Origin of the sequence: Segatella copri (genome assembly GCF_026015295.1) — a bacterium.
Taxonomy (GTDB): Bacteria; Bacteroidota; Bacteroidia; order Bacteroidales; family Bacteroidaceae; genus Prevotella; species Prevotella copri_C.
In genome coordinates, this window is the sequence record NZ_JAPDUW010000001.1 from 1,612,681 (window position 1) to 1,728,023 (window position 115,343).

Here is a 115,343-nt window from a genome sequence, read left to right on the forward strand (position 1 = left end):
GGCTTGGCGGGTTCTCGTGCTGCAAAGATACGAATAATCTTTGATCATACAAACTTTTTAGAAGGAAAATAGAAAAAGCAAAGTGGATTTCTTTGCTTTTTCTATTTTAAATCAAATATCTTCTATCTCAGCAGATATTTCGCAACCAAATCTCTAAGCATCGACTCCGGAAGATTCGACAATCCCGTCTCTTGAATCGTAGCATATTCGGGCTTGTTCTTTCCGATAATAAACTTACACTCTCGCCCATCTATGCTTGCATACAAATGGAAGTTGCCTTTGTAAGCCTGCTCTATGCGAACATCAGTACAACTTTTGCCATCTATCTCAAAAGAAGCAGAACTGTTGTCTTTATCCTCCAATCCCCATGATACGAGATGAGCATTTATCGCTGACTCTATGGAACTGATCCATCTGTCCTGAACCTCATTTCGCTTGGCTATGTCACGGAATTGCCGCAGAGAATCAGCTACTTCCCTAATGATTGCATCAGCACGCCGAATGCCATTGTCCTTGGCAAACAGAATGGCATCATCGTAAGAAATATGATGCAGCTTAGACCTTACATACATACAATGACCCGTATTAGGTAAATAGCCTCCTGTATCTATAATATAAGTGAGGTCGTAGGCTGGTGACAAACGCCAAATCCCCGCCTCGTCCATCACAAAAGAGAAATTCTTTGTATGGTCATCCGTATTGTTGGAAAGTACATTGAACACAAGTCTGCGAAATACTTCCTGGCAATCTGTATCCGGCAAATGTAATTTTCTGCAGACAGCAATAAGTCCCTCATAGCTATCGGCTTCCGGAGAAATCGCAGCAAGGGTCTGCGTATGCAACTTTCTCTCACCATCACGATCGAAACGCTTCGTTATGAAATTCCTGTTTCCATCTATCTCATATAGTCGGGATGGCATCATATCTATTCCCGACTTGATGGCCATCTCGTAATAGGTCATCTCTATCTCGGCAGAACTATATTTCGTATCGCCAAATTTCAATATGTAATAATCATAATCCTGCAGCCCAGCCACCTGACCGCTTCGTATCTCCCCCGTAGTTTTATTGATGGCAATGATAGCCTTAGGTTGGCGTCCACCAGCCGATGTTCCCACCGTAAGCAAGGACTGCATCGTGATAGATTCCTCTGGCATGATATGGGCATTTTCACGCTCGATGAAAATGCGCTCAGCCAAGTCTGCCAACGACTTGACATCTATCATTTCAGCCTTATCCGTCTTTGCCACCTCTGGTAAGAATTCCAATGCACCCATGCCTCGCTTACCGATAAAAGAAAGTTTATCCAACGGAGTTATATCAGCATTTGGAATATGATTTTGAATTCGCCAAAGCTCGAAAAGCTGATTACCCCAGGCATCCGGCAACGAATCTGCCAGAAATGCAGGAAGTTTCTGGTACATTTTGGCATCCTCTCCCCACACGGGTGTCATTGCACGAATACCACGCACAGGAGCTTGAAGAGGAGAAACATCAATTCCCTGCTTCAAGAACTCAGGATTATATGTAAAGTACGATAACCTGCGGCGATTGTCCCATGCCAAGCGACCGATTTCTTCGTCCCAAAGCATTACTCTCAAAGTATTTACCATAACCAGTTATTATTTAGTATGACGAATTCTCTGTGCCTTCTTCTCATCCTTTCTCATCAGATAAGGAGATGGAGGAAGTTCTGGAAGCACATCATTGATGGCATCAATCTGCCCTACCACCTTCAGTAAGAGGAGAAAAGTGGAAAGCGAAAGATTGCCCGCTGTACCATTCTCAAACTTGTGGATGGTGGTCAAGCCAAGCCCAGTAAGCTCGGCAACCTCTTTCTGGGTGAGATTGCATCTCATTCTATATTCCTTGAATCTTACTCCCAGTAAACGTACCAACTCAGGAGTAGAATATTCATATAAATCTGCCATAATCTTCTATTAATTTATCTATCATTATAATGATATTTATCCCATATATCAGCCTTTACCTTCAATATACTGATATTTATGGGTACAAAAATAAGAAAAAGAAATGAGACTGGCAAGCTTTCAAGAGATTATTTTCTAACTTACTATCATTTTTCAGGAAAATGATGCGAGGAGTCGCTTACAAATGACGCAGATTCACCCATTCCTTTATACTCACACATAAATATTTTTTCTTGAAAAAAGTCTCAAAGTATCATTATTTGCAAATATATCACTGATACATAATGAATTACAAAATGATACTTCCAAATATATTTACAAAGAAGTATCATAGAAGTATCATGATTTCAATAGAAGTATCATTAAATCACCATGATGCATCATAAAAAAACACGAAATTATAGTCAACTAAATATAGAAAAACTACAATTTGCTTGTTCAAAATAGTGCCCGAAAATCACCCCATGAAACGGGCATTCAATGCCCGCAGCACGGGCAATGAGTACCCAACACTTGGTCTACCGATGCCCATCACTTGATCCCTTAGTGACCGTGTGACGGGCACTAAGAGACCAACCTATGTGCTTATTCCTAACTACAGTTATCTGTTTTCCATCTTATTCCTGGTTAATATTGGCATACTTTATAAACTAGAAAGGTAGACACACTATCAGTTTTATAAAACGGAAATACTAGACATTTCTTAGTTTTTATGCCTGTATTTCTAGACATAAATCCTCAAAAAAAAGGCGTTCTTTGAAAGCAACTTACCTGAATTTTATGATACTTCTATTGAATTTATGATACTTCTATGATACTTCTTTGTAAAATAAACAGAAAAGTCTCATTTTTATAAACCATTATATATCAATCGCATACATCGGTTTTAGCCGCAAATAATGAGACTTTGAGACTTTTTTCGAGAAAAAAAACTTTTATGTGCACGAAAGAAAAGGAAAGAAGAAAGCAGTAATTATAAAAGAAAAAAGCAGCAATGGCTACTACTCCATTGCTGCTTTTTTTATATTTTACTGAACAATCTTGAAGCGGATACGCAAAGAATGCGCATGCTCATCCCAATTGGTACCCAACAGTACGAACTTGCCAATCTGGGCGGTAGAACGGACATGCTTGCCGATACATGGACAAACATCATAATCACCGATACGAACCAGACGCAAGGTCTCGCTCGCATCATCCGGCAGACGGTCTAACTTGACGTTAGCCGGAATATGGTCACGATCCACAAACTCGTAAGTAACAGGCATATCAAGCTCTATCAGACGATTCATTTCCGTCTCAATCTCCTTCTCCTCCTGGCGGGTAGGCTTGTGATCGACTAAGAAAGTCATCTTACTCTTCTTTCGCTCAATATGTGCATTGCGGCTGCGCTCACAGCCAAACAGGCGAACCATCAACTGATTGAGCAGATGCTCAGCCGTATGAGCAGGAGGGAATTCCTCCTTATGATGCTCATTCAATATGATATCACTTTCCTCCATCTTGACATTGAATTTATAGATTCTTACTCCGTTAGCATCCATTGATATCGGGAATACGCCATCCTTCTTCAACTCAACCTTCTTCTTACCACCCGAGAACAGTTCTGTTACCAGCACCTCCTCTTCAGCAATATGAAAGAAATCAAAAGCATGACCAGGGATGCAAACCTGTAGCTGGCGCGCCTCCTGAGCAAAGTTAAGTACGATGAGCATGGCTTCATCATCCTTCTTGCGAAGGAAGGCGAAATTGGTACGGGGATCGAAATTCTCAGAACCCGGATTCACATACATCAAATCGAAGGTCTCACCCTCGCGGATGGCTTTCTCTTCATTGGCGAAGCGAAGAAGCTGACGATAAGTGGCTGCCAGATATTTCTGCTCTTGACTCAATGCCGAGTCAGATGAATCCTGATAGGCATGTGCCAGAGTTTCCGGACTCCAATAGTCGAATATCGTGGTACGGCCATCCGTGCCGCTGAATCCTTCCTCATCCATTCCCTTCTCGCCGAATTCCTGACCGCTGTAAAGCATGAAAGGATTCTTCTGGAAGAAGAGACTCATGGCTGCCGCAGGAATCGCCTTCATGGCTGAGCCACAGAAGAAATCGCTGGCGATGCGCTGCTCATCATGATTCTCAAGGAAATAGAGCATGTGATCGCGGATATCATCCACTACCTGCCACTCGTGAGTGATACTGGCTGCCGGACGCTCACCACGAACCACGCCACGCAGGCAATCATACATTCCTACCTTGTCATAAAGATAATCGAAACCAGCCTTTACATAGTTGCGGTACTGGTTAGGATCATAAACCTCGCCGATAACCACGATGTGAGGATACTTCGCCTTCAATATTCCTGTAGCGTATGACCAGAAGGCCGTTGGCACCATTTCTGCCATATCACAGCGGAAGCCATCAACACCCTTGCTTGCCCAGAAGAGGAGGATATCTGTCATCTTGCCCCATGTGTTTGGCACTGGTTCATAATGATAGCTTCTGCCTCCTGCATCACAGTAATCTACACCGTAATTGAGTTTCACGGTCTCATACCAGTCGTTACAGCCAGGATGGTTATCAAACCGGTCGTTTCCTGTAGCTCTGGCTGGGCTCTCGGTATAAGGTTCATAAATCTTGGCATCTTTCGCAGAAAAAGCCTTGAACTCTGGTTTGGACTGACGGATTTCATTCAAATCCAAATCGCCCCATGCATAATAGAAATTATTCCTGGTAGAGAAGTGCATGTTCGGATCATCATCTTCTCCCAAATCCCGTACACCTGTTGGTTTGCAAATGGAATGATACTCTCGGGCTACATGGTTCGGAACGAAATCCATGATTACTTTCATACCTGCCTTGTGAGTACGTTCTATCAGCTGCTCCCACTCTTTCATTCTCATACTGACATTCACAGCCAAGTCTGGATCGATATCATAGTAGTCGGTAATAGCATATGGCGAACCTGCTTTTCCCTTCACTACCTCTGCATGCTGAGTAGGAATTCCATAAGAAGAGTAGTTTGTCTGAGTGGCATGACGAATCACACCGGTATACCAAATATGTGTAAATCCCATATCGTGGATGCGAGCCAGAACTTCATCTGAGAAATTATTCAGCTTTCCGCAACCATTCTCTTCGATGGTACCATTTTCCTTACAGGTTGTATTCTGGTTTCCGAAGAGTCGTGGGAGAACCTGGTATATAATAACTTTTTCCTTCATTTAGCGGCTTTACTAAAAAAATGAAACGTTTTACCTTTCCAACAACGCCTTTGCTGAAAAGATAAAACGTTGAATAGTGTTATTGTTGATTAAGCAATACCATGAGCGGCAACATTCTTGTCGATGCGGCCAATCATACCCTGCAATGCCTTGCCAGGACCACACTCTGTGAAGTCATCAGCACCATCAGCAATCATAGCCTGTACAGATGAAGTCCAACGTACAGAACTTGTAAGCTGTGCGATGAGGTTCTGCTGAATCTCAGCTGGATCAGTATGAGGCTTACCGTCTACATTCTGGTAAACCGGGCACTTAGGAGCAGAGAATGTAGTCTTCTCGATGGCAGCCTGAAGTTCATCCTTAGCTGGCTGCATCAATGGAGAGTGGAAAGCACCACCAACCTTCAAAGGCAATGCACGCTTAGCACCGGCAGCCTTCAGCTTCTCGCAAGCAGCATTGATAGCATCTACGTTACCAGAGATAACGAGCTGACCAGGGCAGTTGTAGTTAGCAGCAACTACCACGTTGCCTTCTGTGCTTACCTCAGCGCAGATTTCCTCAACCTTCTCATCTGGCAAACCGATGATGGCAGCCATGGTACCAGGGTTAGCCTCGCAAGCCTTCTGCATAGCGTTGGCACGGGCAGCAACGAGTTTCAAACCATCCTCGAAAGCCATAGCACCGGCAGCAACCAATGCAGAGAACTCACCGAGAGAGTGACCAGCAACCATAGCTGGCTTGAATTCCTCACCCAGGCAAAGAGCAGAGATAACAGAATGGAGGAATACAGCAGGCTGGGTAACCTTGGTTTCCTTCAACTGATCGTCGGTTCCGGCGAACATGATATCAGTAATCTTGAAGCCGAGAATCTCGTCGGCCTTATCAAAAAGTTCTTTTGCCAATGCGTTGTTATCGTAGAGATCCTTACCCATACCTACGAACTGAGAACCCTGTCCAGGGAAAACAAATGCTTTCATTTTATCCTTATATTTTTTAGTTTATAAATAATATTCTGTAATAAATATGAATTCTCTGAATCCGACTGCAAAGGTACAATAAAATTCTGAGAATCAGCAGAGAATATTAAAAAATAAAGTTATATATTCTAAATTACTACAAGAATGGTAAAAACTTTCCATTCAGAACTGGGAAAAGATACAAAAAAATCCCTAATGCCTTGCGGCAAAAGGGATCTTTATATTAATTTGCTTTACAGTGCGAAAAATATCGTACTTCATACAAATTGATTGAGCTAGGATTATTCAGCTGCTGGAGCCTCTTCCTCAGCTGCAGCCTCAGCAGGTGCCTCAACTGGAGCCTCCTCAGCAGCAGGAGCTGCAACAGGAGCGTTCTCAGCAACAACGTTAACTGGAACCTTAACCTCAACCTCCTTGTGGTAGTGTACAGTAGCCTCGTACTCACCAACCTTCTTAGCATCCTTCATAGTGATGATCTTGCGATCAACCTCGATGCCCTTCTTAGCGAGTTCCTCAGCAACAGTTGCAGCGTTAACTGAGCCATAGAGCTGACCAGTAGCGCTCACCTTAGCAGCAATAGTAAGAACAATGCCCTCGAGAGCCTCGCCCTTCTTAACAGCCTCAGCCTTGATAGCCTCAAGCTTGTGAGCCTGCTGCTTCAAATCCTCAGCCAACTGCTTCTTAGCAGATGGAGATGCGATAACAGCCTTACCTGTAGGGATAAGGAAGTTACGACCATAACCACTCTTTACATTTACGATATCGTTCTTATATCCAAGACCGATAATATCTTGCTTCAAAATAATTTCCATTCTTCTTTATCCTCCTTAAATTACTTCATCAAATCGGTTACGTAAGGAAGCAAAGCGATCTGGCGAGCACGCTTTACAGCCTGTGCTACACGGCGCTGATACTTCAAAGATGTACCTGTGATACGACGTGGAAGGATTTTACCCTGCTCGTTCAAGAACTTCTTCAAGAACTCTGGATCCTTGTAGTCGATGTACTTAATACCGCTCTTCTTGAAACGGCAATACTTCTTCTTCTTTGTGTCGATAGAAGGAGCAGTCAAATAACGGATTTCTGATTTCTGATCTGCCATGATTAAGCCTCCTCTTTTTTACCAAGCTTTGCACGACGCTTCTCTGCGTAAGCGGCAGCATACTTGTCAAGTTTAACAGTCATGTAACGAATTACTTTCTCGTCGCGGCGATAAGCTGTTTCGAGCTTAGCGATAACAGTTGGCTCAGCCTTGAACTCAACCAAGCTGTAGAAGCCTGATGTCTTCTTCTCGATGTTGTAAGCCAACTTCTTCAAACCCCAAGCCTCTTTGTTCAGAATCTCAGCACCATTATCGGTGAGTACCTTCTCGAACTTAGCGACCGTTTCCTTCATCTGTTCATCAGACAAAACGGGAGTCAAAATGAAAACGGTTTCGTATTGATTCATACTACTTTAAATGATTAAATATTAATATAAAAATTCTCATGCAAACCGGAAAATGTGTGCGAAAACACAGCCTTTTCACGAATTGCGGTGCAAAATTACGACTTTTTCTTGAATTAACCAAATATTTTTCGTACTTTTGCACAAAATAATTGTTAATAGTATAAAAACAACCTCTAAATTGTAAAGAATATGGCAAAAATGAACAAGAAACTGATTACTCTGCTCCATACCCTACCATCTATGGGCATGGCTTTCATCGTTTTAGGCGTCCTGCTGATGGTGGCCAGCTTTGCGTTTTCCATTCAGGGAAACAGCGTACTCTTCGCTGGTCTCTTTTTCATCCTGGCAGGAATAGCAGGATTTGTATATTCATTAAAAAAAGGATAAGCCGGTCATCGACTTATCCTTTTTATATCTTTGAGAATCTTTTCCCAATTACAGAATCATTTAATCTTCGTTAGGAACTATCAGTTTGTATCCCTTACCATGGATATTGATGATTTCAATCTGAGGATCGTCCTTCAAATGCTTACGGAGTTTGGTGATATAAACATCCATTGAGCGTGCATTGAAGTAATTGTCATCAATCCAGATGGTCTTCAGAGCAAAATCACGCTGCAGAATCTCATTAGAGTGAGCACAGAGCAAAGCAAGAAGTTCATTCTCCTTGGTGGTAAGTTTGGTCTGCTTGTCACCAATGGTAAGAAGCTGCTTCTGTGTATCGAAGGTAAAGTCACCAATGTGATACATGGTAGACTCCTTGCTCTTCTTGCCACGTACGCGGCGGAGAATAGCCTCTACACGGAATACCAATTCTTCCATAGAGAAAGGTTTGGTGATATAATCATCAGCACCAATTTTGAAACCTTCAAGGATATCTTCCTTCAATGTCTTAGCAGTAAGGAAGATGATTGGGAGGTCGGCATTGGTCTGGCGAATTTCCTGTGCCAGGGTAAAGCCGTCCTTCTTTGGCATCATCACGTCGAGTACTGCAATATCAAACTTATTCTTATTGAATTCCTTATAACCTACCTCGCCATCAGGGCACAGAACTGTGGTAAATCCCTTTGCCTGCAAATATTCGCGAAGCAACATACCTAAATTTTCATCGTCCTCGCAAAGCAAGATTTTAATTTTCTCTTCCATATCTTTATTCTTTAAAATTATTAATATTCTTTTAATTCTTTATTCTGTTTCTTCAAGTCTTAACTGTGAATCACCGGCAACTTGATGGTAAAGGTTGTGCCCTTTCCCAATTCGCTGTCTACCTTAATTTCACCATCATGAAGATCTACTATCTTCTTGACATAAGCCAGTCCCAGTCCGAATCCCTTCACATCATGGACATTGCCCGTATGTACGCGGTAGAACTTGTCGAATATCTTCTTCAGATTCTCCTTCTTCATACCCAGACCGGTATCCGTAATCGAGAGATACAGATGTTCTTCATCATTCCAGGTCTTCATCGTAATGTTTAGCGGCTCGTCCGGCTTGCGATATTTCACAGCATTGTCCATCAGATTGAAGATGACATTCTGGAAATGCACCTCGTCAACATATAGTCCCGAATCGATGGCTTCGATATCGGTATAGACCTTACCACCAGTATGCTCAACGCGGAGCGAGAAGGAATTGGCAATATTCTCAACCATCTCGTTCAGATCGAGTTCTTTCTTCTTGAACACCGCCTTTTTGCGGTCGAACATACTCATCTGCAATACCTTTTCTACCAGAAAACGAAGACGCTTCGATTCATCGTTGATCACGTTACCCAGATGTTTCTGCATCTGTTCGCTCTTTGCCACCGAAGTATCATTGAGCATCTGCGCTGCCAGACTGATACTGGCTATCGGCGTCTTCAGTTCGTGGGTCATATTATTGATGAAGTCGTTCTTTATCTCAGTATATCTCTTTTGTCTGAAGATAACCACAATGGTAAAGATGAAAGTAATCAGCAGTACCAGCGTGAAGATGACACTAGGAATCATGAAGCGCACACTGGAGAAGATATAGCTGTTCATATCCGGAAAATGTACCCTTACTACACCCATCTTCGACTGTGGGTCGTTGCGGAAGAGCACCTGTGAGTAGCTGTATTCCTCACCCTCGTCCGTATAGTCAGGACAGCGGTAAACCTCTCGTCCATCCTGGGTAGTCACGGTGAAATGATAAGGTATGTTGATACCATTATTCATCATCTCAGCCTTGAGGTCCTGATCGAGCTGCTTGAAGTTGATTCTCTCCTTCAGCGGCTTGTCTGATGCCGAATAAAGGATAGAATATACCACCTCATCCAGCAACGCTTTCTGATAGACATAGCGGTTCTTCACGATTTCCTGAAGCGACTTCTGTGTTTCTGTCAGCGAATTCTTATCGCTACGCAGTATCATCGCCTTCGGCATATTGCCAGGATGTGTGGCATTTGTCTTCAGCTCGAAAGTTGAATAAACTGCCGTTCCCTTGTTCTTATCTTTATTGGCCTTACGTTCTGTCTCGTTGACATTCTTTTCGAGATAGCGCAGAGTTTCATTAAGCTCCAAATTTCTTGAAGCTTGATACAGGGCTCTGTTGACCGACTCGTCAAACTGTTCCTTCTTCATGTTTACCATCTCCTGGATGTAACTGAGCTGCAAGTAAAGCAGCGCAAGGAACGAAAAGCCCATGATAATGGCTATGGTCCAAATCGTTTTCTTCTTCATGGGGGCAAAGATAAGAAATTTCTTAATCAGTTAACTTAAAATCGTTAATTAATTATTTACTCTTTCTAGTTTTTAACATTTTTCTGCGTTTTTAGTTTCGTATATAAAACTATATTTTCATTTTTCATAAAAAAAAGAGAGGAAGTATACATATCACATGCACACTTCCCCATATTGGTCATATCAACATAAAATTTTAATTTATATAAGAGAGATTTTTCTCTAACCTAACAATTGCTATTCAGCATCCTTCTCCAATTCTGCCTCATGATCCGCAATCAGCTTACTCTGAATGTCGGAAGGAACCAACTCGTAGCTGGCAAACTTGGTAGTGAACGAAGCACGTCCACCAGTCAATGAACTCAGAGAGATGGAATAGCTGGCAAGTTCCTTCAGAGGAATCTTGGCACTCAGCTTCTGATAACCAGCCTCGCTGTCCATACCCATAATGAGAGCACGACGTCCCTGGAGATCACTCATCACATCACCCATGAAATCAGCAGGCACATAAACCTCAAGATCATAGATAGGCTCCAGAATCTTCGGACCAGCCTGTTTGAAGGCATCGCTGAACGCATGGCGGGCAGCAAGCATGAACGAAAGTTCATTACTATCTACTGGGTGCATCTTACCATCATAAACGATGACACGTACATCACGTGCATAACTGCCCGTCAACGGACCATGTTCCATACAGTCCATAACACCCTTCAGAATAGCTGGCATGAAGCGGGCATCAATGGCACCACCAACCACAGAGTTGAGGAATACCAGTTTACCACCCCATGGCAAACTAACCTCTTCACGGCTCTTGATATTCATCTTGAACTCCTGACCGTTGAAGGTAAATGACGTAGGATCAGGCATACCTTCTGCGTATGGTTCAACAATGAGATGCACCTCACCAAACTGACCAGAGCCACCACTCTGTTTCTTATGGCGGTAGTCAGCACGAGCCTTCTTGGTAATAGTCTCACGATAAGGAATACGTGGCTCTTCGAAAGTCACATTGAGTTTTTCGTTGTTTTCCAGACGCCACTTCAGCGTGCGGAGATGGAACTCGCCCTGTCCTCTTACGATTACCTGGCGCAATTCCTTGCTCTGATCAACAATCCAAGTAGGGTCTTCCTGGCGCATCTTCAGGAGTGCAGCCATCAGTTTCTCTGTATCCTGAACATTGGCAGCCTTGATAGCACGTGAATACTTAGGGTTAGGATATTTAATGAAGTCGAAACGCCACTCAGCTCCCTTACCATTAAGGGTATTGCCGGTCTTCACGTCCTTCATCTTCACGGTACAGCCAATATCACCAGCATTCAACTGCTCTACAGGCACACGGTTGGCACCCGCACAGGCATAAATCTGTCCGATACGCTCCTTGGAGCCACGATCTGCATTAGTCAGGTCGTCACCATTCTTGATAGAGCCGCTCATCACCTTGAAGTAGCTTACCTCACCGATATGAGGTTCCATACCAGTCTTGAAGAAGTAAACACTCTCAGGACCATTGCTGTCTGGCGTAATTTCCTCACCACGTGTATTATGCAGTTTCGGCATCTCGCTTACGAAAGGAACCACATTGCCAAGGAACTCCATCAGGCGGTGAACGCCCATCGACTTACCTGCACAAACGCAGAACACAGGGAAGATGCTACGGGTAACCAATCCCTTGCGGATGCCCTCGCGAAGTTCATCTTCTGTCAGACTCTCGCTCTCGAAGAACTTCTCCATCAGTCCCTCATCGTTCTCGGCTGCAGCCTCAACAAGAGCCGTATGAAGTTCCATGGCTTTCTCCATTTCCTCTTCTGGAATATCTTCAATAATAGGAGCACCGCCCTCAGGCTTCCAGGAATATTTTTTCATCAATAAGACGTCAATGAGAGCATTGAAGCCTGAACCGGTCTCAATAGGATATTGTATCTGCACACACTTAGAACCATAAATGTCCTTCATGGTGGCTATGATATTATCAAAGTCGCACTTGTCTGAGTCGAGCTGGTTTACCAGGAAGATGACAGGTTTACCCAACTTCTCTGTATAACGGAAGTTGTTCTGTGTACCTACTTCTGGACCATACTGACCATTGATAAGGATAACTGCCTGATCGGTAACATTGAGAGATGTAATGGCACCTCCCACGAAATCATCGCTACCTGGGCAATCTATAATGTTAAGCTTCTTGTTGTTCCACTCTACATGAAAAACTGTAGGGAACACAGAGTAGCCGTATTCCAACTCAACTGGGAAGTAGTCGCTCACCGTATTTTTCGCTTCTACAGAGCCTTTACGCTTGATAACGCCTGCTTCAAATAACATACTCTCGGCAAGTGTAGTCTTGCCGCTACCCGCACTGCCCAACAGCGCAATGTTTTTAATCTCATTTGTCTGATAAACTCTCATGACGCTTATAGATTTTTAAGGGTTATACTTAAATTTGCTAGTTGCAATCCACAGTCAAACCACCGGTTTTTCTGTTTCATGCTACTAAAGTACAAAAAAAATCGCACATTGCCAAAAGTTTTGGGCAAAAAACTTCTGTTTTTTAAAACATATTAGTACTTTTGCACTTTGTTTAGACATGTTTTTGTCTTTACACCTTATTATATATAGAAAAAGAAGTTCAGAAATATGGCAGGACTATACATACATATCCCCTTTTGTGAAAGCCGGTGCATCTACTGCGGTTTTTACAGTACCACCTCCCTCAAGTTAAGGGATGATTACACTGATGCTCTCTGCCGGGAGATGCAGATGCGCCCGGAAAAAGCCGCTCTCGGAAGCAATGAAACTATCGAAACCATTTATCTGGGCGGTGGAACCCCGAGTCAGCTCAACGGCTCCCAACTCAACCAGATTTTCTCTGCTATCAGAAAAAACTATACGCTGGCAGAGAATATGGAGATCACGATGGAATGCAATCCGGACGATGTAACCGGTGATTTCTGTGAGACGCTGAAGCAACTCCCCATCAACCGCATCAGCATGGGGGCGCAGACCTTCAGCAATGAGCGCTTACACTTTCTGCATCGCCGTCATAACGCCAGAGAGGTAGAAGAAGCCGTCGACCGGCTCCACAACATCGGCATCCGCAATATCAGTATCGACCTGATGTTCGGATTCCCCGAAGAATCTCTTTCCCAATGGATGAGCGATATCAGGCACGCCATACAGCTGGATGTGGAACACATATCTGCCTACAGTCTGATGTACGAAGAGGGAACTCCCCTCTACCATATGCTGAAACAGGGAAAGATTAGCGAAATAGATGAAGAAACCAGTCGCAAGATGTATGAAACCCTGATAGACCAGCTTACTGGAGCAGGCTACGAACATTATGAAATCAGCAATTTTGCCCGTCCGGGGTTCCGTTCACGCCACAACAGCAGTTACTGGCACGAGGTACCATATATCGGAATAGGAGCAGCCGCCCACTCCTACAATAGGAAGCAGCGCAGCTGGAATATCGAAAATATCCAGACTTATATTCGAAGCATCGGCGATGGCATTCTGCCTTCTGAGAGTGAACAGCTAGATATTTCCACCCGATACAATGATCTGATAACAACCGCCTTGCGAACAAGCGACGGAATAAATCTCATGAAGATGGAGCAGGAATTCGGAAAAGAACTGGCAGACAGACTGTTCCAGGAAGCCCAGTCGCATATCAGCCGGGGGCTGATGAAAATAAAGAACGGCAGGCTCTCCCTCACTCGGGAAGGTCTTTACATATCGGATGATGTGATGAGTGATTTCATGATTATATAATGGTTTCAATAAACAAAAAAGCCTTGGAATCTAATTCCAAGGCTCTAATTTCTTTAAACCATTTTTCTTGTATACTTCATAATAAAAAGCTTTAATGCTCTTGACCACTTGTATGGTAGATTTCTTTTTCTGCAACATAGGCTTAACCAGCTGCATCACAGCAAAACAAACTACCACAATAAGCAATACTACTGCCCAAGAGAGAATCTCACTTTGAATATCCAAAATTGGCTGGAGGCCAATGCCCAAAGCCACAGGCAGAATAAAACAGACCCAATCTATCGGGCTGTCAAGCTTGGTTGATTCGATATATTCATCGCGTAGTGCTTTTGGAGCATTCAAGATTAATCTTTTCTGGTGCTTATTCCAGTAATCTTCAAATTCTTTTTCCATGCAATCCATTTACTGTTTTGTCTTAAAACTAGACGGTTAAAACTTCAATACTTATACTTTTCTTTATACTTTTCGGCTACAAAGATAAGAATAATTATTCATTTCTCCAAAATTACAACATACTACTTTGAATATTTAACGTATATTAATTCTAATGGTCAAAACAAAAACTTCACTGCATCACTTGACAATAGCCTGCTTGTATATAGACTGGAAAAGGCAACACCCAACGACGGGCATTGCCTTTCTTGTATAATAACAAAGAGGAATTTTATCTCTCATTAAGTGGCTTATACTCCAGTTCGCCAAGAATATTCTTATATGCAGGACGGATAATACGACGGCCTTCGAAATTGAGTTCTTCAATACGATGGGCTGTCCAACCCACGATACGTGCCATGGCGAAAATAGGTGTATAGATTTCCTGTGGCAAACCAATCATTTCATAGATAAAGCCACTGTAGAAATCAAGATTTGCACACGCTGGCTTGCTGCCTCCACGGTGTTCCTGCAGACATTTGATACCTTCCTGCTCTATCAGCTTCAGGAAATTATACTCGTCTTCTCTCCCCTTTTCCTTGGCAAGTTCACCTGCCAGGCGCTTCAGTTCAACGGCACGTGGGTCACTCAAAGTATAGACCGCATGACCGATACCATAAATGAGACCTGTCTTGTCATAAGCCTCCTTGTTGAGCATTCGCTTAAGGTAAGTATCAAGTTCAGTTACATTACCCCAATCCTTGATAGCTTCTTTCAAGTGGTGGAACATATTGATAACCTTGATATTGGCACCACCATGCAAAGGACCCTTCAAACTACCGATACCAGCAGCAATAGAACTGTAAGTATCTGTACGGGTAGAAGATGTTACACGTACTGTAAAGGTTGAGTTGTTACCACCACCATGTTCTGCCTGGATAATCAGGAGAAGGTCGAGCATACGGGCATCCAGTTCGGAATAGTTTTCATGCTTCATCATATAAAGAAAGTTCTCTGCAATAGAGAGATTCTCACGAGGATGACGAATATGTAGACTTCTACCCTGAACAGAGTGACGGTAGATGTTGTATGCATAAGCAATGATAGTTGGGAACTTGGCAATCAACTCAATACTCTGGCGCATCAGATTGTCACGGCTGATGTCATCCGGATTCGGATCGAAGGTGTACATTTCGAGCACACAACGGGCCAGGATGTTCATGATGTTGCTGCCTTCCAGCTCGATGATATGGGTAATCGTACGATGATCAAGCGGCATATTATCGTTCAGAAGTTCTCTGAAAGCATCCAATTCCTCCTTATCAGGCAACTGACCCGAGAGTAGCAGGAAGGCTACTTCCTCGAATCCGAAACGCTTCTCCTTCAAGAGAGGAGTTACCAGATCATCAAGTTCATAACCACGATAATAAAGTTTACCTTCTGTAGGAGTCAACTTACCTTCTGCATCGCGCTCATAACCCACTACATTACCGATATTGGTCAGTCCGACCAACACACCAGAGCCATCCTCATTACGAAGTCCACGCTTCACATTGAACTTCTTGAATGCATCCTTATCAATCTTGCATGAGTTTTTTACCTCATCGCTTAATTTATATATTAAATATTCTTTATTCATAACCGTTACTTTTTTAGCTGCATGGCTACAACTATTATTTCTTTGCTGCAAAATTCAATGCAGAACCAGCCTTAAACCATGCAATCTGTGTATCATTATAAGTATGCTCAACCTCGAAACTATCCTCAGAACCATCCTTGTGCTTCAGGGTGACGGTGAGTTTAGAACCTGGAGCAAACTCCTTCAAACCTGTCAAAGAGATGCGGTCATCCTCCTGCACCTTATTATAATCATCCTTGTTGCAGAATGTGAGGGCAAGCATACCCTGCTTCTTCAGGTTGGTTTCGTGGATGCGGGCGAAACTCTTGGCGAGAATCACCTTCACGTTGAGGAAACGAGGCTCCATAGCTGCATGCTCACGGGAAGAACCTTCACCATAGTTATCCTCTGCCACCACGATGCTGCTGATGCCTTTTGCCTTGTAAGCCTTGGCAGCGGTAGAAACCTCGACATAAGCACCATCCAACTGGTTCTTCACCTTATTACTCTCACCGTTAAAGGCATTAACGGCACCCATTAAAAGGTTGTCGGAGATGTTCTGCAAATGTCCACGGAACTTCAGCCAAGGACCCGCCATAGAGATGTGGTCGGTGGTACATTTGCCCTCGGTTTTGATAAGAAGCGGCATATCTGTCAGGTCTTTTCCATCCCATGGAGCAAACGGAGCAAGTTTCTGGAGTCGGTTGCTGTCAGGCGCAATAACTACCTCTACATTGGCATTTTCTTCGCTTGGAGCAATGAATCCCTTATCCTCTACGGCAAACCCCTTAGGTGGGAAGGTGAAACCTGTAGGCGCATCGAGCATCACGCTGTTGCCATCCTTATCCAGCAAGGTATCAGTAGCCGGATTGAAGTCGAGACGGCCCGCAATGGTGAGAGCCACGGTGAGCTCTGGACTGCCGATGAAGGCAAACGTATTAGGGTTACCATCAGCACGGCGGCGAAAGTTTCGGTTGAAAGAGGTAACGATGGCATTCTTGCGCGAATTATCATCGGTATGACGCTTCCACTGTCCGATGCAAGGACCGCAGGCATTGGTCATGATGAGGGCTCCAATCTTCTTGAAATCATCGAGGATACCATCACGCTCAGCTGTATAGCGAATCTGCTCTGAACCCGGGTTGATGATAAGCTGTCCCTTCACCTCAATACCTTTCTCATAAGCCTGACGGGCAATGCTGGCAGCACGGGCCAAGTCCTGATAAGAAGAGTTGGTACAGCTACCTACCAATCCTACTTCTACTACCATCGGATAATCGTTGGCAGGACCTTTTGCCTTCATGTGAGAGATTGGTGTAGCTGCATCTGGAGTGAACGGACCGTTAAGATGAGGTTCAACCTTAGAAAGGTCGATTTCAACAATCTGGTCGTAGAAAGCAGACGGATCTGCCAACACCTCATCATCAGCACGGAGTTCGGCTGCATTCATCTGTGCGAGAGATGCAATTTCTTCACGGCCTGTCTTGCGGAGATACTCGCTGGCATTCTGGTCGAATGGGAAGATAGAGCATGTGGCACCCAATTCGGCTCCCATGTTACAGATGGTAGCCTTGCCGGTGGTAGAGATGCTGTCCAATCCCTCGCCGAAGTATTCGAGGATGGCATTGGTTCCGCCCTTTACGGTAAGGATGCCGAGGATTTCGAGAATCACATCCTTAGGAGTGGCCCAGCCAGAGAGTTTGCCTGTAAGATGCACACCAATGAGACGTGGCATCTTGAGTTCCCAAGGCTGACCGGTCAACACATCTACGGCATCAGCACCACCTACACCTACGGCCACCATGCCGAGACCACCAGCATTAGGAGTATGAGAATCGGTACCCACCATCATACCTCCAGGGAATGCATAGTTTTCGAGCACTACCTGATGGATGATTCCGGCACCAGGTCCCCAGAATCCGATATGATATTTCTGAGAAACAGACTTCAGGAAGTCATATACCTCTTTATTAGTCTTACATGCCTCAGGAAGGTCTTGCGTAGCACCCACATCGGCACGGATCAAGTGATCACAATGTACGGAAGCAGGTACGACCACCTTGTCCTTACCCGCATTCATGAACTGCAAGAGTGCCATTTGCGCAGTCGCATCCTGCATCGCCACGCGATTAGGACGGAAGTCAACATATTCTATACCTCTTTTATATGGTCGCAACTGTGTAGGGTCGAAAAGATGCGCAAAGAGCACCTTCTCGGCATAAGTAAGAGGTCGTTTCACCGTAGCCTTAGCCTGGGCTACACTTTCCGAATACGAAGCGTAAAAGCTTCTCAGCATTTCAATGTCCAATATCATCTTGTTCACAATTTTAATTAATTATACACTCTTTCGAGCAATTCTGTTTGCAAAAATACAACTTTTTCTACAAATAGTAGCATGTTTTATCGAAAATTTATCATTTTGATATGATTTTTCTGTTTTTTGATAATTTTGTTGCATATTTATACGTTAATCACTCTCTTTCTCCGGAAAAGCAGGATTATGATATGAAAAGACAAGAATGGCTACAGAAAGGCAGGAAAACAGAGAAAAAAGAAAGGAAAGTGAAGAAAAGAGGAGTTAAAATGAAAGAAAAAGCAAAATTTTTTGGTACTCTCCGCATTATTTATTATTTTTGCAGATGTTATGAGAATAGACATTATTACAGTATTACCAGAGATGCTGGAGGGATTCTTCAATGAGTCCATTCTAGCACGTGCGCAGAAGAAGGGTCTAGCGGAGATTCATCTGCACAACCTGCGTGACTACACATTAGATAAATGGAAGCGTGTGGACGACTATCCATACGGCGGAAGTGCCGGCATGGTGATGCAATGTGAACCAATAGACCGCTGCATTGCTGCACTGAAGGCAGAGCGCGAGTATGATGACGTGATTTATGTTTCGCCAGATGGTGAAACTTTCAACCAGAAGATAGCCAACGAAATGTCGATGCAGGGTAACCTCATCATCCTCTGCGGTCACTACAAGGGTATTGACCAGCGTGTGCGCGACCATCTCATTACCCGAGAAATCAGTGTAGGTGATTATGTGCTGACGGGTGGCGAACTTGCTGCAGCCATCATCTCAGATGCCGTCATCCGACTGGTTCCGGGTGTTATCAGCGACGAACAGAGTGCACTTTCCGACTGTTTCCAGGACGACATTCTTGCCGCCCCTATCTACACCCGTCCTGCCGACTACAAGGGATGGAAGGTGCCGGAGATTCTGCTCAGTGGCAACGAAGCCAAGATTCGCCAGTGGGAATTCGACCAGGCCATGGAAAGAACCAAGCGCCTGCGCCCTGACCTGCTGAAATAAGAAGAAATCATTGCTGATTACTATCATACCCAGAATGGTGGTTTTTAGACACGGTGTAATCCGTTCCTAAAAACCACCGTTCTACTCATTCTCAAGCCATATACTAAAACTCTACACCTTATTTATCAACTACACCTTATTAATATTATTCTTTTTCTACGCATTTTTCGCAGAAAGCCTCACCCAGCATGAAACCTTCTTCGTAGAGGCGTTCCAGTTTATCGGTATCCTTCTCTATTCTGCCAACTTCCAACGGACGGATTGGACGGATACAGGTAATCTTACCCGCAGCCTCCAGATCATCTACAAGCTGGATCTGTTCGTTATAAGCCCGATGACGGTGACTCAGAGCCACACGCAGGCGAGGATAGTTCTTATATAAATAAGGTATCTTATGGTCTTTGCCCATATCACGCCATCCTTTGTTGCGAGTCAGGACAACCACATTGTGTTGCCACCCCATGTCAATGGCGTGCTGTACCGGAATACTGTCCGCAATACCACCATCCAACATCGGAATGCCATCCACTTCCACAATCTTGCTCACATATGGCAAACTGCTGGAAGCACGCACAACATCCAGTGCACGCTGCCTGTCATGATTCTCGGAAAGATACATAGCCTTGCCCGTAAGACAATTGGTAGTAACCATCTCGAAACCATCGGCATACTTAAAATAGGTATCAAAATCGAAAGGCAAGAGCTGGTTCGGAAACTTATCGTAGAGCAATTTGCGGTCGAAGATACACCCCTGAGTCACCAGATGGCGAATACCGATATACTGGTATCGGGCCAGATAATCGATGTTAGAGATACGGGCACGCCGAGGTTGGCGGCTCATATACGACATGCCATTACATGCCCCAGCCGATACAGCCACCGTATAAGGGAAATGAACATCATGCTTCATGAAGGCATCCAGTACCCCACTAGTGAAGACCCCTCGCATGCCTCCTCCCTCAAGAACCAAACCTGTTGTTTTCAAATTCAATTTCATAACACACTCTCTGCTTTTAAAATTCTGAAAATAATTATATTTTGCTCGCAGCATAGACAATTTTCTTACATTTTGTCTAGCAAAAAGCCGTTTTTATATTAATTATTTATAAATTTACGCGTTTTATTCAATTTTGCTTGCAAAGATACGTATTTTTTGGGAAATAATTGCTAACTTTGCAAGCAAAATAATGTAAAATACTAAAAATATGTTCAGCAAAGAGACTTACATCAGCCGCAGACAGGAGCTGAAGAAACTTGTGAAAAGCGGCGTAATTATACTTTTCGGAAACAACAATTCACCATGTAATTTCCCTAATAACGGATATTACCCTTTCCGTCAGGACTCGACATTCCTCTATTATTTCGGATTGCAGCGCGACGGTCTGGTAGGTGTGATAGATATAGACAACGATATTGAAACCCTGATTGGCGACGACATCGACCTCGTAGACATCGTATGGTACGGAAGCGTTGACAGTGTTCACGATCTTGCAGCGCAGGTAGGCGTTCACAACTCAGCACCTATGAAAACGCTCAAGACTATCTGCAACGACGCCATGTCGAAGAAGCGCAAGATTCATTTCCTGCCACCTTACCGCTACGACATCAAGCTGCAGGTATTCGACCTTCTGGGCATCCATCCTAACCAGCAGAAAGAAGAGGCCAGCATGGACCTCATCAAGGCTGTTGTGAAGATGCGTTCAACTAAGACCCAGGAAGAAATCGAGGAATTGGAGCGTGCTGCTGTCATCGGATACAAGATGCATACCACAGCGATGAAGCTCGTACGTCCGGGTGTGACAGAAAAATATGTTGCAGGTCAGGTAAGCGGCATTGCCCACTCTTACGGAGCCATGGTCAGTTTCCCAACCATCTTCAGTCAGCACGGTGAAATTCAGCATGGTTATCCATCTATGAATGTACTGGAAGAAGGCAGACTGGCACTCTGTGATGCAGGTGCAGAAACTATGAACAACTACTGTTCAGACAACACCCGCACCATGCCGGTGAGCGGAAAGTTCAGCCAGCGCCAGTTGGAAATCTACTCTATTGTAGAAGAATGCCACGACCATGCACTGGATGTAGCCAAGCCAGGCGTAAAATGGGCAGACGTACACTTCTCTGTTTGCCGCCTGCTCTTCGACCGCATGAAGGAACTCGGACTTGCAAAGGGTGATACAGAAGAGGCTGTAAAGGCTGGAGCACACGCCATGTTCCTGCCTCATGGTTTGGGCCACATGATGGGAATGGATGTTCACGACATGGAGAACCTCGACCAGATTAACGTTGGTTTCGACGAAGAGGTACGCCCTAATCTGGAGCAATTCGGTACCAACTGCCTGCGTATGGGTCGCCGTCTGCAGGAAGGTTTCGTGGTAACCGACGAGCCGGGAGTTTACTTCATCCCTGCCCTCATCGACGACTGGAAGGCATCCGGTCACTGTGCAGAATTCCTCAACTTCGACAAGATTGAGACCTATAAAGATTTCGGTGGTATCCGAATTGAGGACGATGTACTCATCACCAAAGATAGTTGCAGATTCCTGGGCAAAGACCGCATACCTTATCATCCAAAAGATGTTGAGGAGTTCATGGCAGCCAACAAGGAATAAAATTCCTGAAAGAGAAATCATTTCAGAAAAAGGAATCAGAGAGAAGATATAACAAGAACATTAATATAAAGAGAAAAGAATTCATGAAGAAAACTATGATTGTTGCAGCCTTGATGGCTTTGGTAGCCACAGGAGCAAATGCGAAGAAAGCTGCAGACTCTGCAGAAGTAGCAAAGAACAAACCTGTATTTACTGTAGTAAAGCAGAATCCTATCACTAGCATCAAGGACCAGAACCGCAGTGGTACGTGCTGGGCTTACTCTACCCTCAGCTACTTCGAGAGCGAAATCTTGAAGAAGACAGGCAAGACCTACGACCTCAGCGAAATGTTCGTAGCCAACAAGACTTATATGGACCGCGCCACAGTGGCTGTAAGAATGCACGGCGACGTGAGCTTCTCTGAGGGTGGTAGCGCCTACGATGTTCTCTATGCTTTGCAGCACTATGGTATTGTACCTGAGTCTGCCATGCCTGCACCAGGTTCATTGACAGGTGACTCTTTGGCTAACTTCGGTGAGTTCTTCAATGTAATGACTCCATACGTAGAGGCAGTAGCAAAGAGCACAGCTAAGAAGCTTTCTCCAGCCTGGAAGAGCGGTCTTCAGGGCATCATCGACTCTTATATCGGTAAGGCTCCTGAGAAGTTTACATACGAGGGCAAGCAGTATACTCCACAGAGTTTCTGCCAGAGCCTCGGTTTGAATCTTGATGATTATGTAACCATTACCAGCTACACCCACCACCCAATGTGGAGCAAGTTTGCTGTTGAGGTACAGGACAACTGGCGCTGGCCTTTGAGCTACAACGTTCCTATGGAAGACATCTGCAAGATTATCGACAACGCTGTAAACAACGGTTACACAGTAGCTTGGGGAGGTGACGTAACAGAAGACGGTTTCACTCGCAAGGGTCTCGGTATCGCTTACGACGTAAAGAAGGTTCGCTCTATGGCCGGTACAGATGCTGACCATTGGTTCAAGCTCTCTAAGGACGAGAAGAAGGAGAAGTTTGATTCTCTCGGCGTAAATGCTCCTGAGATTGTTCCTACACAGGCTATGCGTCAGGAAGCATTCGACAATTGGGAGACAACTGACGACCACGGTATGCACATCTACGGTATCGCTAAGGATCAGAACGGCAAGGAGTACTACATGGTTAAGAACTCTTGGGGCGAGTATGGTGACTACAAGGGAACCTGGTACATGACCAAGGCTTTCGTAGCTTACAAGACTATGGACTTCATGGTTAACAAGAACGCCCTTCCTAAGGACATCCGCAAGAAGCTCGGAATCTAGGAGAGTTTTTATAGTTAAAAGTTTATAGTTAACAGTCTATAGGTTTTCTATGGACATTCTCCTAAACAAAAATATTCAAGGGGCAGCAAACCGATGAGTTTGCTGCCTTTTTTGTTGCCAAGAAAATCTCTTATTTACTTATTTTGGGTTGCCAACAAGTCTTATTTTTACTTATTTCTAGGTAATTTAGTAAAATTCCTCCCTAAACATTTCCTTTTGTCATTTTATTTTCGTAACTTTGGGGGCAGAAATAAAAAATAATTAAAATGCATTTTAAATGGAATTACGAATCACCAACACCTGAACAGCAAAAAGCAGCTGAAGAATTAGGCGCCAAGCTAAATATGAGCCCAGTTCTTGCCCATTTGCTCATCAAGCGAGAGATTACGACAGAGTCTGCAGCCAAACGGTTTTTCCGTCCACAACTCTCAGATCTCATCAATCCATTCCTGATGAAAGACATGGACATTGCCGTAGACCGCCTGAACGATGCTATGGGTAGAAAGGAACGTATCCTTGTTTACGGAGACTATGACGTAGACGGATGCACCGCCGTTGCCCTGGTGTACAAATTCTTGCAGCAATTCTATTCAAACATCGACTACTACATTCCCGACCGCTACGACGAAGGTTACGGAGTGAGTAAGAAAGGAATTGATTTTGCTCATCAGACTGGTGTAAAACTGATTATTATTCTAGACTGCGGAATCAAGGCTATTCAGGAGATAGAATATGCCAAGAGTCTGGGAATAGACTTCATCATCTGCGACCATCACGTTCCTGACGATGTGATGCCACCTGCTGTGGCCATACTCAATCCGAAGCGTCCTGACGATCCATTCCCATTCAAGCATCTCTGCGGATGCGGTGTAGGATTCAAGTTTATGCAGGCTTTTGCCAAGAACAACAACATTCCGTTCTCCAGGCTCATTCCTCTGCTCGACTTCTGCGCTGTGAGTATTGCTGCCGACATTGTGCCGGTGGTAGATGAGAACAGAATACTCGCCTTCCATGGTCTTAAGTTGCTGAATACCAATCCAAGTATCGGTCTGAAATCCATCATCGACATCTGCGGACTGAACGGACGCGAGCTCTCTATGAGCGATATTGTGTTCAAGATTGGTCCCCGCATCAATGCTTCAGGCAGAATGGAGAACGGCAAGCTGAGCGTAGATCTGCTGGTAGAAAGAGACTATTCCTCAGCCCTGCGCATGGCCAGACACATCAATGAGTACAATGAGCAGCGCAAAGACATAGACAAGCAGATGACTGAAGAAGCCAACGGCATCGTATCGCGTCTGGAAAGCATGAAACACAACTCCAGCATCGTGCTCTATGATGAAGGTTGGAAAAAGGGAGTCATTGGCATTGTTGCTTCCCGACTCACCGAAATCTACTTCCGCCCTACCATTGTTCTGACCCGGGATGGTGATATGGCTACAGGTTCAGCACGTAGCGTAACGGGATTTGACATCTACTCAGCCATCAAGAGTTGCCGCGACCTCCTGCTCAATTTCGGTGGTCATACCTATGCTGCCGGACTTACCTTGAAGTGGGATAAGGTTAGAGAGTTCAGAGACAGGTTCCAGCATTATGTAGAAGAGCATATTTCGCCTCAACAGACAGAACCGATGCTCAACATAGATGCTGAAATTGACTTTAAAGACATTACCAAGCATCTGCAGGCCGACTTGAAGCGCTTCTCTCCTTTCGGTCCATGTAACCAGAAACCTATTTTCTGCACCAACCGGGTATATGATTATGGTACCAGTAAGGTGGTGGGCAGAGAACAGGAACACATCAAGTTGGAACTGGTAGACTCAAAATCGAGCACGGTCTTAAACGGCATCGCTTTCGGTCAGAGTGCAGCTGCCCGCTACATCAAGAGTAAGCGAAGTTTCGACATAGCCTTCACCATCGAAGAGAATATTTTTAAGAAAAACCAAGTTCAACTTCAGATAGAAGACATCCGTCCAAACGAAGGATGAGGTACTTAGCCCTATGCATGGATTAGGCACTGATTACTCGGATTACACGGATTTGTAGAGCAAATCCGTCAGGACGCAAAAGCATCGAAATCTGCAAGGGCAAAAGTTTCAAAAAATGGCAGATAAATATCAAGAAATACTACGTACATATTGGGGGTATCCTGACTTTCGCGGCATACAACGAGACATCATCGAGAGTATAGCCCGAGGTGAGGATACCCTCGGTCTTATGCCTACAGGTGGCGGTAAATCCATCACCTTCCAGGTTCCAGCCCTTGCCCAAAAGGGCGTCTGCATTGTGGTAACTCCACTCATTGCGCTGATGAAGGATCAGGTACAGCATCTCAAAGCCCGCAACATCCTGGCTGAAGCCATCTACACAGGATTGTCGCGCCAAGAGATTCTCCGAATATTGGAAAATTGTATTTTCGGTGAAATCAAGTTTCTGTATGTTTCACCAGAACGTCTTTCTTCAGAATTGTTCCAAACTAAACTGCGCCACATTCCGGTGAGTTTCATCACGGTAGATGAAGCTCACTGCATCAGCCAGTGGGGTTACGATTTCCGCCCGTCTTATCTCGAAATTGCAAAAATAAGAGATATGAAGCCCGGTGTACCAGTCCTTGCTCTTACAGCTACGGCCACTCCCGATGTAGTAGAAGATATCCAGAACCAACTTCACTTCAAGAAGCAAAACGTATTTAAAATGAGTTTTGCCCGCAAGAATCTTGCCTATGTGGTGCGCACCACCAACGACAAGTTGACCGAAATGGTTCATATCCTGCAGTGTACCCAAGGCTCGGCAATCATTTATGCGAGAAGCCGAAAACGAACCAAGGAGATGGCAGAACTTCTGAACAAACAAGGTATTTCTGCTACATTTTACCATGCCGGACTGGATTCCGACGTGAAGGATATCCGACAGAAAAACTGGCAAAATGACGAGATAAGGGTAATGGTAGCAACCAATGCTTTCGGCATGGGAATAGACAAGTCAGATGTGAGAATGGTAATTCATATAGATTGTCCAGACTCACTGGAAGCCTATTTTCAAGAGGCGGGTAGAGGCGGAAGAGACGGCGAAAAGGCTTATGCTGTGCTGCTCTACAACCAGAGTGATGAAAACAAACTCATGAAACGCATAGACGAAACCTTCCCAGACAAAGAATTCATCAAAGACGTATACGAGCATCTTGCTTACTTTTTCCAGGTGGCAGTTGGAAGCGGAATGGGACAGACTTTCATGTTCGAGATAGAGAAGTTCTGCTTCACCTACAAGTACTTCCCTACTCGCGTAGACTCGGCTCTGCGCATTCTGGAGCGCTCAGGCTATATCCACTACGAGGACAATCCTGACGGAAAAGCAAGAATCAGATTTAACATCAGCCGAAATGATCTCTATCTGCTAGAGAATGTTTCGGAGAAGGAAGAGTCTGTTATTACGGGGCTTCTGCGTAATTACGGCGGTCTGTTTACCGACTATGTTTACATTGATGAGTCGCTGATAGAGCGTGTAAGCGAACTAAACCGTCAGCAGGTATACATGATTCTGAAAAATCTGAGTGCCCGCCACATCATCGACTTCATTCCCCGCCGCAAGACACCTTATATCAGCTACACGCGTCCTAGGGAAGATGGTTTCAGAGTTATCATCCCTGAGGAGGTATGGGAAGTACGCAAGAAACAGTTTACTGCCCACATCAAGAGTATCATCAATTATGCCAAGAACGACACCATCTGCCGTTCGCGCCAGCTTCTGAGTTATTTTGGCGAAAAAACGAAAATGAAGGACGATTGCGGGATATGTGATGTCTGCATAGACCACAAAATACCCCAGAAGCAAACTATTATATCAGAAATTCTAGACTTGCTGAAAGACGGAAAGCCACATGACATTACAGAACTAAACCAACTGAAATATGATTCAGAAGATATGGCTGCAGTTCTTGAAGAAATGGTTGCAGAGAATATGTTTTATGTCGAGGGAGACAAAATCGTTCATGACCCATAAATGAAATAGCAGAAAGGTGTATCATAAGTTATACTTTATGAGCCCGCTCCCATATGAAATCACTAAAGCCCCTTATAAACAGAAAAAAGGGAACGACACCTCTCGGGCCATTCCCTTTTCAACATTATGTACGAGAAAAAAATTAGTTATTCTCAGGGCGAAGTTTACGAACTGTAACACCAGCCTGCCACATTTCCTTGTTGCGCATAGCCTCGAGTTCAGCGTTCAACTTCTCGCGGTAATCAGCCTGAGAGTTCTTGTCGATAGAAATCTGAGCCTCGTTACCAGTCTTTACAGAGTAGTACAACCACTCCATTACAGGCTTGATAGCCTCACGGAAACGAGGAGCCCAGTCAAGAGCACCACGCTGAGCTGTTGTTGAACAGTTAGCATACATCCAATCCATACCCTTAGCACCGAAGAGAGGGCCAAGGCTCTGTGTGAGCTCCTCAACAGTCTCGTTGAAAGCCTCAGATGGTGAGTGACCATTCTCGCGGAGCACGTCATACTGTGCCTCCAACAATCCCTCAATTGCACCCATCAATGAGCCACGCTCACCTGTGAGGTCAGAAGTAGCCTCACGCTGGAATGTTGTCTTGAACAAATAACCGGCACCGATACCGATACCGAAGGCAATAGTCTTCTCCTCTGCCTTACCAGATGCATCCTGGTATACAGCGTAAGAGCAGTTCAAACCACGACCCTCGCAGAACATAGTGCGGAGAGAAGTACCAGAACCCTTAGGAGCAACCATGATTACATCAATATCCTTTGGTGGAACAACGCCTGTGCGGTCGCTCCAGTTGATAGCGAAACCATGTGAATAATACAAAGTCTTACCTGCTGTGAGGTGTGGCTTAATCTTTGGCCAGCATGCAATCTGACCGGCATCAGAAAGCAACATACAGATGATAGTACCTTTTTCAGCAGCTTCCTCGATAGAGAACAGAGTCTTACCAGGAACCCAACCATCCTTCAGACACTTCTCGTAGGTCTTACCCTGACGCTGTCCGACGATGACGTTGAAACCATTATCGCGAAGGTTACAAGCCTGACCAGGACCCTGGATACCATAACCGATAACTGCGATAGTTTCGTTCTTCAATACTTCACGTGCTTTCTCCAATGAAAATTCATGACTGGTGACAACAGTTTCCATTACGCCACCGAAATTCATTTCTGCCATAATTTTTATTTTTTTTGTGCGGCTTGCCGTTTGTGGAGCCGCGGGTTATACTTGTCCATACGGATGCGAGCTGTATTCTTATCCAAAGAGAGCCTGTTTGATCCGTCCACCCCCTATCCAAGAAGGCGGCTCTGGGTTTATTCTTATTTTCTGAGTGCAAAGGTAAGCAAATAAAATGAAACCACCAAATTTTTCTTTCAATTTTTAATAAATTTAGCCTTACTTCTTACAACTTCCACCTCATTTACGTCATTTTTACCGGTTTTTGTTATCTTTATGCAGTATTCTTGCATTTTTTCTGCCTCACTTGTTTCTTCCAAATAGAAATGAAGTTGGTCTCCCTGGTGACTTTCTGCTACATAAGCTATCTCAAATCTTTGCAAAAAGTGATTTTGGTAATAATCCAGATCAAAGAGGTCGAGGATATGTTCGATGTATTTCACCGAGTTGATGTGCCCGTTAACATCTACATCATGATAATAGGTGTCAATGGTTCTCACCAGCTTGGCATCCTTGCCCATTTTCACTCTCGAACTTGCCTGGATAGGACAAGGTTTTTCCGAATCAATATATTCTTTGATGAGTCCGTCGTGAATTTCAAAAATATCAACAGGCTGTCGGGTCTCCGTATCAATCATTGCCCACACGCTCTTGCCGTAACCGTAAACCTTGGCTTCTTCTGATGATGATGTCTTGCCGCAGATTTTGAAATCTCGGGATGTGAAATATTTCATGGCACTCTCGCACCAGGTTTCTACCACAAAGCGGTCATAAGACTTCGGCATCTCTGTCATCTCAATGGCCAGTCGGCTGAGAACCCATGTCTTGTGTCGGGGCATGAGGTAGTTCATACCGAACCCGCGGTCGTTGCTGTGAAAATCGGCAGCATTGAGCAGATGATTTCCGAGATGCCCCATAAAGAGGTGGCTGCTGAAATCGCAGTGGAAAGGCTCCGATAGGAATTCGTAACGCCCTACCTTATCTAATATTTTCTGTTCCATAATATCTATCTCGTCCTTTTATTTTGTTGTTGTCTTGTTGTTTAAAACCGAAAAAGCCCCCTGCTCCGCTAGTTTGAAGCCAGGGGAACAAAGGGCATCAAAATATGAAAGAAATCTAATCTTCTGAATTCTGCTTGAGATAATCAGAGATGGGTTCGTCAAAACTTCTCGTAACAGCGATTCTGCCGCTTCGGGTATACTGAAGGAGGCAGTTGTAGCTGTTGAGCTGCTGGAAGAGATCGGCGATGTCTTCGGTAAGTCCTGCCAGGAGCACGGTGCTGTAAGTAGGATTCACCTCCATCATGCGGGCATCATGCTTGCGGATGGTGCGCGAAACCTCTGGATTTTCGAGCAATACCGGAGTGGAAATCTTGAAGAGAGCCACTTCATGGATGAAGATCTGGTCGTCGGAGTAGTAATCGCTCTTCACCACGTCAATCTTCTTCTCTATTGCCTTGTTGATTTTCTCAATCTGCTCTTCATCACTCCAAACCGTGATGGTATACTTGTGTATATTCTTGATACTGCTGGCCGAAACATTCAAGCTCTCGATGTTTACCTGTCTGCGAGTAAACACGGCAGTAATCTGATTCAGGATACCGGCAATGTTTTCTGAGTAAACAAGCAATGTATATAATTTCTTTTCGTTGTTATTCTCCATTTTTCCAAATTTTAAAATAATCGGTTACTTTTCGGAGTCTTTCCTTTTCGGAGGATGCTCCCTCATGAAGGAATTTACACCTTATTATATATAACCGAAAGCTTTTAATAATTCAACTCGAGTTGCATCTCATCTACACTCTTGCCCGGCAGCGTCATCGGAACGATGTCTTCATTCTCCTTGATGGCGCACTCCAACAGGTAAGGACCCTTGGTGCTGATCATCTTCTCCACCTTAGCCTGAAGGTCCTTGCGGTCTATTACCACATCGTATGGTATGCCGTAGGCCTTGGCAATCTCTGCATAATGAGGATTCATCATGTGGGTGAAGGAGTGACGGCCGCCGAACATCAGGTCTTGCCACTGGCGCACGTTGCCCAGATAGTTGTTGTTCAGCAGAATCATCTTTACCGGTGCCTGTTGCTCCATGATGGTGCCCAGTTCCTGGATGTTCATCTGGAAACCGCCGTCGCCGAAGAAACAGCAGATGGTGCGGTCGGGAGCTCCGAAGGTGGCACCGATGGCTGCCGGAAGACCAAAGCCCATGGTTCCGAAACCACCACTGGTTACGATGCTCAGCTTCTTGGTAAACTTAAAGTAGCGGCTACTGATCATCTGGTTCTGGCCTACGTCGTTTACGAGAACAGCCTCATTATGAGTAGCTTCCGTTACCACGTTGGTCACCTCGCCCATAAGCAGCGGTCCCTCTGTAGGGTGGATATCCTTCTCTATTACCTTTTCCTGTTCCTGCTGGCGGTATTCCTCGAAGGAATCTCTCCACTCGCGGTGAACATTCTTGTTCAGCAGACGGGTAATGGCTGGCAGACTCTGTTTGCAGTCGCCCACAACAGCCACATCGGTCTTGATAACCTTATCAATCTCAGCCTTGTCAATGTCCAGGTGAATAATCTTGGCCTGGGGAGCATACTTAGAAGGCACGCCTGTGATACGGTCGCTGAAACGCATACCGATGGCGATGAGCACATCACACTCCTGGGTCTTCATGTTGGTAGCATAAGAACCGTGCATGCCGAGCATACCCATGTTGAGCGGGTGGTTGCTAGGCAGGGCAGAAAGGCCGAGCAGGGTTCTGCCGGCAGGGATATCTGCCTTCTCGAGGAATTCGATGAGTTCATTATGTGCACCGCCAAGCTCTACTCCATGACCCACGAGGGCGAATGGTTTCTTGGCATTGTTGATGAGTTCGGCTGCTTCAGCCACCGCCTTTTCATCTATCGTAGGATAAGGGTTGTAAGATGTAACCTTCTCACATTTCACTGGTTCCCACTCGCATGTAGCCACCTGCGCATTCTTTGTAAAGTCGAGCACCACAGGTCCCGGGCGTCCGCTGCGGGCGATGTAGAAAGCACGGCTCACAGCCCATGCCACATCCTCGGCACGGCGTATCTGGTAAGACCACTTGGAGATTGGCTGGGTAACACCCACGAGGTCTACCTCCTGGAAAGCATCGGTACCCAGGGCACCTACGCCTACCTGTCCGGCGATGACTACGATTGGTGTAGAATCCATCATAGCATCAGCGATGCCGGTCAATGTATTAGTAGCTCCAGGACCACTAGTGACAAGAGCGACGCCCACTTCGCCGCTGACTCGGGCATAACCCTGTGCAGCGTGAGCAGCAGCCTGCTCGTGACGTACCAAGATGTGGTCAAACATCTTCTTTTCACCTCTCGTGTAACCGTACAGTGCATCAAACACTGGCATGATGCTGCCGCCCGGATATCCGAAGATGGTTTTAACATCCTCGTTTTTCAGGGAGCGCATCAGTGCTTCGGCTCCTGTTATTACTTCTTTTGCCATTTATATGTTATTATTCTGAATAATTCAAAAACTTTTCTTTTCTCAAAGACTCTAAAAACTGTCTTTTCAAAGACTCTCGAAGACTAGTCGATGATTCTCACACCGCCCTTATCTGCCGAACTTACGCTCTGGGCATAAGCGCGCAGTGCCTTGCTAACCACGCGGTTGCGCTTCAGCGGCTGCTGTGGACGTGCTGCGAGTTCCTCGTCAGAGAGCTTCACATTGATGGAGCGGCTAGGGATATCAATGACGATGATATCGCCATCCTTAATCTTGCCGATGTTGCCACCTGCTGCAGCCTCAGGACTGATGTGACCGATGCTCAAGCCTGATGTACCGCCTGAGAAGCGGCCGTCGGTGATGAGGGCACATTCCTTGCCCAGGTGACGGCTCTTGATGTAAGAGGTTGGGTAGAGCATCTCCTGCATGCCAGGGCCACCCTTCGGACCCTCGTGGGTGATGACTACGCAGTCGCCTGAGTTAACCTTTCCGCCGAGGATGCCTTCGCATGCATCTTCCTGAGAATCAAAGCATACGGCCGGACCCTCAAAATGCCAGAGCACTGGGTCTACGCCGGCTGTCTTTACTACGCAACCGTTCTGGGCGATGTTGCCGAAGAGCACTGCCAGTCCGCCATCCTTGGTGTAGGCATGCTCGAGGTCGCGGATACAACCCTCGGCGCGGTCGGTGTCGAGACTCTCCCACTGAGCATCCTGACTACCCATCTGGGTAGAGAACTTTCTGCCCGGTGCTGAATGGTAGATTCTGTCAGCCTCGGCATCAATCTCTGTGCCGGTAATGTCGTATTTCTTCATCTGCTCATCGAGTGTTTTGCCGTCAACACGCTTTACGGCGCCGTTGATCAGACCGCCCTTGTTCAGCTCGTTCAGGATACCGAGGATACCACCTGCGCGGTTACACTCCTGTACACTGTATTTCTGGGTGTTAGGGCTCAACTTACAGAGGCAAGGCACCTTGCGGCTCAACTGGTCGATGTCTTCCATCTTGAAGTCTGCGCCAGCTTCCTGAGCTACTGCCAGCAAGTGGAGCACGGTGTTGGTGCTTCCGCCCATGGCGATGTCCAGGGTCATGGCGTTGAGGAATGCGTCACGGGTAGCTATATTGCGTGGCAATACGCTCTCGTCGCCGTCCTCATAATATGCATAAGCGTTCTTAACTATCTGGCGTGCAGCATCTTTGAAGAGCTGGATGCGGTTCTTGTGGGTAGCAAGAATGGTTCCGTTGCCTGGCAAACTCAGACCGATGGCCTCGGTGAGTGAGTTCATTGAGTTGGCGGTAAACATACCTGAGCAGCTACCGCAACCTGGGCAGGCGCACTGCTCAATCTGCGTCATCTCCTCGTCAGAAACGCTTGTATCAGCACCCTTAATCATAGCTGTAATCAAGTCGGCGTTCTCACCCTTCCAGCGTCCGGCTTCCATAGGTCCACCTGAGCAGAACACGGTAGGAATGTTCAGTCGCATAGATGCCATGAGCATACCTGGGGTTACCTTGTCGCAGTTTGAGATGCAGATCATGGCGTCGGCCTTGTGAGCATTGACCATGTATTCTACAGAGTCGGCAATGATATCACGGCTTGGGAGGGAATAGAGCATTCCGTCGTGTCCCATTGCGATACCGTCGTCAACGGCGATGGTATTGAATTCGGCTGCGTAGCACCCCATAGCTTCGATTTCCTTCTTGACGATCTGACCGATTTCATGAAGATGGGTATGACCTGGCACAAACTGAGTAAAGCTGTTCACGATAGCAATGATTGGTTTACCAAACTGCTCGTGTTTCATACCTGCAGCTACCCAGAGTGCTCGGGCACCTGCCATTCTTCTGCCTTCAGTGCAGACGCTACTTCTTAATGGATGTTTCATATCTTTTTTTCTTTTATTTCCTTGCTTAAAAGGGCTCTTTCGAGCCCATTTGTTATAATTTGCCTGCAAAGATACAGAGAATTTATGTAATAGCCAACTAATTTCGTATAAAATTTCAGAAAACTTCGTTTTTTTGTTAGAAAAACAAATAAAATGCTTACAATTTATCACGATAGATACTCATTTCTGCTGATTTTGTGCAAAAAAACAAGAAAGAGCTTATTAACCACACTGAACTCTTATCTTATTAAGATTACCTGACGAAAAAGTATAAAGCGAGGCGGCCAGACATGTAAGAAAGATAAGAAGAAAAAAAATCCTCCTAAACCGAAGTTTAGGAGGACCTGGTCACAAGACCAAATATCTGAAACTACTTATTTCTTTATTCAGCTGCATTGTTATCATTGAATGTAGCAACACGGTTGAACTCAACCTGCTTGAAGAGCTTGTCAGTAGCACCCATACCCTTAGCCTGAAGACGATTTGCGCTAATCTTGTAAGTCTTAACGAGAATGTTCTTTACAGCATTGGCACGAGCCTCAGAAAGTTTCTGGTTAAGTTCCTTAGAACCCTCTGGAGATGCATAACCCTTAATTTCAACCTTAGCATTTGGATGATTCTTCATATACTGAGCAATCATCTCGATGTTTGGCATCTGGCTACGCTCTACTTTTGACTTACCTACAGTAAACAATACTGTTGGCTGCAAATTGGTAGCAGTAGCTGGCTTTACATACTTAGGAGCCTTCTGGCACTCATTGAGCGCATTCTGGAGATCCTTGATCTGCTTGTCCTTAGCTGCGAGTTCAGAATCCTTGCTATTCAAGTCGTTGCGGAGGTTGTTGATCTGACCATTCAAACCATCAATCTCGTTCTGGTCGCGTGGAGTTACGATAGTGAAGTTGTGAGAGTTGTTAGAACCCTTGAACTTGTAGTTAACACCCACCTTAACCTGGAAAGCAGACTTGTTAACATCAAACTGGCAACCATTGCAAGCACTCTTGTTGTCGTGAAGGAACCAATTCATAGATGGCTCTACATATACCTGCCAAGCCTTGTTTGCGCCAAGGTTGAATGCGAAGTCAACACCTGCGTTAGCTGTGAGGGCATTGAGGTTGCCATTATGAAGGTTGAAAGAGTGGTAACCACCGATGCCTGCCAATGGGATGATTTCGAATTTACGTGGCTCACCCTTGTAACCCAAGAAGAGGTTTGTTGCATTGATAGTACCGATGAACTTACCGCTTGCACCACGAACCAAAGTCTTATGTGTAAAAGGCAGGTTGCGGTTACGAGCATAGAGGTCAGCCTCTACAGCAGCACCCCAAACTGGAGTAAACCACTTTCCGAGACGTACACCTACTGAAGGATTTACGTTCTTGAACCATGCATTGTGAGTAGTCTTTGTAGCAGCTCCAACGTTTACACCAAGATACCAATTGTCAAAGAACTTGCTCTCCTGTGTAGTCTGAGCAGATGCAGATACTGCCATTACGGCAGCAGCAAACATTAATACTAACTTTTTCATTTTCTCTCTAAAATTTGATTTTATATAAATTACTTAAAACTTCATTTTCAGGGTGCAAAATAATAAAAAAAATTATTAACTACCAAATTTTTGGCCATATTTTATGCTGTAAAACATAAAAAATGGAGAAAAAGAACATTTTAATATCCTATTTCTCCATTCTATTTTACTCAAAATGAATAATCTGAGCCATTATTGGTTCTATCCGTTTCTATCAGAAAACATCTTCTGAAGAAAGCTAAAGTTCGAAAACCTGAGCGCTTCTGCCTGCGATGGTTACCTGCTTGTTGCCCAAGCCAGAAACCGAGAGTTTCAGCGTGCGAGGCAAGGCATTCACCACTTTAAGCCAGGTTTTGCCCGATTTAGAATCCTTCACCACACTGGTGCCCACATATTTCTTCAGCGCATCCGGCAGACTGAGCACGGATGAGATGTAGAGGTCACCGGCATGCTGACCGAACATCTTCTGAATCTTGTAGCTCTCGCTCGCGCGTACATTATTATTATCAAAGTAAATCATGTCCGGCTGCCAGTTGCTGTATCCGTCCTTACACAAGAGAGGAGCATAGGATGTCATTTCTACCACATCGCCGTTGCGCTCCACATTGCAGAGGTGGATGCCCTCAGCCAGCGCATTGTCTACCGCATTGGTACCGCGAGATGCATATTCGCCCAGATAAACCTTAGGAGCCTTGCGGTCGTAATGGTCGTAATAATCCTGATGGTTCAGGAACCAGCCCGGCTGCTCATAATAATGCTCGTCTACGGCATCAATCCAGCGCTTGTTTTCGCGGGCAATCTTCCAACCCTCAATATAATCGGAAGACGGGAAGTGGAACGGACCTACGGTACCTACCACCTCGAGCTGAGGATACTTCTGCTTCACTGCCTTGCAGATCATCAGGTAGCGCTGCTCGAAATCGGTAGAGATGAGGTCTTCGTTGCCGATGCCTATCATCTTGAGGTTGAACGGAGCCGGATGACCCGCATCGGCTCTCATCTTAGCCCACTTAGAGGTGGCAGGGTCGCCATTCGCCCATTCTACCAGGTCTAGCACGTCCTGAATATACTGTTGCATCTCGCTCATCGGGATTCCGCCCTGCTGACCAGCCACTCCGCGCTCATCTGCCACAGAGTTCTGACAAGGAACACCTGCCGCCAATACAGGCAGCGGCTCGGCTCCCATATCCTCGCACCACTGGAAATACTCATAGAAACCCAGCTGGCGGGTCTGATGGTATCCCCAGATGTTGTAGGCTGGCTTGCGATCTTTCTGCGGCCCCACGCTCTCCTTCCAGTGGTAAATGTTCTTGAGCCCCTGACCGTGGAGCATGCAGCCGCCCGGGAAGCGCACGAAGCGAGGCTTCAGGTCGGCAATGGCCTCGGCAAGGTCTTTACGCAGTCCATGACCCTTGTAAGTATCTTGTGGTTTGAGACTTACCAAATCTACCGCCACTTTCTGCTCGCCCTTAGGCAGAATGGCGAACCGGATGTTCTTGCCCAGCTTGCCCTCCTTGGTGGTGGCTTCACTGGCGAGTTCGCCCTCATATTTATCGGTCACGATGAGCTGCGCCTTATATTCCTTCCAGTCTGCGCCCTGCACCTTAATCTTGGTCTGGCATACCGGCAATCCCTCCTGGTTTACGAGCGCCAGGGTGAGGTTTTTCTTCTTGGCATCAATGCAGCGGGCGTGCAGGCTCACCTCGTAGATGGCTGGCTGATGCTTACCCTCCTTGCCCTCAACGGCAGTTCCGCGACGTATGGCGATGCCGTCCCAACCTATATTATAAATAGGTGTAGCGCCCAGAACGGCGTAATGGGTATTGTTCTGGCTCACCCCATTTTCGGTGGCGATGCCCTCTTTCTCTACCCCCACCCATGCCGTGGTGGCGTTCCACTGGCGGCGGTGGTCTTCCATGTTATACTCGAAGTCGCCGTTCTGCAACATTTCTGCAGAGAGTCCTCCGTCGGCAGCGCGGCTGATGTCTTCGAAGAAGATACCCATCAGCTTATTGGAGATGCGGTGGGATTTCTGCGGATTGATACTGAGGTTGGCAGGGATTTCCGAATCTTCCGGCAGGTCGATGTGGTTTACCTTGGCATAAGCTGCGAGGTCGGCATCGGTCTTCGGCATCGGCTGGGCGTTGAGTTTTGCCTCTTCAGAGAGGGCGTGGAACCAGGAACGGATGTAGTTGAGATGCACTGCCGGCACCTCGAAATCGCAGCCATGGAAGAGTTTTCCGCCGATGGTTGCGGTGTCGCGCTGCCAGAGTATCTCGTCGGCAGAAGCTTCCAGCGTATCTTCCTTGAAGGTACGGAAATCGTTGCTTGCCTGTACGTATCGCTTGCCCTTGGATGTCTTGAGATAGATGTCGAAGTTGCCGTCATCCATCTGATAGGCAGCCACATCCTTCACGCCTTTTTCGCGGATGATGGGATAATCCTGCGGGCGCCAGGTGATGAGGTCTTCTGAATAGGCTACGGCAAACTGCGGTGCATGCTGGTTCACGCTCCAGAGTGCGCGCCATGTGCCGTCGTTGGCTTTTACCACGAAGGGGTTATACATCTTCTTTTCAGCTCCCCACGGACCGTAGTCGCTGGCGCAGAGCTGTCCTACATCCACCCAACGCTCATCGTCGGTGAAATAAGCCAGATGCAACCTCTGGTTGGGTGCTGGCGAATAGATGAATATCTGACAGATGGAGTCCTTGCCCTGTATGGTGTATGCAGGGGCATCCTTGTCTACTTGCTTCTGCATCTGCTGTCTGCTGACAGCCTGACTGGCACTGGCAGCTGCCACGAGCAGCGCCGACGTAAATACGTACTTTAGTTTTACCATGTTTCTATATTTTTAGATTAATATTATTTGTGTCTGTTTTACACTCTTTCTCTCGGCTTGATAAAAAGGCAGAGTGCATCCCTGCACCCTGCCCCACAAATTAGAGAGTTATAAAAAATCAAGTATGCAGTGACTTAAGCACTGCTTCTTTCTGAAATAATTATCTTCTTTCTAGCTGTAATATTCCTTCTTGCCGGCAGCCAGCGTATTCTTCATCAGCGAACAGATGGTCATCGGACCAACGCCTCCCGGAACAGGAGTGATGAAGGAACACTTCTCTGCCACCTCGTCGAATTTCACATCACCGTTTAGGCGGAAACCGCTCTTCTTCGTAGCATCAGGCACGCGGGTGGTACCCACATCAATGACTACGGCTCCCGGCTTCACCATATCGGCTGTCACGAAATCAGGACGGCCTATGGCTGCGATGATGATATCTGCCTCCTGACACTCTTTCTTCAAATTCTTGGAATGGGAGTGGCATACGGTGACGGTAGCATCGCCATACTGCTTCTGCATCATCAGCTGAGCCATTGGTTTGCCTACGATGTTGCTTCTGCCCAGAATGACGCATTTCTTGCCACTGGTCTCAATATTGTAATGCTGCAGCAGGGTGAGGATACCGAGCGGAGTGGCAGAGATGAAACAAGGCATGCCGAGCGACATTCTGCCCACATTTACCGGGTGGAATCCGTCTACATCCTTGCGGTAATCTATTGCCATAGTCACCTTCTGCTCATCGATGTGCTTAGGCAGAGGAAGCTGAACGATGAATCCGTCAACATCATCATCCTGGTTCAGCTTGTCTACACACTGCAGGAGCTCTTCTTCGGTAACATCCTCCTCATAACGGATGAGGGTCGACTTAAATCCACACTTCTCGCAGGCCAGCACCTTGTTCTTCACATAGGTTTCACTGCCTCCGTCGTGCCCTACGAGCACGGCTGCCAGGTGTGGCTGCTTGCCACCGGCGGCTACAATCTGTGCCACCTCCTGGGCTATCTGTTCCTTGATGGCGGCTGCCGTCGCCTTTCCGTCTATAAGCTGCATTTTTCTTTAGTTTAACGTTTATACTTTTCTTACATTCCCGGCATCTTAGGCATGCCTGGCATACCCTTCATGCGGCTCATCATCTGCGCCATTTTGTTGCCGGTCATCATCTGCATCATCTTGCGGGTCTGGTCAAACTGCTTAATGAGTTTGTTCACCTCCTGGATGTTGGTGCCCGAACCCTTAGCGATGCGCTGGCGGCGTGACGTGTTGAGGATGGCCGGATTGGTGCGCTCCTTAGGAGTCATACTCTGGATAATGGCCTCTACGCCCTTGAATGCATCCTCTGGGATGTCTACGTCGCGGATAGCCTTGCCCACGCCCGGAATCATCGCTGCCAGATCCTTGATGTTACCCATCTTCTTAATCTGCTGAATCTGGTTGTAGAAATCGTTGAAGTCAAACTGGTTCTTTCTGATTTTCTTCTCCAGTTTCTTGGCCTCTTCCAGGTCGAACTGCTCCTGTGCGCGCTCTACGAGAGATACCACGTCACCCATGCCGAGGATTCGGTCTGCCATACGAGCTGGGTGGAACACGTCAATGGCGTCCATCTTCTCGCCGGTACCTATAAACTTGATTGGCTTGGTTACCACGGTACGGATACTGAGGGCAGCACCACCGCGGGTATCACCATCGAGCTTGGTGAGAACAACGCCGTTGAAGTCGAGGCGGTCGTTGAATTCCTTGGCTGTGTTTACGGCATCCTGACCGGTCATGGAGTCAACCACGAAGAGGGTTTCGTCTGGACGGAGATGATTCTTGAGATTGCTGATCTCGTTCATCATCTGCTCATCAATGGCGAGACGTCCGGCTGTATCGACGATTACCACATCGTTGCCGTTAGTCTTAGCCTGCTGGATGGCATGGTCGGCGATACTGAGCACATCCTTGTTCTCAGGCTCGCTGTATACCGGAACACCCACCTGCTCACCCACTACATGGAGCTGCTGGATAGCTGCCGGACGGTAAACGTCGCAGGCCACGAGCAATGGCTTCTTGCCTTTCTTGGTCTTGAGCATGTTGGCAAGCTTGCCGCTGAAGGTAGTCTTACCCGAACCCTGCAGACCGCTCATGAGGATGACGGCCGGATGACTTTCGAGCTTCAATGGGGCTTCTTCGCCGCCCATGAGTTCTTCCAGTTCATCGTGCACCAACTTGATCATCAACTGTCCCGGCTTTACGGCAGTAAGTACATTCATGCCGAGTGCTTTCTCCTTCACCTTGTTGGTGAATTCCTTAGCCACTTTATAGTTTACGTCGGCGTCGAGGAGTGCACGGCGCACATCCTTCATGGTTTCCGCCACGTTGATTTCTGTAATTTTTCCCTCGCCCTTCAAGATTTTGAACGAGCGTTCCAGTCTATCACTTAAATTTTCAAACATTTTTCTTTCTTTATATTTTTGGCTACAAAGATACGACTTTTTTTCGAGAAAGCCAACTTGTTTATGCTTTTTTTTATCCCGTCGGCTAAAATAGCTGTCGCTCTGCCTTTCCCGAGTTCATTTCTTCAGTTTACTCTTGTGCTTATTTTTCAGGATTCTCCTTCTTTTTCGATTTTGATTCAGCATCAGAAGTTGCTTTTTTCTCTTCTGTAGCCATTTCAGAAGGAGGATCTTTCTTAAAAGCCGAGACATCATACGGATTAGTCAATTCATACTTTTTCCCCGTTGCTTTTTCATAAGCAGCTACCACAGGATCCTTATGTTCCATTTTTTCAAATACCTTTTTAGCCTGTTGCAGATGCTTCTTATCACGTTTTCCCTGTTTATCCATCCATCCGAAAGCATCAAAACCAATGCCAGCAGATGAAGTTGGCAAAGAGTTTATCTTCTCCTGAATATCCTCTTCCATGTTTTTGATGCCTTCCTGATTCTTGCCCCAAACTGTCACTTCGCCTAATTGTTTGGCATCCGGCAAGAGAAACAGAGTATCCGGCAGTTCCTTGTACCAGATAGTTGCCTTCATAAAACCAGGTTTCGATACGGTTGCTGAATCAAACTGATAGCGCATCGTCCAATAGCCCCGATAATCTGTTCTTGCCCAATGATTGTTATTGGTATGAATAAGTGCTTCACGAATAGGCACATGATTTTCTGCCGATGCGATGACACACGTTTTCTGCGCATAGGCTACCTGCCCTAACATGGCAAGCAATACTGTTAAAACCAATATGATACGCTTCATGCTTTTTCTCTGATTTATATCTTTTCTTTGTACCAGACAAATTACTTCTTCTTAATATGAATCTGATACAAAAGTAATGATTAAATCTGATACTTCATTAAATTTCCCAAGAAGTTTAAGTTCATTTAAAGAGTAATGTAAAAAAATTAAGCGTCTATAACAGTTGGTTTATTTATAGAGTATCATTCAAAGGTATATAGTATCATTCAAAGGAAAGATATGGTGTTTTCAAACTAAGAAATATTTTTATAAGTAAAAGCATATAGCCTTTAGAGTTCTTGCATATAGTCTTTTTAGTCAAAACACATAGTTTCCCAGATATTACCACTAGGCTCAGCAGCTCTGCCGAGCCTAGTCAGCAGGTCTGCCGACTGCAGTCAGCACATCTGCCGAGCCTAGTGACAAATCCCAGTAAAAGCAGTTCCGTTACTGCAGAAATAATTCACTTAATTCTATTGAGTTCATTTCATTATTCTACTATTCCACGTTGCTCGATTCTCTTAGCCTCTTCAAGAAGCTTGATGGCATCTACATATTGGGCGATGCCCTGAGCCACCTCCTTGGCAGCCTTCATCGCCAAAACTACAGTCTGCGGACGGTGTACCACATCACCTCCGGCGAACACACCGCGACGGGTGGTCATACCGAACGGACGTTCAACAACTTTAACATATCCCTTCTCATCCACCTCGATTCCGGCAGTGGTAGAAACGATACGGTTGGCCGGTCTTGAACCGATGGCGAGATAGATTCTGTCGAATTTTTCTACCCTTTCGCCTTCAGGAGTGTTCAGCACACAGCTTCCCAGACGGCCGTTTTTGCCCTTCAGGAAGGCCTCAACGGTAGTTTTCCACTCAAATTTCACGCCTTCCTTCACCGCATCTTCATATTCGCTCTTGATGGCAGGCATCTCTTCCTGGGTCTTACGGTACAGCACGGTAACGTCGGCACCCAGTCGGATAGCAGTACGGGCAGCATCCATGGCCACGTTTCCGCCGCCAATGACACCCACCTTCTCGCCGTCGCGCAGCGGAACCATGTCGCGGGTCAAAGCACCTTCGTTATAGGCATTCACGTTATGCAGAAAGTATGTACTCTGGCTCACACCGTGGAGCTTGGAACCCGGTGTAGAGTCCATGTTCTGAGGCACGTTTGTACCTGTGCCCATAAAGATGGCGTCGTAGCCTGCACGGAACAGACTGTCGATGGTTACATTGTTCTCGCCCACCATGCAGTTGGTGATAAACTGCACGCCGAGGGCAGCAATCTTAGCCACCTCATCGCGCACTACCGACTTAGGCAAGCGATACTCAGGAATACCATACATCAACACGCCTCCCGGCTCAGCCTGGCCCTCGAAAATGGTGACGTTGAAGCCCTGACGCGCCAGATCGCCGGCTACGGTCAAGCCCGCTGGACCCGAACCGATGACTGCCACGCGGCCACGTGTTTTCTGTGGCAACATCTCGCGCGAAAGGTTCATCTTGGTATCAAAATCGGCAATAAACTGCTCCAGTTTGCCGATCTGTACCGGTTTGCCTTTCTTTCCGAGCACGCAGTTGCCCTGACACTGTTTCTCATGAGGGCATACACGGCCGCAGATAGCCGGCAGGTTGCTCTTGGCATTGATGATGCTCATCGCCGCACCCATGTTACCCATAGAGAGTTCGTGTACGAAATCAGGAATGTCGTTACCAATCGGGCATCCCTTCTTGCACTGCGGAATCTTGCAGTGTAGGCAGCGTTTTGCCTCTTCAATGGCTTCGTGGGTTGAAAAGCCCTCGTTCACGACCTGGAAGGCTGCAGCATCCGCCTGCTGTTCAGCTGCATCATTCTGTTTTGCAGCATCGGCAGTTTCCGTCTGCTTCACTATTGTTTCTGTTGTATTCTGCCCAGCGGTCTGTGCCTCTGCAGCATTCTTCATATTTTTCATTTCTTTCTGTTCACTCATAATAGAACTGCTCTCCTGTTTTATTGATTCTACAATCTATCCTTTGATTTGTGGGTGCAAAGGTACAAATAATATTTCATAAATTGCCCATCCTCCTTACATATTTTCATTTTTCCCGCTTTTTTCCTTATTATCTACAAAAATAAAGCCCTACATTCACATGCAAGGCCTTAAAATAAATACTTTTATGAAGGTTCTACATTCACATGCAAAACTTGCAAATATACGGAGGAGAGGGCAATTGTTAAGGTTGCCCTCTCAGAAAAAACAATTTTATTTTTCTTTAATCTCAATATCTTCCTTCACATGATTACGTATCTTGGTGAGGAAGAGTTTCATACGCTTCGCATCCTTGTGGTCAATGATGTCGATGAGCTCAGCAAGCTCCTCTCTGATCTGTGCCACCTGACCCGATGTGTATGGGTTGAAGAGGATTTCCTGCAGCAGGTAATCATCTTCGTTGAGCACGCCCTTAGCTATCTGCATGTGGCGCTTGAAGGTGGTGCCCGGAGCATCCTGGTGTTTCATCACTGCCGCAAAAGCAAAGGTGCTCACGAAAGGAATACTCAGCGAGTAGGCCACCGTCTGGTCGTGCTCATCAAATGTATACTCATGCAGACTCAACCCCAACTTCTGGTAGAGGTCCTTGAAGAATATCTTGCCCATGTAGTCACCCTCCTTGATGATGACTGCATTCTCCTCTGAAAGCTGGTTCAGATTGGCAAAAGTCGGGCCGAACATAGGGTGCGTGCTCACGAAGCGGAAACCGCTCTTCTCGTAAAACTCCTGCAGCCCGGTCTTTACCGAAGCTATGTCGCTGATAATGCAGTCGTGAGAGAGATGTGGCAACACCTCTTCGAAGGCTGGCAGCGTATATTTTACCGTCACCGCATTGATAACCAGTTCGGGGCGGAACATCTCTATTTCTTCCATCTTGGTGAAGCGGTAACAGTTGTAGGTGAAGCGCAGTCGCTTGGCATCCTTCTCGTAAACCGCCACCTCGTGGTCGAAACTGAGCAGGTCGATGAAGAAACTTCCCATCTTACCTGCTCCCATAATCAATATTCTCATCGCCAGTATCCTTTACTTCTGGTTCAGAATTTCCAATTGCTGGCGGACACTCTCCTCATGGATGTGCTCGAAAATCTGAGCGGCAAACTCAGGGCTCATGCCGCAGAGGGCTGCCTGGGCTCCACGCTTGTCGAGAATCTCGTTGTAACGGCTGGTCTGAACGATGGTCATGTTGTGCTCCTTCTTGTAGGTACCAATCTCGCGGCAAACGCGCATACGCTTAGCCAGGAGATCCATCAGCTGGTTGTCGCACTCGTCAATCTGACCGCGCAGCTGGTGCAGACCCTCTGTAGAATAATGCTCATCGCGCACTACGAGGAGGCTGAGGATGTAATCCAGCACCTCTGGGGTAACCTGCTGCTTGGCATCGCTCCATGCATCGTCTGGGCTGCAGTGGCTCTCAACGATGAGGCCGTCGAAACCTAAGTCCATTGCCTGCTGGCAGAGAGGAGCGATGAGGTCGCGTCGGCCGCCGATGTGGCTAGGGTCGCAGATGATTGGCAACTGTGGTATGCGGCGGTGCAACTCGATAGGAATCTGCCACATAGGAAGGTTGCGGTAAATCTTCTTGTCGAAGCTGGAGAATCCGCGGTGGATGGCACCGAGTTTCTTGATGCCTGCCTGGTTGATGCGCTGCAGGGCACCGATCCAGAGCTCGAGGTCTGGGTTTACCGGGTTTTTAACGAGCACAGGCACGTCTACGCCCTGAAGACTGTCGGCAAGTGCCTGCATGGCGAATGGGTTGGCAGATGTACGTGCGCCTACCCACAGAATGTCGATTCCATATTTCAGTGCGAGCTCTACATGCTCTGGGGTAGCCACCTCAGTAGCTGTCAGCATGCCTGTTTCTTCCTTTACCTGCTTCATCCAAGGCAAGGCCTTCTCGCCGTTACCCTCGAAGCCTCCCGGTTTGGTGCGTGGCTTCCACACACCTGCGCGGAACATGTGGCAACCTTTGGCAGCCAACTGCTTAGCGGTAGTCATAACCTGCTCTTCTGTCTCTGCCGAGCAAGGGCCGGCAATGACGCAAGGGCGTTCCTGATCACTAGGAAAATTCAATGGTTCTAATTCTAATTCCATAGTCGTATATTTTTATTTTTTTACTTTTTTACTTTTCAAAAACCTTCTTGATTCTTTCCAGGGCCTCTTTCATCTTCTCATCCTTGGCACAGAGGCTGATACGGATGTAACGCTTGCCGTTGGTTCCGAAGATGAAGCCAGGGGTGATAAAGACGCGAGCCTCATGCAGAATCTTCTCTGTCAGGTCTTCTACATCAGCATATTTCTCAGGTATCTTGCCCCAGAGGAACATGCCTACCTGGTTAGGGTCAAACTGGCAGTCGAGCACCTTCATGATCTCCTCAGCAATGTCACGGCGGCGGCGGTAGTTCTGGATGTTGTTCTCGCGGTGCCATTCATCCGTGTTGTTCAACATCGCTTCGGCAGCTGCCAGCTGTATGCCTCGGAAGCTTCCGTTGTCGATGTTGCTCTTCACCTTCAGAATCCATGAGATGAAAGTCTTGTTGCTCGAAATCATCGCCACACGCCAGCCTGGCATGTTGTGGCTCTTGCTCAGGGAATTGAACTCGATGCAGCAGTCCTTAGCTCCCGGCACCTGCATGATGCTCATAGGGTGCTCGTTGAGGATGAGCGAATATGGGTTGTCGTTCACCACCACGATGTTGTGCTTCTGGGCGAATGCCACCAGCTTTTCGTAAGTTTCGCGCTTTGCCACACCGCCTGTCGGCATGTTAGGATAGTTGGTCCACATCAGTTTTACGTGGCTCAGGTCCATCTTCTCCAGGGCGTCGAAATCGGGCTGCCATCCGTTATCCTCTCTCAGATCGTAGTAGGTAATCTTGGTACCCAGAATCTTGTTGATGGCGGTATAGGTAGGGTATCCCGGATTCGGGATAAGCACCTCATCGCCAGGGTTGCAGAAGGCGAGCGTTACGTGCAGAATGCCTTCCTTGCTACCTATGAGGGGCTGGATTTCTGTAGCCCAGTCGAGGTCTACATCATACCAGCGCTTGTAGAAACCAGCCATTGCTTTGCGCAACTCTGGTATGCCCACCGTAGGCTGATATCCGTGTGCGTTTGGATTGTTGGCTACCTCGCAGAGCTTGTCAATGGTCTGCTTAGAAGGCGGCATGTCTGGACTTCCGATGGCCAGACTGATGATGTCTTTGCCCTCGGCATTAAGCTTAGCCACTTCCTTCAGCTTGCGGCTGAAGTAGTATTCCTGTATTTCCGTTACTCTATTGGCTGGTTGTATCATAATTTTCAATGAATAATTTATAATTAATAATGTATAAATGGGCTTTCACCCTCCGAACTGGCGAATTCTTCACTCGTCGTTCTTCACTCTTCACTTAATTTACTCCTTCTCCTCATATTCGCCCAACACCTTTATTTTCTTCACGAGCGGCGTAATGGCGTCGATGCTCTGGCGGTATCGGGTCAGGTTGTCGAAGGTGAGGTCTACGTAGAAGAGGTATTCCCACTCATGTCCGATGTTTGGCAGCGACTGGATCTTGGTGAGATTGATGTCGTAGAAACTCAGGATGGTGAGCACCTTGGAGAGCGATCCCTTATCGTGAGCCAGACTGAAGACGATGCTCGCCTTGTTGGCCTTTTCGATGGGACGGAGCAGGGCTGCCTTCTGCGGATTGCAGACCACGAGGAATCGGGTGTAGTTGTGCGGATTGTCGTGGATGTCTTCCTGCAGCACCTTCATGCCGTACATGTGGGCGGCGTAAGAAGAGCAGATGGCCGCCCATCCCCTTACCTTGTGCTGGGCAATGTAAGCTGCCGAGCCTGCGGTATCTTCTGCCTCCACCGCCTTGAGGTCGGGATGGTTGGCTAGGAACTTGCCGCACTGCATGAGGGCTACCGGATGGGAGTGAACCTCCTGCAGGGTGCTCCAGTCGTCTTCTGGCAGACAGCAGATGCTGTGCTCTATATGGAGCTTGTGTTCGCCTACCACGGTGGTTCCGCTCTGCCGGAGCAGTTCGTAATTGTGGAGCAGGCTGCCCGCAATGGTGTTTTCAATGGCGCAGATGCCTACTACAGTAGGGTCGCGCTTGATGTTTTCGAACACCTCTTCGAAGGTAGCACAACAGATGATTTCAATCTGTTCGCCCTCGAAATACTGGTGGGCGGTAATGTCGTGGAAAGATCCCAGCTCTCCTTGAATTGCTATTCTCTTCATGTTTCTTTTATCTTGTCTAATGTTACGAAAAACGGTCCTACTCAATAAGAGCGGGACCGTTTCGATGATTTCAAGAATCTAATATCCTAAGTTGAAATTTACACGCAACTTCCCGCTTTACAATTATTTGCAAAGTAAAAGTAATAGCTAAAAAAGAATGCGTTAAACTTCTTCATTGTCTTTACATTTTATATGTTACTCACTTTTGTTCTTTCCGAGCCCGTTTCTCCTTTATTATATAAGGAGCAGGCAGTGCTCAGATTTCCGAGTTTCGACTTGCTAAAATCTCAACTCGACTGCAAAAGTAACATTTTTCTTTGATATTGCCAAACAATTTGATATATTTTTCTTCATTTTCCTTATATTTTATGCTAAAAAACATATTTTCGCCCGATTTTTATCATCAGAATACGGAAAAATGCAGAAAAATGTACTCAAAAGCTAGGCGCTAGGGAGAGACGCAACACCGGAATCCGTGAGGCAAGCCCCTTCCTTTATCTGCAATGTTCTCTGCCTTCAGCCTTGAATTCTCCTGTCAGCTCCCCTACTTTCTCCGGGTTCAGCTCCAGGTAGCGCTTCATGTCCTTTCCGGCACCATCCTTGTCGCCCATCTGCATCAGCAGATTGCCGCGCTTCAGGAGGTTCTCGCTCAGAGAGGCTTTTACAGACGAGTGTTCCGCAGAATCCTTCTGTTCTGCCAATTCTTTCTCCTGCTCTACAATCTGCTGCGTCAGCGTAGCAAGCAACTGAACAGGGTTTATCTGATTCAAATCCATAACCTTATTATTATTACTTGATGGCCCCGATAATCTCAGTCACACTCTTGCATCCGTGAGCATCAAGCCACTCGTTGATTCCATCCTTCACCTTCTTCGTAACCGCAGGATCAATGAAGTTGGCCGTACCAATCTCAATGGCCGTAGCACCGCACATCAGGAACTCAATGGCATCCTTGGCAGAAGAAATGCCGCCCAGACCAACAACCGGAATGTTTACGGCATGAGCCACATCCCAAACCATGCGCAGGGCAACAGGCTTAACGCAAGGACCACTCAAACCACCCGTGCGGATGCTCAAGAGAGGCTGGCGCTTCTCAATGTCCACCGCCATACCCATCAGCGTGTTGATGAGCGAAACAGAATCGGCACCCTCAGCCTCCACGGCACGGGCGATGTCGGCAATGCTGGTAACATTAGGCGAAAGCTTCACGATGAGGGTCTTCTTATAAACCTTTCTCACCGCCTTCACCACGCTGGCTGCACCCTCGCAGGTTACACCGAAGGCCATGCCGCCATCCTTCACGTTAGGACAGGAGATGTTCAGCTCTATAGCCGGAATCTTATCCAGCTCGTTAATGCGCGCCGCACACTCAGCATAACTCTCAGGCGAATGTCCGCTCACGTTGACAATCATATTGGTATCAATGTCCTTGATCTGAGGATAAATGTGAGAGCAGAAATACTCCACACCCTTGTTCTGCAAACCTACGCAGTTGAGCATGCCCTGAGGCGTTTCAGCCATACGCGGATAGTCGTTTCCCTCGCGCGGTTCCAGGGTAGTGCCCTTCACGATAATACCGCCAATCTCCTCCAGAGGAACGAAATCGGCAAATTCCAATCCGTAGCCGAAAGTACCCGATGCAGTCATCACAGGGTTCTTCAACTCCAAATCCTTTATCTTTACACTTAAATCAGCCATAATCTTCTGTTTTTACTTAAAAATGTTTTACAAACAAAGGCAAGAGAATTCTTCGTTCTTCACTCTTCGTTCTTCATTTCCAAACGAATTCTTCACTCTTCGTTCTTCACTTTCCACTCTTCACTTAAATTTCCCAAGTAAGTTTCTTGATGTTGATGACAGGTCCATCCTTGCAGACGCACTGGTTACCCTCGGTAGTTTTCTCTACGCAGCAGAGGCAGGCGCCCACGCCGCACGCCATCTTGTTCTCGAGAGAAACCTCACACTCCACGCCAGCCTTCTTGGCAAAGCGAGCCACGCTCACCATCATCGGCTTAGGTCCGCAGGTAGAAATCATATCAAACTTCTCGTTCTCCAGAACAGAGTGGTTGGTAACGAAACCTACCTCGCCAGCCGAACCATCCTCGGTAGTGATGCATACCTTTCCGATCTTGGCAAACTCATCCAGTTCGAGCAGATCCGTAGCCTTGCGTGCACCCAGAAGGAAGGTAACATCAGCTCCGAAATCCTTGATGAGTTTTCCGAAATAGAGGAGCGGAGCCACACCTACGCCACCACCTACGAGCAGATATTTCTGGCTCTTCTCGGTAGGCATGGTGAAGCCGTTGCCGAGAGGCAGCATACAGTTGAGCACATCGCCCTCCTTGAGCTGTCCGAGCTGACGGGTACCGTCGCCCACCATTGCTACAAGCAGCCAGAGCTGATTATTTTCACGATCCACGAAATTGATGGAGATAGGACGGCGAAGCATGGTAGTAGGCGAATGGTCTACTCTTACTTCTACGAATTGGCCAGGCAAGATTTCAGGCAAAGGTTTCTCATCGGTAAGCTTAATCAAAACATGCTTATCGCTAAGCGCCTCTACAGAAACCACCTTGAGGTCGAGAACATATTTTTTCATCTTATTGCTAATTTTTAATATGCTTATTATATAATGTACGTATATTATAATAGGTACGCGTAGCTTCCGGTTACGCCCACCTACGTTTCTACGATGCAAAGGTACATCAAAAATCCGAATTTACGAAAAGAAAAGAGATATTTTTTCTTTATCGCCGCTCCTATGTGTTTGTTTTAGGGTTCTCCAATCCCTACTTTATTTCTTAGGAACGAAAGTTTCCCAGGTCTGATCATCGTAGAAAATACGGATTTCGGTAATCTTTCTTTGCGGTTTGTCTACATATTTTACCGCCGCTTGGGCGATATTTTTAGGTGTACGATTTACACCCTGCATTTGAGGCTGGTCAAAGAGCGAAGGAGAAGTAGGGGAGGCTGTGGCTCCTTCGGCTCCAAAATCGAGCATAGGCTCGGCAGAGGCGGCTCCAGAAGGCTGACTGCCCTGCTTCATCCCCTCAGCACCACCGGCTGCTCCATCCGTAATGCCCTGATACATGTCTGCAGCACCCTCTTCGCTGCCACCCTGGGAAGCCTGGTTCTGATACATAGGAGGAGTACCGTAGAGTACCCAATAAACGTTTACCTGAGGAAAACTCTTATGGATGCCATCCACAATGCTAAGCGATGGATTGGTCTTCCCGTTGAAAATATTGCTCAGCGTAGCGGTCGAGATTCCGATCATCTGAGCGAAGTTTTGCTGAGTGAGGTGCTGGTCCTCCATCAGCTGTCTGATTCTATCTTTCATGCTCTAAAAATTTTAGCGTTCATTTTTCTACTGATACGATGTTTTATTTCCGAACAAGCCACTTTTAGGCCCTTTTTCGGTTGATTTTACAAAGATAAAGCAAAAATTTAGAATAACCAAACATTTCTGAATAAATTTAGATTTTTAAACTTTAGGTTTCTGTTTATAAATTTGAATTCTACTCACTCCAGTGTTCGGTTTTTAGGTTTAGTTTTATAAATATAAACCTATCAATCAAAATATATGACGAACCTTTTCTTTATAGATTTAGGCTAAATCACTGGTTATTCATACCATAAACTGCCTAAATAAAGGCATATAGAGCGGTTTATGCAATGTTTACCCAACACCTATGTAAAAATCTATGGTTTATAAAACAACTAAAATACATAACTAACTGAGTTTCCACTACTTACAAATTCAAAATATAGTATGAATATTTATTCATTCATAACCATAAATACCCTATTTTACCTTTATTTTTATAAATATAAAACATAAATTCGTGTATTTAGTTTTCTTGCATTTATGTTTATAAATTAAAATCACCCGTTTTGATTTATGAATTTAAAAATATAAACTTAGGAAATATAAACCTTAACAAATGCAAACGACCGATTTCAGACAACAGGAAATGGCTAATTTTTCCATTTCTAGCGTATTCCAGCCCATCGGCAAGGAAACGGGCAAATTCGCGAGTAATGAATAGGGTTAATTTATGTAAGTTACTGATAACCAATAAAGTTAAGTCTATTTTCAGGCGAAACAGGAAAATGGGCATCTAGCTCGAAAAATCGCTTAAATCCCCCATTTTTGCCCAAAAATCGCCCAAAATGAGCCCAGGAAAGCGCCCTAAAAAGAGCCGAAAATCACCTATTTTGGGCAAATTTATAATGCTAAACGCTAGTTGGCTACTTTCTGGAAACAGGCGGCAAAGAAGGCCGAAAACGGAAACGAGCTCCTGCCGAGAGAAAACTCTCAGCAGGAGCTCGCCTACTCTCCCCCACCTCGCTCTTCAGCATCAGTGAAGGATAAAAAAGATGAGTTCTTTCATCAGTTCACCCACCGGAGTGGATGGATTATCCAGTCCCTTTATCTTCGCATCCACCTCCTTAAACTTCTCAATAATCGCCATCACTTTCACGCCCGTATAGTTCCTCATTCCTGTAATATATTCGCGCGCCGCCCAAGCTCCGCGCAAATCCAGGAATTTTGCGAGCTCATTTTCGTTCTGCCTGTTGGGTGCATAATAAGCAATCATCAGGTTTTGGAAATAAGTAAAGAGCATCGGGAGAAGCATGAAGAGAGAACCACTCTTCGGATTGCTGTCAAAATAATTTATTATCTGATTTGCCTTGAACACATCGCGGCTGATGATGGCACTTCTCAGCTCGAAGGCATTGAAGTCTTTGCTCACCCCTATTTCTCGCTCCACAATCTCCGGAGTAACACGCCGGTCGTTCTCAGGAAGAGAAATGAGCAGTTTGTCGAGCTCGGAAGTGAGTCGGTGCAAATCTGCTCCCACATGATCAGCCACCATCTGGGTAGCTTTGGGTTCAATGGTTGCCTTGCGGGTCTTGAGATAAGTCTCGATGAAGCCCGGCAGATTTCGGTCGTAGAGTTTCTTGCTTTCAAAAACCACACCCGCCTTGGCAGCGAGGGCAGAAAACTTTTTACGACTGTCGAGCTTGCCGTTTTTATGACAGAAAACAAGGATGGTTGTTTTTACCGGATTTTCGAGGTACTTCTCGAGCGCTTCCAAATTCCGCAAATTCTGAGCCTCTTTCACAACCACCACTCTATACTCCGCCATCATCGGGTAGCCCTTGCACAAATCTGCCACTTGCGCCCCCGTAACATCAGCTCCGAAAACCACCGTCTGATTGAAGTCACGCTCCTCGGGCTGGAGCACATTTTCTGAAATGTAGTCGCAGATCTTATCTATATAAAAAGGTTCCTCGCCCATCAGAACATAGACGGGAGAATACTTCCGAGCCTTCAAATCTTTCATGATTGACTCGTAACTTATTGCACTTTTCTTTTCTACCATTGGATTATTTTTTGTAACTTTGCACCCAGCAAACTCCGGGGGTGCGGACAAGCATTTGCTCCGCCTCCAGGTTCGCAGTTTTCTGAGGTGCAGTTTTCAGCTGCACTTCGACTGCAAAGTTACAAAAAATAAATTGAACTGCCTATATAAAAGAGGTAGTTTTTGAAAATGAGGTATGGTTAAAAGAAGAAAAGAAACCATATCGAAAACAGAAAAGAAAGAAATATAACCATATATATAATAAGGTACAGAAAAATGATTCGCTTAAATTTGCCATCTTTCGACATCAAGGTTTCGGGCTCAAAACAGCATCCCCAGATACTGGATGTGCTGCGCCGGAAGTTCATCACGCTCACTCCCGAAGAGTGGGTGCGCCAGCATTTCGTTCATTTTCTCATCGAGCACAAGGGGTATCCTGCCTCTCTGCTCGCCAACGAAATCCAGCTGAAATGTGGCGACAAGGTGCTGCGCGCCGACAGTGTGCTCTACTCCCGTGAGCTGCAGCCCCGCATGATCATCGAGTACAAAGCCCCTCACATCCCCATCACACAGAAAGTGTTCGACCAGATTTCGGTCTACAATCTCCTGCTCCATGTCGACTTCCTGGTGGTGAGCAACGGGCTGGAGCATTACATCTGCAAGATGGATTATGAAAGTAAAAAATATGTATTTTTAGAGACTATTCCCGATTATTCCGATTTATTGACATTATGAGAGCGTCGGGGATAGTCCGGAAGTTTTTAAACAGAGCTTTCCCCAGCCTTCAAAATTTGCGAATTTCCGCCCAACCGGCCATCCGTTTTAGAATTCGCGAATTTTGAAGGCCTTTTTCTGCCTTCTTTTCCTCTCCCTTTTTCTGCCTCCTTTTCCTCTCCCTTTTTGAGCACTCCTTTCTCTTCCTTTTTGGGTCGCTTCTTTCTCTCCCATCCTCTTTTCCGCGTTATTTTTTAATAAAAAACCCATTTTCATTTTGTAGTCTCCTCCTTTTGCATTATCTTTGCAGATAATATATATATATTAAGGTATAAAAACTGCCCGCAGGCAGCCTATCTTAAAAGAACAGAAAGAAATGGAGAATAAAAAGATAAAAATCGCCGTAGCCGGAACAGGATATGTAGGCCTGAGCATCGCTACCCTGCTCAGCCAGCATCATGAGGTGGTGGCAGTAGACGTGATCCCCGAAAAGGTGGAGCTCATCAACTCGCGCCGCTCGCCTATCCAGGACGAATACATAGAGAAATATCTGGCTGAAAAGGAACTCAACCTCAAAGCCACAACCGATGGAGAAGAAGCCTATAAGGATGCCGACTTCGTAGTGATTGCCACACCAACCAACTATGATCCGGTGAAAAACTACTTCGATACCTCGCACGTAGAAGAAGTCATCCGCCTGGTAATGCAGGTGAATCCCGATGCCATCATGGTCATCAAGAGCACCATTCCGGTAGGCTACACCGAAAGCATCCGCCAGAAGACAGGCAGCAAGAACATCATCTTCGCTCCTGAATTCCTGCGCGAGAGCAAGGCTCTCTACGACAACCTCTACCCGAGCCGCATCATCGTGGGCAGACCGAATGATGACGAGCGACTGGACCAGGCAGCCCACACCTTTGCAGAACTGCTGAAAGAGGGAGCCATCAAGCAAGACATAGAAACCCTGTTCATGGGACTTACCGAGGCAGAAGCCGTGAAACTCTTCGCCAACACCTACCTCGCCCTGCGCGTGAGCTACTTCAACGAGTTGGATACCTACGCCGAAATGAAGGGCCTCGACACCAAGGCGATTATCGACGGAGTGGGTCTGGACCCTCGCATCGGAACCTTCTACAACAATCCTTCCTTCGGATACGGCGGCTACTGTCTGCCGAAAGATACCAAGCAGCTGCTCGCCAACTACGCCGATGTGCCTGAGAACCTGATTCAGGCGATTGTGGAGAGCAACCGCACCCGCAAGGATTTCATCGCCGACCGCGTGCTGAACATGGCTGGCTACTACGATTATGCCAACCAGAACAACTTCAGCGAGGAGGAAGAGAAGCCTTGCACCATCGGCGTATACCGCCTCACGATGAAGAGCAACAGCGACAACTTCCGCCAGAGCAGCATACAGGGTGTGATGAAACGCATCAAGGCAAAGGGCGCGCAGGTTATCATCTACGAACCTACGCTAAAAGACGGAACCACCTTCTTCGGAAGCCGCATCGTAAACAACCTGGATGCCTTCAAGCAGCAGAGCCAGGCCATCATCGCCAACCGGTATGACAAGTGTCTGGATGATGTGGAAGAAAAGGTTTACACCCGCGATATTTTCAGAAGAGACTGATCTGAACTGAAAGTTAATAGTTAAAAGTTAACAGTTGAAAGCTGAAAGCTGAAGACGGAAAATAGGAAAACAATAATATTTATAATAAAGAGAAAAATAAGAAATGGCAAAATTAGTAATCAATTCCTACGAGGAATTTGCATCTCACCTCGGTGAGAAGTTAGGAGAATCAGACTGGTTGCAGATTGACCAGGACCGTATCAACAAGTTCGCAGACGCTACACTCGACCCACAGTGGATCCACGTAGACGTAGAGCGCGCCAAGGTAGAGAGCCCTTACCACAGCACCATTGCTCACGGTTACCTCACCCTCTCAGTACTCCCATACCTCTGGCAGCAGATTATCGAGGTAAACAACCTCAAGATGCTCGTAAACTACGGCATGGACAAGATGAAGTTCGGTCAGCCAGTCATCACCGGTTCACGCGTGCGCCTGGTAGCCACTCTCCACGACATCCAGAACATCCGTGGCATCTGCAAGACCAGCATCAAGTTTGACATCGAAATAGAAGGTCAGCGCAAGCCAGCCCTCTCAGGCATCGCTTCTTTCCTCTACTATTTCAACAACTAAAAGATGGCAGCAGGTAAATGGATTGGTGGTGTGCTCGGTTTCATCACAGCCGGTCCGCTGGGAGCTCTGGCAGGCTATGCCCTCGGTTCCCTCTTTGAGCACGGACTGGATGCGGTAAACCGCGACGGCGACCACCATTACAACAACGCCTACGATGCCTACAGCGACCAGCAGCACAGCGGCCGCCAGGGCTTCGGAAACCAGGGCTACAGCCGCCAGCAGAGCTATGAGGGAGAGCGAAACTCCTTCATGTTCTCGCTGCTGGTGCTCAGCTCCTACATCATCAATGCAGATGGCAAGATCATGCATTCCGAGATGGAGATGGTGCGCCGCTTCCTGCGTCAGAATTTCGGCGAGGCAGCCAAGCAGCAGGGCGAGGAAATCCTCCTCAAACTCTTCGAACAGCAGAAGCAGATGGGCATGCAGCAGTACCGTTCGGTGATACAGGACAGCTGTCATCAGATACGTGCCAACATGATGTATGAACAGCGCCTGCAGTTGCTCAATTTCCTCGTCATGATAGCCCAGGCCGATGGAGTTGTGAATTCTCAGGAGATTCAGGCACTCAAGGAGATGGCCATCCACATGGGTCTTTCTGCCGAGGATGTAGACCAGATGCTGAACCTGGAGAGCGGGGCTTCTTCAGCAGGCAGCCTGGATGATGCCTACCGTGTTCTGGGTATCAGTCCGGATGCATCAAACGATGAGGTGAAGGCCGCTTACCGCAAGATGGCGCTCAAGCATCATCCTGACAAGGTAGCAGCCCTAGGCGAAGATGTGCGCCGTGCAGCCGAGAAGAAATTTCAGGAAATCAACGACGCCAAAGACCGCATTTACAAGGCTAGAGGACTCTAGGTTCCAGATTAGGATTAAAAGTTCCAGATTAGGATTAAAGGAGTTAAGACTGATTGTCCTAGCTGCCTGAAAACGAAAAAAAATAAAGGCTCGCCAAGCAATTTTGACGAGCCTTTATTGTATCTTATCGTATCTTTATCAGAAGATTATCATCCGAAAAGAGCGGAGAGAGGAGGAAGATTAATCCTCACCCTCAGTCTTTCTTCTGCGGATAGCGCGCTTGCGCTTTGGCTTCTCCTCAGTCTTAGGAGACTCAATCTTAACACCAGCCAATTCTGGGTCGATGAGGATACGGCCACAATACTCACAAGGGATAATCTTCTTGTGCATCTTGATATCGAGCTGGCGCTGAGGTGGAATCTTGTTGAAGCAACCGCCACATGCGTCACGCTGCACGTAAACGATACCCAAACCGTTGCGGGCACCATTACGGATGCGCTTGAAGCTCTGGAGCAAACGTGGCTCAATCTTCTTCTCGAGTTCGAATGCCTTCTCCTTCAAATTCTCCTCTTCCTCACGGGTTTCAGCCATGATAGACTCAAGCTCAGAACGCTTCATTACCAGACCCTTCTCGCGGTCTGCCTTCTGGTCCTCAGCCTTGTGAAGGTCGTACAGGCGCTCGTTGATTGTCTGCTGCGCCTCGCGGATTTTCTTGCTGCAAAGTTCGATTTCCAGCTCCTGGAACTCGATTTCCTTGCTCAAAGTATCATACTCGCGGTTATTGCTAACCATTTCGAGCTGCTTCTTATAACGCTCCACGCTAGCCTGAGCCTCCTCAATCTCATGCTGCTTCTGATCGATGGCGCGGTCAAACTGCTCAATATCGGTCTGGATTTTCTCGATACGGGTGGTAAGACCAGCAATATCGTCTTCCAAATCCTGAACTTCGAGAGGCAACTCACCTCTCAACGCACGCTTTTCATCAATTGCAGACAAGGTGGTCTGAAGCTGATAGAGAGCCTTCAACTTCTCTTCCACTGTCAAATCTGTAGGATCTTTCTTTGCCATAACTTTATTTTTTTTAATGTTGAATGTTAAATGTTGAATGTTGAATGAGGCTTGCGCCCTTCCAACCTATAAATACAATATCGGATTCGTATTTATCTCCGAGATGCAGCATTTGGCATCAGGGAAATTCTCCTGAATGATGCTGCGGAAGATTTCGCCCGTAAACTGCTCACTCTGATAGTGGCCGATGACGCAGATCTGAATCTCCTGCTCGTGGCCGAAATACTCGTGATAGCTCATCTCGCCCGTGATGAAGGCATCGGCACCAGCCTTGATGGCTGCGTCGAGCAAGAAAGCACCTGCTCCACCGCAGAGAGCCACCTTCCTGATAGGACGTCGAAGCAACTGGTTGCACTGCACGCACTCCACGCCAAACCGCTCCTTGAGCATCAGCACCAAGTCGTCGGCTGCCAGGTCCTCAGCCACCTCTCCGATGACGCCCTCGCCGCCCTTCACGCCGTCCACTTCCTTCTCGCCTGCAAAGAACTGCACGTTTCGCAGTCCCAGTTTCTCGGCAATCTTGAAGTTCACGCCGCCCGCAGCCGCATCCATGTTGGTATGCATCGCCACGATGGTAATATCATTCTTAATCGCCTTGCGCACGGTACGCTGCACGTAGTTCTCGTCCGAGATTCTCGCCAGTTTGCGGAATATCAGCGGATGATGGCTCACGATGAGGTTACAGCCCTTCTGGATGGCCTCTTCAACCACGGCTTCAGTAACGTCAAGACACAACAATGCCCCTGACATTTCTACCGCCTCTGTCAATCCAACTTGCAGGCCGGCATTATCATATCCTTCCTGCAAGGGCAGAGGCGCGTAATGTTCAAGGGCATCAACTACCTGTTTTATTTTCACGCTCCTATTCAATATTTTATTTTTAGACTGCAAAGTTACTCATTTTTCCCCGATTTTATCTCCATACAGCCCTCCGTTTAAACTTTTTTAATATAAAGTTTCGCTTTTGCGCAAAATATTTCACAAAAACAGCCGATAGTTGTAGATTTTTTATTAATTTTGCAAGCATACTTCATAAAAGCAGAACGGAGCCCGTCCCCAAGGAAAGGTTCCCGATGAAGAACAGAGTATAATAAATTGGTATAGAACATCGTATCATAAAAATAGTATAGCTTATGCATCAATCTACATTACCCTGCGATTTCGCACTCCCTGCCGAATGGGAGCCACAGAGCGCCATCATGCTCACCTGGCCACATGCCGGCACCGACTGGAAGCCGTATCTGCCTGAAATTACAGATACTTATCTCGAACTGGCAGATATCATCACGCGCTACGAGCAGCTGCTTGTGGCTACACCCGATGTGCCTGCCACCCGATACCAGCTCAAGAAAAAGCTCTCTGCCGAACAGATGAGCCGCGTGCTGCTCTACGAGGTAGAAAGCAATGATACCTGGGTGCGCGACCACGGACCCCTCACGATGGTGCTGCGCAAAAAGCAGAACACCTGGATGGTGCCTTACCGCATACTCGACTTCAAGTTCAACGGCTGGGGCGAAAAGTTCAGATGGGAGAAGGATAATGCCATCACCCTGCAACTATACTATCAGGCAGCCTTCAATGCCGATATAGAGAACCACCAGGGCTTCGTGCTCGAAGGAGGCAGCATCGAGAGTGACGGAAAGGGTACACTCTTCACCACCTCACAGTGCCTGCTGGCGCCTCACCGCAACCAGCCGCTCGACCACGACAGCATCGACCATCTGCTGCAGACTTTCTTCCAGCTCAAGAGAGTCGTCTGGCTGGATCACGGCAATCTGATTGGCGATGATACCGACGGCCACATCGACACCATCGTGAGAGTGGCACCGCACGACACCTTATTATATGTAGGCTGCGATAATCCGGAAGATGAGCAGTATGAGGACTTCCAGGCACTGGAGAAGCAGCTCAAGGGCCTCTTCACCTGGGAGGGATACCCTTACCGCTTGCTCAAACTGCCGATGCCCGACCCTATCTATGATGAGGGCGACTGCCTCACCACCAACCCGGAGAGCGAGGGCGACCGCCTGCCTGCCACCTACGCCAACTTCCTGATACTGAACAAGGCGGTGATTTATCCCACCTACAATCAGCCGGAAAAGGACGAGGAGGCACGCAAGCAGATTCAGCTCGCCTTCCCCGACCGCGAAATCATCGGCGTAGATTCGCAGACCATCATCCGCCAGCATGGCAGCATCCACTGCATCACCATGCAGTTGCCCGAGGGAGCCCTCAGAGACTCAAAATTCAACACTCAACATTCAACATTTAACATTTAACATTAAAAGCAAAAAATGAAAGTCGGTTTATTACAACTTCATAATACGGCAGATATCGCCAACAACAAGCAGCGCCTGGCAGAAGGCATCATCGACCTCGCCCATCGCGGCGCAGAGCTCATCGTGCTTCAGGAGCTTCATAACTCCCTCTATTTCTGTCAGGTAGAGGATGTTGACCTCTTCGACCTGGCAGAGCCTATTCCGGGCCCTTCGACCGATTTCTACGGCAAGCTTGCCAAGGATCTCGGCGTTGTCATCGTCACCTCCCTCTTCGAGCGCCGCGCTCCGGGGCTCTACCACAATACGGCGGTAGTGATGGAGAAGGATGGAAGCATAGCCGGAAAATACCGCAAGATGCACATCCCCGACGATCCTGCCTACTACGAGAAGTTCTATTTCACTCCGGGCGACCTCGGTTTCCACCCTATCCAGACCTCTGTAGGCAAGCTCGGCGTGCTGGTTTGCTGGGACCAGTGGTATCCCGAAGCAGCCCGTCTGATGGCGCTGCAGGGAGCCGAAATGCTCATCTATCCTACCGCCATCGGCTATGCCACCTATGATACCGAGGAGGAGCAGCAGCGCCAGCGCGAGGCGTGGACTACCGTGATGCGAGGCCATGCCGTAGCCAACGGATTGCCGGTCGTTGCCGTAAACCGCGTAGGTTTCGAGCCTGATCCTAGCGGTCAGACCGAGGGCATCCAGTTCTGGGGCAGCAGTTTCGTAGCCGGTCCTCAGGGCGAGCTCTACTACCGTGCCAGCGATCAGGAAGAAGAGAGCCTGGTGGTAGATATCGACCTGAAGCACAGCGAGAATGTGCGCCGCTGGTGGCCATTCCTCCGCGACCGCCGCATCGAGAACTACGGAGATATTACCAAGCGATTTATCGATTAACCCATTTTTGCCGGAAATTCCGAGAGAATATCGGGATTCCGGCATACATATATATATAAGGTATAGTTTTTCAGGATAAATGGAGAATTTGGAAGTGATGGTGATACTTTTCATCATCGTGATTTTAGGTTACGTCGCCTGCAAGTTGGGATATATGGGCGACAAGTTTGACAAGAAGCTATCCAGCATGGTGGTAGATATCACCTGTCCCCTGCTGGTGCTCTCGTCAGTAATGGGCGATGAGCTGCCCGACCGCACGCTCATCCTTCCCCTCCTGGGCGTAGGTTTTCTTACCTACATCCTTTTGCTGGTATTCGGTTTCTGGGTGCCGCGTCTCATCACGCGCAATCATGATGACCAGGGCATGATAGGTTTTGCGCTGATGTTTGCCAATGTAGGTTTCATCGGCTACCCTATTGTTTCGAGCATATTCGGTCCGAAGGCCATTTTTTATGCCGCGCTGCTCAACATGCCGAACACCTTTTTTATTTTTACGGCAGGTGTAATGCTCATCAAGGGCGAGTACAGCATCAAGCAGTTCAATCCTAAGGTGCTGTTTTCTCCGGCTCTTCTGGGTGCCTTTGTTGCCGCCCTCCTGGTAGCTTTCGGGGTTCATACGCCTGATATCATTGCGCGTCCGGTAACGATGGTGGGCAACATAACGGTTCCGGCAGCCCTGATGATTATCGGCTCCTCGATGGCTAAGTTGCCGGTGAAGGAGATTATCGGCAGTCCTAAGGTATACCTCTCCTCGTTCTTGCGTCTTGTGGTAGTACCTCTGAGTATTTATTTCCTGTTCAAGGTATGTGGTGTAAGCGATCAGGTCAACGACATCAATACGGTTGTCATTGCGATGCCCGTAGCCAGTTTCGGCACGATGTTCTGTCTGAAATACGGCCGCAATCCTTCGCTCATCACCGAGATGACATTCATCACCACGGTTGGCAGCATCATCACCATCCCGCTCATCACCCTCCTCTTTTCGTAATGCAGGAAGGGTGAAATGCCTGGCGTACTTGCGTATCTTACTGCAAAAAAATCCCCTGATGCTACAGAGAGCACCAGGGGATTCTTATCTTTTAATTGTAATAATCAACACTCAACATTCAACACTCAACATTCAACATTACTTAACGCTGATTTTCTTTCCATTCTGGATATAGATACCCCTAGATGGAACATTTTGTATGCGGCGGCCGTTCAGGTCATAAATGGCAGCATTGCCTGGCTTCTTATCCAATGTTACAGAATGGATGCCGGTAGGCTCCAGATCCTCTACCACATTATCAAAGTAGACTATCCAATCCTGGGTATTCGAATGAGCCTCATACTTCGCCTTGCTGCCCGGATAGAGATGCAGCGTGCGGGTTATATCACCCTTGGCGGCAAATACACACCAGTTTATCCAGTAAGGTGCCTCCTTATGACGCATATATACATTCTTCAATTCGAAGCAGGCATTGAATGTGTTGCGGCCGAATTCCTCTATCGTCTCAGGTAAATCAATTTCCTTCAGTTTGGTTAACATAAAGGCATTGGAACCTAACTCCTTGACACCTGCAGGCATCTTGAAATGCTCAAGATAAGCATTGTTTTCAAATGCAAAATTTGGAATCATATCAGCCTTGAAATAACCATAAGCCACAACCTTGGCATTACTCAAGTCGATGCCTGTAAAAGAATGGCAGTTCAATTCGTCAAAGTCGCGCTTGTCAATCTCGCCGTTTACTTTGATATTTGTATATACATAATAATCCAGATTCTTACTATCCAATTCAGCCTTCAGTTGTCCCGGTGCAGCTAAAGTTACCTCAACAGTCTTTTCCTCATAGGTGCGATATGTCTTAACGACCAGGTTATAAACAGGTTTTACACCTGGAGATATAGCATAAAACGTAGCACCATTAGAGAAAGATGCCGTAGGAACACTCTTACCATCCAATTCAATAAAACTCTTGGCAATACCTGCATCTATCTTCACATCGAAATAATAAGGACAGCCCTGCAATGGCTTACCATTGTATAATCTGCTAACCCAATTATAAGCTGAAGAAGCCTCTACAAACTGCGCCCCTTCGCCCAATTCCGTTTTCACTTCGAATGTGCGAGGCTGGAATCCTGTAGCAGGCAAATGAACTTCCTCCACATCAGGTCCTAAGATTTCTACATATTCGTCAGTTCCGTCTTCCTTAGAAACAATAGCCAGGTAGTCACCCTCCTGAGCATCCACCGGACAAGATCCCTCTAATGTGATTAAAGGCTTATAAAAACTAGGTTTAAAGTCCTTAATCGTTTTTGCCCCAAAGACTTTACGGGTTTTGCCCTTGGCATTCTTCAAAGCTATCGCTACTTCTCCCGTAAACGGATTGTCACCCTGGCTTTGAAGAGGTAAAAGATAGAGATTCAGTTTTTTATCAGCCTTCACATCAGTAACATTCATGTTCATCGTTTCCAGATAACCATCAATCTTGATGAATCCCAGATTAGAAATAACTTCCTCGCCGTCAGATGGCTGAAGTGAGAATACAGCCGATTGAGACAGATTATACTGATCGCCCAGAGGCTTTCCGCCAGTTTCAGGATTGAGGGCACCGATGCGATAGAATCCATCACAATATCCACCCCAACCCCAGTTTACGCTGAAGCTTTCATCCTTATAGCCATCAATCACAAAGGAGTGACCTCCTTCATTAGAATTAACAGCAGAATAAAGAATCGGACGGTCGGCATCAATCTCGGCACGCAATCTGTCGTTCCAGACTTCTGCACCCAAATCCGCTATTGCCAGAAGTCTGGCATACTTACTGTAACCGAAATACTTTTTCAGAGCAGTTACCAGGGCTTCCATCGTAGCACCGCTTCCACCCTTGGCATATTGCATCTCCACGGCAACACCCAAGTCTGACATCAGTCTGGCAACACCGTTAAATGCCTCATCATTACCACTAGTATACTTATCAGGCATGCTTGCCCAGTCATAATCATGCTCGAAATTTGCAGTAAGGTCCTGTCCATTCCAGGTATAAGTATGACTTCCGGTACCCTTGGCAGGATAGCCGTGGTGCTTCATTACGATGGCTCCAGCCGTTGCTACACAGCCTGTTACATAGTTGTTTGGCGTATACTTGTTGAATGGAGCATTCTGGTTCCATTTTGCGGTATTGAGCAGGTTTTCGCCTGTAAAAGCGGCTCTCGTGGCAGTCTGGTTCGCTACATAATTGTCGCCCAGCGCCGCAATCTGCCGTTCATAGCTCTTCAGCAGGTCCTTCAGTCCGTCAGGCAGATTCTCGGCATCAAATGATCCCGTTGAAGTATAGCCCAATACTGGCGTTACGGCATCATCACCAGCGATAATGACGAATCCGCCTGCGTCGTTGTTAAATACATAGTAAGCATCCGATGGCGATGCAGTAGTAGCCGTGCGGCTCTTCGCCTTCGCCTTCTGCGGCATCTGTTTTCCCCAGAAGCTGTAGGCCTGTTGCTGAGCCTGCCACTGTGTGATTCGCTTGGCTTGCAGAGGAGAGTATCCCAGCGCCAGCAACAATACCAATAGAAATTGAATGTGTAATAGTCGCTTCATAAGTTCTTATCTTTAAAGGGTTATTATATATATGTATAGTTCTTAGAAATTTCTTTGTTCTTTTGCAAAGATAATGCAAACGAGCGCAATGAAAGCTTGCTTTCAAATTGCCGAGTGCAGCTTATCTGTTGCAAAGATACAACAAAAAGTTGAAAATCAGTAATAATTAAAGCAAAATAGTTGAAAATGACTGAATTATGTCGGTGGATGGGGCTTTCCATAAAGACATCAGAAGACAGAAAAATGCCAGTCTAAGACAGACTTTCGTTACTATAACGTTACTGTTTTTTGATGATAATGAATGGGCGAAAATCACAGAATTAAGAGGCAAAAGTATCTAATAATTAGAAGATTGCCAAGAAAACTCGGAAGATTCTTTTATGCATGATTCTAATGCTTTGATTCGCTTGGATTTGCAAATGGGATAATGACTCTGTACATAGTATTTTTGCAAACAGTTAAAAAAGTAGAAAGTTATGAGCAGATCAACATTCAGAGTATTATTCTATCTGAAGCGTAATGCGCCAAAGAAGAACGGACTGATTCCAGTCATGTGCCGTATTACGGTAAACGGCAAGATTTCACAGTTCAGCTGTAAGTTGGACGTGGATGAGAAAATGTGGAGCGTGGAACTTGGTCGCATGAGTGGACGAAGCATCGTTGCGCAAGAGGCCAACCGAAAGCTGGACAAGATTCTTGTCGGCATCAATAAGGCTTATCAAGATGTATGTGATAAGGATAGCTATGTCACAGCAGAGAAAGTGCGTAATTCCTATCTTGGTATGGGGATGAACCACAAGACCCTTCTTGCAGTATTCCGTAAGCACAACGAAGACTATGCCAAGCTTGTTGGCAAGATGAAAAGCCAGCGTAGCTATTGGAAATACAGAGTGGTTTACAAGCATCTGGAGGAGTTTATCAAACAGCGTTATAAGATGGAAGACATTGCGCTTAAAGAACTCACCCCTGCATTCATCACCGATTTCGAAGTTTTTTTGCGAATAGAGAAAGGTCACTGCACCAATACTGTATGGTCGTATATGATGCCTTTCAGAAGCATCATATTTATGGCTATCAACAACGGTTGGCTTGCACGTGATCCATTCTATGCCTATCACATCAGTAAGGAGGAAACAAAGCGAGGTTTCCTGACAATGGAGGAAATAACAAAGTTGATCAACGGACAGTTTACCAAAAAGAAATACGAACTTGTCCGTGACCTATTCGTTTTCTGTTGCTTCACCGGACTGAGCTGGACAGACATGCGCAATCTGACCAAGAGCAATATTCAGACCTCTTTTGATGGACATGTGTGGATTAAGACATCGCGACAAAAGACAGGCGTGGAAAGTGATATTCGGTTACTTGAAGTAGCCAAGCATATCATTGATAAATATGAAGGATTGGCAAAAGATGACCGTTTATTGCCGGTTCCTGCTTATAGCGTATGCAAATATGATATAAAGCAAGTTGCCAAACAATGTGGTATAGAGAAGAATGTGTCCTGGCATGTCTCTCGTCATAGCTTTGCTACCTCGGTCTGTCTCTCCAATGGTGTGCCTATTGAGACACTCTCCAAGATGATGGGACACACAAGCATCAGAAGTACGCAAATCTATGCCAAGATAACCGCTCAGAAGTTGAGTGACGATATGGAAAAATTGTCACAGCGCATACAATCTGTCGAAAATATCATTTGTCAAACCATCTAATTTAATCAGCAGTATGAAAAGAAACATTATAAAGGTGAGCAACTACTCTGTCACACTCACTGGCAATAATATCTGGATGACATATTGGGAGATAGCAGAAGCATTCAATGTCATCCCTGCTTCGGTGAACAGGACAATAAAAAGAATGTTCAAAGAAAATGTCTTTTCTGAGTGTGAACATAGCAAATATATCCGATTGTCAAACGGCAACCATGCCTATGTTTACAGTCTTGATGTAGTGATAGCCATTTCTTTCAAATACAGAACCCATTATACCGATGTGTTCAGAAAATGGCTGACAGACAAAGTAAAGGAGCAGCATCCTCCAGTATTCATCAGTTTTCAGACAAAAGATCTGTATGGTTGCTGATTGTATACTGACAATAGTATAATATAGAAAAGCGGATTGTCTTCCTAAAAAGGAAGCAGTCCGCTTTTCTCGGTTATAGTTCATTTTGGTGGTTACTGTAATTACTTTCCAACAGAGCCTGAATGTCGGATTCCCGATACAGTACTTTACCTCCAATGATAAAATAAGGCAAGATAGCTGCATGTCGGTATTCCTGCAAGGTCCGCTTGCTGATGTGTAGACGGGCTGCAACATCCCTGTCTGTCAGATACATCTCGCCGTTCAACGGGAAATGACTGCATTCAGCCAGCTTGTCAGCCTTTCTCATGCTTTGTCGAATTGTTTTCAATACTTCGACAATAATCTCGTGGTCTTCATTCAATACTGTCTGTATCATACGCAGTCCGCCTCTATTGTGCCTGCACTATGCAATATGAAGTTTTCCACATCAGCAGGCTTGTAATAGAACTTTCTTCCAATCTGGGTGCATGGAAGCAAATCCTTGTCACGCAGACTCTGTAGGGATCGTTTGCTAAGGTTCAGAGCCTTACAGACGTCTTCTGAATCCATCCACTTAGCCAGACTTCTGTCTTTAGATTTCTCCAATAGGAAGTCCACCTTTCTCGTCAATGCCTTCACACTCTCCAGAAGCAAATCGAAGGTCTTTCTTTCAATGATTACTATATCCATATTTGTATACTTGTTGATTAACGAGCGCAAAGGTAAATCAGAATATTGTGAGATGGATAAAAACACGGAAATCGTGTTGCTTGTGTCGCCTTAGAAGGACACTCAGAGACAAATTCAATAAAAATCTCACGGTAGTAACGCGTAAGTACCGTGCCCGATAAATTCCTTTGCCGTACTTTTGCAGCGAACAAATGCAAAAGCGTATGGAAATCATAACAATAGACAGCTTGGCGTTCAAGGAACTGACTGGGCAAATAAGAGAGATTGCAGCGTACGTAAGAAAATATGGTACAGCAATCAGAGAAGAGAATGACACAGGAAAGGAGTACCTTACCAGTGCGGAGGTCTGCGAGATGCTTCATATCAGCAGCCGCACCCTGCAGCGCATGAGAGATGCCAAAGTTATAGGCTTTACCTTCGTAGGCAATGCGTGCCGTTTCAGACGGTCAGATATAGAGAAGTACCTCAAGGAAAGAGGAACAACATAAAAAATGGAGAAATATGGATACACTTGACAGAACAACATTTGAGAATGGTATGAGACAGCTTATGCAGAGACTTGACAAGCATGAGGCAGTTCTCAATGTCATCAACGAGTCTGGAAGGGATATGATGCAGACCATCCCTAAACTTGAAGATGAACTGCTTGACAACCAAGACCTGTGTCTCATGCTCCATGTGAGCAAGCGTACATTGCAGCGATACCGTAGTAGCGGAATGATCCCTTATCGACTATTGAAGCGTAAGCCGTACTACAAACGCTCCGATGTGGAGGATTTTATCAGAACGTATGCAAAGGAAATAAAGAAAGAAAACGACGGGAACAGAAAAGCCCGCATTTATGTATAACAATTAAATATTTACAATTATGGTACAAAAGAAAAAGAGTGATGAACAGGACGTGCTGGTAGTCCGTGACGAAAAGACGGGCGAGATCAGCGTCGTCGCCGGACTCAGCAGAGACGGCACACCGAAGCGAGCACCCGCCAAGGCGGAGAACACGCCCGACTTCCTGCGTTTTGACCGCAACAGTGACATGATGGACAGTTTCTTTAGAAACTTCTTCCGCCAGTGCAAGGAGCCAAGCCGATTCGGATTCTACCGCATAGCGGCAGACCAGGTGGAAAACCTGCTTGACGTGATGAAGGAGTTACTGAAAGATCCGGAGGCTAACAAGGAGATTCTTTCCGCCCACAAGGTTGACACCTCCAATTATGAGAAAGAGGCAAAGCAATCGGAAGGTCAGGCGAAAGAAACCGCATCATCGGACGATGCGTCCAAGACGCAGGCTAACACAGAAAAAGAGAATGTATCATCTGAACAAACAAACGAAAAAGAGAACGACATGGAACAGAAACCAGAACAGACCGCAACCGCACAGCAGGCACAGACCGCTCCGGGTGTAAAGCAGAACCTCATCAGTGGTAACGATGTGAACCTGCAGGAACTTGGTGCCAAATATGGCATAGACTTCAACAGTATGAATGAGAAGGATATGAAAGCCCTGCTCAACTACGGCAAGACGGGGCTTGTGATTGTGAAGCCGACCTTCGGTGGTGAACAGATAGAGATACAGGCCCGTCTGTCATTCCGCAAGGACGATAACGACCAGTTGCAACTCGTGCCGCATTTCGTGCGCAACGAGCCTAAACTCGATGTCGCTTACAAAGGCTATACCTTCACTCCAGAGGACAAGAAGAACCTGTTGCAGAACGGTAACCTCGGAAAGGTTGTGGATTTCCCCGACAAGAATACAGGTGAGCTGCGTCCTCATTTCATCAGTATCGACCGTCTCACCAATGAGATTGTTGACATCCCTACCAACAAGGTGCGCATACCCGATACCATCGGCAAGACACCTATTACCAAGGACGACAAGAGAGTGCTCTACTCAGGTATTCCGCTTCGCAAGGAGATTGAGCTTGCCAACGGGCGCAAGTTTACACCGCTGTTGCAGGTGAATGTGGAACAGCGTGGCGTGGAGTTCGTGCCTGGCAGTACAAGACAGGCGCAAGGTCAGAAACAGAATGGAGACAAGAAGCAAACCGCCGACAAGCAGGAGCAGAAGGCAGAAGGTGATGCGGGCGGTCAGAAGAAGCAGCAAGATCCCAACCACTGGCTCAATGAGGACGGAACCATCCGCCGACTCAACACCTATTTCAAGAAGGAACTGACCGAGCAGCAGAAGGACGACTATGTGGCAGGCAAGACCATCGAGATCAAGGAAGTGCCCAACAAGAACGGCAGCGGTACCTATACCGCCTATGTGAAGTTCGACTTCGACAAGATGCAGCCACGTTCCTACCGCAACAATCCAGACCTCAAACAGGCGAAGGAACAGATTCCGACCAATGAGAACAAGGTACAGGTCGCCGTCAACGAGCAGGGCAAGACCCATGAGGCGACCAAGCACACCAAGGAGCCGCTGAGTCCGGGACAGTCTGCGCCAAAGAACGAAAAGCAGCAGAAGGAACAGAACGCCGAGGAACAGAAGCCAAAGAGAAAGGCAAGAAGCGTGAAGATGTAGTTGCCGCCACTTGATCCACAGAGTTAATCATCCATCATAACAACCGACATCTGCGACCGTCTATCCCACGGTTGCGGATGTCACAAAAACAACAGACAATGAAGACAATCATCGCAGAGAAACCAAGCGTAGCCAAGGAAATCGCCCGCATTGTGGGAGCTGACAAGCGTGAGGAAGGCTATATGCAGGGTAACGGCTATTTTGTGACATGGGCATTCGGACATTTAGTGCAGCCAGCCATGCCGGAAACCTACGGCATGAAGGGATTCCATGCAGAGAATCTGCCTGTGATTCCCGACCCGTTCGTTCTTGTTCCCCGACAAGTCAAGACGGAGAACGGCTACAAACCAGATGCAGGTGTGCTTGCCCAGATTAAAATTATCGGCAAGCTGTTTGACAGCAGTGAGCGCATCATCGTAGCAACCGATGCCGGACGTGAGGGAGAGTTGATTTTCCGATACCTCTATGCGTATCTCGGTTGCCAGAAACATTTCGACCGTCTCTGGATCAGTTCGCTTACGGACACCGCCATCCGTGAGGGACTTCAGAACCTCAGGGATGGCAAGGAGTATGACAATCTCTATCATGCAGCCAAGGCACGAAGTGAGGCAGACTGGCTCGTCGGCATCAATGGCACACAAGCCCTTACTATAGCCGCAGGACGTGGCACCTATTCCGTAGGTCGTGTGCAAACTCCGACCCTTGGTATGGTGTGCGAACGCTATTGGGAAAACAAACGTTTCGAGTCGAAACCGTTCTGGCAGGTACACTTCGGTGTGGTTGATGCAGACAGTGGCAATATACTAAAATTCACATCTGCCAACCGATGGACAGACAAAGCCACCGCAACCGACATATATAATAAGGTGAAAGATACCGGTTCTGCCATCATCACAAAGGTCGCAACCAAGCGAAAGGTGGAGAAGGCACCGCTCCTTTACGACCTCACCACCTTGCAGAAAGAAGCCAACTCCCAGCATGGCTTCACGGTAGAGCATACACTCTCCATCGCCCAGAAACTCTACGAGGCAAAGTTCATCACCTATCCAAGAACATCAAGCCGATATATCTCGGATGATGTATTTGCCACCCTTCCCAAACTCTTCAAGAATTTGGAGAATCATTCGGAATATGGAGAAAAAGTGAAACTCTTGCCTGGCAGTGAGGACTACAGCAAGAACAGCGTGAATGCAGCCAAAGTGACCGACCACCATGCCCTGCTCATCACAGAAAATGCAGCCGTTGGTCTTTTCAAGGACGAGAAGATCGTTTATGACATGATATTGTGCCGGATGATTGAAGCGTTCTCGGCAGACTGCATCAAGGACATCACATCAGTATCGGCGCAAGTGGATCATGACGTCGAATTTGGCATCAGTGGCTCCATCATCCGACAGACTGGCTGGCGAGCGTTGTCGCTCAAGGAAAAGAACAACAGGCTGGACAAGGATGCAGACGCAACCGACAATGAGGTCAAGGAGCAAGTCATTCCCAACTGGCAAGAAGGACAGCATATCACTCTTTCTGGCTGCACCATCACGGAGGGCAAGACCAAACCAAAGCCATTGCATACGGAATCCACATTGCTTGCAGCAATGGAGACCGCAGGCAAAGAGATAGAAGATGATACGATGCGCCAGGCAATGAAGGACAGCGGTATTGGCACACCTGCCACACGTGCCGCCATCATCGAAACCCTGCTCAGACGAGAGTATATGGTGCGCCAGCAGAAGAAACTTGTGCCGACGGAAAAAGGACTCGCCCTGCATTCCGTGGTGAAGAACATGGCGATTGCCAATGTGGAGATGACGGGCAAATGGGAGGCGGAACTTGCCAAGATAGAACGAGGTGAAGCAAGTGCAGACGGGTTCACCCATAGTATCGAAGGCTATACCCGTGAAATCACTGCGGAATTGTTAGGTTGTGACAGACTTTTCAGCCACAAGGATTCCGGCTGCCAGTGTCCTAAATGCAAGCAAGGTACCATGCAGTTCTTCGGAAAGGTAGTAAGATGCAGCAACAAGGAGTGCGGTATGCCAGTATTCAAGCAGGTAGCAGGAAAGTTGCTCACTGATTCCGACATCACCGACTTGCTTACCAAGGGCAAGACCAGAATGCTCAATGGTTTCACCAGCAAGCAAGGCAAATCATTCTCCGCAGCCATAGCCTTTGACGAGAATTTCAACACGAAATACGTCTTTGCAGAGCGCAAAACAGCAGAAAAGCGAGGAAATGTGAAGAGATACAAGAAATAGTTTGTACCTTTGCCACCGAAACATGGTTCATAAATGGTGTCTTTGCAGTTTCACTGCGAAGATAGGCTTCGGCTCAGCAATTAAAGCAAGCTTTATTGCGTTCGCCTTGCACTATCTTTATTGGATGCTTTTATTTACTGTGGATTAAGTGGCGGCACTCGGAGGGATACCGAGTGCCTTTTCTTGCTTTCACACAAACACCAACCGCCATCCACGGTTTATTATTCACCACTTAATCCATTCAACAGACAAATGAACAGAAAGAAACAGGCACAGACAGAGCTGTCCTATTACGGACTGTACCTCTTGAACCACCTCAGAGAGAACCGTTTTCCACAAGCCAGCGATGCGGACTTTATCCGCGAACGTGCAGACCATGCCGCAGAGGTATATGAGCAGGCACGGCGTGATGCCCTCTTTGCCGATGCGGCACAAGAACTTGCCATGGCAGCATTGCTGAAAGGTCTCCGCTTTTCCAAGTACAGCATCCTGTATGATGTTGTTGACAGTGAGTTTCCCCTGGAGGTAGCAGTAGAAGACCAGGAAGCGTTTGTCAAGAACCTCCTGCCTTTGGTTGACAACGTGTATTCCATTTACGACCTCACCGATGACGATTTTGCCCAGTCACCGGACTACGAGCAGCTCTACACAGAGTTGACGGGAGCCGTAGCTCTTTTCATAGAGTCAAATGGCATACAATAGAAAACAACGGCTGAACGACAACATCAAGGCGATAGAGACGGCATTCATCCTTGACAGGGAACAGCGCACGCCGACCGCCCGTGAGCGTCTCCTTCTGGAGCGTTACTGCGGATTCGGCGGATTGAAGTGCATCCTGAACCCTGCCAGGGAACTGGCGGACGCCGTCCATTGGGCAAAATCAGACCTTGAATTGTTTGCTCCAACAGTGGAGCTGCATAGACTTATCCGTGAAAACAGCAAGAATGAAAGCGAGTACAAACAGTTGATGGACAGTCTGAAACAGTCTGTCCTCACGGCATTCTACACGCCGTCAGCCGTTACGGAGGCTCTGACGGATGTGTTGAAAGAGCATCAGATTATCCCCGAAAAGGTGCTTGAACCATCGGCAGGCATCGGTGCCTTTGTCGATTCGGTCTTGGATAACAATCCCAAGGCAGACATTATGGCGTTTGAAAAAGACCTGCTTACGGGAAAGATACTCCGCCATCTGCACCCGGAGCAGAAAGTGCGCATAGAGGGATTCGAGAAGATAGAAAAGCCTTTCAATGACTACTTCGACCTCGCCATCTCAAATATTCCCTTTGGCGATGTTGCCGTGTTTGATCCGTCCTATACAGCCATGAAAGGCATGAGGGCTCTTGTCACCAGACGCATACACAACTACTTCTTTGTCAAGGCTCTTGATACGGTAAGGGACGGCGGGTTGGTTGCCTTCATCACCTCACAAGGCGTATTGAATGCCAAAAACAACAGTGCCGCGCGTTTTATGATGCTCTATCATGCAGATCTCGTGTCAGCGATTCGTCTTCCCAACAACCTGTTCACGGAAAATGCCAATACGGAAGTGGGCAGTGACCTCATCATCCTGCAGAAAAACAGCCAAAAGGAGTCGCTGCGAGGAGACGACAACCTGCTTGACACTGTCTATAATGACGAGAACCGCATTCCGACTAACAACTACTTTCTGGAGCATCCGGAACGCATTATCCATACAACGGCAAAGTTGGATACTGACCCGTTCGGCAAACCTGCAATGATATACACGCATGAGGATGGTGTGGAAGGCATTGCAGAGGATTTGCGAAAGATGCTCCATGAAGACTTTAAGAAGAACCTCAATTTGAACCGATACTTGGGGATAGAGGAGCAGCAAGAAGAAACTAAGGTCGCCCAACAGGCAGAAGTTGAGGTAAAACAAGAAAACGGAAAGGAAACATTGGACATAGGGCAAACAGAGCAACCACACTTATATAATAATGTGGAAAGCAACAATGCCGATGAACCAGGTTCGCATCATGAACGGACTGTTCATCAGCAGCCACATGTCCAAATGACCTTGTTCGACCTTTGGGGCATGGAAGAGGAAGACCGCTTGACAATAAAGGAAACAAAGAAACAGGTAAGCAAGCAGACTGGCAAGGCTACGACAACCACAAAACCATCAGCCAAAAAAACAGCAAAGAAGAAAGCAAGTCCGCTAGTGAAGGCTGTCAATCCTACGGCAAAGTTTGAGACAAAGCCTTTGGAAAATAAGGAAAAGTCCTTTGATGAAGCAAATGTCAATGCCAACACTCCAGATGTGGAGGCAAAGAAGATCCTGCCTGGTGATGAACCATACGCAAGCATCTCTTGGGAAGAGAATCCGCCAATCAACGGCTTTTACGAGATGATGATGACCATGGCTCCCGAAGACAGGGTGCTGCTGCGCCAAAAGGCGGAACTGCACCGTCAGGAACAACTCAAGGCTCTGGGCGTTGAAGATACGCTTGATCCGAAGTTCAAGCCGCCGATGGAACCGATTGAAGTTCTCAAAGTTCAAATCGGGCATGGACAGTCGAAAGGGAATGAGGCAAAAGAAGATTCCAAGACTCAGAACACATTGGAAGAAACAAATCATGAGCGGGAACAACAAAAAGAGCAAGAAAGAAAGCGGGAAGAGCTGGCAAAGAAGAAAGAGGATGCTATGAAGCACCGTCCATTTGATGAGAAACGGGAAAGTTTTCATCGTGAGGGTTCTATGGTGCTCGACTCTGCCGGAAACATCGGTGTATTGAAAGACCTTACCAAGTATGGTGCTACCTTCATGCCGTTGGATCTGAATATGGAGCAGAAAGAAAAGGCTGTCCTGTATATCGCCCTCCGTGATGCCTATCAGAAACTTTACACCTATGAAGCGGAAGAACAGACGGAAAACAAGCAGATGCGTGAGAGCCTGAATGTCTATTATGATGCTTTCTTCATCCGCTTCGGCAACCTCAATGCCAAGCAGAACGTGAAGTTCATCCTTATGGATGCCTCAGGGCGCGACATGCTGTCGTTGGAACGGGTTGAAAACGGACAGTTCACAAAGTCAGACATCTTCGACCACCCGGTCTCTTTTTCTCTTGACGAGGTCAGCCATGTCGATTCTCCAGAGGAAGCGCTCACCGCCTCGCTCAACAAGTTCGGCCGTATCGACTTGCCGTATATGACTGAATTATCGGATATGCCGGAACAGGAACTGACGGAAGCGCTTAAAGGGCGCATCTATTACAATCCGCTCATAGACGGCTACGAGATAGCCGACCGCTTCATTGCTGGCAATGTCATAGAGAAAGCGGAGCGTATAGAAGAATGGCTGAAGGAAAATCCAGACCATGCAATCGTGAGAGAGTCGTTGGAAGCCTTGAAGGCAAGCATTCCCGAACCGATAGCCTTTGAGGACCTGGACTTCAACTTCGGTGAGCGTTGGATACCTACAGGTGTGTATTCCGCTTACATGAGCCACCTCTTCAATACACAGGTCAGCATCGTCTATTCCGACAGCATGGACGAATATTCGGCAAAATGCAGTATGAAGACCATGGCCATCACGGATGAGTATATGGTGAAGGGCTATTACCGCCACTATGACGGCATGAGTCTTCTGAAACATGCCCTGCACAACACTTGTCCCGACATGATGAAGAGCATCGGTGAGGACGAGAACGGCAACGACATCAAGGTGCGTGACAGCGAGGGCATACAGCTTGCCAATGCCAAGATTGACGAAATCCGCAACGGGTTCACTGAATGGCTGGAAGAGCAGTCTGACTCCTTCAAGGATCGGCTGACCACGATGTACAACCGGAAGTTCAACTGCTTCGTGCGTCCGAAATATGACGGTTCTCACCAGACCTTCCCCGGCTTGGACTTGAAAGCCCTTGGCGGAAAGTATGGAATCAAGAGTGTGTACCCAAGTCAGAAGGACTGTGTATGGATGCTTTTGCTGAACGGCGGCGGGATATGTGACCATGAGGTGGGAACTGGCAAAACCCTCATCATGTGCATGGCTGCGCATGAGATGAAACGCCTCGGTATGGCTCACAAGCCGATGATTATCGGACTAAAAGCCAATGTCGCGGAGATAGCTGCCACCTATCAGACAGCTTATCCCCATGCGAGGATACTCTATGCCTCGGAGAAGGACTTTTCCACCAAGAACCGTGTCAGCTTCTTCAACAACATCAAGAACAACGACTATGACTGTGTAATCATGTCGCACGACCAGTTCGGGAAGATACCGCAATCGCCAGAACTCCAACGGCAGATATTGCAGGCTGAGCTTGATACCGTGGAGGAGAATCTGGAAGTGATACGCACGCAGGGCAAAGACGTGTCGAGGGGAATGCTCAAAGGCTTGGAAAAGCGAAAGCAGAACCTGGAGGCAAAGTTGCAGAAGATAGCCTACAGCATCGAGCAGCGCACCGATGATGTGGTGGACTTCCGCATGATGGGCATTGACCACTTGTTTGTGGACGAGAGCCACCAGTTCAAGAACCTCATGTTCAACACCCGTCACGACCGTGTGGCAGGACTCGGCAACAGCGAGGGAAGCCAGAAGGCGCTCAACATGCTCTTTGCTATCCGAACCATACAGGAGCGGACAGGCAGAGATCTGGGAGCGACATTCCTGTCGGGAACAACTATCAGTAACTCACTGACTGAGCTGTATCTGCTCTTCAAGTATCTGCGCCCCAAGGAACTGGAGCGTCAGGACATCCGCTGTTTCGATGCGTGGGCGGCAATCTTCGCCAAGAAGACTACCGACTTCGAGTTTAACGTCACCAACAACATCGTACAGAAGGAGCGTTTCCGATACTTCATCAAGGTACCGGAGCTTGCTGCTTTCTACAACGAGATAACCGACTATCGCACGGCAGAGGCGGTTGGTGTGGACAGACCACAGAAGAACGAGATCCTTCATAACATACCACCGACACCCGAGCAGGAGGACTTCATCCAAAAGCTGATGGAGTTTGCCAAGACGGGTGATGCCACCATCCTCGGAAGACTGCCTCTGTCGGAAACGGAAGAGAAGGCAAAGATGCTCATTGCCACGGACTATGCCCGAAAGATGGCTCTCGATATGCGCATGATAGCCCCGACTTGTGAGGATCATCCCGACAACAAGGCAAGCCATTGTGCCAAGATGATAGCGGACTATTACAAACGCTATGACAATCACAAGGGCACGCAGTTCGTATTCTCAGATCTGGGAACATACAGACCTGGGGAATTCAACGTGTATTCTGAAATCAAGCGCAAGCTGATAGAGGACTACGGCATACCTTCATCTGAAATCCGCTTCATTCAGGAGTGCAAGAACGAAAGGGCAAGAAAGGCGGTGATAGCAGCCATGAACGAGGGTTCGGTACGAGTATTGTTCGGCTCCACATCCATGTTGGGTACAGGCGTAAATGCACAAAAAAGGTGTGTTGCTATTCATCATTTGGACACACCGTGGGTGCGACATGAAGTCGCATAGATAATTGTTGGAATGATACTTTAAGTATCAGTTTTAACCCGCTGTTCCGTCAGCGGTAGCCTACCGACCGATGCACCTTAATGTTGTATTAAGCGGTCGGGACAAAGTACACTTTCACAAGACAAGACAGAACCGTGAGGGGAAGTCAAGTATGGTTAGTATCATACCGTAGAGTGGCGAGGCTGGATAGTATGGTTAGCGTAAGCGAACTGTTAGTAAACTTCGTAATGTCGTAAAAGAGTGCAAGATACTGATACACTCTACCCAAAATGGGATGCGGTCAGATAATCCTCTCCATGGTAGGATTACACGGATGTAAAGACCGTCGGAGGATGAGACAGAACCTAACCTATCCGTTAGTTATCTATGTGGAACATGGTAAGCCTGTACATCTCCTGTCAGACAAAAGACAGGTAAGCTGAAAGTAATGGATGCTGAATGATGTGCAGGTATAAGATAACAGAGAAAGCGAATGCCGTTCTGTAATGGGACGGATAGGGTTTGAGCCACTTATCACGAGTTGACAAGGGACAACATCAACCTACCACGAAAGTGGGCAGACTTCTGTGGTAATGTTTGGGAGGCAAATACCCAACATTAGCCAAATGGTAATTCTTTACAATAAACTTTTAGAACTTTTTAAAGTAGGAATGCAAATGAACGATAAAATCAAAGAAAATCTCCTCGACCAATCGTGTGCGCCGACTGACAACCTGCAATCAAATTGGGACAGAATAGACTGGACTAAGGCGGAGCAAGCTGTTAAGAAGCTTCAAGCTCGTATTGTAAAGGCTCAGAAGGAAGGCAGACATAACAAGGTGAAAGCCTTGCAATGGACGCTTACCCACTCTTTTTACGCAAAAGCCTTAGCCGTAAAGAGGGTTACTTCTAACGGGGGTGGTTGTACTCCTGGGGTTGACAAAGAAATATGGGATACCCCTAAAGCTAAAATGCAAGCAATAACCCAACTCAAACGCAGAGGCTACCAGCCAATGCCGCTGAGAAGAGTTCATATCAAGAAGAGCAACGGCAAACTGCGACCGTTGGGAATACCGACAATGAAAGACAGAGCCATGCAAGCACTCTATCTTATGGCATTGGAGCCTGTATCAGAAACTACAGCTGATACTCGTTCATACGGTTTCCGCAAGGAACGCTGCTGTATGGATGCAATACAGCAATGTCATAACATTCTCCGAAAGGGATATTCTCCCGAATGGATTTTGGAGGGTGACATAAAAGGGTGTTTTGACCATATCAGCCATGAGTGGTTACTTGCCAATATCCCAATGGATAAGGCAATACTCCGAAAATGGTTGAAATGTGGCTATGTTTTCAACAAGCAAATGTTCCCGACCGAGGAAGGAACACCGCAAGGTGGTATAATTTCTCCGACACTTGCCAATATGACTTTGGACGGATTGCAGAAAGCTCTTGCAGATAGATATAAGCGCCATCATGTTAATGGTAAGTTGTATTCACCAATGGTGAACCTTGTACGTTATGCGGATGATTTTATCATCACTTGCGAGAACAAGGAAACTCTTGAAAATGAAATCAAGCCATTGGTTGCTGAATTTATGTCTGAAAGAGGTCTGACCTTATCAGAGGAAAAGACGGTGATAACCAACGTGCATGACGGTTTTGATTTTCTTGGCTTTAATATCCGCAAATACGGCAAGGACATATTGACCAAGCCGACAAAGAAATCCGAGAAACGCTTTATGGAGAATATCCGTAAGGTAATTAAGGAGAACAAGGGTTGCAGACAGGAGTCGTTAATCAGAATGTTGAACTCTAAAATCCGAGGATGGGGAGGTTATTATCAGCATGGAGCGACACGTGATTCATTTCACAGAATCGACCATCAGATATTCCTCTCACTATGGCAATGGGCAAAACGTCGTCATTCCAAGAAAGGGAAACGGTGGATAAAAGACCGATATTGGCATGACATTCGAGGGAACAAATGGACTTTCGCTTCAAAATTCAAGAAACCAAACGGAAAGGAAGACCAATTGACATTATTGTCTCTGACTTCATCGTTTCCATTCCTGCAATACACGCAGATTAAAGGAGACATGAACCCGTTTGATGCAGACTGTCGTCTGTACTTCTATAAAAGAAAGAAGTCGAAAATGCTTGTTACGCTAAAAGGACGCAAGTCACTGCTGTACCTATGGGAAAAGCAAGGACGCAAATGTCCTATATGCGGTGAGCCTATTGATACGCACAAGGCATGGAATGTCATGCCAACCGTTCAAAACGGAAAGAAATGCAATCTGTTGGTTCATGATGAATGTTTTAAATTATCCCGCAAATCAAATGGAAACAAGAAGTAGTTTGAGCCGGTCTCTGCATACAAACAGAGGCTTAGAAAAGCTTGAGCCGTATGAGGGGAAACTCTCATGTACGGTTCTTAGGGGGGAAGAGGGCAGCAATGCCCTTGACCTACCCGATCGACCGTCAGACTTGGCACAGCGTGACGGTCGAGGTGTGCGCGCTGGTAACGAGATTGCCAAGCTGTATGCCGACAACAAGGTTGATGTCATCATCTATGCGGTGGAAAAGTCGCTTGACTCGTACAAGTTCAACCTCCTGCACTGCAAGCAGACTTTTATCTCGCAGTTGAAAAGCGGTGCCTTGGGAGCGAGAACCATTGACGAGGGAGCGATGGACGAGAAATCTGGCATGAATTTTTCAGAGTATATGGCTATTCTCTCTGGAAATACCGACTTGCTTGACAAGGCGAAGCTGGAGAAGAAGATTGCTTCTCTGGAGGGTGAGCGCAAATCGTTTAACAAGGGCAAGCGTGACTCAGAAACAAAATTGCAGTCAAAGACGGCAGAGCTGGGCAACAACAAAGCCTCTCTCAAGGGAATGACCGAGGACTACGGCAAGTTTATGGGCAAAGCCAAGAAAGACAAGAACGGCAACATCCTCAACCTCATCACTCTTGATGGTGTGGAGTCCACGAACTTAGAGGTTATAGGAAAGCATCTGCAAATGTTGGCGGAGAAAGAGACAACTGGCGGACAATACAAGCGGATTGGAGAAATCTACGGATTCCCTGTCAAGATTGTCAGCGAGACAAGTTTCGAGAATGGTCTTTCATTTGTTGACAACCGCTTTTTTGTCGAGGGCAATTACAAGTACCAGTACAACTACGGTCACATTGCCAAGTCGGACCCGATAGCAGCGGCAAACAACTTTCTGAATGCCTTACAGAAGATACCAAGCTACATTGAGCAGTATGATTCAAGATGCAAGGCTTTGGAAAAGGAAATACCGCAACTGGAAGAGATAGCTGGCAAGACTTGGAAGAAAGAGGAAGAACTGAAAGGTCTTAAAGCGGAACTGGCGGCGTTGGATAGAAAAATACAGTTAGAATTGGCACCACCACAGGAGCAAGATACTGCTGAAAAACACGAAACAAAGAATATAGAAACAGAACAAAGCATAGTTGGAAAACAAGCACGCTCCGTCTGTCGGTTATGACACCTTATTATATATAGGGGTATCTTGATGTTTTTATCATAATAAGATACCCCTGTTTTTTAGAATAAATCTCAAATTTGTAAACATAACCCCATCATAAAAAATGAATCGCAAGTATTCCTGCTGTGTTTATCAAATCAGGGCCATTGTTGTTGATGACGACTCTACCATCAGCTCATATATACCTTTCCGACACAAGCATATGGTGTTTTCATTTGTACTCCGAGTGTGTACAGTTTCAAACCATGATTTACATTCTAACATAAGAAACTGAAGCCGTGACCATTTGTGTATTTTTGCCAAACTAACTCCAGTACATACAACAGATGTAAAAGATTTCTGCAAAATTGACAGAAATCATAAGAAAAAAACGCCAAACCAGCAAATTTCTTAAAGATTATATCCGTTTATTAAGATTATTTTTGTATATTTGCAGCATTAGTTTGGTGGTAAAGCCTATTGGCCTGCCACGTGACAATAGGACTTTACGGAGCAAGCCTATATCACAATTCTTCTCCGTAGTAACAGTCCGTTCTCTCTCACTGGTCTCTCCCTGCGCGGCAGAGGCATACGTTTTTATATTTTTCAAACACTCCAAATTGACAGCGCATGAGAAAGTTTACTTCTTTGTTACTGTTAGGCTTCGCTATCGGCAGTTTCGCGCAAACGCCCGGAGGAGTCAGCGGAAGCGAACTGTGGTTCAAGACTGCGCCTTTGAACTCAGACCTGCAAGGTTATTACCGTTGGCAGGATTTCTCTGGGGATTCCATACGGCTGATGCTATTGGACAGCCGTGGCGTCAAGTCTGAACTTACTCTTCCGAACAGTTCAGTCCATTACTTCAACTTCAATCCGAGTCTCTGGCTCGCAGACGGATTCCGTAGTCTGAGTGCCAAACTCAAACACGGCAACCTCTCACAGGCTACCGTCATCGGTGTCTTTTCACCGGAACTGGCAACCATCGGCAAGGATATGGTTGTCTATGCCCTTGACGGCCGCAAGGGCGACGGAGCCATTCTGAGCAAGGACAAAGCCGTAAGGGGTAGAGGTGTTGAACCGCTGGACTATGGTTCAGCATCGGGTGAAGACCTGCTTTATCAATCAAGTGATTCTTTGTCCGAGAACGGTTTTAAGGAAAGCGCTCTGCGAGTTGTGTCCTACTTCAAGGTAAGCAATCCTTCAACAACATTGTGGGGAGACAACTCCAACACCACATTATTCATCGGAACCCCTTCCACCTCTGGCAGCTTCGGTACGGATTTCCCGACCTCGCTCTTCGGTAATGCTTCCATCCGGGGATATGCCCCTGAGCTTATTGTTTTCAGCAGGATGATTACACCCGATGAGCGCAGAAAAGTGGAGAGCTATCTGGCGGTAAAGTACGGCATCACCCTCAAAGGCTCGTATCTTGACAGCGACGGAAACCTGACTTGGGATATGGCGGAGAACCAAGCCTACCACCATAGGGTCACAGCTGTTGGAACCGACATGGCAGGAAGTCTCTCCCAACCGCTTTCCGCAACATCATATGAGGAAAGTCCGGTGTATGCGGCCTTGAAGGAGAACGGAACTTATCATGACGCAAATCCATACAACCCTTCATCCGCCTCCCGTCTGCTTGTCATGGGACGTGAAAACGGCAATCCGATGCCGGACAGAGGCTTCACTTTCTGGGGCGACGATGATGTGGCACTTGCAACATATACCTCACCTACAGATTCCCTGTGGCATGTCATGAAACGTACATGGATGGTCAAGACCAACGTGCCGTCAAAGCCTGACAGTACAGTGGCAAGATGGACTGCGCAAGGATTTGAAGTGTCAAGGAATGGCTTTACTGACAATATCATCCAAGAGAAAGCCGCTTCCGGAGCTTATGCCACGACCCCAGCCCTTGTTGGAGGTGGCGGTGCCTTTGAGTTCACCTGTCCGACAAGTCACCCGACTTTTGACGTTGGCTTCGGAAGCATCGGTGGCAGCACATGCAAGTATGGATTCCGGTTCACCAATGTTGGAGTTGTTTATCCGATCATCAACGGAGCGGTCTCAAATTCATACATCGCCACGGATGTTGACGGAACGGACATCTCCATCCGCAAGGAAGGCAAAAACATCTATCTGCGTGTTGACGGAACAGGAAGTGCGACAAGAGCCATATCCCTTTCGGATGCAACTGACACAGACACAAATGTGGGCATTATCCGAACGGAAGGAGCAGAGTCCGCCTTGAACATGGCAGGCTTGAGGACAGGAGGAATAGATGATGTCGGTTATATGGCAGAGCTGAGCTATGACCTCACACCGGACAGGGAGTTCTCAGACTATTGCCGCAAGCGTACCGTCATGCTCATAGACCCAAGCGGTGAAGGTGATTTCGACATCAACAGCAATAGCAACATAAGATGCTCCAAGCCTGATATGACGAGGGGCAAGACCATATTCCGCAATATCCTATGGGATGCAGACGGAAGCGGAAGCGATGTGTTCACATTCGCCTATTATGACGGCATTTCCTATGATGCCACTCCTACGCCGTCAAGTTGCGAGAATGGAGTTCCACGCAATGACGGGTATATCGACATCGGCATCAACATCGGTACACCAGTCTATTCCTATGTGCTCAGCGTTGACACCGTTGCAGGAAAAGTAAAAGGAGAAACCATTGCCAGAGGAACATTCTTCGGTGACACGCATAGAATCACGAATCTTGCCCCCGGCGCCTATGCGCTGTCCGTATCACAAGGTGGAGGCAACGAGATTTATGCCACTGGCAACGCACTCTACACCTCATACTCACATGACACCAGGACCTATCTGTCTGGCGACATCTCATGGACGGTGAACGATACAAAATCAAACTACCGTGTGGGATTGGAGCCAAGCCTCACGGACGAGATCACCCAATATGGCTTCGACGTGCGGGGCGACAAGGCGCATATCATAACCGGTGGATATACAAGCCTAACCAAATATGTCACCATCAAGCCTGGCGATGTGCTCAGTGTTACAGTCCGCAATATGCAGGTCACATACAAGTTGAACGGACAGACCGTGCATCATGAATATGTCTGGTCACTTCGTGCATGGCGGTTCTGCATCAAGTACGGAAAGGGCGAGACACATATCACAGACCTTACCGTAAACGGTACGCCTGTAACCTCATTCACCACAAGGGGCAACGTGCAGATAGAAACACCCAAGAAGTGTACGACAACGATGACCGTCTATGTCGGCAGCGAGTGTGATGCAAGTATGCCTAACGGAACACAGGCAAGGGAGAACCATGTGGGCAGCTCGGACAGACAGGCTGACAACTCCTTCATTTCTGGAGAAGACGAGGATTTCACTGTCAATGGCAACGGTTCTACGACAGGCATCTACGAGGCTAAACTCACACAGGACAAGCCTGCTGCAGCCACATTGATGGTGTTTGACGTATCAGGCAAACTGGTAGTGTCACGCCAAATGACAGGCGAAAGCGTCAAGCAGGCCGACTTCAAGGTTCCCGCATCGGGTGTGTATGTCGTGAAGGCAATCTCCGAGAATGGGGAGCATACAAGGAAAATCTCAGTAAAGTAACTTAAAGGAAGATACGCATGAAGAATTATATACAGAAGGTGGCGTGGGCATTGGTTTTACTGCTTGCCGCCACACTGTCCCTTTCGGCAAAGGACGGGACAGCCGTGAGAAAACTCTTCAAGAAGGGTGTCTCTGACAGTATCTCCGTAGGAGGTAGCAAACTGGTCGTTCTTCAGAAAGACCTCATTCGGAACAGAAGCCTTTCCGTGAACTCTATCGGAGAGGAGAATGTTCCTGAGCTTGACTTTGCCATGACCAACGTCACGGCAGGAGGACATGGCTACCGTTTTCTCCCTCACGGAACCCATTTCACAGGCGAGGGTGCGACAGTCAAGATAAAGTATGACCGCACGAGAATACCAAGCGGCTATACCGAGGACGACATCCGTACCTATTACTACGACCCGGCCGAGAAGCATTGGGTTGCGTTGGAACGTGTGCGTGTGGACAAGAAGGAAGAGTGTGTCGTTTCAAAGACGACCCACTTCACCGACATGATTAACGGTGTGATACAGGCCCCGGAGTCACCGCAGACCGAAGGCTTTGCCCCGACGATGATGAACGACATCAAGGCGGCTGACCCGACGGCGAAGCTCAATGTCATTGCGCCTCCAAGCGCAAACAACCGTGGCTCTGCCAACCTGCAGTATCCGTTCGAGATGCCGCCAGCACGAAACGGTATGCAGCCAAGCCTTGGCTTGCAGTACAGCAGCGAGGGCGGTAGCGGTTGGCTTGGCGAGGGTTGGAACGTCAGCGTGCCAAGCATTACGCTTGACACCCGGTGGGGCGTGCCTCGTTATGACATGTCAAAAGAGACGGAGACTTATCTCTTGTCCGGTTCAATGCTCTCCACTATGGATGACAACGGACAGATGGGAGTTGCACACCGTGGCGAGAAGATGAACAGAAAGGCTGACCGCCAGTTCTACACCCGCCAAGGCGGTGATTTCAGCCGTATCATCCGCAAGGGTGACAGTCCTGCCAACTATTATTGGGAGGTTACAGACAAGCAGGGTGTCAAGTACATCTATGGTGGTGACGGAGCTGTTGTAAAGGGCAATGTCACCGATGCTTCGGGCAATACCCGTGAGGTGATTGCCGAATGGAAGCTGAAACGTGTCGAGGAACTCCACGGTGACTATATAGAATATGTGTATGACATCGTGGATGAGGATGTGCGTGGCGGCTTGAAGGCCAAGGCTGCATATCTGAAGGAGGTTCACGCAGGTAATGCAGGACAGGAACCGCACACCGTTGTACTCTTTGATGGCAACAAGGTAAAGCAGGTAAAGACCAACAATGCCCGCTATGGATTCCTCGCCTCCTCCAACAAGCTGTTGGAGAAAGTGACTGTGAATTTCCAGGGCGAGACCCTGCGCAGCTATGCCTTCGACTATAAGGAAGGGGCTTTCCACAAGGAAATGCTCACTGGTGTCAGACAGTATGACAACAACGGCAAGGAGGTCTCCTTCCAAAACTTCGACTACTATGATGACGTACAGGCAGACAAGGGCTATGTTCCTTTCAAGGATGATTCCGAAAAATGGAACACCCATGATGATGGACTTGACGCAGGGTTCATCAATCCGTTAAAGGCTGTCAGCAAGCGTTTCAGCGACAAGCCAACTGCACTTGGCGGAACGACAAGCTCTTCCGTGAGCGGTTCGTTCTATGCAGGTGTGGGTGTCGTGGACGGAAGTCCTTGGAAAAGCAATACCGTGGGTGGCTCTTACAGCTATTCAAGCGACACGAGCAAGGGACTTTCCGCACTCGTTGACTTGAACGGTGACGGACTTCCTGACAAGGTGTACAAGTCCGGTGGTTCTGTTTATTATCGTCCACAGATTAAGACAGACAACGGAGAAGTCGTATATGGTGAGCCTATCAAGGTAAAGGGCATCAGTAACTTCTCGACAACCAAAAGTTCTACCAACACTTTCGGTGCGAATGCCGTTGTCGGTTGGGATGTCCTGACTGCCGTTGTCGGAACGGACAAGTCAACCACTAAGACAAAGACCACTCAGTATTTCAGCGACATCAATGGTGACGGACTTGTTGACCTCGTTTCCAATGGCAAGGTCTATTTCAACCACTTGGAGTTTGACGGATCTGGCAATGCCGTGCCTACATTTACATTGAGCAGTGCCGACACGCCAAGCCCAATCATCTATGGTGGCAAGGTTGACACTTCCGTCATGGAGGTCAGTAAGGATGAGCAGGCGGAAGCCATCAAGAACTCACCGATGGAGGACATAGTGCGTGTTTGGCAGGCTCCAAAGGACGGAACTGTCAGCGTAACTGGTCAAGTTAGCCTCATTGCACCAACAGATGACTATGATGCTGACGAGTATCAGAAGGCAGACGGCGTAAGAATTGCCATCCAAAAGGGAGGCAATGAACTTTGGAACAAGACGATAGCCAAGGGTGACAACAGTCCATACAGCGCAGCCGTATCATCTGTTGCCGTCAAGCGTGGTGACAGAATCTATTTCCGTGTCCAGTCTGGCTCTGAGGAAACAAGCAACGGCTCATTTGATAAGGTGAATTGGTCACCTACCATTACTTACGCTGGCGAGTCAAATATCTTGCCTAACGGGCTTTCTTCAACAGAGTACAAGCCTGAGGATGGTGCCATCTATGATGTGAACACCTCCGCTAATGTGGAGAATGGTTCAAGCGTGGAAGTTCGCAGTGCCTTCCACAAGCCTGTAACAACCGACGATGTTGTTCTCAGCATCATCGGCAGCAATGAAAAGAAAGATAGTGACGGGAACGACAACCCGAACTATATCGAGAAGACTGTCTTTGCTCGTACACTGAAGGCTAATGAGACTTTCAATGGCGATTCACTCAACATCAGTCTGGAGAATACAGAAAAACTGACCAATTTCAGCTTTGAGATTTCATCCACCTCAAATGTTGATTGGAAGAATATAGGTTGGCAAGCGTCCGTAACTTACAAGGATTCTGCCAATGTTGAGCATACCATGGCAGTTCCTGCACATTACAAGACTTTCGCAAAAGCCTTGGCAGAGGGCAAGCCATACTTGACCACTGCGACTGATACCGTTCTGGTTGTGTCGCCAGTGCTTACCCTTTCTGACAATTCCATCAATGGCCAGGTTACTTTGACCGCCAAGACAGAGGATGCACTCATCGGCAAGAAGTCTTTCAATATCGAGAATGGCATCTTGAAAGCCGATACTCTGCGATTTGCAGCGACCGTAGGAAAGAAGATATGGTTTGAATACAGCTATCCGGCAGCAATCTCTAATGAAACTGTTACTTCAGCCTCTGTTTCCATTCTGAAAGATGCGGCAGGTCTCGTAACAGAGAATGTGCTTGCAGGATTCTATGCAGAGAATGACAATCTTGGCTTCGGTATGCTTTACCGTGGCTGGGGAGGTTTTGTCTATAACTCGGCAGAGGGCAGATATGCAAAGCCTATTGACGAGTCCTTGCTGAAATTGCCTGAAAACGAGAACGACAAGGTTGACCCTCTCACGATGGCATTCACTCCATTGGGTACAGACCAGACTTCTATGGACAAGTGGGTCGGTCAGCGACAGGACATCTATCTTACTGCAACCGAGGCAAGCACAGCACGACTGACCGAGCAGGATGTTCTTCTCTCCAATCCGTTGGAGAACGATACCGAGGTAGCAGGACTTGCAGGTGAATATTTGCAGGGTACTGGTGCTGCGGCAGTAAGCCAAGTGATGTCCAGCAAGAGCACGGTAGTGCAAGGCGGTGCGCTTGGTATCACACACAACGATGCGAGCGGTAGTGCCAAGACAGAGGTCACCATGATGGACATGAATGGTGATGGTTTCCCGGACATCATCGCTGGTGGTACGATTCAATACACCAACTCTCTTGGTGGACTGAGCGGCGAAATCTATAAGGGCATCGGCTCCAGCAACTCCGACAACGCTTCACAGGCATGGGGATATGGCGGTAACCCTGTGGCTTCAGCGTCAAGCATCACAAATCTAATCTCCAAGGGCAAAGCAACCATACTGAACCAGCAGACTGCATGGCTGGCTCAATTCTCCATTTCTGGCAGTGCGCCAAAGAATACGGATGAGGCAGTTGAATCTTTCATTGACATCAATGGCGATGGACTTCCCGACAAGATTCTTTCAGACAAGAAAGTAAAACTGAACCTTGGCTATGCCTTCACTGAGCCTGTTGACTGGGTGCTGGACCGCATCCAAGGCGGTAAGTCTCTTTCCTATAATTTTGGTGCAGGTGCAGGGGAAGATTTTGGTTGGGGAACTACCCAAAATAAGAGCACAAAGCAGTCGATAAACAAGGCCTCCGGCAGTTTCTCAGCAGGCTTTGGCATCGTAACCTCTGAAAGTGAGGAGGAATACAATCTTATCGACATCAACTCTGACGGTCTCCCAGATAAGGTCTGGAAGAATGGTGACGGTATCACTGTTGCCCTTAATACAGGCAATGGCTTTGACGAGCCTATCAGTTGGAAGGGTGCAAGTGCGCTTAGTGAATCAGCCTCTACATCAGAGTCTGCAAATGCAGCGTTCACTTTGACCATCAACATTCCTGTCATAAGCATCAAGATTTCAACCAACCCTGGTGCTTCCACCTCACATAGCATCAACCGCCCTACATATTCTTTGCAGGATGTGGACGGTGACGGCTATCTTGACATCGTTGAGTCTGAGAAGGAAAGCGAGTTAAAGGTTACACGCTCTGCCATTGGCAGGACAAACATGTTAAAGTCTGTCACCAACTCCTTGGGCGGCACTTTCACACTCGACTATGCGCATACCACTCCTACCTACGGACTTCCTGGTGGCAAGTGGGTAATGTCTGCCCTTACCGTTGATGATGGTATCCATGACGATGGACCTGTAATGACTACCGCCTTTGAGTACAAGGACGGCAAGCGTGACCGCCATGAACGTGAGTTCCTCGGTTTCGGTGAGGTCATCACCAAAAACCTTGACACGGAGAAAGGCAATTCTGTTTACAGACAGGCTGTTGAGAACTACGATGTTGCCAACTACTACACGCAGGGCAATGTTACTGCTACTTCCGTGGAGGATGCCAACGGCAACAAATACACGGAGACAAAGAATCGCTACGACAGTTACTATCTGACTGCCGACGGTGACAAGTACATGTTCGCAAAGCGTGACGTGAATCTTTGGAGTGACCGTGCATCTGCATTCGTACCTCTCCGCTATACGGCAAATTTGCAGTATGAGGGAGCGGCAAACGGTGTGGTTACATCTGAGGCATGGAACGAGTACTACCTCAATGGCTATCATGGTGAGTTGAAGTCCTACAAGTACAGCGACAAGGGAAGCCTTGGCGAGGACGGAAACGGAAAGTTTGACTATGCAACCGCCATTAAATACACGGACAATGCAGCGAAGCATATCTTCGGACTTCCAATAGATGTTACGGTGACTGGCGGTGACGGCTCGATTTACCACCATGTGACGGCAAAGTACAACACCAACTATGCCAACCACATCACCCAGATTACGCAACAGTTGAATGACGGTGCGGCAGTTACTGATTACAAGTACGACTCTTACGGCAACATCATCCAGAAGACCCTCCCTGCCAACGGCAAGGGACAGCGCATGTGGTACAAGTACCGCTATGAGCCGGAAATGAACATGTATGTGGAGCGTATTGACGATGCGTGGGGCTACCGCAGCGAGCAAGGCAATTTTGACTATCGCTATGGTATAGCCAAGGAGCATCGTGACCTCAACAACTTCTACTATGAGACTGATGTTGACGACCTCGGTCGCATTACTGGCGTGCGTGGTCCAAATGAGTTGGCTACGGGCGTGCCTTATGCCATCGCCTTTGAATATCAGCCTTTGGCTACCTTTGGTGAGAGTGGCATTACCGCTCCTGCATACGCAGTGACCAAGCACTACGACATCCAGCACCCTAACGATGATTTGGAGACCGTTACATTCGTTGACGGTTTCGGAAGAGCCGTGCAGGTGAAGAAGGACGGTGTTGTGACAAGTGCATCCAAGGGAAACTCTGCCAAGGATGAGAACGTGATGATAGTCAGCGGAAGAAACATGTATGATGCTTTCGGACGTGTGGCAAAGGCCTTCTATCCTACAACGGAAGGAACTGGATCGAAGTCCACATTCAACAAGTCATTTGACAATGTATCTCCAACGGTTACTGTTTATGACGTGCTCGACCGTGCTACCTCAGTGACATTGCCGGACAACTCTACGACAACTACGGCCTATACTGTTGACAACGGCAGCCATGCACTTGTTACAACCGTAACAGACGCACTCCATAATGTGCAGGCTACCCATACCAATGGCAGTGGCAAGACCTTGAAGACCATCCAGAAGAGCGGTCCTGACGGTGAGATTACCACCTCGTTTGAGTATGACGGCATACAGCGCCTTGTCCGTGTCACCGACACGGAGGGCAATGTAACGACCTCTACTTACGACATGGGTGACCGCCGTACTGAGGTGAACCATCCTGCAAGCGGCATCACAAGTTTCACTTATGATGCGCTCGGCAATGTGCTGACCAAGCAGACTGCCAACCTTGCAAAGGAAGGCAAGTTCATCACCTACGATTACGACTATCAGCGTCTGACGGGTATCAACTATCCTGACCACCCGGAGAATAACGTGAAGTATTACTATGGTGGTCGCAACGCTTCTCAGAACCGTATTGGCAGATTGATGCTCCGTGAGGACGGAACGGGTGCCATTGAATACTTCTATGGCAAGATGGGTGAAGTAACAAAGACCCGCCGCACGCTGATTGTGCCTAACCAGGCGATAGCAACCTACGTGACGCAATGGACTTATGACAGCCACAACCGTCTGTTGGAGATGATCTATCCTGATGAGGAGAAGATTACCTATTCTTACAACCTCGGAGGTCAGCTTGAGAAGGTTCATGGCTACAAGTCATACGGCTACGATTATGTGAGCAAGATCGGCTATGACAAGTTTGAGCAGCGCACATATTTGAAGTATTGCAACGGTGCGGAGACTTTCTACACCTATGATCCTCAGCGTCGCAGATTGCAGAACCTCACCGTGAACAGTGGTGGCAATACCATCATGGACAATGCCTACACTTACGATGCGGTGAGCAATGTGCTCAGCGTGATAAATGGTGCATCAGTGCCACAGAGTGGCAAGGCTGGCGGGCAGATGGCGCATACCTATACATACGATGCCCTCTATCGTCTTGTCAGTGCAACTGGTACTTATACAGGTGCGGACAACAAGACTGCAAACTACACGCTTGCAATGGGCTATGATAACATGCACCGTATCACTTCGAAGCGTCAGATTCTCACGCAGAACAATGTGCAGTTTGATGGTACGCTCAACGCTGGTTATGACCTTACTTATACATACGGCACAGACACTGGTAAGAAATTCCAGCTTGCTAACGTGAAGGATGTGAACTACCGCACGGAGGAGACACCTTCAGAAAGCGAGAATGTGAACAACAATCATGCCTACGAGTATGATGCCAACGGCAACCTCGTTTATGTTAACACAAGCCGTACCAAGAAGGATGGCATGGCTGACGAGAAGACCGCAGAGCGTAAACTCAAATGGGATGAGGAGAACCGTCTTCTTGCTTCTGACGACAATGGATTTGTTACTAACTATTGGTATGACGCTGACGGCGAGCGCACGGTGAAGACTTCTGGCGAGAGTGACCAAGTTTATGTGAACTCAGAGTTTGCTGGAGGTCGCACGAACACCGCCAAGTTCTCACTCTATGTATCACCTTATCTCGTTGCCAACCAAGGCGGACGCTATACCAAGCACATCTATATCGGTAGTCAGCGAGTCGTTTCCAAGATTGGTGACTTCGACTCTTACGGTTCAGACCCACGCCGCATCCAGTATGCAGGTAGTGAGACTGATGGCCTTTCTGTTGATTATAAAGCTAAATATACCGAACAGTTGCAGGTTATCAAGGATAATTATGCAACCTTTGCTGTGCCGTACAATGGTGAGGACAACAACGACTATGTCGATGGCAAGGGCTTCTGCTGCAATGACGGCAGCTTGGAGGCAGCGCAGTCACGTGTAATGGCAAGAGCAATGAAGAACAACTTCCAAGAAGGCGACTCATACGAGAAGATGCAGTTCTACTACCACCCAGACCATTTGGGCAGCAGTAGTTACATCACCAACCTTGATGGCGAGGTGGTACAGCATATCGAGTATGTTCCTTTCGGTGAAGTGTTCATTGAGGAGCGCAACAACATCTGGAATACGCCTTATCTTTTCAATGCGAAGGAATTCGATGAAGAGACGGGGTTGTATTACTATGGAGCGAGGTATTATGACCCGAGGTTGAGTTTGTGGATTTCTACGGATGCATTAAAGGAAAAAACTCCAAATGTATCACCGTATATTTATACAGATAACAATCCCATCATATATATAGATCCTGATGGAAATTTCAGATGGAAAGCTTTAGCTGAAGCCTCGCGTAAATGGTACAATCTATGGCACAAGAACAAAGCTTCTGAAGTAATTGAGAACAGAGATACAAAGAATCCTATTCTTAGATATTCTTATCAGGTATGTTCTTATGAAAATGGTGAATTTGTTGTAACTCTTCATTACAAAGTCGGTAAAGAATTTGTCAATGCAGCCCAGAATGTCGGAGATGCTGCTGCTATAGCTGGCTATGCATTAACACTGTCTGTTGCTGGTGCTGAAGTTGGTGTACCTTTGGCTGGTATTGGAAACACAATTTCTGGTGCTGCAGGTATTACAGGAATGCTCATTGATGCAGTAAATGATGATTGGGCTGATGTGCTTAAGAGTGGTCTTTTTGTACTTATTGACAAAGCAACAGGAAAATTATTTCATAAATATTTGCCTAGTCATGACAAAAAAATCGGTGAAGAAGGTTTTGACTTAGGAACTGAAATATTAGATCAAAGTCGCCAACTTAAAATCTCTGGAGCTGAAAAAATCACCGATAAGGTAATAGAAGAAAAGGACTCAGAAAATAATAATAATACAAAAGATAATAATACAAAAGATAATAAATAATGGATACGATACCTCTATGGTGCATAATATTTATTAATTGCATAACGCTCTTGAGTAGTGTATGGATACTTATATATTTATACAGAAATAGAAGTAAAAAAAGTTTTTCCACATATATATATGGAATAGCTTCATTGATAGGACTGTTCTTAGGTGTGATAAGTTTTTTTTATTACATCTGTCATGCATTTTGTGCAATATTATTTGGTATAGAAATATTTATTGATACATATATGGAACAGAAAAAGAATCCTGTTAATAGGACTTATTTCAAAATAACAATTCCTCATCCTTCAGTTCTTAAGGGATACTATGGCGGTATTGGTTTTATGTTCTATGGGATAATGGTGATATTATATTACATGATATAATGCATGTTTTAAAGTAAACAGTTGAGCAGAAGGGGATACAGAAATTACAGGTATCTTCCTTCTGCTCTATAAATAAAAGACTCGTTTATCACATAAATACGATTCAAAAATCTGATGTTTTTTAGCATAATGCTATAAAAAGGAATCGTTTGAGTTGTTATAAGATAGCAAACCTGATTATGAAATATTGAAAGTCTTACGGCTATGACTACGTGAACAGTATCGGCTATGACAAATTCGAGCAGCGCACCAACCTGAAGTACTGCAACGGTGCGGAGACTTTCTACACCTACGAACCCGCACGCCGCAGGCTGCAGAACCTGACGGTCAACGCAGGCGGCAAGTCCATCATGGACAATGCCTATGCCTACGATGCCGTAAGCAACGTGCTCAGCGTTGCCAACAAGGCCGCACTTCCCGAAAGCGGAAAGGCGGGCGGACAGATGGCGCATGCCTATACGTATGACGCACTCTACCGCCTGGCAAGTGCCACGGGAACTTATGCTGGAGCGGACAGCAAGACCGCTTCCTATCGGCTGGAGATGGGCTACGACAACATGCACCGCATTGTGTCGAAGAAGCAGCATTTCACGCAGCAGGGCGTGCAGTTCGACGGAACGCTCCATGTGGGCTATGACCTGGCCTATACCTACGGCAAGACTGAGGGCAAAAAGTTCCTGCTCGCAGAAGTGAAGGATGCGAACTACCGCACGGAAGAGAATCCGAATTCCGTGGCCAAGGTGGACAACAACCATACTTACACTTACGATGCCAATGGTAACCTGGTCTATGTCAATACAAGCCGTACAAAGAAGGATGGCATGGCTGACGAGAAGACCGCAGAGCGCAAACTCAAATGGGATGAGGAGAACCGTCTCCTTGCTTCTGATGATAACGGCTTTGTGACCAACTATTGGTATGACGCAGACGGAGAACGCACGGTGAAGACATCGGGCGAGAGTGACCAAGTCTATGTGAACTCTGAGTTTGCAGGAGGCCGCACGAACACCGCCAAGTTCTCATTGTATGTATCTCCTTACCTCGTTGCCAACCAAGGCGGACGCTATACAAAGCATATCTATATAGGTAGTCAGCGTGTCGTTTCCAAGATTGGTGACTTCGATTCTTACGGATCAGACCCACGCCGCATCCAGTATGCAGGTAGTGAGACTGATGGCTTGTCTGTTGATTATAAGGTTAAATATACTCAGCAGTTGCAGGTTATCAAGGATAATTATGCAACCTTTGCAGTGCCGTACAATGGCGAGGACAACAACGATTATGTCGATGGTAAGGGCTTCTGCTGCAATGACGGCAGCTTGGAGGCTGCGCAGGCACGTGTTATGGCAAGAGCAATGAAGAACAATTTCCAAGAAGGTGACGCATACGAGAAGATGCAGTTCTACTACCACCCAGACCACTTGGGTAGCAGTAGTTACATCACCAACCTTGACGGCGAGGTGGTGCAGCATATTGAATATGTTCCTTTCGGTGAAGTGTTCGTTGAGGAGCGCAATAACATCTGGAATACGCCTTATCTTTTCAATGCGAAGGAATTCGATGAGGAAACGGGATTGTATTACTATGGGGCAAGATACTATGACCCAAGGGTGAGTTTGTGGACGACTACAGACCCTTTGGAAGAAGAATATCCAAACATTACAACATATGGATTTTGTCATAATAACCCCGTTGTTTTAGTTGACCCTGATGGCATGGGGGATTATTATAATAAGGCTGGAAGATGGTTAGGTAATGATGGAAGAAAAGATAATATTGCCTATCTCGCAGACGCTGTGTCTAAAGACAAAGCTGGAAGAAATCATTTTCAAAATGCAAATGTCTTAAGTCTGAAAAACAGTGAATTAAATATATTCGCTAATACCGTTGCCCAAGAGTCATCTGGTAATAAAATCGAATCTTTTGCATTAGCAAGTGCTATAAAGAACCTTGCAGACTATAAGGGAAAAAGTATAATGCAAACAATACAAACGGAAGGTATCTTTGGTTATAGAGATGGAGGAAACAATACTCAATACAACAATAATGCTGAATATAGTATGGCTGCTGTCCTTAATGCTATAACTGGAGGAAAAGATTTTTCAAATGGTGCTATAAGATGGGATGGCTTTGACTTGGCAATAAAAGGCTGGGAGCATGTAAAATCGAAAAATCAAGGATTAGGAATTTCCCGTTCCCATTACCAAACTTTCTATAGTTATTGGGCTGGCGGGAATAGGCTAAAAAATGCATCTGGAAACCAAAATGCCATATTTAATCCTGAATTTCAAATGTTAGGTAAAAAACTTACTTATAGTCCAGCAATTCAAGGGTATTGGAAAGGAATGGTCTTATATAATTCTTCGGCTGCATATGGCGGAACTATTTTCTGGAGACCTGTTTCTAACTTTATAATTAAAGGTGTAAATTTAAATAGAAACTTTAGAAAAGTAAATGGAAGTAAAAACAAACCTTTATAATGCTCTTTATTATCATAACGCTTCGGTATTTTTTTACCGAGGTGTTATGATAATATTGCTGTTACTGATATTAGGGTGTTCTGATTCTAATAAGGTAGCCAAAGAAACAAATGTAAGCATTGATGTCATTAATAAGGTAGGATTTAAGAGTGTATTTGCAAAAAATGGCATATTTGTTAAACTTGTACCTGCAGAAGATAACTCCTATTCACTTCAGGTAAGTATTACAAATTATATTGATACTCTTGATTACTATTTAAATAGCAAGACAAAGCAACAGTCTGTACCAAAAATTTTATTTGGCACTGATTATGTATTTTTCCTTACGGGTTCTTCAAGCTACAGGTATATAACATTGTCATATTTAGATAAGCGATTTAATAAAATTATAACTCATAAATATACAACAAGCAGAGATGTGTCATCGGATATCGATGGAGCTATTTTTTTCAAAGAAGGATACTACTATTGGTATGATTTAAAAAAACATGTGCTTCATTGTATGCGTTCTAATTTAAATATGAGCTCATTTAATGAAGCTATTTTGTTTAGTGGTGATAGTATTTTAATAAAAGAAGGATGTGAAATAAAAAAATACAAAGAGAGAGATTTTTCTCAAAAAAGCAGTTTATTGACTCCCACTATTATTAGATAGTTGAGATTAGCTGTGTTCAAATTTTTACTTCCTACTAATAGAAATCCGTGGATAAGGAATTAACCTATCCACGGATTTTTATTTGTAACGTTGTTTTTTACTTTCTCTTTTTCAACACATAGAACCTGGCGATTTCACCTTCTGGTTCATTGCCAACCGAGTCTGTCATAACAATGATATTGTCAGCCTTCACTTTATAGAAGGTATGCTCACCGCTTGAGGGACGTACAAGCATCAGTACATTGTCATCGAGTACTTTGAATACTCCGCTTGCCTCGTTATGCCCATCCTTTTGGTCAATGTAATCCTGCTCAATCTGATATGTACTGTCAGCCTTGATGGTGAGCACTGTCTTTATACCCGGGCAATCTGCTGCCGGGAGAGTTCCCTCATACGTTCCTGCAACAGACGCCAAATCCACATTGTCCTTATTAGAAGCGGTGGTGTCAACTACATTTGCAGAATCATTGTCTGCAGCATTTGGCGTAGTCTTCTTTCCTGTGCAGGAAGCCAGAATTGCCAGAGAACTTATCGCCAAAACAATCAGTTTCGTTTTCATACTTTCCTTTTAAGTTATAATAATCAATTACCTATTGGCGGAACTATCCGCTAAGACGGTGCAAAAGTAAATAAAAAGAATGAAAATGTATAATTAAATAAAAAAAAACAACGTAAAAGATACGCAAATTAGCTTATATGTACGACGTACAGATCGTTTTTAAAGTAATAAAAGTTGTTATAAAATGAGCAGAAATTCGTAATTGTGAAGCTATGAGTGTATCTTTGTCAACTAAAGACAATATAAATTGGCAATATGTAATAGTAATATCAAAAGATAATAGCAATATGGAACGCAAAAAACAGACCGGGCATATCTGCCGATGGATGGCTTTAGGCATAATGATAGCCACCATTGTTGTAGGATGTACCATTGGAATCGGCCTATTTGAATGGCGCGACAGAAGTAGTATGGAGAATAGAAATGCAGAACTGCATCTTTGGCGAAAAAGCATGTATGATTTGAACATACATGTCACCAAACTGGCCCTGCTCGGTGAAACGGCTGCCGACTGGGATTCAACAGCAGCGAACGAATACCACAGGCTTAGTGCGGATGTTAGTAGCCGCCTTCAGAATATAGCCGGTCTTTGTACCAATGAAGATATACGTTCGGTTCAGGAATTGTTGAAAGAAAAAGAAAGACTTTTGCTTGCCATGAGAAATGCGATACACGAGTGCAACGATATTCATTCAAGGTTTACCACAGAAGTCCCTAAGATTGTAGAAAAGAGCAAGTCTGAAAGCAGAAGAGTCGTTTCATCAGCGCAGGAAGCGCAGAAGAAAAAGAAAAAAGGCTTTTTCAGACGTCTGTTCGGTAAGAAGTCCGAGAAGACAGACTCCTCCAAAGTCACGTTGAGACATAGCGAAACGGCAAGGATGCTGACTACGCTGCACAACGACTTGTTGACAAGACACCAGCAGCAGAGCCGTAAGGTAAGTGGCATACTCGACAGCCTCAGAATCAGAAATGAGGTCATCAATAAGCATTTGCAGAATGTGATAACCGTTGTTGACGCAAAAGTGAATAATGGTATTGCCAAGCGTGAGCAGCAGATTAAGGCTATTGAAAATAGAAATCCTTATTATTATATATGTATGCTCAGCTCACTTATACCAGTGTTTCTCATTATGTTCATTCTTGTAAAGAAATTTGCAGCAAGAATGCGTAAAAGCCAAGCTGACATGGAGCAGCTTATTGCGGAACTTCAAGAAGCAAACCGACAGAATCAGGAACTGCTGAGAAGCCGTAGAAAGACGCTTCTGACCATTGTTCATGAATTAAGAAGTCCATTGTCTGCTATATCAAGCGAGTCTGCACAAATGCTTCGCGAGAGAGACCATGTTTCTTGCGAAAGAATGACTGGCATATATCAGTCCTCCAAGATGATGTCTGAAATGATAGATGGTCTGTTGACATTTTATCGCTTGGACAGCGGAAAGGAAACGCTTTTCAAGAAGCCTGTAAATTTGAAAAGCATTTCAGAAATGCTGCGGTTGGAGTATTCTGCACAAGCTACGCAGGCGGGTCTGACTCTTACGGTGCATGCCCATGCGGAAGGAGTAGTGATAGCTGACAAGTTGAAATTATTGAGAATCGGACGAAACCTGCTGTCGAATGCCATCAAATACTCATCGTCAGGAGATGTCATACTGATAACCGAGTATATCAATGGAATATACACCATGTCTGTACATGATAACGGTACAGGCATGAGTATAGAACAGACAGCTGAAATCTTCAAGGCATTTCACCGTCTTGGCAATGCTGCAACTAAGGACGGGTTCGGGCTTGGTCTGTCTATCGTTGACAGCATTGTGAAACTGATGAAAGGTACCGTATCCGTAGAGAGTGAAAAAGGAAAAGGCAGCATTTTTACAGTGAAGCTGCCAATGGAAAGAGCAGACTCTCCGCAGAATGTGACAGACTGCTATCAAGGTATTGACACTGCATCCAATTACAGGATCATAGCCATTGATGACAGCGAGGCACAGCTTGAAATCATACATGAGGCTTTTTCTGTTGCCGGAATGTCTTGCGATACCTGCCGGAATGTGAACGATCTGATGCTGAAAATGCGTGAGAATGAATACGACTTGTTGATTACAGACCTGAAGATGCCGGAATACGACGGATATGCAGTTTTGGAACTTTTGAGAGCCTCCAATATCAGAAATTCACGATCCATCCCCGTATTGATACTGACGGCGTCCGACAACATCACCGAAGAGGAATTCATATCGGCAGGATTCTGCGGCTGCGTCTTCAAGCCTGTATCCTTTAAGGAACTCCGTGAGAAGGTTGAAGGATATATAGAAACCGTAACAAAAGAGCATAAGATGGATTTTTCAAGGTTGATGGCATACGGAAATACGAACAAGCTGCTCGAGACAATTGTCGGTGAGACGAAGGAAGAGCTTGTAAGCATAAAGGCGACGGCTTCCATAGAAGACAGGGTGAAAATGCAGAATATAGTACATCACCTGTACAGCTCGTGGAGCATTATCAGTGCAGACGGACCACTGCGGGAACTCAGCAGACTCTTGAAGAATACCTCTGCTACGGATGAAGAAATAAACATGGCAGTTTATGTTGTAATCAGACAGGCAGAGACCATCATCAATGAGGCAACAACACAACTTGAAAATAACGTTTGATATGGCAAAAGATACGATATTAGTGATTGATGACAACAGAACATTCTGCAACTATCTGTGCAGCATCCTTGAATCAAAAGGCTTCCATACCAGGAATGCTTACAGCTTCAAGAATGCCGTTGAACTTGTTCGAAATGCGCATGTAGAAGATGTTGTCTTGTGTGATTTGCAGCTTGGAGACAATAAGACGGGTAATGACTTGCTCAAGTGGATGAATGACAATGACATCCGCAATCCGTTTATCATTATGACCCAGTACGACCAGGCTGTCACAGCAGTAGAGGCAATGAAACTCGGGGCGGTGAATTATATCCCGAAGGAGTTGCTGTTCGACAAACTGTATCCACAGATAGAGGAAATAATCCGTCACCGAGAGCTACGGAAAAAGAAAACAGGAAACATACAGGAAAGGAAGAGCAAGGCTTTTCAGGAGGTTTATCACCGTGTATTTCTGTGTGCTCCAATAGACATTTCTGTGCTTATTCTTGGTGCCAATGGAACCGGGAAGGAACATGTTGCACACAGCATCTGGGCAAAGAGCAACCGATCAAACAAGCCATATATCCGTGTGGACTGTGGCATATTGAGCAAGGAACTTGCCGCGTCTGAATTGTTCGGATACAGAAAAGGAGCATTCACGGGTGCTGAATGTGACAAGGACGGATATTTCGGTGCGGCAAGCGGCGGTACACTCTTTCTTGACGAAGTTGGCAACTTGCCAATCGAGGTACAGCAGATGCTTCTGCGTGTCCTGACGACGAAAACATATTCTCCTGTGGGAAGTACGGAAGAAAAGACAGCCGATGTAAGAGTAATAGCCGCTACCAACGAGAATTTGGAGGATGCAATCAAGGAGAAACGTTTCCGCCAAGATCTGTATTATCGTCTTTGTGAGTTTACTATTCAATTGCCAGAACTCGAATCATGTAAAGATGACATTCTCCCATTGGCTTCTGCATTCATGGAAGAAGCCAATGAGCGGATGAACAAGCATGTTACGGCTATAACAGATGAAGCCCAGAAAGCCATGCTGACATATTCATGGCCTGGTAATGTTAGAGAATTGAAACATGTGGTCCAGCAAGCCGTACTGTTATCTGCAAATGATACAATCACAGAAGACACTTTGATGTTGAGCAAAGGATGCAGCCATCCTGCAACTAATTTGAAGGAGAAAAAAGACGGTATTGAGAAGGAGCACTATGAAAAGGTATTGGAGGTGTTCGGAGGCAATGTCACATCTACAGCAAAGTCAATGGGGATAAGCCGTTCTACGATGTACCGGAAGATGAAGAATCATGGCATAAAGCATATAAGAAAGTTAAAGTAGTGACGGATAAGTGTTTCAGAGATGATACTGTTGTTTCATTTTTGAAACACTTTTTCTGTAAGCTTCGCTACGTAATAAGCTTCTAATCGCGATGTTATATACTGATAATCATATGGTTACTTAAATTCGTTATTATTTGAAACCATTCTCTGGCATGGATTTAGTACAAAACTAAGTGTGTACACGCATCATTTAGTGTTGAACCCTTTAATATTTATCGATATGAAGCATCAGATATTGACAGAAACAAAGTTCTTCAAACTCTTGGATGGTATGGACAATATAGACCCAACCCAATTGCAGGTAGAATACCACATCTTTATCGGTCGTGTGATAGACCTTAGCCGCCAGGCTCATGAGCAGCACGAGGCTATGCACTCTCTCGTATTTGCCGAAACCGAATTGCAGTATCATCCACTGTTGCATTTGGGTACTGAGCATATTCCCTGCATGTATGTGAAGAAAGCCTTGTCGTTTATCCGAAAGATGGTGCAGCATGCCAAGTCGGGGATATCCAATATGCTTTCCGCCCCAGTAGCTACGAATGCCATAGGCAAGGAAAAGTCAAATGAAGTCACCCCAATCCGTTGGACTGGCAAAGCTTCCGACCTTGTTGAACTCATTTATGGTATAGACGAACTGGGCTGTGTCAACGATGGCGAGATACCTTTGAAGGAAGTAGCCGCATATTTCTACAAGATGCTTGGAGTAAATGCAAAGGAGTGCTACCACATCTATGCGGATATGAAGATGCGCAAGAACGAAAGTAGGACTTACTTCCTTGACAGAATGCAGGAAAGAGTAAACCGAAGAATGGAGCAAGATGAAGAAAGAGAGAGGATGAGGAGATGAAATTCTGTTTACGACGACTCAGAAGAACGGCTCTATTTCTCTGTAGTCAGCACTGGACTATAAAACGTCGAATGGCGAAGTCGCGGAATGTGAAACCTTCGATGCCGTCATGGCAATGGCTGGACCTTACTTTTCTTACCCCATTACATCAAGATGGAATATTGGAAGCAAGCTATTGACCGGATATATCGTCTAACCAAAACTTTCTCTCTCAGGAGACAATGTCGTTCCCAAGAATTGTGGCGTCTGTTTTGGAAGTGGAATATCTTTCTCCTACAAAGCTAAGGAAAACTATTGCATCCGTTTCTTCCTTGATTACAATCTCCAGCCTTCTCACAGCAAAAAACGGTGAATGGATGAATACACTTGCCGTAGGAACAACTTTCGGAGTTAATTTATAGATTTATTGGGGATAAACTGCTTATTTATGCCGACTCTGTACATATAAGCAAATTATATAGTGAAAAAGAATAAAAAGATTTGGTTTTGCCACAAATTTACTGTATTTTTGTGGCAAAACAATGAATGGATATGGCAGAGAAGAGTGCTTACAATGAAATAAAAAGGAAAGTAAAATCTTCCAAACGGGGAACGTTGTTCTTTCCAGACTTATTTGCCCATACAGCTTCATCTGACGCTGTAAGGTCTGCCTTGGTTCGTCTATGCAAAGGCAGAGACATCATACGGGTAGCCCAAGGAATCTATTGCTATCCAATAATTGACGAAAAATGTGAAAGTGGATTTATCACGCCATCTGTGGAAGAAATAGCAGAAGGTATTGCAAATCGTGACAAGGTAAGAATAGCCTCGACTGGTGCTTATGCCATGATTCTATTAGGATTATCCTCACAGATGCCATCAGATATTGTCTTTGTTACCGATGGTTCCTCCCGCAAGGTATCATTGGGTAAGGGCAAAAGCATTATGTTCAAGCATACCTCTGAAATGCGGACATTTGCCTATCGTTCAAGACTTATGTTACTTATCGTAATGGCGCTGAGAGAAATTGGTGAAAGAAACGTAACAGAACAACAGATGAATATCATCAAATGTCATTTGAAAAAAGTTCCAGCAAACGATTTCCAGAAGGACATCTTGTTGGCTCCCATCTGGGTTCGTAAAAAATTGCAGACACAATGAATTATCAAGATATAGAAAGAATAGCAGAATTAGAGGAAGGCAGCAACTTGGAGTTCAAGGAATCGACGGGACAGTTAGATCGCTCGATGGAAACGTTGTGTGCTTTTCTCAATGGTGATGGTGGCAATATACTTTATGGTGTCAAAGACAATGGCAAAATTATAGGTCAGGAGGTCTCCGACAGTACCAAACGTTCCATTGCAGAGGCAGTCAATAGAATTGAGCCTTTCGTGGAGTTGGAGATAGCGTATGTGCCTATTCCTGAAACCAATAAGTATGTGATATGCATTCATGCTGAATGTACACGATATATGCGTCCATTCACCTACAAAGGAAGAGCGTATATGCGTATTGAAAGTACCACTACCTTCATGCCGCAAGAACGATATAACCATCTCTTAATGGAAAGAGGCGGCAAATATGGTTGGGAGGCAATGATCAACTCTGATTTGGAAATAAGCGACTTGGATGAGAATGCCATTCTCGGTGCTGTCCGTGAGGGAATACGAAACGGAAGACTTCCAGAAACAACCATTCGCGAGGAGATACCTGTAATCTTGAAAAAATTCGGTCTGCTCCATGTTGGGAAACTAAACAATGCTGCCGCAGTATTGTTTGGCAAGAATTTGTATGGCTATCCACAATGCCTTGTGCGTATGGCTCGTTTCAGAGGAACAACAAAAGAAGAGTTTATAGACAACCAACGTGCGGAAGGTAACATTTATGAATTGATTGATGCCGCAATGGCATTTTTCTTTAAGCATCTCTCACTGTCTGGTAAGATAAATGGTCTTTATCGTGATGAAGAGTTGAGCATTCCGTACAAGGCTTTAAGAGAGAGCTGCATCAACTCACTTTGCCATCGCTCGTATCATCAACCGGGTAGTTCTGTAAGCATCGCTATCTACGATGATCGTGTTGAAATAAGAAATACAGGAACTTTTCCTGCCGACTTGCCTATAGAACGTCTTATGCAGGAACATGACTCCAAGCCACAGAATCCAATTATCGCCAACGTACTCTATAAGAGCAAGATATTGGAGAGTTGGGGACGTGGAATAGGTACAATGGTTGATGAATGCAAACGTGTAGGCTTGCCTGCTCCAGAATTAAATACTGATGGTAATTTTGTGTGGGTCGTGTTTAAGTATAATAGGAGCAGTGTGGTAAACACCCAACAAGCTACCCAACAAGCTACCCAACAAGCTACCCAACAAGCTACAAAATTTGTTCAGGAGCTGATTTCTGTTGTAAATACCAATGAATATTCAGTAAAAGAAATCATGTCTCTCTTAAAATTGAAGGATAGGGTTAATTTCCTGAGAATTTATCTTACCCCTGCTTTAGAAGAAGGTCTAATTTCAATGAAATACCCTAAAAATCCAAAGCATCCGGGACAAAAATATATGCTTACAGAAAAAGGCAAGGCATTATTAAAATAGAAAGACGACAAAGGCAGTGAAGATTTGTTCCACTGCCTTTGCCGTTTTTATTTCTGTATCAAGTGTTTCAAATTCTCGTCAGCAGCGATGCGCTCCAGTTCGTCCTTGACAATCTGCTTGACATCCTCCTTTATCTGATTGTAGTTGTCTTGAATAGCTTGCTTCATGCAGTCATTGCCATTGGCATCCTTGAAGTCGTTGATGATAGGGATAGGCTGATAATGGCTTTCCTCTCGCTTTACCTTGTCGGTGTCAACGACAATCTCGGCATGGAAGATCTTCTGCTCTATGCGTTCGGTGAAGTTGTCGGAAACAGAGCCGACAAACATACCTTGGGTGAGTCCGCTAATCTTGCTTGGCGGAATGAGACTGTCCATCTGGGTATTGATGGATGTAGAGACATCCTGACGGTTGATGGAAATAGACTGGCGCTTTTGGAGCACCTTGCCGAAACGCTCGGATAAAGTCTTGGCGGTTTCGCCAACGACTTGTCCGCTGAAGATATTACCAACGGTATTGATAACCACCTTAGCCTCCTTGTCTCCATAATCGCGAAACAACTGCGAGAAGTCCTGAAAACCCAGGCAGACGGCAACCTTGTTGCTTCGTGCCGTAGCAATCAGATTATCCAAGCCTTTGAAATAGATAGTCGGCAACTCGTCAATGATAACGGATGATTTGAGTTGTCCCTTCTTGTTGATGAGTTTCACGATGCGGCTGTTGTACAAACCGAGTGCAGCACCATAAATGTTCTGACGGTCGGGATTGTTGCCGACACATAGAATCTTCGGTTCTTCGGGATTGTTGATGTCGAGTGTAAACTCGCTTGCGGACATTACCCAGTAGAGTTGTGGTGAGATCATTCGTGACAACGGAATCTTTGCGCTGGCAATCTGACCCGCCAACTGCTCCATCGCTCCACCTTGCCAGGCATCCATGAACGGAGATAGGTAGTTCTCCAGTTCGGGATAGCTCGTCAGTATCGGAAAGACATCCTCGTATCTGCGATTGAGTAGTTCGATGGCATGGGGAAAGGTGCAATACTTTCCGTTCTTGTAGATGCGTAAGTACCAGATGATGGCTGCAAAGAGGATAATCGGACTCTCCACGAAGAAGTCGCCCTGCTTCTGAACCCACGTCTTGTTGAGATTGAGCATGATGGTGTATGCACTCTCATAGGCATCGGAAATGTCACTCATGAAATCCGGGTGAATCGGATTGCAGCGATGACTTCTGCGAGGATCATCAAAGTTGATGACATAGAACTGGGGCTTGACCTTATATCCATTCTGATGGTTCATCATGTGGTTGTAGGCAATCGTAGAAAGGTCGGGAAACTTGAAATCATAGATATACATTGAATACCCCTTCTCTATCTGCTGTTTGATGTAGTTGTTCACTACAGCAAAAGACTTGCCACTACCCGGTGTACCTAACACGATGGTGGCTCGGAACGGATTGACCACGTTGATCCATCCTCTCTGCCATTTTTTCTTGTAATAGAATCGTGTTGGCAGATTGACGGAATACTCGTTCTCCATGAGTTTGGTCTCCTGCATGAAGCTCTCGTTCTCATTATTGAAGACATCCTCCATGAGGTTGTGTTTCAAAAGTCTGCTCATCCAAAGTCCTCCCATCAACAGGCAGATATAACCCGCTGTCATTGTAAATATGTACAGCGTGGCATTGCCCAAATTAGATATAGGCAACAATAATATCCACCAGTTGAGGAAGAACAGACAGAAGCCTACGGCAAGAACCGTCCAAATCTTGCTCCAACTCATCTTCTCTGCCTTTACGCCCTTGGTTCCAAGACATGAGAGTGCCAAGAGTAAAAGCGAGAACAACTTTGTGTAGAGGATAGAATGAAACAAACCACCTGTACGGTTGAAGTTGATCAGGATTCTGTCAACCACCCCGATTGTCACTCCCCAAATGTGCATTGCCTCGTAGCAATACCAATATACATTCATAATTGCGAGTATGATACTCACAGCACGGAGAAAATCCATTATTTTTCCCAATGCTCTCAAATCGTCTTCTTGTGCCATTGTTTTTCTGTTTTGAAGTTATACCTTGATAATACGATTAAAGGTTTCTCCCTTTTCGTTTCTTTTTCTTTCTGCGTAACTCTCTATCGAATGCTGTTTCCTGTGCCTCGTTGGAAGAACCATTCCCTGCCATAAGTCCAAGACCGCTGCCGTACTCATCGAACAAGCCAGAACCTTGAAGTTCCTGCTCCAAGCCAGAGTCTTTTTCTTTTGGAATGGTAAGCGGTATTGGCTGCTCGTTCTCGTAAGGCAAGGTGAAGTGCTCCTGCATGGCATTGGCAGAAAGATTCGTTCCAAGCCTTGAACCATTGAACACGCTTTGGGTGCGGTGGTCAATGAATGTTGCTCCGTAGATACGGCCGTCAGCTGTATGGCGGAAAACAACATCAATGCCCTTTGCTTTCAGCAGTTCTATGAACTTATCCTTATGGTACGTCTGCTTCAAGACAGCTTCCACGCTATGACGGGTCATCTCGGAGAGTTTCTTTTCCTCCTTGAACTTCTTGGTAGAATAAGCGAACCGTTTTTCTATTGCCTCCACACCGACAGACTTATCAATCTTGGAAGCCTTGAAAGGATTTCCAACTTTGTTGCCCTGCCCGTCCGTGGCAGAATAGACGAAACCATGATACTCACGATCGCCAACTTCGCCTCTGACCTCCTCCAAGGATATATTATATAAGGAAAGAAGTGCACGGTATTCGCCTAAGGACTGGAACATGTAGGTGACGCAGAGTGATTTCACAGTATTGGCAACCTGCTTCTTCACATAGCCTTGGCTTACATCCACCTTACGGAGTGGATTGTCTGCCTGGCATTGCTTGCGGTCTGCCTTGTTGAGATTGTACTTCTCCTCCAAGTCACTGGTGATAGCCTTGCTCCTGTGGTAGTTGTATCGGCTATCCAAACACTTGCCGTTCTCATCCACCCGGATGGTCACGATGTGCATGTGGTGACGGTCAATGTCCTCATGCTTGTAAACCATATATGGCTGGTTGCCATATCCCATGCGCTCCAAGTATTCACGGGCAATATTCTCCATCTCCATATCCGTCAGCACATCATCAGGATGCGGATTCAGGGAGATATGCACGACAGGCTTCTCTGTTCTGATGTGCGGAGAAAGGTATCGCTGGAAATCACGCAGTGCGTTGGTGATGCTTGTCTTTCCAGAACAATCATCGAAGATCTTGTTTGTAGCCAAGAGTTTTCCTTCTTCCTTGTTAATCTTCTCACCATTGTATGCCAGTGCGCCATACAATGAACTTCCGAAACTTATCTTTGCGACCATCTTTCCTCAAACTTACGGGTTAGTTCAACAATCTCACGGGTAAGAGAGACCAGTTCCCTGGTGCAATTCTCCAGCTTATAGAGCAAAGCCATCGCCTTTTTCTCTGAGAAATGACAACGGAGTTCCTTGACAACCTGGTTGTAGTTGTTGCCAATCATTCGGTACTGCGAGTGAAAAGAGGAAAGCTTGGTGTAGTATTCCACCAGTGTCTTGTCCTCTCGCAACACCTTGAACGGCTCGCCGAAAATGCGTGCCTTGGCAAAGACGGCTTTCGCCTTCACGTCAGTCTGCTCATACATGACGAGGAATTTCATCCACTCGTCATCGTCGAACCGAAGCATCACATGGTGCGACTTCGGGTTCAGCTTGGGGATTCGTCCCCCTCGTTTTCTTTCTGTGTTCATATTAAAATGGATTAAGTGGTACATGCGGCAATAATGGAATTGCACAAACTATCGTCAGATTGGAACATGGGGAGCCCGACTTCGGAGAGGCTACCAACCCGGAAGGGCAAGGTCTTTGGAGAGTAACTCCAAAGGTTTTGAGTAACTCAAAACATACCTTGCTATGTCTTTGAGGACATAAAAATCCGCTTAGGATGGATTGAAGTTAGCCTTCGTAAGAAGCTGTCCCCATCCCGAATGGAAACGGTTCGGGAAATTCTGTCCTTTGCGGAGCATCAAGCCTTAGTTCTTCTCGGAACGATATGGATTCGCTATCCATCGCTTTGCCTTTCGAGTGCAAAATTACAGCAATAAAGTGTTGGAAATGAACGTTTTCGAGTGCCACGGACGACACTTCAGTGCCACGGACTGCCACTTGATTTGAAAACCATTGTTTTTCGGATTTTTCGTTGTTATTTTGCAGCGTGATTCAGATGAATCGGTGTTCATTGGGATGCTTAATTTACTGTATGGAAGACTATGCGGAGGAACATTTGGATGTTCGGAGAGACACGCAATAACAACCGCACAGAACCACTTGAATAATTCATAGGATGAACAAGTATTTGAATATTCATTTGAACACTTATGTGAACAACAATACGTTCAAACGCTTAAACGGAGAGGTGGACGTTCAGAACGGCAACCAACCCAACAAAACAATGTATAATAATCCAAATAGGCAAAAAAATGGAAAAGACAAAGTATGTGGCATTCTCCACCCAAAAAGGAGGCGCAGGAAAGACGACACTCACGGTACTCGTGGCAAGTTACCTGCATTATGTGAAGGGCTACAATGTGGCAATTATTGATTGCGACCACCCTCAGTACAGTATCAGCGGTATCCGTAGCCGTGATACGGAAGCAACCGTCAAGGACGCACATTACAAGAAGATGGCTTATGAGCAAATCAAGAAGTTGAACAAAAAGCCGTATCCTGTAACAAAAAGCAAGGCAGAGGATGCCTTGGAGGTTGCCGAGAAGATGAAGGCAAAGCACCCTACATTGGACTTCATCTTCTTTGATTTGCCAGGAACCGCAAACAACAACGATGTGATTTGCTTGGTTTCCAAGATGAATCATATCTTCACGCCGATTATAGCAGACCGTGTGGTATTGACAAGTTCCATCGGATATGCCAAGACTATCAATGAGGCGTTCATCACCATCGGAAGGGGCAACGTCAAGAGCATTCATCTTGTCTGGAACATGGTGGATGGTCGTGAAAAGACGGAACTGTATGATACCTACGAAAAGGTATTCGCAGAGCATGCACTTTCTGTATTGAAGACATTTTTGCCAGACAGCAAGCGTTTCCGCAAGGAGACTGGCAATGAGAGAAAAGCGGTATTTCGCTCTACAGTGTTTCCCGCAGACAAGAGCCTTGTAAGAGGAAGTAATCTTGACAAGTTGGTGGACGAAGTATTAACAATCATCAAAACATAAGTAACATGGCAAAAAAGACAAAAGCAGAGGAAGAGTATGCCGACCTTGTCATACAGTCCTTGGTTCAAGAAGACTACAGCGTTTCAAAGCCTGTTAAAAGTGCTGCTACATCCAATGAGTCGCAAGACATGGAAGACAAAGGTGATGCACAAGAAGCAGATGGCGCAAAAGTGGATAAAAAATCTACCTCTACAGAAAAGAATGTGGCGATAGCAACTCCACAAGTTCCACAAAATAGAAAGAACAAGACGAAGGATATTGCAGTAAACAAGGAATGCATTGTGAAACGTGACTATGAGGAATCCTTTATGCGAGAGTCGGGAATGACGGCACGCAAAGGAAAGCAAGTCTGCATCCGCAGTAACTTCCATGACCGCATCATGAAGTTGATACAAGTCATCGGCAAGAACGAGGTGACGATAGCCAGCTACATCGACAATGTGTTGGCATCTCATTTCGAGGACTATCAAGAGGATATTGCCGAGTCTTTCGGCAAGCATATCAAGACATTCACTAACATATAAAAATAAGAGACATGAAACAGACAAAGAAGAATTATGGTAAAAAGCCAACGACAACAGTAAGCAAGCAGTCCACTAATGGAAACAAGGGAAATGCACTCCGTAACAGATACACGGAGAAGTTCATACGTCCTACCGAGTTTCCTGCTCGTTCTGGAAGAATGACCTATATTCGCAAGGACTATCATCATATTATTGCGAATATGATACCTCTCATCAGTGATGGAACCGTGTCCATAGCAAGCTACATTGACCATGTTCTGACGGAACACTTCAAGCAATATGGCACAGTGATAGACGAGATGTATTTGGAAAAGCAGCGAACATCTACGAGCGTTAGTGCTTTTGTGGGCAAATAACCTATCGAAGTGTAAGCCTATGGAGAATGTTTTTATCATATTGCTGGTATTGTTCAACTTTTGGACAATATGGTTCTTTATGAGAGAGGAAAAGGAGCGATGTCTGCCGAAAGAGGGAAAAGGTGAAGAAACAAAACCACCGATAGACCCTTATGAGTTTGTTCCCAAGAGCCAGTATCAGTATAAGCCTCCCTTGAAAGAAAATAAGGACGAGGATAAGACAGAAAGCAATATGTCCGAGCCAGTGAAAGAGGAAGATGTAACTTTTGAGGAAACACAACAAGAGACAAAATCCTCTGCTCAGATTCCTGACGAAGACTTGGATGAAACTTTCAAGGATTGTCGAATAGAGGATGTACCGACAGAATATTCTGACGAGGACGAGGGTGATGTTCCACGAGCCAAGGGTAAATCCTTTGAGGACATAGACCTTGCTGTCCGCACGGTGAAAAAGCCAAAGGCATCCAAGGCAGAAATGGTACAGGCTGGAGAAGTGTTCAAAGATTTGGATGGAACGGAACTGTTCGCACGGATGATCAATGACGAGAAACTGTTTATGCAGATAGAGGCATCCATAAACATTGCCGTCCAAGCGATGAATGAAAAAGATACGGTGGAGGAAAACATCAGTTCCCGGTTGCCTGACAATTATGAGGACTTCAATATCCTCGATTTTGTGTAACATAAAAAAGTACAAGACAATGAAAAAGAAAGACTACGGCTAAAATCTCAGCTCGCCACTGAATCCACAAGTCGGCATCATGCCGCATAAGTAAACAAAAGTATCAACCGCCAGCCGGGACTATCCAATCCCCAAGGCACAGACAAAAAAGATTTATGAACAAGAAAAACAGAATCATTCTTCTCGCTGCGATGATTTTCGCAGCCGTATCCCAGACATTCGCGCAAGGCAACGGACTTGCAGGTATCAACGAAGCAACAAGTATGGTGACCTCCTACTTCGACCCAGGCACGAAGCTCATCTACGCCATCGGTGCCGTGGTGGGTCTCATCGGAGGCATCAAGGTGTATGGCAAGTTCTCATCTGGCGACCCCGACACGAGCAAGACTGCCGCAAGCTGGTTCGGAGCCTGCATCTTCCTCATCGTGAGCGCAACCATTCTCCGCTCGTTCTTCTTATAATATAATAAGGTATAAGACTTATGGCTGACTACCCAATCAACAAGGGCATCGGTCATTCGGTTGAGTTCAAGGGACTGAAGGCACAGTACCTCTTCATCTTCGCAGGTGGACTGCTTGCCGTCTTCTTCCTTGTGGTAGTCCTCTATATGGCAGGTGCGGACCAACTGGTCTGCATCGGCTTGGGTCTCACGCTCGGATCATTGCTTGTATGGGGAACATTCCACCTGAACAACAAGTACGGAGAGCATGGACTGATGAAGCTCCTTGCCTCCAAGAGCCACCCACGCTATATCCTCAACCGAAGGAAAACAAACCGAATGTTCAAACATAAAAAGAAAGAAGAATGAGAAATATCAGAAAATCAAGCACCCTTGAAAGCAAATTCCCGTTGCTTGCCGTGGAGCAAGGCTGCATTATCTCCAAGGATGGCGACATCACGGTCGCCTACGAGGTGACACTCCCCGAAATCTTCACGGTTACATCGCAGGAGTATGAGTCGGTACATGCCGCATGGTGCAAGGCTATCAAGGTGCTGCCCGACTACAGCATTGTCCACAAGCAGGACTGGTTCGTGAAAGAGAACTATGCGCCGGACTTGCAGAATAGCGACATGAGCTTTCTGTCAAGAAGCTATGAGCGACACTTCAATGAGCGTCCTTACCTGCATCACCAGTGTTACCTGTTCCTTACCAAGACCTCCAAGGAGCGCATGGCACACCAGAGCAATTTTTCCACCTTGTGCCGTGGGCATATCATCCCCAAGGAAATCAAGGACAAGGAAACGGTCGCAAGATTCCTCGATGCCGTGGAGCAGTTCGCAAGAATCATCAACGACTCCGGCTATATCTCCTTACGCAGACTGACGGATGATGAAATCACAGGCACGGAACGGACAACCGGACTTGTTGGCAAGTACCTCTCGCTCTCCACGGAGAACGTGCAATGTTTGGAGGACATGGAATTGTCTGCAAGTGGTATGCGTATCGGAAACAAACACCTATGCCTTCATACCTTGTCGCAAACGGAAGACCTGCCAACGGAAGTATCTACGGACAACCGCTTTGAGCGATTGTCAACTGACCGAAGTGACTGCCGTCTGTCCTTTGCCGCTCCAGTTGGCTTGCTGTTGTCCTGCAACCATATCTATAACCAGTATGTATTCATAGACAACAGTGACGAGACCTTGCAGAAGTTCGAGAAAACCGCCCGTAACATGCACTCGCTGTCAAGGTACAGCCGACAGAACGCCATCAACAAGGAATGGATTGACGAGTATCTGAACGAGGCTCACTCACAAGGCTTGCAGTCTGTCCGTGCCCATTTCAATGTCCTGGCATGGGGCGAGGATATGGAAGAGTTGAAGCATCTTCGCAATGATGTGGGCAGTCAGTTGGCAAGCATGGAATGTGTGCCACGCCACAATACGGTGGATTGTCCGACATTATTCTGGGCAGCGATACCCGGCAACGAGGGGGATTTCCCGTCAGAGGAGAGTTTCCATACCTTCATTGAGCAGTCAGTGTGCCTCTTCACGGAGGAAACCAACTATATGGATTCTCCCTCACCGTTCGGCATCAAGATGGCAGACCGCATCAGTGGCAAGCCGCTGCACATTGACATCTCGGACTTGCCGATGAGAAAAGGCGTGACAACCAACCGCAACAAGTTCGTGCTCGGACCATCGGGAAGCGGGAAGTCCTTCTTCATGAACCACCTCGTCAGACAGTATTACGAGCAAGGCACGCATGTGGTCTTGGTGGATACGGGAAACTCCTACCAGGGACTCTGCGAGATGATCAACAGAAAGACAGGCGGAAAGGATGGTATCTACTATACCTATACGGATGAGAGTCCCATCTCATTCAATCCCTTTTTCACCGAGGATAAGGTCTTTGACATCGAGAAGCGAGAAAGCATCAAGACATTGCTCCTGACACTTTGGAAGAAGGACAACGAGCCTGCCACACGAGCGGAAGAGGTCGCCTTGTCGAATGCCGTGTCGCTCTACATCGGTAAACTGAAAGAGGAAAACGACATCGTTCCATGCTTCAATACCTTCTATGAGTTTGTGGGAACGGAATACCGCAAGGTGCTGGAAGAAAAGAAAGTCCGTGAGAAAGATTTTGATATAGACGGATTCCTCAACGTGCTGGAACCTTACTACAAAGGTGGCGAATATGACTATCTGCTTAACTCAGACAAGGAGCTTGACCTGCTGCACAAGCGGTTCATCGTTTTCGAGATAGATTCCATCAAGGGTGCGCCCGTCAAGGCTGCATAAATAACTATTCCATTAGCAAGGAATTAGGCAAGTGTACATTGAAAAGACCTATCATCCGCCTACTTATCCATTCAACGAAAGACGATGGGGAGTGTAGCATGTAGGAAATCCATAAGTCAATCAGCTATCAGATTGCGACTGAATGGTGGGATGAAAAGATAGACAAAGGATAAAATCTATACTGATTGAATGATAGTCCAAGCGGTATCTGCGCGTACCTGCAACGTAAGATAGCTAAACTCGTTGTATCGTGACACTCATTTTCCAGTCTTTGAGGAGAATAGAGCATGTACTTGTCACGACGCATCTGCAATAAGCAGAAAAGGACGAAAGTCATATCCTCCTGTCTATCAGGCAAGAGTTATTATGCAAGCAAACGGGGATTGCCTAAATCGGAAAGCCACTTGTAAGGCTATGAGGTGCAGACCTCTGAATATCTGACAAGGCAACGGAGCCTCCGTAGTAGTCCGAGCAGGATAATGACCTGCACATGGCAAAGGGAGGCAGTTAATTCTTTTAATACAATTAATGAAAAATGTGTGAGACATTATGAGAAATTCAGAAAGAGTATTAAACAGTCTGGCTATACACAGCCGACAACCGAACTATAA

The 115,343-nt window shown here is 46.4% G+C and carries 83 protein-coding genes and 2 pseudogenes (1 of these 85 running past the window's edge); 41 read left to right on the forward strand and 44 right to left on the reverse strand.

All coding sequences use genetic code 11. From position 1 onward, the window contains the following. Window positions 1–122: 122 nt before the first annotated feature. The 7 genes from ONT18_RS07015 to rpsF form a co-directional block, all read right to left on the reverse strand. Window positions 123–1,613, reverse strand: a complete 1,491-nt coding sequence (locus ONT18_RS07015) for a type II toxin-antitoxin system HipA family toxin (RefSeq protein ID WP_264904668.1) — start codon at window positions 1,611–1,613, stop codon at window positions 123–125. A gap of 9 nt (window positions 1,614–1,622) precedes the next feature. After that, window positions 1,623–1,931 carry a helix-turn-helix domain-containing protein gene (locus ONT18_RS07020; RefSeq protein ID WP_119229221.1) on the reverse strand — a complete coding sequence of 103 codons (309 nt, stop codon included), beginning with the start codon at window positions 1,929–1,931 and terminating at the stop codon, window positions 1,623–1,625. A 1,028-nt stretch (window positions 1,932–2,959) separates the two neighbouring features. Then, the gene (locus ONT18_RS07025) at window positions 2,960–5,152 is read right to left on the reverse strand and encodes an alpha-amylase family glycosyl hydrolase (protein WP_264904670.1); all 2,193 of its coding nucleotides are present in this window, start codon (window positions 5,150–5,152) and stop codon (window positions 2,960–2,962) included. Between the two features lie 89 nt (window positions 5,153–5,241). After that, entirely contained in the window at window positions 5,242–6,129 is an 888-nt protein-coding gene (gene fabD, locus ONT18_RS07030) for an ACP S-malonyltransferase (RefSeq protein WP_022121906.1), read from the reverse strand. A 281-nt stretch (window positions 6,130–6,410) separates the two neighbouring features. After that, entirely contained in the window at window positions 6,411–6,941 is a 531-nt protein-coding gene (gene rplI / locus ONT18_RS07035) for a 50S ribosomal protein L9 (protein WP_006847400.1), read from the reverse strand. 20 nt (window positions 6,942–6,961) lie between these two features. Further along, window positions 6,962–7,231, reverse strand: coding sequence for a 30S ribosomal protein S18 (gene rpsR / locus ONT18_RS07040; RefSeq protein WP_006847399.1), 270 nt, complete (start codon window positions 7,229–7,231; stop codon window positions 6,962–6,964). Between the two features lie 2 nt (window positions 7,232–7,233). Further along, window positions 7,234–7,578, reverse strand: coding sequence for a 30S ribosomal protein S6 (rpsF, locus tag ONT18_RS07045; protein WP_006847398.1), 345 nt, complete (start codon window positions 7,576–7,578; stop codon window positions 7,234–7,236). A gap of 189 nt (window positions 7,579–7,767) precedes the next feature. Here rpsF and ONT18_RS07050 point away from each other — a divergent pair, with 189 nt between their 5' ends. Further along, window positions 7,768–7,965 (forward strand): hypothetical protein, encoded by a 198-nt coding sequence (locus ONT18_RS07050; RefSeq protein ID WP_118153981.1) that lies wholly within the window; start codon window positions 7,768–7,770, stop codon window positions 7,963–7,965. 60 nt (window positions 7,966–8,025) lie between these two features. On the opposite strand, the gene rprY is transcribed toward ONT18_RS07050, so the two are convergent. The 3 genes from rprY to ONT18_RS07065 form a co-directional block, all read right to left on the reverse strand. Beyond that, window positions 8,026–8,724, reverse strand: coding sequence for a response regulator transcription factor RprY (rprY, locus tag ONT18_RS07055; RefSeq protein ID WP_117692264.1), 699 nt, complete (start codon window positions 8,722–8,724; stop codon window positions 8,026–8,028). 59 nt (window positions 8,725–8,783) lie between these two features. Then, the gene (locus tag ONT18_RS07060) at window positions 8,784–10,277 is read right to left on the reverse strand and encodes a sensor histidine kinase (protein WP_006847395.1); all 1,494 of its coding nucleotides are present in this window, start codon (window positions 10,275–10,277) and stop codon (window positions 8,784–8,786) included. A 237-nt stretch (window positions 10,278–10,514) separates the two neighbouring features. Next, window positions 10,515–12,677, reverse strand: a complete 2,163-nt coding sequence (locus ONT18_RS07065) for an elongation factor G (protein ID WP_006847394.1) — start codon at window positions 12,675–12,677, stop codon at window positions 10,515–10,517. A gap of 228 nt (window positions 12,678–12,905) precedes the next feature. On the opposite strand from ONT18_RS07065, the gene hemW reads away from it, so the two are divergent. After that, the gene (gene hemW, locus ONT18_RS07070; protein WP_264904675.1) at window positions 12,906–14,042 is read left to right on the forward strand and encodes a radical SAM family heme chaperone HemW; all 1,137 of its coding nucleotides are present in this window, start codon (window positions 12,906–12,908) and stop codon (window positions 14,040–14,042) included. Window positions 14,043–14,072: 30 nt separating this feature from the next. On the opposite strand, the gene ONT18_RS07075 is transcribed toward hemW, so the two are convergent. From ONT18_RS07075 to ONT18_RS07085, 3 genes are all read right to left on the reverse strand, one after another. Further along, window positions 14,073–14,435 carry a hypothetical protein gene (locus ONT18_RS07075; RefSeq protein WP_022121911.1) on the reverse strand — a complete coding sequence of 121 codons (363 nt, stop codon included), beginning with the start codon at window positions 14,433–14,435 and terminating at the stop codon, window positions 14,073–14,075. Between the two features lie 271 nt (window positions 14,436–14,706). Next, complete coding sequence (locus ONT18_RS07080) at window positions 14,707–16,053, reverse strand: citrate/2-methylcitrate synthase (protein WP_117727882.1); 1,347 nt, start codon at window positions 16,051–16,053, stop codon at window positions 14,707–14,709. A gap of 34 nt (window positions 16,054–16,087) precedes the next feature. Beyond that, complete coding sequence (locus tag ONT18_RS07085) at window positions 16,088–18,346, reverse strand: aconitate hydratase (protein WP_264906823.1); 2,259 nt, start codon at window positions 18,344–18,346, stop codon at window positions 16,088–16,090. Between the two features lie 330 nt (window positions 18,347–18,676). Here ONT18_RS07085 and trmD point away from each other — a divergent pair, with 330 nt between their 5' ends. Beyond that, complete coding sequence (gene trmD, locus ONT18_RS07090) at window positions 18,677–19,351, forward strand: tRNA (guanosine(37)-N1)-methyltransferase TrmD (RefSeq protein WP_006847387.1); 675 nt, start codon at window positions 18,677–18,679, stop codon at window positions 19,349–19,351. A gap of 145 nt (window positions 19,352–19,496) precedes the next feature. Here trmD and ONT18_RS07095 read toward each other — a convergent pair whose 3' ends face one another. Then, window positions 19,497–20,348: a patatin-like phospholipase family protein gene (locus ONT18_RS07095; protein WP_117727884.1), complete on the reverse strand. Its 852-nt coding sequence runs from the start codon at window positions 20,346–20,348 to the stop codon at window positions 19,497–19,499. 208 nt (window positions 20,349–20,556) lie between these two features. Here ONT18_RS07095 and ONT18_RS07100 point away from each other — a divergent pair, with 208 nt between their 5' ends. The 4 genes from ONT18_RS07100 to ONT18_RS07115 all read left to right on the forward strand — a co-directional run bounded on the left by ONT18_RS07100 (window position 20,557) and on the right by ONT18_RS07115 (window position 27,257). Further along, window positions 20,557–21,963, forward strand: a complete 1,407-nt coding sequence (locus tag ONT18_RS07100) for an aminopeptidase P family protein (RefSeq protein ID WP_264904680.1) — start codon at window positions 20,557–20,559, stop codon at window positions 21,961–21,963. Window positions 21,964–22,046: 83 nt separating this feature from the next. After that, window positions 22,047–23,258: an aminopeptidase C gene (locus tag ONT18_RS07105; protein WP_022121917.1), complete on the forward strand. Its 1,212-nt coding sequence runs from the start codon at window positions 22,047–22,049 to the stop codon at window positions 23,256–23,258. A gap of 266 nt (window positions 23,259–23,524) precedes the next feature. Beyond that, on the forward strand, window positions 23,525–25,246 hold the full coding sequence (recJ, locus tag ONT18_RS07110; RefSeq protein WP_006847382.1) for a single-stranded-DNA-specific exonuclease RecJ: 1,722 nt from the start codon (window positions 23,525–23,527) through the stop codon (window positions 25,244–25,246). A gap of 115 nt (window positions 25,247–25,361) precedes the next feature. After that, window positions 25,362–27,257 carry a RecQ family ATP-dependent DNA helicase gene (locus ONT18_RS07115; protein WP_254971246.1) on the forward strand — a complete coding sequence of 632 codons (1,896 nt, stop codon included), beginning with the start codon at window positions 25,362–25,364 and terminating at the stop codon, window positions 27,255–27,257. Between the two features lie 142 nt (window positions 27,258–27,399). On the opposite strand, the gene ilvC is transcribed toward ONT18_RS07115, so the two are convergent. From ilvC to holA, 20 genes are all read right to left on the reverse strand, one after another. Further along, the gene (gene ilvC, locus ONT18_RS07120; protein WP_089543564.1) at window positions 27,400–28,443 is read right to left on the reverse strand and encodes a ketol-acid reductoisomerase; all 1,044 of its coding nucleotides are present in this window, start codon (window positions 28,441–28,443) and stop codon (window positions 27,400–27,402) included. 197 nt (window positions 28,444–28,640) lie between these two features. Beyond that, window positions 28,641–29,444 carry an acyl-[acyl-carrier-protein] thioesterase gene (locus ONT18_RS07125; RefSeq protein ID WP_264904684.1) on the reverse strand — a complete coding sequence of 268 codons (804 nt, stop codon included), beginning with the start codon at window positions 29,442–29,444 and terminating at the stop codon, window positions 28,641–28,643. 115 nt (window positions 29,445–29,559) lie between these two features. Next, entirely contained in the window at window positions 29,560–30,105 is a 546-nt protein-coding gene (ilvN, locus tag ONT18_RS07130; protein ID WP_117692246.1) for an acetolactate synthase small subunit, read from the reverse strand. Window positions 30,106–30,209: 104 nt separating this feature from the next. Further along, window positions 30,210–31,925 carry a biosynthetic-type acetolactate synthase large subunit gene (gene ilvB / locus ONT18_RS07135; protein WP_118152122.1) on the reverse strand — a complete coding sequence of 572 codons (1,716 nt, stop codon included), beginning with the start codon at window positions 31,923–31,925 and terminating at the stop codon, window positions 30,210–30,212. An 83-nt stretch (window positions 31,926–32,008) separates the two neighbouring features. Continuing rightward, entirely contained in the window at window positions 32,009–33,811 is a 1,803-nt protein-coding gene (gene ilvD / locus ONT18_RS07140; RefSeq protein ID WP_040552905.1) for a dihydroxy-acid dehydratase, read from the reverse strand. A 382-nt stretch (window positions 33,812–34,193) separates the two neighbouring features. Then, window positions 34,194–35,339 carry an OmpA family protein gene (locus tag ONT18_RS07145; protein WP_117728068.1) on the reverse strand — a complete coding sequence of 382 codons (1,146 nt, stop codon included), beginning with the start codon at window positions 35,337–35,339 and terminating at the stop codon, window positions 34,194–34,196. A gap of 238 nt (window positions 35,340–35,577) precedes the next feature. Further along, window positions 35,578–38,178, reverse strand: a complete 2,601-nt coding sequence (locus tag ONT18_RS07150; RefSeq protein WP_264904689.1) for an alpha-L-arabinofuranosidase C-terminal domain-containing protein — start codon at window positions 38,176–38,178, stop codon at window positions 35,578–35,580. A 171-nt stretch (window positions 38,179–38,349) separates the two neighbouring features. Further along, window positions 38,350–39,228, reverse strand: coding sequence for a bifunctional methylenetetrahydrofolate dehydrogenase/methenyltetrahydrofolate cyclohydrolase FolD (gene folD, locus ONT18_RS07155; RefSeq protein ID WP_119237758.1), 879 nt, complete (start codon window positions 39,226–39,228; stop codon window positions 38,350–38,352). 29 nt (window positions 39,229–39,257) lie between these two features. Then, window positions 39,258–40,610 carry a signal recognition particle protein gene (ffh, locus tag ONT18_RS07160; RefSeq protein ID WP_006847372.1) on the reverse strand — a complete coding sequence of 451 codons (1,353 nt, stop codon included), beginning with the start codon at window positions 40,608–40,610 and terminating at the stop codon, window positions 39,258–39,260. A 142-nt stretch (window positions 40,611–40,752) separates the two neighbouring features. Next, window positions 40,753–41,412, reverse strand: coding sequence for a hypothetical protein (locus ONT18_RS07165; protein ID WP_264904692.1), 660 nt, complete (start codon window positions 41,410–41,412; stop codon window positions 40,753–40,755). A gap of 469 nt (window positions 41,413–41,881) precedes the next feature. Beyond that, window positions 41,882–43,345 (reverse strand): NAD(P)-dependent oxidoreductase, encoded by a 1,464-nt coding sequence (locus ONT18_RS07170; RefSeq protein WP_264904694.1) that lies wholly within the window; start codon window positions 43,343–43,345, stop codon window positions 41,882–41,884. Between the two features lie 291 nt (window positions 43,346–43,636). Continuing rightward, complete coding sequence (locus tag ONT18_RS07175; RefSeq protein ID WP_022120890.1) at window positions 43,637–44,434, reverse strand: prephenate dehydrogenase/arogenate dehydrogenase family protein; 798 nt, start codon at window positions 44,432–44,434, stop codon at window positions 43,637–43,639. A 12-nt stretch (window positions 44,435–44,446) separates the two neighbouring features. Continuing rightward, window positions 44,447–45,514 carry a bifunctional 3-deoxy-7-phosphoheptulonate synthase/chorismate mutase type II gene (locus tag ONT18_RS07180; protein ID WP_118065221.1) on the reverse strand — a complete coding sequence of 356 codons (1,068 nt, stop codon included), beginning with the start codon at window positions 45,512–45,514 and terminating at the stop codon, window positions 44,447–44,449. A gap of 28 nt (window positions 45,515–45,542) precedes the next feature. Next, complete coding sequence (locus ONT18_RS07185; protein ID WP_022120892.1) at window positions 45,543–46,712, reverse strand: pyridoxal phosphate-dependent aminotransferase; 1,170 nt, start codon at window positions 46,710–46,712, stop codon at window positions 45,543–45,545. Between the two features lie 99 nt (window positions 46,713–46,811). Continuing rightward, window positions 46,812–47,645 (reverse strand): prephenate dehydratase, encoded by an 834-nt coding sequence (locus ONT18_RS07190; RefSeq protein WP_006847366.1) that lies wholly within the window; start codon window positions 47,643–47,645, stop codon window positions 46,812–46,814. 494 nt (window positions 47,646–48,139) lie between these two features. Beyond that, complete coding sequence (locus ONT18_RS07195; RefSeq protein WP_264904698.1) at window positions 48,140–48,421, reverse strand: hypothetical protein; 282 nt, start codon at window positions 48,419–48,421, stop codon at window positions 48,140–48,142. A 13-nt stretch (window positions 48,422–48,434) separates the two neighbouring features. After that, complete coding sequence (locus ONT18_RS07200) at window positions 48,435–49,343, reverse strand: dihydroorotate dehydrogenase (RefSeq protein WP_117692223.1); 909 nt, start codon at window positions 49,341–49,343, stop codon at window positions 48,435–48,437. 124 nt (window positions 49,344–49,467) lie between these two features. After that, a complete protein-coding gene (locus ONT18_RS07205; protein WP_117692222.1) occupies window positions 49,468–50,244 on the reverse strand; it encodes a dihydroorotate dehydrogenase electron transfer subunit in 777 nt (258 codons plus the stop codon). A gap of 195 nt (window positions 50,245–50,439) precedes the next feature. Then, window positions 50,440–50,985: a helix-turn-helix domain-containing protein gene (locus tag ONT18_RS07210; RefSeq protein WP_153081214.1), complete on the reverse strand. Its 546-nt coding sequence runs from the start codon at window positions 50,983–50,985 to the stop codon at window positions 50,440–50,442. A 1,021-nt stretch (window positions 50,986–52,006) separates the two neighbouring features. Next, the gene (gene holA / locus ONT18_RS07215; RefSeq protein ID WP_264904701.1) at window positions 52,007–53,035 is read right to left on the reverse strand and encodes a DNA polymerase III subunit delta; all 1,029 of its coding nucleotides are present in this window, start codon (window positions 53,033–53,035) and stop codon (window positions 52,007–52,009) included. Window positions 53,036–53,290: 255 nt separating this feature from the next. Between holA and ONT18_RS07220 the strand changes: the two genes are divergently transcribed. Continuing rightward, on the forward strand, window positions 53,291–53,749 hold the full coding sequence (locus tag ONT18_RS07220) for a type I restriction enzyme HsdR N-terminal domain-containing protein (RefSeq protein WP_022120899.1): 459 nt from the start codon (window positions 53,291–53,293) through the stop codon (window positions 53,747–53,749). Between the two features lie 87 nt (window positions 53,750–53,836). Here the strand turns inward: ONT18_RS07220 and ONT18_RS07225 are convergent, their stop codons facing one another. Continuing rightward, window positions 53,837–53,962: a hypothetical protein gene (locus ONT18_RS07225; protein ID WP_262884369.1), complete on the reverse strand. Its 126-nt coding sequence runs from the start codon at window positions 53,960–53,962 to the stop codon at window positions 53,837–53,839. Window positions 53,963–54,104: 142 nt separating this feature from the next. Here ONT18_RS07225 and ONT18_RS07230 point away from each other — a divergent pair, with 142 nt between their 5' ends. The 3 genes from ONT18_RS07230 to ONT18_RS07240 all read left to right on the forward strand — a co-directional run bounded on the left by ONT18_RS07230 (window position 54,105) and on the right by ONT18_RS07240 (window position 56,784). Then, on the forward strand, window positions 54,105–55,358 hold the full coding sequence (locus ONT18_RS07230; protein ID WP_301331980.1) for a nucleotide sugar dehydrogenase: 1,254 nt from the start codon (window positions 54,105–54,107) through the stop codon (window positions 55,356–55,358). A 103-nt stretch (window positions 55,359–55,461) separates the two neighbouring features. Continuing rightward, complete coding sequence (locus ONT18_RS07235) at window positions 55,462–55,929, forward strand: MaoC family dehydratase (protein WP_006847353.1); 468 nt, start codon at window positions 55,462–55,464, stop codon at window positions 55,927–55,929. 3 nt (window positions 55,930–55,932) lie between these two features. Continuing rightward, on the forward strand, window positions 55,933–56,784 hold the full coding sequence (locus ONT18_RS07240; RefSeq protein WP_264904705.1) for a TerB family tellurite resistance protein: 852 nt from the start codon (window positions 55,933–55,935) through the stop codon (window positions 56,782–56,784). 180 nt (window positions 56,785–56,964) lie between these two features. On the opposite strand, the gene ONT18_RS07245 is transcribed toward ONT18_RS07240, so the two are convergent. Continuing rightward, on the reverse strand, window positions 56,965–57,792 hold the full coding sequence (locus tag ONT18_RS07245) for a zinc ribbon domain-containing protein (protein WP_117692214.1): 828 nt from the start codon (window positions 57,790–57,792) through the stop codon (window positions 56,965–56,967). A 66-nt stretch (window positions 57,793–57,858) separates the two neighbouring features. Further along, entirely contained in the window at window positions 57,859–58,650 is a 792-nt protein-coding gene (locus ONT18_RS07250; RefSeq protein WP_200758269.1) for a Nif3-like dinuclear metal center hexameric protein, read from the reverse strand. 275 nt (window positions 58,651–58,925) lie between these two features. Here ONT18_RS07250 and ONT18_RS07255 point away from each other — a divergent pair, with 275 nt between their 5' ends. The 3 genes from ONT18_RS07255 to ONT18_RS07265 all read left to right on the forward strand — a co-directional run bounded on the left by ONT18_RS07255 (window position 58,926) and on the right by ONT18_RS07265 (window position 61,950). Next, window positions 58,926–60,071 carry an agmatine deiminase family protein gene (locus ONT18_RS07255; protein WP_254971490.1) on the forward strand — a complete coding sequence of 382 codons (1,146 nt, stop codon included), beginning with the start codon at window positions 58,926–58,928 and terminating at the stop codon, window positions 60,069–60,071. A gap of 15 nt (window positions 60,072–60,086) precedes the next feature. After that, window positions 60,087–60,962: a carbon-nitrogen hydrolase gene (locus ONT18_RS07260; protein ID WP_264904710.1), complete on the forward strand. Its 876-nt coding sequence runs from the start codon at window positions 60,087–60,089 to the stop codon at window positions 60,960–60,962. A gap of 79 nt (window positions 60,963–61,041) precedes the next feature. After that, window positions 61,042–61,950 carry an AEC family transporter gene (locus tag ONT18_RS07265; RefSeq protein ID WP_006847346.1) on the forward strand — a complete coding sequence of 303 codons (909 nt, stop codon included), beginning with the start codon at window positions 61,042–61,044 and terminating at the stop codon, window positions 61,948–61,950. A 138-nt stretch (window positions 61,951–62,088) separates the two neighbouring features. Here the strand turns inward: ONT18_RS07265 and ONT18_RS07270 are convergent, their stop codons facing one another. After that, on the reverse strand, window positions 62,089–64,542 hold the full coding sequence (locus tag ONT18_RS07270) for a C10 family peptidase (RefSeq protein ID WP_264904713.1): 2,454 nt from the start codon (window positions 64,540–64,542) through the stop codon (window positions 62,089–62,091). Window positions 64,543–65,018: 476 nt separating this feature from the next. On the opposite strand from ONT18_RS07270, the gene ONT18_RS07275 reads away from it, so the two are divergent. After that, window positions 65,019–66,254, forward strand: coding sequence for a site-specific integrase (locus ONT18_RS07275; protein ID WP_089545026.1), 1,236 nt, complete (start codon window positions 65,019–65,021; stop codon window positions 66,252–66,254). 13 nt (window positions 66,255–66,267) lie between these two features. After that, the gene (locus ONT18_RS07280; RefSeq protein WP_089545027.1) at window positions 66,268–66,624 is read left to right on the forward strand and encodes a hypothetical protein; all 357 of its coding nucleotides are present in this window, start codon (window positions 66,268–66,270) and stop codon (window positions 66,622–66,624) included. Window positions 66,625–66,697: 73 nt separating this feature from the next. Here the strand turns inward: ONT18_RS07280 and ONT18_RS07285 are convergent, their stop codons facing one another. Further along, a complete protein-coding gene (locus ONT18_RS07285) occupies window positions 66,698–67,000 on the reverse strand; it encodes a helix-turn-helix domain-containing protein (protein WP_089545028.1) in 303 nt (100 codons plus the stop codon). Further along, window positions 66,997–67,293: a helix-turn-helix domain-containing protein gene (locus tag ONT18_RS07290; protein WP_089545029.1), complete on the reverse strand. Its 297-nt coding sequence runs from the start codon at window positions 67,291–67,293 to the stop codon at window positions 66,997–66,999. The genes ONT18_RS07285 and ONT18_RS07290 overlap by 4 nt, the downstream gene beginning before the upstream one ends. Window positions 67,294–67,496: 203 nt before the next feature. Between ONT18_RS07290 and ONT18_RS07295 the strand changes: the two genes are divergently transcribed. The 12 genes and pseudogenes from ONT18_RS07295 (at window position 67,497) to ONT18_RS07350 (ending at window position 97,217) form a co-directional block, all read left to right on the forward strand. After that, complete coding sequence (locus tag ONT18_RS07295) at window positions 67,497–67,781, forward strand: helix-turn-helix domain-containing protein (protein WP_176425621.1); 285 nt, start codon at window positions 67,497–67,499, stop codon at window positions 67,779–67,781. A 13-nt stretch (window positions 67,782–67,794) separates the two neighbouring features. Beyond that, window positions 67,795–68,142 (forward strand): helix-turn-helix domain-containing protein, encoded by a 348-nt coding sequence (locus ONT18_RS07300; protein ID WP_089545031.1) that lies wholly within the window; start codon window positions 67,795–67,797, stop codon window positions 68,140–68,142. A gap of 19 nt (window positions 68,143–68,161) precedes the next feature. Continuing rightward, window positions 68,162–69,820, forward strand: a complete 1,659-nt coding sequence (locus ONT18_RS07305; protein ID WP_264904718.1) for a DUF3945 domain-containing protein — start codon at window positions 68,162–68,164, stop codon at window positions 69,818–69,820. A 98-nt stretch (window positions 69,821–69,918) separates the two neighbouring features. After that, window positions 69,919–72,075: a type IA DNA topoisomerase gene (locus ONT18_RS07310; RefSeq protein ID WP_264904720.1), complete on the forward strand. Its 2,157-nt coding sequence runs from the start codon at window positions 69,919–69,921 to the stop codon at window positions 72,073–72,075. A 252-nt stretch (window positions 72,076–72,327) separates the two neighbouring features. Continuing rightward, entirely contained in the window at window positions 72,328–72,777 is a 450-nt protein-coding gene (locus tag ONT18_RS07315) for a DUF1896 domain-containing protein (protein ID WP_264904722.1), read from the forward strand. Then, entirely contained in the window at window positions 72,764–77,563 is a 4,800-nt protein-coding gene (locus ONT18_RS07320; protein WP_264904724.1) for a DNA methylase, read from the forward strand. The genes ONT18_RS07315 and ONT18_RS07320 overlap by 14 nt, the downstream gene beginning before the upstream one ends. A gap of 656 nt (window positions 77,564–78,219) precedes the next feature. Then, window positions 78,220–79,905 carry a group II intron reverse transcriptase/maturase gene (gene ltrA / locus ONT18_RS07325; protein ID WP_049702337.1) on the forward strand — a complete coding sequence of 562 codons (1,686 nt, stop codon included), beginning with the start codon at window positions 78,220–78,222 and terminating at the stop codon, window positions 79,903–79,905. A 103-nt stretch (window positions 79,906–80,008) separates the two neighbouring features. Further along, window positions 80,009–81,016 (forward strand): annotated as a pseudogene (locus ONT18_RS07330) (hypothetical protein); the annotation flags it as partial. 654 nt (window positions 81,017–81,670) lie between these two features. Further along, window positions 81,671–84,640, forward strand: coding sequence for a T9SS type A sorting domain-containing protein (locus ONT18_RS07335; protein WP_264904732.1), 2,970 nt, complete (start codon window positions 81,671–81,673; stop codon window positions 84,638–84,640). A 17-nt stretch (window positions 84,641–84,657) separates the two neighbouring features. Then, window positions 84,658–93,711 (forward strand): SpvB/TcaC N-terminal domain-containing protein, encoded by a 9,054-nt coding sequence (locus ONT18_RS07340; RefSeq protein WP_264904734.1) that lies wholly within the window; start codon window positions 84,658–84,660, stop codon window positions 93,709–93,711. A gap of 721 nt (window positions 93,712–94,432) precedes the next feature. Beyond that, on the forward strand, window positions 94,433–96,562 hold the full coding sequence (locus tag ONT18_RS07345; protein ID WP_301331990.1) for an RHS repeat-associated core domain-containing protein: 2,130 nt from the start codon (window positions 94,433–94,435) through the stop codon (window positions 96,560–96,562). Continuing rightward, window positions 96,537–97,217: a hypothetical protein gene (locus ONT18_RS07350; RefSeq protein WP_153092967.1), complete on the forward strand. Its 681-nt coding sequence runs from the start codon at window positions 96,537–96,539 to the stop codon at window positions 97,215–97,217. Before ONT18_RS07345 ends, ONT18_RS07350 begins: the two co-directional genes overlap by 26 nt. Before the next feature lie 97 nt (window positions 97,218–97,314). Here ONT18_RS07350 and ONT18_RS07355 read toward each other — a convergent pair whose 3' ends face one another. After that, window positions 97,315–97,776 carry a copper resistance protein NlpE gene (locus tag ONT18_RS07355; RefSeq protein ID WP_218459031.1) on the reverse strand — a complete coding sequence of 154 codons (462 nt, stop codon included), beginning with the start codon at window positions 97,774–97,776 and terminating at the stop codon, window positions 97,315–97,317. Window positions 97,777–98,063: 287 nt separating this feature from the next. Here ONT18_RS07355 and ONT18_RS07360 point away from each other — a divergent pair, with 287 nt between their 5' ends. The 5 genes from ONT18_RS07360 to ONT18_RS07380 all read left to right on the forward strand — a co-directional run bounded on the left by ONT18_RS07360 (window position 98,064) and on the right by ONT18_RS07380 (window position 105,197). After that, window positions 98,064–100,433, forward strand: coding sequence for a hybrid sensor histidine kinase/response regulator (locus ONT18_RS07360; RefSeq protein ID WP_264904737.1), 2,370 nt, complete (start codon window positions 98,064–98,066; stop codon window positions 100,431–100,433). A gap of 1 nt (window position 100,434) precedes the next feature. After that, the gene (locus ONT18_RS07365; RefSeq protein ID WP_264904739.1) at window positions 100,435–101,763 is read left to right on the forward strand and encodes a sigma-54-dependent transcriptional regulator; all 1,329 of its coding nucleotides are present in this window, start codon (window positions 100,435–100,437) and stop codon (window positions 101,761–101,763) included. A gap of 222 nt (window positions 101,764–101,985) precedes the next feature. Then, window positions 101,986–102,615: an RteC domain-containing protein gene (locus ONT18_RS07370; protein ID WP_134844495.1), complete on the forward strand. Its 630-nt coding sequence runs from the start codon at window positions 101,986–101,988 to the stop codon at window positions 102,613–102,615. Window positions 102,616–103,146: 531 nt separating this feature from the next. Next, window positions 103,147–103,755: a DUF6088 family protein gene (locus ONT18_RS07375; RefSeq protein ID WP_264904740.1), complete on the forward strand. Its 609-nt coding sequence runs from the start codon at window positions 103,147–103,149 to the stop codon at window positions 103,753–103,755. After that, window positions 103,752–105,197: an ATP-binding protein gene (locus ONT18_RS07380; protein ID WP_264904741.1), complete on the forward strand. Its 1,446-nt coding sequence runs from the start codon at window positions 103,752–103,754 to the stop codon at window positions 105,195–105,197. Before ONT18_RS07375 ends, ONT18_RS07380 begins: the two co-directional genes overlap by 4 nt. A gap of 47 nt (window positions 105,198–105,244) precedes the next feature. Here ONT18_RS07380 and mobC read toward each other — a convergent pair whose 3' ends face one another. The 3 genes from mobC to mobA are packed head-to-tail and all read right to left on the reverse strand — an operon-like array spanning window position 105,245 to window position 108,943. Next, entirely contained in the window at window positions 105,245–107,248 is a 2,004-nt protein-coding gene (gene mobC / locus ONT18_RS07385) for a conjugal transfer protein MobC (RefSeq protein WP_264904743.1), read from the reverse strand. A gap of 37 nt (window positions 107,249–107,285) precedes the next feature. Beyond that, window positions 107,286–108,539 carry a relaxase/mobilization nuclease domain-containing protein gene (locus ONT18_RS07390; protein WP_264904745.1) on the reverse strand — a complete coding sequence of 418 codons (1,254 nt, stop codon included), beginning with the start codon at window positions 108,537–108,539 and terminating at the stop codon, window positions 107,286–107,288. Next, window positions 108,524–108,943 (reverse strand): conjugal transfer protein MobA, encoded by a 420-nt coding sequence (mobA, locus tag ONT18_RS07395; protein WP_032856281.1) that lies wholly within the window; start codon window positions 108,941–108,943, stop codon window positions 108,524–108,526. Before mobA ends, ONT18_RS07390 begins: the two co-directional genes overlap by 16 nt. Window positions 108,944–109,672: 729 nt before the next feature. Here mobA and ONT18_RS07400 point away from each other — a divergent pair. From ONT18_RS07400 to ONT18_RS07435, 8 genes and pseudogenes are all read left to right on the forward strand, one after another. Next, window positions 109,673–110,428: a ParA family protein gene (locus ONT18_RS07400; protein ID WP_264904748.1), complete on the forward strand. Its 756-nt coding sequence runs from the start codon at window positions 109,673–109,675 to the stop codon at window positions 110,426–110,428. Window positions 110,429–110,433: 5 nt separating this feature from the next. Further along, complete coding sequence (locus ONT18_RS07405) at window positions 110,434–110,952, forward strand: DUF3408 domain-containing protein (RefSeq protein WP_264904750.1); 519 nt, start codon at window positions 110,434–110,436, stop codon at window positions 110,950–110,952. Window positions 110,953–110,963: 11 nt separating this feature from the next. After that, window positions 110,964–111,308 (forward strand): DUF3408 domain-containing protein, encoded by a 345-nt coding sequence (locus tag ONT18_RS07410; RefSeq protein WP_134844502.1) that lies wholly within the window; start codon window positions 110,964–110,966, stop codon window positions 111,306–111,308. A gap of 19 nt (window positions 111,309–111,327) precedes the next feature. Then, entirely contained in the window at window positions 111,328–111,990 is a 663-nt protein-coding gene (locus ONT18_RS07415) for a hypothetical protein (protein ID WP_264904753.1), read from the forward strand. Between the two features lie 155 nt (window positions 111,991–112,145). Beyond that, window positions 112,146–112,451 carry a DUF4134 domain-containing protein gene (locus tag ONT18_RS07420; RefSeq protein ID WP_072542313.1) on the forward strand — a complete coding sequence of 102 codons (306 nt, stop codon included), beginning with the start codon at window positions 112,146–112,148 and terminating at the stop codon, window positions 112,449–112,451. 20 nt (window positions 112,452–112,471) lie between these two features. Next, the gene (locus ONT18_RS07425; protein ID WP_118255670.1) at window positions 112,472–112,798 is read left to right on the forward strand and encodes a DUF4133 domain-containing protein; all 327 of its coding nucleotides are present in this window, start codon (window positions 112,472–112,474) and stop codon (window positions 112,796–112,798) included. Next, window positions 112,795–114,720 (forward strand): annotated as a pseudogene (locus ONT18_RS07430) (TraG family conjugative transposon ATPase); the annotation flags it as partial. The gene ONT18_RS07425 and the pseudogene ONT18_RS07430, both read left to right, overlap by 4 nt. Window positions 114,721–115,281: 561 nt before the next feature. Then, a protein-coding gene (locus tag ONT18_RS07435; protein ID WP_264904756.1) for a reverse transcriptase/maturase family protein crosses the window boundary here: on the forward strand, window positions 115,282–115,343 show its start. Its footprint extends 1,750 nt past the window's final position; only the first 62 of its 1,812 coding nucleotides appear in the window; the start codon lies at window positions 115,282–115,284; the stop codon falls past the right edge of the window.

Bases quoted from the DNA above. Each gene is read 5' to 3' on its own strand.
- ONT18_RS07185 (WP_022120892.1), bottom strand. From the start codon at position 46,712: ATGATACAACCAGCCAATAGAGTAACGGAAATACAGGAATACTACTTC.
- rpsR (WP_006847399.1), bottom strand. From the start codon at position 7,231: ATGGCAGATCAGAAATCAGAAATCCGTTATTTGACTGCTCCTTCTATC.
- ONT18_RS07370 (WP_134844495.1), top strand. From the start codon at position 101,986: ATGAAGCATCAGATATTGACAGAAACAAAGTTCTTCAAACTCTTGGAT.
- ONT18_RS07270 (WP_264904713.1), bottom strand. From the start codon at position 64,542: ATGAAGCGACTATTACACATTCAATTTCTATTGGTATTGTTGCTGGCG.
- ONT18_RS07310 (WP_264904720.1), top strand. From the start codon at position 69,919: ATGAAGACAATCATCGCAGAGAAACCAAGCGTAGCCAAGGAAATCGCC.
- trmD (WP_006847387.1), top strand. From the start codon at position 18,677: ATGAGAATAGACATTATTACAGTATTACCAGAGATGCTGGAGGGATTC.
- ONT18_RS07405 (WP_264904750.1), top strand. From the start codon at position 110,434: ATGGCAAAAAAGACAAAAGCAGAGGAAGAGTATGCCGACCTTGTCATA.
- ONT18_RS07390 (WP_264904745.1), bottom strand. From the start codon at position 108,539: ATGGTCGCAAAGATAAGTTTCGGAAGTTCATTGTATGGCGCACTGGCA.
- fabD (WP_022121906.1), bottom strand. From the start codon at position 6,129: ATGAAAGCATTTGTTTTCCCTGGACAGGGTTCTCAGTTCGTAGGTATG.
- mobC (WP_264904743.1), bottom strand. From the start codon at position 107,248: ATGGCACAAGAAGACGATTTGAGAGCATTGGGAAAAATAATGGATTTT.
- ONT18_RS07320 (WP_264904724.1), top strand. From the start codon at position 72,764: ATGGCATACAATAGAAAACAACGGCTGAACGACAACATCAAGGCGATA.
- ONT18_RS07175 (WP_022120890.1), bottom strand. From the start codon at position 44,434: ATGAGAATATTGATTATGGGAGCAGGTAAGATGGGAAGTTTCTTCATC.
- ONT18_RS07025 (WP_264904670.1), bottom strand. From the start codon at position 5,152: ATGAAGGAAAAAGTTATTATATACCAGGTTCTCCCACGACTCTTCGGA.
- ONT18_RS07275 (WP_089545026.1), top strand. From the start codon at position 65,019: ATGAGCAGATCAACATTCAGAGTATTATTCTATCTGAAGCGTAATGCG.
- rprY (WP_117692264.1), bottom strand. From the start codon at position 8,724: ATGGAAGAGAAAATTAAAATCTTGCTTTGCGAGGACGATGAAAATTTA.
- mobA (WP_032856281.1), bottom strand. From the start codon at position 108,943: ATGAACACAGAAAGAAAACGAGGGGGACGAATCCCCAAGCTGAACCCG.
- ONT18_RS07165 (WP_264904692.1), bottom strand. From the start codon at position 41,412: ATGAAGCGTATCATATTGGTTTTAACAGTATTGCTTGCCATGTTAGGG.
- ltrA (WP_049702337.1), top strand. From the start codon at position 78,220: ATGAACGATAAAATCAAAGAAAATCTCCTCGACCAATCGTGTGCGCCG.
- ONT18_RS07335 (WP_264904732.1), top strand. From the start codon at position 81,671: ATGAGAAAGTTTACTTCTTTGTTACTGTTAGGCTTCGCTATCGGCAGT.
- ONT18_RS07065 (WP_006847394.1), bottom strand. From the start codon at position 12,677: ATGAGAGTTTATCAGACAAATGAGATTAAAAACATTGCGCTGTTGGGC.
- ONT18_RS07015 (WP_264904668.1), bottom strand. From the start codon at position 1,613: ATGGTAAATACTTTGAGAGTAATGCTTTGGGACGAAGAAATCGGTCGC.
- ONT18_RS07235 (WP_006847353.1), top strand. From the start codon at position 55,462: ATGGCAAAATTAGTAATCAATTCCTACGAGGAATTTGCATCTCACCTC.
- ilvN (WP_117692246.1), bottom strand. From the start codon at position 30,105: ATGGAGAATAACAACGAAAAGAAATTATATACATTGCTTGTTTACTCA.
- ONT18_RS07180 (WP_118065221.1), bottom strand. From the start codon at position 45,514: ATGGAATTAGAATTAGAACCATTGAATTTTCCTAGTGATCAGGAACGC.
- ONT18_RS07230 (WP_301331980.1), top strand. From the start codon at position 54,105: ATGGAGAATAAAAAGATAAAAATCGCCGTAGCCGGAACAGGATATGTA.
- ONT18_RS07105 (WP_022121917.1), top strand. From the start codon at position 22,047: ATGAAGAAAACTATGATTGTTGCAGCCTTGATGGCTTTGGTAGCCACA.
- ONT18_RS07340 (WP_264904734.1), top strand. From the start codon at position 84,658: ATGAAGAATTATATACAGAAGGTGGCGTGGGCATTGGTTTTACTGCTT.
- ONT18_RS07095 (WP_117727884.1), bottom strand. From the start codon at position 20,348: ATGAAATTGAATTTGAAAACAACAGGTTTGGTTCTTGAGGGAGGAGGC.
- ONT18_RS07150 (WP_264904689.1), bottom strand. From the start codon at position 38,178: ATGGTAAAACTAAAGTACGTATTTACGTCGGCGCTGCTCGTGGCAGCT.
- ONT18_RS07375 (WP_264904740.1), top strand. From the start codon at position 103,147: ATGGCAGAGAAGAGTGCTTACAATGAAATAAAAAGGAAAGTAAAATCT.
- rpsF (WP_006847398.1), bottom strand. From the start codon at position 7,578: ATGAATCAATACGAAACCGTTTTCATTTTGACTCCCGTTTTGTCTGAT.
- ONT18_RS07170 (WP_264904694.1), bottom strand. From the start codon at position 43,345: ATGAAAAATATGAAGAATGCTGCAGAGGCACAGACCGCTGGGCAGAAT.
- ONT18_RS07100 (WP_264904680.1), top strand. From the start codon at position 20,557: ATGTTCAGCAAAGAGACTTACATCAGCCGCAGACAGGAGCTGAAGAAA.
- ONT18_RS07260 (WP_264904710.1), top strand. From the start codon at position 60,087: ATGAAAGTCGGTTTATTACAACTTCATAATACGGCAGATATCGCCAAC.
- ONT18_RS07355 (WP_218459031.1), bottom strand. From the start codon at position 97,776: ATGAAAACGAAACTGATTGTTTTGGCGATAAGTTCTCTGGCAATTCTG.
- ONT18_RS07415 (WP_264904753.1), top strand. From the start codon at position 111,328: ATGGAGAATGTTTTTATCATATTGCTGGTATTGTTCAACTTTTGGACA.
- ONT18_RS07245 (WP_117692214.1), bottom strand. From the start codon at position 57,792: ATGGCAAAGAAAGATCCTACAGATTTGACAGTGGAAGAGAAGTTGAAG.
- ONT18_RS07365 (WP_264904739.1), top strand. From the start codon at position 100,435: ATGGCAAAAGATACGATATTAGTGATTGATGACAACAGAACATTCTGC.
- ONT18_RS07345 (WP_301331990.1), top strand. From the start codon at position 94,433: ATGGACAATGCCTATGCCTACGATGCCGTAAGCAACGTGCTCAGCGTT.
- ffh (WP_006847372.1), bottom strand. From the start codon at position 40,610: ATGTTTGAAAATTTAAGTGATAGACTGGAACGCTCGTTCAAAATCTTG.
- ONT18_RS07265 (WP_006847346.1), top strand. From the start codon at position 61,042: ATGGAGAATTTGGAAGTGATGGTGATACTTTTCATCATCGTGATTTTA.
- ONT18_RS07255 (WP_254971490.1), top strand. From the start codon at position 58,926: ATGCATCAATCTACATTACCCTGCGATTTCGCACTCCCTGCCGAATGG.
- ONT18_RS07290 (WP_089545029.1), bottom strand. From the start codon at position 67,293: ATGGATATAGTAATCATTGAAAGAAAGACCTTCGATTTGCTTCTGGAG.
- ONT18_RS07080 (WP_117727882.1), bottom strand. From the start codon at position 16,053: ATGAATAAAGAATATTTAATATATAAATTAAGCGATGAGGTAAAAAAC.
- ONT18_RS07210 (WP_153081214.1), bottom strand. From the start codon at position 50,985: ATGAAAGATAGAATCAGACAGCTGATGGAGGACCAGCACCTCACTCAG.
- ONT18_RS07300 (WP_089545031.1), top strand. From the start codon at position 67,795: ATGGATACACTTGACAGAACAACATTTGAGAATGGTATGAGACAGCTT.
- ONT18_RS07020 (WP_119229221.1), bottom strand. From the start codon at position 1,931: ATGGCAGATTTATATGAATATTCTACTCCTGAGTTGGTACGTTTACTG.
- ONT18_RS07075 (WP_022121911.1), bottom strand. From the start codon at position 14,435: ATGGAAAAAGAATTTGAAGATTACTGGAATAAGCACCAGAAAAGATTA.
- ONT18_RS07410 (WP_134844502.1), top strand. From the start codon at position 110,964: ATGAAACAGACAAAGAAGAATTATGGTAAAAAGCCAACGACAACAGTA.
- ONT18_RS07115 (WP_254971246.1), top strand. From the start codon at position 25,362: ATGGCAGATAAATATCAAGAAATACTACGTACATATTGGGGGTATCCT.
- ONT18_RS07205 (WP_117692222.1), bottom strand. From the start codon at position 50,244: ATGAAAAAATATGTTCTCGACCTCAAGGTGGTTTCTGTAGAGGCGCTT.
- ONT18_RS07280 (WP_089545027.1), top strand. From the start codon at position 66,268: ATGAAAAGAAACATTATAAAGGTGAGCAACTACTCTGTCACACTCACT.
- ONT18_RS07060 (WP_006847395.1), bottom strand. From the start codon at position 10,277: ATGAAGAAGAAAACGATTTGGACCATAGCCATTATCATGGGCTTTTCG.
- ONT18_RS07315 (WP_264904722.1), top strand. From the start codon at position 72,328: ATGAACAGAAAGAAACAGGCACAGACAGAGCTGTCCTATTACGGACTG.
- ilvD (WP_040552905.1), bottom strand. From the start codon at position 33,811: ATGAAACATCCATTAAGAAGTAGCGTCTGCACTGAAGGCAGAAGAATG.
- ONT18_RS07225 (WP_262884369.1), bottom strand. From the start codon at position 53,962: ATGGGAGAGAAAGAAGCGACCCAAAAAGGAAGAGAAAGGAGTGCTCAA.
- ONT18_RS07220 (WP_022120899.1), top strand. From the start codon at position 53,291: ATGATTCGCTTAAATTTGCCATCTTTCGACATCAAGGTTTCGGGCTCA.
- ONT18_RS07305 (WP_264904718.1), top strand. From the start codon at position 68,162: ATGGTACAAAAGAAAAAGAGTGATGAACAGGACGTGCTGGTAGTCCGT.
- ONT18_RS07125 (WP_264904684.1), bottom strand. From the start codon at position 29,444: ATGGAACAGAAAATATTAGATAAGGTAGGGCGTTACGAATTCCTATCG.
- folD (WP_119237758.1), bottom strand. From the start codon at position 39,228: ATGCAGCTTATAGACGGAAAGGCGACGGCAGCCGCCATCAAGGAACAG.
- ONT18_RS07380 (WP_264904741.1), top strand. From the start codon at position 103,752: ATGAATTATCAAGATATAGAAAGAATAGCAGAATTAGAGGAAGGCAGC.
- ONT18_RS07145 (WP_117728068.1), bottom strand. From the start codon at position 35,339: ATGAAAAAGTTAGTATTAATGTTTGCTGCTGCCGTAATGGCAGTATCT.
- ONT18_RS07295 (WP_176425621.1), top strand. From the start codon at position 67,497: ATGGAAATCATAACAATAGACAGCTTGGCGTTCAAGGAACTGACTGGG.
- ONT18_RS07400 (WP_264904748.1), top strand. From the start codon at position 109,673: ATGGAAAAGACAAAGTATGTGGCATTCTCCACCCAAAAAGGAGGCGCA.
- ONT18_RS07240 (WP_264904705.1), top strand. From the start codon at position 55,933: ATGGCAGCAGGTAAATGGATTGGTGGTGTGCTCGGTTTCATCACAGCC.
- ONT18_RS07085 (WP_264906823.1), bottom strand. From the start codon at position 18,346: ATGATATTGGACATTGAAATGCTGAGAAGCTTTTACGCTTCGTATTCG.
- ONT18_RS07195 (WP_264904698.1), bottom strand. From the start codon at position 48,421: ATGGATTTGAATCAGATAAACCCTGTTCAGTTGCTTGCTACGCTGACG.
- ONT18_RS07360 (WP_264904737.1), top strand. From the start codon at position 98,064: ATGGAACGCAAAAAACAGACCGGGCATATCTGCCGATGGATGGCTTTA.
- ONT18_RS07050 (WP_118153981.1), top strand. From the start codon at position 7,768: ATGGCAAAAATGAACAAGAAACTGATTACTCTGCTCCATACCCTACCA.
- ONT18_RS07425 (WP_118255670.1), top strand. From the start codon at position 112,472: ATGGCTGACTACCCAATCAACAAGGGCATCGGTCATTCGGTTGAGTTC.
- rplI (WP_006847400.1), bottom strand. From the start codon at position 6,941: ATGGAAATTATTTTGAAGCAAGATATTATCGGTCTTGGATATAAGAAC.
- ONT18_RS07200 (WP_117692223.1), bottom strand. From the start codon at position 49,343: ATGGCTGATTTAAGTGTAAAGATAAAGGATTTGGAGTTGAAGAACCCT.
- ONT18_RS07420 (WP_072542313.1), top strand. From the start codon at position 112,146: ATGAACAAGAAAAACAGAATCATTCTTCTCGCTGCGATGATTTTCGCA.
- hemW (WP_264904675.1), top strand. From the start codon at position 12,906: ATGGCAGGACTATACATACATATCCCCTTTTGTGAAAGCCGGTGCATC.
- ilvB (WP_118152122.1), bottom strand. From the start codon at position 31,925: ATGGCAAAAGAAGTAATAACAGGAGCCGAAGCACTGATGCGCTCCCTG.
- holA (WP_264904701.1), bottom strand. From the start codon at position 53,035: ATGGTAGAAAAGAAAAGTGCAATAAGTTACGAGTCAATCATGAAAGAT.
- ONT18_RS07350 (WP_153092967.1), top strand. From the start codon at position 96,537: ATGGAAGTAAAAACAAACCTTTATAATGCTCTTTATTATCATAACGCT.
- ONT18_RS07190 (WP_006847366.1), bottom strand. From the start codon at position 47,645: ATGAAGAGAATAGCAATTCAAGGAGAGCTGGGATCTTTCCACGACATT.
- ilvC (WP_089543564.1), bottom strand. From the start codon at position 28,443: ATGGCAGAAATGAATTTCGGTGGCGTAATGGAAACTGTTGTCACCAGT.
- recJ (WP_006847382.1), top strand. From the start codon at position 23,525: ATGCATTTTAAATGGAATTACGAATCACCAACACCTGAACAGCAAAAA.
- ONT18_RS07285 (WP_089545028.1), bottom strand. From the start codon at position 67,000: ATGATACAGACAGTATTGAATGAAGACCACGAGATTATTGTCGAAGTA.